The sequence below is a fragment of the Klebsiella sp. GB_Kp056 genome, from assembly GCF_040064755.1.
Classification (GTDB): Bacteria; Pseudomonadota; Gammaproteobacteria; order Enterobacterales; family Enterobacteriaceae; genus Klebsiella; species Klebsiella quasipneumoniae.
The window spans coordinates 55624-169179 of the sequence record NZ_JBEAJA010000054.1; the positions used below are offsets into that span (position 1 = coordinate 55624).

At 58.4% G+C, this 113556-nt stretch carries 109 protein-coding genes, 1 tRNA gene, 1 other RNA gene, 2 pseudogenes and 1 riboswitch (2 of these 114 cut by a window edge); of the genes and pseudogenes, 55 read left to right on the top strand and 58 right to left on the bottom strand.

The window, feature by feature from the left end:
• Positions 1 to 310, bottom strand: partial view of a glycerol-3-phosphate 1-O-acyltransferase PlsY gene (gene plsY, locus ABLV52_RS15605; protein WP_004205257.1) — the 5' portion only. 308 nt of this gene lie to the left of the window's left edge; 310 of the gene's 618 nt are visible here — the first part of the coding sequence; its start codon is at positions 308 to 310; its stop codon lies off the left edge, out of view.
• 107 nt (positions 311 to 417) lie between these two features.
• Here plsY and folB point away from each other — a divergent pair, with 107 nt between their 5' ends.
• Positions 418 to 801 (top strand): bifunctional dihydroneopterin aldolase/7,8-dihydroneopterin epimerase, encoded by a 384-nt coding sequence (gene folB / locus ABLV52_RS15610; protein WP_004150923.1) that lies wholly within the window; start codon positions 418 to 420, stop codon positions 799 to 801.
• A gap of 198 nt (positions 802 to 999) precedes the next feature.
• Positions 1000 to 1821 carry an undecaprenyl-diphosphate phosphatase gene (bacA, locus tag ABLV52_RS15615; RefSeq protein ID WP_023291038.1) on the top strand — a complete coding sequence of 274 codons (822 nt, stop codon included), beginning with the start codon at positions 1000 to 1002 and terminating at the stop codon, positions 1819 to 1821.
• An 11-nt stretch (positions 1822 to 1832) separates the two neighbouring features.
• Here the strand turns inward: bacA and ABLV52_RS15620 are convergent, their stop codons facing one another.
• Together ABLV52_RS15620 and ABLV52_RS15625 are read right to left on the bottom strand one after the other, a co-directional pair.
• Complete coding sequence (locus ABLV52_RS15620) at positions 1833 to 3074, bottom strand: multifunctional CCA addition/repair protein (RefSeq protein ID WP_023291037.1); 1242 nt, start codon at positions 3072 to 3074, stop codon at positions 1833 to 1835.
• Between the two features lie 61 nt (positions 3075 to 3135).
• The gene (locus ABLV52_RS15625) at positions 3136 to 3756 is read right to left on the bottom strand and encodes a TIGR04211 family SH3 domain-containing protein (RefSeq protein ID WP_023291036.1); all 621 of its coding nucleotides are present in this window, start codon (positions 3754 to 3756) and stop codon (positions 3136 to 3138) included.
• A 214-nt stretch (positions 3757 to 3970) separates the two neighbouring features.
• Here ABLV52_RS15625 and ABLV52_RS15630 point away from each other — a divergent pair, with 214 nt between their 5' ends.
• The 3 genes from ABLV52_RS15630 to hldE are packed head-to-tail and all read left to right on the top strand — an operon-like array spanning position 3971 to position 9619.
• On the top strand, positions 3971 to 5269 hold the full coding sequence (locus ABLV52_RS15630; RefSeq protein WP_072420624.1) for an inorganic triphosphatase: 1299 nt from the start codon (positions 3971 to 3973) through the stop codon (positions 5267 to 5269).
• A gap of 20 nt (positions 5270 to 5289) precedes the next feature.
• Positions 5290 to 8127, top strand: coding sequence for a bifunctional [glutamate--ammonia ligase]-adenylyl-L-tyrosine phosphorylase/[glutamate--ammonia-ligase] adenylyltransferase (gene glnE / locus ABLV52_RS15635; RefSeq protein ID WP_172969373.1), 2838 nt, complete (start codon positions 5290 to 5292; stop codon positions 8125 to 8127).
• A gap of 58 nt (positions 8128 to 8185) precedes the next feature.
• Positions 8186 to 9619: a bifunctional D-glycero-beta-D-manno-heptose-7-phosphate kinase/D-glycero-beta-D-manno-heptose 1-phosphate adenylyltransferase HldE gene (gene hldE / locus ABLV52_RS15640; RefSeq protein WP_348890585.1), complete on the top strand. Its 1434-nt coding sequence runs from the start codon at positions 8186 to 8188 to the stop codon at positions 9617 to 9619.
• Positions 9620 to 9699: 80 nt separating this feature from the next.
• Here hldE and ABLV52_RS15645 read toward each other — a convergent pair.
• Positions 9700 to 9846: pseudogene (locus ABLV52_RS15645) on the bottom strand (hypothetical protein); the annotation flags it as partial.
• On the opposite strand from ABLV52_RS15645, the gene glgS reads away from it, so the two are divergent.
• A complete protein-coding gene (gene glgS / locus ABLV52_RS15650) occupies positions 9838 to 10035 on the top strand; it encodes a cell surface composition regulator GlgS (protein ID WP_004205248.1) in 198 nt (65 codons plus the stop codon). The pseudogene ABLV52_RS15645 and the gene glgS overlap by 9 nt on opposite strands.
• A gap of 35 nt (positions 10036 to 10070) precedes the next feature.
• On the opposite strand, the gene ABLV52_RS15655 is transcribed toward glgS, so the two are convergent.
• Positions 10071 to 10343 (bottom strand): accessory factor UbiK family protein, encoded by a 273-nt coding sequence (locus ABLV52_RS15655; RefSeq protein ID WP_004174355.1) that lies wholly within the window; start codon positions 10341 to 10343, stop codon positions 10071 to 10073.
• Between the two features lie 120 nt (positions 10344 to 10463).
• A riboswitch (FMN riboswitch) is annotated at positions 10464 to 10615 on the top strand.
• A gap of 105 nt (positions 10616 to 10720) precedes the next feature.
• Here ABLV52_RS15655 and ribB point away from each other — a divergent pair.
• Positions 10721 to 11374, top strand: coding sequence for a 3,4-dihydroxy-2-butanone-4-phosphate synthase (ribB, locus tag ABLV52_RS15660; RefSeq protein ID WP_023159075.1), 654 nt, complete (start codon positions 10721 to 10723; stop codon positions 11372 to 11374).
• Positions 11375 to 11437: 63 nt separating this feature from the next.
• Here the strand turns inward: ribB and zupT are convergent, their stop codons facing one another.
• Entirely contained in the window at positions 11438 to 12208 is a 771-nt protein-coding gene (zupT, locus tag ABLV52_RS15665; RefSeq protein ID WP_135732970.1) for a zinc transporter ZupT, read from the bottom strand.
• Positions 12209 to 12394: 186 nt separating this feature from the next.
• Here zupT and ygiD point away from each other — a divergent pair, with 186 nt between their 5' ends.
• The gene (ygiD, locus tag ABLV52_RS15670) at positions 12395 to 13186 is read left to right on the top strand and encodes a 4,5-DOPA dioxygenase extradiol (RefSeq protein WP_004205244.1); all 792 of its coding nucleotides are present in this window, start codon (positions 12395 to 12397) and stop codon (positions 13184 to 13186) included.
• Between the two features lie 42 nt (positions 13187 to 13228).
• Here ygiD and ABLV52_RS15675 read toward each other — a convergent pair whose 3' ends face one another.
• The 3 genes from ABLV52_RS15675 to tolC all read right to left on the bottom strand — a co-directional run bounded on the left by ABLV52_RS15675 (position 13229) and on the right by tolC (position 16694).
• Positions 13229 to 14389, bottom strand: a complete 1161-nt coding sequence (locus tag ABLV52_RS15675; RefSeq protein ID WP_023291031.1) for a glutathionylspermidine synthase family protein — start codon at positions 14387 to 14389, stop codon at positions 13229 to 13231.
• 5 nt (positions 14390 to 14394) lie between these two features.
• Positions 14395 to 15066, bottom strand: coding sequence for a DUF1190 family protein (locus tag ABLV52_RS15680; protein ID WP_002916849.1), 672 nt, complete (start codon positions 15064 to 15066; stop codon positions 14395 to 14397).
• A 167-nt stretch (positions 15067 to 15233) separates the two neighbouring features.
• The gene (gene tolC, locus ABLV52_RS15685; protein ID WP_032454074.1) at positions 15234 to 16694 is read right to left on the bottom strand and encodes an outer membrane channel protein TolC; all 1461 of its coding nucleotides are present in this window, start codon (positions 16692 to 16694) and stop codon (positions 15234 to 15236) included.
• A gap of 196 nt (positions 16695 to 16890) precedes the next feature.
• On the opposite strand from tolC, the gene nudF reads away from it, so the two are divergent.
• The 5 genes from nudF to parE are packed head-to-tail and all read left to right on the top strand — an operon-like array spanning position 16891 to position 21295.
• Positions 16891 to 17523 carry an ADP-ribose diphosphatase gene (gene nudF / locus ABLV52_RS15690; protein ID WP_004205241.1) on the top strand — a complete coding sequence of 211 codons (633 nt, stop codon included), beginning with the start codon at positions 16891 to 16893 and terminating at the stop codon, positions 17521 to 17523.
• The gene (locus ABLV52_RS15695) at positions 17520 to 17942 is read left to right on the top strand and encodes a DUF1249 family protein (protein WP_004205239.1); all 423 of its coding nucleotides are present in this window, start codon (positions 17520 to 17522) and stop codon (positions 17940 to 17942) included. The genes nudF and ABLV52_RS15695 overlap by 4 nt, the downstream gene beginning before the upstream one ends.
• Before the next feature lie 24 nt (positions 17943 to 17966).
• Positions 17967 to 18794 carry a 3',5'-cyclic-AMP phosphodiesterase gene (cpdA, locus tag ABLV52_RS15700; RefSeq protein ID WP_004205237.1) on the top strand — a complete coding sequence of 276 codons (828 nt, stop codon included), beginning with the start codon at positions 17967 to 17969 and terminating at the stop codon, positions 18792 to 18794.
• The gene (gene yqiA / locus ABLV52_RS15705) at positions 18794 to 19369 is read left to right on the top strand and encodes an esterase YqiA (RefSeq protein WP_004205236.1); all 576 of its coding nucleotides are present in this window, start codon (positions 18794 to 18796) and stop codon (positions 19367 to 19369) included. The genes cpdA and yqiA overlap by 1 nt, the downstream gene beginning before the upstream one ends.
• A gap of 30 nt (positions 19370 to 19399) precedes the next feature.
• Positions 19400 to 21295: a DNA topoisomerase IV subunit B gene (gene parE, locus ABLV52_RS15710; protein ID WP_004205235.1), complete on the top strand. Its 1896-nt coding sequence runs from the start codon at positions 19400 to 19402 to the stop codon at positions 21293 to 21295.
• Positions 21296 to 21368: 73 nt separating this feature from the next.
• Here parE and ABLV52_RS15715 read toward each other — a convergent pair whose 3' ends face one another.
• The 4 genes from ABLV52_RS15715 to qseB all read right to left on the bottom strand — a co-directional run bounded on the left by ABLV52_RS15715 (position 21369) and on the right by qseB (position 24458).
• On the bottom strand, positions 21369 to 21683 hold the full coding sequence (locus ABLV52_RS15715; RefSeq protein ID WP_023291029.1) for a putative quinol monooxygenase: 315 nt from the start codon (positions 21681 to 21683) through the stop codon (positions 21369 to 21371).
• 81 nt (positions 21684 to 21764) lie between these two features.
• Positions 21765 to 22346 carry an NAD(P)H-dependent oxidoreductase gene (locus ABLV52_RS15720; RefSeq protein ID WP_023291028.1) on the bottom strand — a complete coding sequence of 194 codons (582 nt, stop codon included), beginning with the start codon at positions 22344 to 22346 and terminating at the stop codon, positions 21765 to 21767.
• 106 nt (positions 22347 to 22452) lie between these two features.
• A complete protein-coding gene (qseC, locus tag ABLV52_RS15725; protein ID WP_023291027.1) occupies positions 22453 to 23802 on the bottom strand; it encodes a quorum sensing histidine kinase QseC in 1350 nt (449 codons plus the stop codon).
• Positions 23799 to 24458 carry a quorum sensing response regulator transcription factor QseB gene (gene qseB / locus ABLV52_RS15730; RefSeq protein ID WP_032454072.1) on the bottom strand — a complete coding sequence of 220 codons (660 nt, stop codon included), beginning with the start codon at positions 24456 to 24458 and terminating at the stop codon, positions 23799 to 23801. Before qseB ends, qseC begins: the two co-directional genes overlap by 4 nt.
• A gap of 149 nt (positions 24459 to 24607) precedes the next feature.
• Here qseB and ABLV52_RS15735 point away from each other — a divergent pair, with 149 nt between their 5' ends.
• The 6 genes and pseudogenes from ABLV52_RS15735 to ABLV52_RS15760 all read left to right on the top strand — a co-directional run.
• Entirely contained in the window at positions 24608 to 25015 is a 408-nt protein-coding gene (locus ABLV52_RS15735) for a YgiW/YdeI family stress tolerance OB fold protein (RefSeq protein ID WP_023291025.1), read from the top strand.
• Between the two features lie 77 nt (positions 25016 to 25092).
• Complete coding sequence (locus tag ABLV52_RS15740) at positions 25093 to 25962, top strand: AraC family transcriptional regulator (protein WP_348890587.1); 870 nt, start codon at positions 25093 to 25095, stop codon at positions 25960 to 25962.
• A 120-nt stretch (positions 25963 to 26082) separates the two neighbouring features.
• Positions 26083 to 28341 (top strand): DNA topoisomerase IV subunit A, encoded by a 2259-nt coding sequence (parC, locus tag ABLV52_RS15745; RefSeq protein WP_064157992.1) that lies wholly within the window; start codon positions 26083 to 26085, stop codon positions 28339 to 28341.
• A gap of 191 nt (positions 28342 to 28532) precedes the next feature.
• Positions 28533 to 29270 (top strand): 1-acylglycerol-3-phosphate O-acyltransferase, encoded by a 738-nt coding sequence (gene plsC / locus ABLV52_RS15750; RefSeq protein WP_004205223.1) that lies wholly within the window; start codon positions 28533 to 28535, stop codon positions 29268 to 29270.
• 83 nt (positions 29271 to 29353) lie between these two features.
• Positions 29354 to 30766, top strand: a complete 1413-nt coding sequence (gene ftsP / locus ABLV52_RS15755; protein WP_023291023.1) for a cell division protein FtsP — start codon at positions 29354 to 29356, stop codon at positions 30764 to 30766.
• A gap of 33 nt (positions 30767 to 30799) precedes the next feature.
• Positions 30800 to 33012: pseudogene (locus ABLV52_RS15760) on the top strand (YgiQ family radical SAM protein); the annotation flags it as partial.
• Positions 33013 to 33158: 146 nt separating this feature from the next.
• Here the strand turns inward: ABLV52_RS15760 and dkgA are convergent.
• Positions 33159 to 33986 (bottom strand): 2,5-didehydrogluconate reductase DkgA, encoded by an 828-nt coding sequence (dkgA, locus tag ABLV52_RS15765; protein ID WP_032454068.1) that lies wholly within the window; start codon positions 33984 to 33986, stop codon positions 33159 to 33161.
• Between the two features lie 144 nt (positions 33987 to 34130).
• Positions 34131 to 35294 (bottom strand): alcohol dehydrogenase, encoded by a 1164-nt coding sequence (gene yqhD / locus ABLV52_RS15770; protein WP_023291020.1) that lies wholly within the window; start codon positions 35292 to 35294, stop codon positions 34131 to 34133.
• Positions 35295 to 35490: 196 nt separating this feature from the next.
• Between yqhD and ABLV52_RS15775 the strand changes: the two genes are divergently transcribed.
• Positions 35491 to 36390, top strand: coding sequence for an AraC family transcriptional regulator (locus ABLV52_RS15775; protein ID WP_348890651.1), 900 nt, complete (start codon positions 35491 to 35493; stop codon positions 36388 to 36390).
• A gap of 49 nt (positions 36391 to 36439) precedes the next feature.
• Here the strand turns inward: ABLV52_RS15775 and yghB are convergent, their stop codons facing one another.
• Together yghB and metC are read right to left on the bottom strand one after the other, a co-directional pair.
• Positions 36440 to 37099, bottom strand: coding sequence for a DedA family general envelope maintenance protein YghB (yghB, locus tag ABLV52_RS15780; RefSeq protein ID WP_004205217.1), 660 nt, complete (start codon positions 37097 to 37099; stop codon positions 36440 to 36442).
• 131 nt (positions 37100 to 37230) lie between these two features.
• A complete protein-coding gene (metC, locus tag ABLV52_RS15785; RefSeq protein ID WP_032454065.1) occupies positions 37231 to 38418 on the bottom strand; it encodes a cystathionine beta-lyase in 1188 nt (395 codons plus the stop codon).
• Between the two features lie 250 nt (positions 38419 to 38668).
• Between metC and exbB the strand changes: the two genes are divergently transcribed.
• From exbB to yghX, 4 genes are all read left to right on the top strand, one after another.
• Entirely contained in the window at positions 38669 to 39400 is a 732-nt protein-coding gene (exbB, locus tag ABLV52_RS15790; protein WP_004174395.1) for a tol-pal system-associated acyl-CoA thioesterase, read from the top strand.
• A gap of 6 nt (positions 39401 to 39406) precedes the next feature.
• Positions 39407 to 39832 (top strand): TonB system transport protein ExbD, encoded by a 426-nt coding sequence (gene exbD / locus ABLV52_RS15795; protein WP_002916785.1) that lies wholly within the window; start codon positions 39407 to 39409, stop codon positions 39830 to 39832.
• A gap of 140 nt (positions 39833 to 39972) precedes the next feature.
• Positions 39973 to 40467 carry a TIGR00645 family protein gene (locus ABLV52_RS15800; RefSeq protein ID WP_004105804.1) on the top strand — a complete coding sequence of 165 codons (495 nt, stop codon included), beginning with the start codon at positions 39973 to 39975 and terminating at the stop codon, positions 40465 to 40467.
• A 120-nt stretch (positions 40468 to 40587) separates the two neighbouring features.
• Positions 40588 to 41475: a YghX family hydrolase gene (gene yghX / locus ABLV52_RS15805; protein WP_023323279.1), complete on the top strand. Its 888-nt coding sequence runs from the start codon at positions 40588 to 40590 to the stop codon at positions 41473 to 41475.
• A 95-nt stretch (positions 41476 to 41570) separates the two neighbouring features.
• Here the strand turns inward: yghX and yghU are convergent, their stop codons facing one another.
• Positions 41571 to 42437, bottom strand: a complete 867-nt coding sequence (gene yghU, locus ABLV52_RS15810) for a glutathione-dependent disulfide-bond oxidoreductase (protein WP_348890589.1) — start codon at positions 42435 to 42437, stop codon at positions 41571 to 41573.
• A 47-nt stretch (positions 42438 to 42484) separates the two neighbouring features.
• On the bottom strand, positions 42485 to 43045 hold the full coding sequence (locus tag ABLV52_RS15815) for a thioredoxin domain-containing protein (protein ID WP_348890590.1): 561 nt from the start codon (positions 43043 to 43045) through the stop codon (positions 42485 to 42487).
• Between the two features lie 20 nt (positions 43046 to 43065).
• On the opposite strand from ABLV52_RS15815, the gene ABLV52_RS15820 reads away from it, so the two are divergent.
• The 3 genes from ABLV52_RS15820 to ABLV52_RS15830 all read left to right on the top strand — a co-directional run bounded on the left by ABLV52_RS15820 (position 43066) and on the right by ABLV52_RS15830 (position 46462).
• The gene (locus ABLV52_RS15820; RefSeq protein WP_032454061.1) at positions 43066 to 43188 is read left to right on the top strand and encodes a hypothetical protein; all 123 of its coding nucleotides are present in this window, start codon (positions 43066 to 43068) and stop codon (positions 43186 to 43188) included.
• A gap of 76 nt (positions 43189 to 43264) precedes the next feature.
• Positions 43265 to 45130, top strand: a complete 1866-nt coding sequence (gene gss, locus ABLV52_RS15825) for a bifunctional glutathionylspermidine amidase/synthase (RefSeq protein ID WP_060590330.1) — start codon at positions 43265 to 43267, stop codon at positions 45128 to 45130.
• A gap of 150 nt (positions 45131 to 45280) precedes the next feature.
• Entirely contained in the window at positions 45281 to 46462 is a 1182-nt protein-coding gene (locus tag ABLV52_RS15830; protein ID WP_032454059.1) for a PLP-dependent aminotransferase family protein, read from the top strand.
• A 195-nt stretch (positions 46463 to 46657) separates the two neighbouring features.
• Here the strand turns inward: ABLV52_RS15830 and ABLV52_RS15835 are convergent, their stop codons facing one another.
• From ABLV52_RS15835 to ABLV52_RS15845, 3 genes are all read right to left on the bottom strand, one after another.
• On the bottom strand, positions 46658 to 46846 hold the full coding sequence (locus tag ABLV52_RS15835) for a hypothetical protein (RefSeq protein WP_004205204.1): 189 nt from the start codon (positions 46844 to 46846) through the stop codon (positions 46658 to 46660).
• A 205-nt stretch (positions 46847 to 47051) separates the two neighbouring features.
• The gene (locus ABLV52_RS15840) at positions 47052 to 47390 is read right to left on the bottom strand and encodes a hypothetical protein (RefSeq protein ID WP_023291012.1); all 339 of its coding nucleotides are present in this window, start codon (positions 47388 to 47390) and stop codon (positions 47052 to 47054) included.
• Positions 47391 to 47476: 86 nt separating this feature from the next.
• The gene (locus ABLV52_RS15845) at positions 47477 to 48079 is read right to left on the bottom strand and encodes a short chain dehydrogenase (RefSeq protein ID WP_032454058.1); all 603 of its coding nucleotides are present in this window, start codon (positions 48077 to 48079) and stop codon (positions 47477 to 47479) included.
• A 97-nt stretch (positions 48080 to 48176) separates the two neighbouring features.
• On the opposite strand from ABLV52_RS15845, the gene ABLV52_RS15850 reads away from it, so the two are divergent.
• A complete protein-coding gene (locus tag ABLV52_RS15850) occupies positions 48177 to 49088 on the top strand; it encodes a LysR family transcriptional regulator (protein ID WP_348890592.1) in 912 nt (303 codons plus the stop codon).
• Here the strand turns inward: ABLV52_RS15850 and ABLV52_RS15855 are convergent, their stop codons facing one another.
• From ABLV52_RS15855 to ABLV52_RS15870, 4 genes are all read right to left on the bottom strand, one after another.
• Positions 49089 to 50237: a PLP-dependent aspartate aminotransferase family protein gene (locus ABLV52_RS15855; RefSeq protein WP_044524710.1), complete on the bottom strand. Its 1149-nt coding sequence runs from the start codon at positions 50235 to 50237 to the stop codon at positions 49089 to 49091.
• 10 nt (positions 50238 to 50247) lie between these two features.
• Complete coding sequence (locus ABLV52_RS15860; protein WP_348890593.1) at positions 50248 to 51624, bottom strand: cystathionine beta-synthase; 1377 nt, start codon at positions 51622 to 51624, stop codon at positions 50248 to 50250.
• A gap of 395 nt (positions 51625 to 52019) precedes the next feature.
• Positions 52020 to 52095: transfer RNA gene (locus ABLV52_RS15865), tRNA-Phe, on the bottom strand.
• 105 nt (positions 52096 to 52200) lie between these two features.
• A complete protein-coding gene (locus ABLV52_RS15870) occupies positions 52201 to 52914 on the bottom strand; it encodes a DUF554 domain-containing protein (protein WP_023291007.1) in 714 nt (237 codons plus the stop codon).
• Between the two features lie 419 nt (positions 52915 to 53333).
• On the opposite strand from ABLV52_RS15870, the gene ABLV52_RS15875 reads away from it, so the two are divergent.
• Positions 53334 to 55472, top strand: coding sequence for an ornithine decarboxylase (locus tag ABLV52_RS15875; protein WP_023291006.1), 2139 nt, complete (start codon positions 53334 to 53336; stop codon positions 55470 to 55472).
• 43 nt (positions 55473 to 55515) lie between these two features.
• On the opposite strand, the gene ABLV52_RS15880 is transcribed toward ABLV52_RS15875, so the two are convergent.
• The 4 genes from ABLV52_RS15880 to mutY all read right to left on the bottom strand — a co-directional run bounded on the left by ABLV52_RS15880 (position 55516) and on the right by mutY (position 59452).
• Positions 55516 to 56769, bottom strand: coding sequence for a nucleoside permease (locus ABLV52_RS15880; RefSeq protein ID WP_023291005.1), 1254 nt, complete (start codon positions 56767 to 56769; stop codon positions 55516 to 55518).
• Positions 56770 to 56959: 190 nt separating this feature from the next.
• Positions 56960 to 58042 (bottom strand): membrane-bound lytic murein transglycosylase MltC, encoded by a 1083-nt coding sequence (gene mltC / locus ABLV52_RS15885; RefSeq protein ID WP_002916629.1) that lies wholly within the window; start codon positions 58040 to 58042, stop codon positions 56960 to 56962.
• A gap of 48 nt (positions 58043 to 58090) precedes the next feature.
• Entirely contained in the window at positions 58091 to 58366 is a 276-nt protein-coding gene (locus ABLV52_RS15890; RefSeq protein ID WP_004105744.1) for an oxidative damage protection protein, read from the bottom strand.
• A 27-nt stretch (positions 58367 to 58393) separates the two neighbouring features.
• On the bottom strand, positions 58394 to 59452 hold the full coding sequence (mutY, locus tag ABLV52_RS15895; protein ID WP_017899765.1) for an A/G-specific adenine glycosylase: 1059 nt from the start codon (positions 59450 to 59452) through the stop codon (positions 58394 to 58396).
• A 136-nt stretch (positions 59453 to 59588) separates the two neighbouring features.
• Here mutY and trmB point away from each other — a divergent pair, with 136 nt between their 5' ends.
• The 4 genes from trmB (at position 59589) to ABLV52_RS15915 (ending at position 62522) form a co-directional block, all read left to right on the top strand.
• Positions 59589 to 60308 carry a tRNA (guanosine(46)-N7)-methyltransferase TrmB gene (trmB, locus tag ABLV52_RS15900; protein ID WP_004205192.1) on the top strand — a complete coding sequence of 240 codons (720 nt, stop codon included), beginning with the start codon at positions 59589 to 59591 and terminating at the stop codon, positions 60306 to 60308.
• Positions 60308 to 60634, top strand: coding sequence for a YggL family protein (locus tag ABLV52_RS15905; protein WP_002916620.1), 327 nt, complete (start codon positions 60308 to 60310; stop codon positions 60632 to 60634). The genes trmB and ABLV52_RS15905 overlap by 1 nt, the downstream gene beginning before the upstream one ends.
• Before the next feature lie 50 nt (positions 60635 to 60684).
• Entirely contained in the window at positions 60685 to 61404 is a 720-nt protein-coding gene (locus ABLV52_RS15910; RefSeq protein ID WP_032428990.1) for a DUF2884 domain-containing protein, read from the top strand.
• Between the two features lie 110 nt (positions 61405 to 61514).
• Positions 61515 to 62522 carry a DUF1202 family protein gene (locus tag ABLV52_RS15915; RefSeq protein ID WP_064158001.1) on the top strand — a complete coding sequence of 336 codons (1008 nt, stop codon included), beginning with the start codon at positions 61515 to 61517 and terminating at the stop codon, positions 62520 to 62522.
• A 188-nt stretch (positions 62523 to 62710) separates the two neighbouring features.
• On the opposite strand, the gene ABLV52_RS15920 is transcribed toward ABLV52_RS15915, so the two are convergent.
• The 8 genes from ABLV52_RS15920 to ABLV52_RS15955 all read right to left on the bottom strand — a co-directional run bounded on the left by ABLV52_RS15920 (position 62711) and on the right by ABLV52_RS15955 (position 69162).
• Positions 62711 to 64012: a TRAP transporter large permease subunit gene (locus ABLV52_RS15920; protein WP_050533744.1), complete on the bottom strand. Its 1302-nt coding sequence runs from the start codon at positions 64010 to 64012 to the stop codon at positions 62711 to 62713.
• Positions 64013 to 64022: 10 nt separating this feature from the next.
• The gene (locus ABLV52_RS15925) at positions 64023 to 64514 is read right to left on the bottom strand and encodes a TRAP transporter small permease (RefSeq protein WP_044524703.1); all 492 of its coding nucleotides are present in this window, start codon (positions 64512 to 64514) and stop codon (positions 64023 to 64025) included.
• A 46-nt stretch (positions 64515 to 64560) separates the two neighbouring features.
• A complete protein-coding gene (locus ABLV52_RS15930) occupies positions 64561 to 65547 on the bottom strand; it encodes a TRAP transporter substrate-binding protein (RefSeq protein ID WP_348890597.1) in 987 nt (328 codons plus the stop codon).
• A 304-nt stretch (positions 65548 to 65851) separates the two neighbouring features.
• Positions 65852 to 66988 carry a radical SAM family heme chaperone HemW gene (gene hemW / locus ABLV52_RS15935; protein WP_023319135.1) on the bottom strand — a complete coding sequence of 379 codons (1137 nt, stop codon included), beginning with the start codon at positions 66986 to 66988 and terminating at the stop codon, positions 65852 to 65854.
• Positions 66981 to 67574: an XTP/dITP diphosphatase gene (locus ABLV52_RS15940; protein ID WP_023290995.1), complete on the bottom strand. Its 594-nt coding sequence runs from the start codon at positions 67572 to 67574 to the stop codon at positions 66981 to 66983. Before ABLV52_RS15940 ends, hemW begins: the two co-directional genes overlap by 8 nt.
• Before the next feature lie 12 nt (positions 67575 to 67586).
• Positions 67587 to 67877, bottom strand: coding sequence for a DUF167 family protein YggU (yggU, locus tag ABLV52_RS15945; protein ID WP_004205183.1), 291 nt, complete (start codon positions 67875 to 67877; stop codon positions 67587 to 67589).
• Positions 67874 to 68440, bottom strand: a complete 567-nt coding sequence (locus ABLV52_RS15950; RefSeq protein WP_002916613.1) for a YggT family protein — start codon at positions 68438 to 68440, stop codon at positions 67874 to 67876. Before ABLV52_RS15950 ends, yggU begins: the two co-directional genes overlap by 4 nt.
• A gap of 20 nt (positions 68441 to 68460) precedes the next feature.
• Positions 68461 to 69162, bottom strand: coding sequence for a YggS family pyridoxal phosphate-dependent enzyme (locus tag ABLV52_RS15955; protein WP_004205181.1), 702 nt, complete (start codon positions 69160 to 69162; stop codon positions 68461 to 68463).
• 16 nt (positions 69163 to 69178) lie between these two features.
• Here ABLV52_RS15955 and ABLV52_RS15960 point away from each other — a divergent pair, with 16 nt between their 5' ends.
• Positions 69179 to 70159: a type IV pilus twitching motility protein PilT gene (locus ABLV52_RS15960; protein WP_032454049.1), complete on the top strand. Its 981-nt coding sequence runs from the start codon at positions 69179 to 69181 to the stop codon at positions 70157 to 70159.
• A 348-nt stretch (positions 70160 to 70507) separates the two neighbouring features.
• Complete coding sequence (locus tag ABLV52_RS15965; protein ID WP_109546947.1) at positions 70508 to 71161, top strand: LuxR C-terminal-related transcriptional regulator; 654 nt, start codon at positions 70508 to 70510, stop codon at positions 71159 to 71161.
• A gap of 51 nt (positions 71162 to 71212) precedes the next feature.
• Here ABLV52_RS15965 and ruvX read toward each other — a convergent pair whose 3' ends face one another.
• The 9 genes from ruvX to ABLV52_RS16010 all read right to left on the bottom strand — a co-directional run bounded on the left by ruvX (position 71213) and on the right by ABLV52_RS16010 (position 78790).
• Positions 71213 to 71629 (bottom strand): Holliday junction resolvase RuvX, encoded by a 417-nt coding sequence (gene ruvX / locus ABLV52_RS15970; RefSeq protein WP_072421871.1) that lies wholly within the window; start codon positions 71627 to 71629, stop codon positions 71213 to 71215.
• Positions 71629 to 72192, bottom strand: coding sequence for a YqgE/AlgH family protein (locus ABLV52_RS15975; RefSeq protein WP_002916603.1), 564 nt, complete (start codon positions 72190 to 72192; stop codon positions 71629 to 71631). The genes ruvX and ABLV52_RS15975 overlap by 1 nt, the downstream gene beginning before the upstream one ends.
• 174 nt (positions 72193 to 72366) lie before the next feature.
• Positions 72367 to 73317 carry a glutathione synthase gene (gene gshB / locus ABLV52_RS15980; protein ID WP_072421870.1) on the bottom strand — a complete coding sequence of 317 codons (951 nt, stop codon included), beginning with the start codon at positions 73315 to 73317 and terminating at the stop codon, positions 72367 to 72369.
• A 20-nt stretch (positions 73318 to 73337) separates the two neighbouring features.
• Positions 73338 to 74069, bottom strand: a complete 732-nt coding sequence (rsmE, locus tag ABLV52_RS15985; RefSeq protein ID WP_023290991.1) for a 16S rRNA (uracil(1498)-N(3))-methyltransferase — start codon at positions 74067 to 74069, stop codon at positions 73338 to 73340.
• A gap of 91 nt (positions 74070 to 74160) precedes the next feature.
• The gene (gene endA / locus ABLV52_RS15990; protein WP_032454045.1) at positions 74161 to 74868 is read right to left on the bottom strand and encodes a deoxyribonuclease I; all 708 of its coding nucleotides are present in this window, start codon (positions 74866 to 74868) and stop codon (positions 74161 to 74163) included.
• A 94-nt stretch (positions 74869 to 74962) separates the two neighbouring features.
• Positions 74963 to 75463 carry a SprT family zinc-dependent metalloprotease gene (locus tag ABLV52_RS15995; protein ID WP_032428989.1) on the bottom strand — a complete coding sequence of 167 codons (501 nt, stop codon included), beginning with the start codon at positions 75461 to 75463 and terminating at the stop codon, positions 74963 to 74965.
• Between the two features lie 77 nt (positions 75464 to 75540).
• A complete protein-coding gene (locus ABLV52_RS16000; protein WP_004205171.1) occupies positions 75541 to 76935 on the bottom strand; it encodes a sugar porter family MFS transporter in 1395 nt (464 codons plus the stop codon).
• A 382-nt stretch (positions 76936 to 77317) separates the two neighbouring features.
• Positions 77318 to 78472 carry a methionine adenosyltransferase gene (gene metK / locus ABLV52_RS16005; protein ID WP_004205170.1) on the bottom strand — a complete coding sequence of 385 codons (1155 nt, stop codon included), beginning with the start codon at positions 78470 to 78472 and terminating at the stop codon, positions 77318 to 77320.
• Between the two features lie 159 nt (positions 78473 to 78631).
• Complete coding sequence (locus tag ABLV52_RS16010; protein WP_032428987.1) at positions 78632 to 78790, bottom strand: hypothetical protein; 159 nt, start codon at positions 78788 to 78790, stop codon at positions 78632 to 78634.
• Between the two features lie 382 nt (positions 78791 to 79172).
• Between ABLV52_RS16010 and yqgB the strand changes: the two genes are divergently transcribed.
• The 3 genes from yqgB (at position 79173) to speB (ending at position 82443) form a co-directional block, all read left to right on the top strand.
• Positions 79173 to 79304: an acid stress response protein YqgB gene (gene yqgB / locus ABLV52_RS16015; RefSeq protein WP_002916578.1), complete on the top strand. Its 132-nt coding sequence runs from the start codon at positions 79173 to 79175 to the stop codon at positions 79302 to 79304.
• Between the two features lie 8 nt (positions 79305 to 79312).
• Complete coding sequence (gene speA / locus ABLV52_RS16020; protein WP_004149805.1) at positions 79313 to 81289, top strand: biosynthetic arginine decarboxylase; 1977 nt, start codon at positions 79313 to 79315, stop codon at positions 81287 to 81289.
• A gap of 233 nt (positions 81290 to 81522) precedes the next feature.
• Positions 81523 to 82443: an agmatinase gene (speB, locus tag ABLV52_RS16025; RefSeq protein WP_004205166.1), complete on the top strand. Its 921-nt coding sequence runs from the start codon at positions 81523 to 81525 to the stop codon at positions 82441 to 82443.
• 132 nt (positions 82444 to 82575) lie between these two features.
• On the opposite strand, the gene ABLV52_RS16030 is transcribed toward speB, so the two are convergent.
• Both ABLV52_RS16030 and ABLV52_RS16035 read right to left on the bottom strand, forming a co-directional pair.
• Positions 82576 to 83844, bottom strand: coding sequence for an OprD family outer membrane porin (locus ABLV52_RS16030; RefSeq protein WP_348890598.1), 1269 nt, complete (start codon positions 83842 to 83844; stop codon positions 82576 to 82578).
• A gap of 377 nt (positions 83845 to 84221) precedes the next feature.
• A complete protein-coding gene (locus tag ABLV52_RS16035) occupies positions 84222 to 84980 on the bottom strand; it encodes a M48 family metallopeptidase (RefSeq protein ID WP_017899781.1) in 759 nt (252 codons plus the stop codon).
• A gap of 279 nt (positions 84981 to 85259) precedes the next feature.
• On the opposite strand from ABLV52_RS16035, the gene tkt reads away from it, so the two are divergent.
• From tkt to ABLV52_RS16070, 7 genes are all read left to right on the top strand, one after another.
• Positions 85260 to 87251, top strand: coding sequence for a transketolase (tkt, locus tag ABLV52_RS16040; RefSeq protein WP_023290987.1), 1992 nt, complete (start codon positions 85260 to 85262; stop codon positions 87249 to 87251).
• Between the two features lie 385 nt (positions 87252 to 87636).
• Positions 87637 to 88665: an erythrose-4-phosphate dehydrogenase gene (gene epd / locus ABLV52_RS16045; RefSeq protein WP_004205289.1), complete on the top strand. Its 1029-nt coding sequence runs from the start codon at positions 87637 to 87639 to the stop codon at positions 88663 to 88665.
• A 39-nt stretch (positions 88666 to 88704) separates the two neighbouring features.
• A complete protein-coding gene (gene pgk / locus ABLV52_RS16050; RefSeq protein ID WP_023290986.1) occupies positions 88705 to 89868 on the top strand; it encodes a phosphoglycerate kinase in 1164 nt (387 codons plus the stop codon).
• A gap of 97 nt (positions 89869 to 89965) precedes the next feature.
• Positions 89966 to 91045 (top strand): class II fructose-bisphosphate aldolase, encoded by a 1080-nt coding sequence (gene fbaA, locus ABLV52_RS16055; protein ID WP_008806452.1) that lies wholly within the window; start codon positions 89966 to 89968, stop codon positions 91043 to 91045.
• Between the two features lie 190 nt (positions 91046 to 91235).
• Positions 91236 to 92093: a small-conductance mechanosensitive channel MscS gene (locus ABLV52_RS16060; RefSeq protein ID WP_023290985.1), complete on the top strand. Its 858-nt coding sequence runs from the start codon at positions 91236 to 91238 to the stop codon at positions 92091 to 92093.
• Positions 92094 to 92244: 151 nt separating this feature from the next.
• Entirely contained in the window at positions 92245 to 92880 is a 636-nt protein-coding gene (argO, locus tag ABLV52_RS16065; RefSeq protein WP_101991994.1) for an arginine exporter ArgO, read from the top strand.
• An 89-nt stretch (positions 92881 to 92969) separates the two neighbouring features.
• On the top strand, positions 92970 to 93728 hold the full coding sequence (locus tag ABLV52_RS16070) for an oxidative stress defense protein (protein WP_023290983.1): 759 nt from the start codon (positions 92970 to 92972) through the stop codon (positions 93726 to 93728).
• Between the two features lie 54 nt (positions 93729 to 93782).
• Here the strand turns inward: ABLV52_RS16070 and argP are convergent, their stop codons facing one another.
• The gene (argP, locus tag ABLV52_RS16075) at positions 93783 to 94676 is read right to left on the bottom strand and encodes a DNA-binding transcriptional regulator ArgP (RefSeq protein WP_002916497.1); all 894 of its coding nucleotides are present in this window, start codon (positions 94674 to 94676) and stop codon (positions 93783 to 93785) included.
• A gap of 167 nt (positions 94677 to 94843) precedes the next feature.
• Here argP and rpiA point away from each other — a divergent pair, with 167 nt between their 5' ends.
• Both rpiA and serA read left to right on the top strand, forming a co-directional pair.
• Positions 94844 to 95503: a ribose-5-phosphate isomerase RpiA gene (rpiA, locus tag ABLV52_RS16080; RefSeq protein ID WP_002916495.1), complete on the top strand. Its 660-nt coding sequence runs from the start codon at positions 94844 to 94846 to the stop codon at positions 95501 to 95503.
• 269 nt (positions 95504 to 95772) lie between these two features.
• Positions 95773 to 97005, top strand: a complete 1233-nt coding sequence (serA, locus tag ABLV52_RS16085) for a phosphoglycerate dehydrogenase (protein WP_008806446.1) — start codon at positions 95773 to 95775, stop codon at positions 97003 to 97005.
• Between the two features lie 83 nt (positions 97006 to 97088).
• On the opposite strand, the gene ABLV52_RS16090 is transcribed toward serA, so the two are convergent.
• The 3 genes from ABLV52_RS16090 to zapA form a co-directional block, all read right to left on the bottom strand.
• A complete protein-coding gene (locus ABLV52_RS16090) occupies positions 97089 to 97685 on the bottom strand; it encodes a 5-formyltetrahydrofolate cyclo-ligase (protein ID WP_049014205.1) in 597 nt (198 codons plus the stop codon).
• Between the two features lie 99 nt (positions 97686 to 97784).
• A non-coding RNA gene (gene ssrS, locus ABLV52_RS16095) (6S RNA) lies at positions 97785 to 97968 on the bottom strand.
• Between the two features lie 41 nt (positions 97969 to 98009).
• Complete coding sequence (zapA, locus tag ABLV52_RS16100; RefSeq protein WP_004205298.1) at positions 98010 to 98339, bottom strand: cell division protein ZapA; 330 nt, start codon at positions 98337 to 98339, stop codon at positions 98010 to 98012.
• Positions 98340 to 98505: 166 nt separating this feature from the next.
• Between zapA and ABLV52_RS16105 the strand changes: the two genes are divergently transcribed.
• From ABLV52_RS16105 to ABLV52_RS16140, 8 genes are all read left to right on the top strand, one after another.
• The gene (locus ABLV52_RS16105) at positions 98506 to 99084 is read left to right on the top strand and encodes a YecA family protein (protein ID WP_002916486.1); all 579 of its coding nucleotides are present in this window, start codon (positions 98506 to 98508) and stop codon (positions 99082 to 99084) included.
• A gap of 23 nt (positions 99085 to 99107) precedes the next feature.
• Positions 99108 to 100424 (top strand): Xaa-Pro aminopeptidase, encoded by a 1317-nt coding sequence (gene pepP / locus ABLV52_RS16110; protein ID WP_348890600.1) that lies wholly within the window; start codon positions 99108 to 99110, stop codon positions 100422 to 100424.
• Positions 100421 to 101599 (top strand): 2-octaprenyl-6-methoxyphenyl hydroxylase, encoded by a 1179-nt coding sequence (gene ubiH / locus ABLV52_RS16115; protein ID WP_065805879.1) that lies wholly within the window; start codon positions 100421 to 100423, stop codon positions 101597 to 101599. The genes pepP and ubiH overlap by 4 nt, the downstream gene beginning before the upstream one ends.
• Positions 101600 to 101609: 10 nt before the next feature.
• Positions 101610 to 102812: an FAD-dependent 2-octaprenylphenol hydroxylase gene (gene ubiI / locus ABLV52_RS16120; RefSeq protein ID WP_032454040.1), complete on the top strand. Its 1203-nt coding sequence runs from the start codon at positions 101610 to 101612 to the stop codon at positions 102810 to 102812.
• A 422-nt stretch (positions 102813 to 103234) separates the two neighbouring features.
• Entirely contained in the window at positions 103235 to 104329 is a 1095-nt protein-coding gene (gcvT, locus tag ABLV52_RS16125) for a glycine cleavage system aminomethyltransferase GcvT (protein WP_023290980.1), read from the top strand.
• A 24-nt stretch (positions 104330 to 104353) separates the two neighbouring features.
• Complete coding sequence (gcvH, locus tag ABLV52_RS16130) at positions 104354 to 104743, top strand: glycine cleavage system protein GcvH (protein ID WP_023290979.1); 390 nt, start codon at positions 104354 to 104356, stop codon at positions 104741 to 104743.
• A gap of 145 nt (positions 104744 to 104888) precedes the next feature.
• Positions 104889 to 107762, top strand: a complete 2874-nt coding sequence (gene gcvP, locus ABLV52_RS16135; RefSeq protein ID WP_348890601.1) for an aminomethyl-transferring glycine dehydrogenase — start codon at positions 104889 to 104891, stop codon at positions 107760 to 107762.
• Positions 107763 to 107823: 61 nt separating this feature from the next.
• Positions 107824 to 108567, top strand: coding sequence for an SDR family oxidoreductase (locus ABLV52_RS16140; RefSeq protein WP_023290977.1), 744 nt, complete (start codon positions 107824 to 107826; stop codon positions 108565 to 108567).
• A gap of 116 nt (positions 108568 to 108683) precedes the next feature.
• Here the strand turns inward: ABLV52_RS16140 and ABLV52_RS16145 are convergent, their stop codons facing one another.
• The 5 genes from ABLV52_RS16145 to bglA form a co-directional block, all read right to left on the bottom strand.
• Positions 108684 to 109187, bottom strand: a complete 504-nt coding sequence (locus ABLV52_RS16145) for a protein disulfide oxidoreductase (protein ID WP_032454037.1) — start codon at positions 109185 to 109187, stop codon at positions 108684 to 108686.
• Positions 109177 to 109788: a thioredoxin domain-containing protein gene (locus ABLV52_RS16150; RefSeq protein WP_023290975.1), complete on the bottom strand. Its 612-nt coding sequence runs from the start codon at positions 109786 to 109788 to the stop codon at positions 109177 to 109179. The genes ABLV52_RS16145 and ABLV52_RS16150 overlap by 11 nt, the downstream gene beginning before the upstream one ends.
• Position 109789: 1 nt before the next feature.
• Entirely contained in the window at positions 109790 to 111799 is a 2010-nt protein-coding gene (locus tag ABLV52_RS16155; RefSeq protein WP_348890602.1) for a protein-disulfide reductase DsbD domain-containing protein, read from the bottom strand.
• A 49-nt stretch (positions 111800 to 111848) separates the two neighbouring features.
• Complete coding sequence (locus ABLV52_RS16160; protein WP_023290973.1) at positions 111849 to 112208, bottom strand: hypothetical protein; 360 nt, start codon at positions 112206 to 112208, stop codon at positions 111849 to 111851.
• 124 nt (positions 112209 to 112332) lie between these two features.
• A protein-coding gene (gene bglA, locus ABLV52_RS16165; protein ID WP_086074972.1) for a 6-phospho-beta-glucosidase BglA crosses the window boundary here: on the bottom strand, positions 112333 to 113556 show its 3' portion. 210 nt of this gene lie beyond the right edge of the window; the window shows 1224 of its 1434 coding nt (coding positions 211-1434); the start codon falls outside the window, past its right edge; its stop codon occupies positions 112333 to 112335.

Consider the following 113556-nt stretch of genomic DNA (forward strand, 5'->3'; position numbering starts at 1 on the left):
CGCGGAAATGAAAGAAGACTGGCCAGATGTGGCCCACGCAGGCGGCAATCGCCACTAAACCCAGCCAGAACGGCGTCAGGCCCAGCGCCCAGGCGCCCCATACCGGCAACATGCCCTTCAGCACATCAAAAATAAGTACCGCTACGGCCGCCCCTTTTCCGCCGATTCGTAGTACGTTAGTGGCCCCGGGGTTGCCTGAGCCGCTGTCGCGTGGGTCGGGCAGGCCAGCAAGGCGACATACCAGAATGGCGCTGGAAATGGAGCCGCAGAGGTAGGCGAGGAGTACCAGTCCAGGCGCGATTGCACTCATAACGCTGTTCCGTTTTGAAAATGTCGTTGTATTCTCTGCATCTGTGGATAATACGCATAATTCGCCGGAAGTGGTATCCGGTTTAGCTAAAAAGCAGGCAGGGCGTGATGGATATTGTATTTATAGAGCAACTTTCGGTAATCACCACCATTGGTGTTTATGACTGGGAACAAACCATTGAACAGAAGCTGGTGTTCGATATCGAAATTGCATGGGATAACCGCAAGGCGGCCGCCAGCGATGATGTCAGCGATTGCCTTAGCTATGCTGATATCAGCGAGCGCGTCATCGCGCATGTTGAGGGGGGAAAATTCGCGTTAGTGGAGCGGGTGGCGGAAGAGGTGGCCGACCTGCTGCTGGAGACATTCCAGTCGCCATGGGTGCGCATTAAAGTCAGCAAACCTGGCGCCGTGGCTCGCGCGGCAAACGTCGGGGTGATTATTGAACGTGGCCTTAATCTGAAACAAAACTTTTCAGGTCATACTTGTTAAACAAATTGCGTTTATACCGGTCATAGCATCCGGTCATCAGGCAATTTTACTGGCGATCTCCTACCAGAACGGCAGGTGAATCCTTGTGTACGCCGTGTATGCTGCGGATTGCGCGCCCTCTGGCAGCCGGGTTATGCCTGTTGAACGATACCGTGTTCCTGGTTTTTTTCATTTTACTTTTTTAAAGGGTTTAATTGGATGAGCGATATACACTCGCTGCTGGTGGCGGCAATATTGGGTGTGGTTGAGGGGTTAACAGAATTTTTACCTGTTTCCAGTACCGGTCATATGATTATTGTTGGTCACCTGCTGGGGTTTGAAGGTGATACGGCAAATACCTTTGAAGTGGTTATTCAGCTAGGCTCGATACTCGCCGTGGTGGTGATGTTCTGGCGTCGCCTGTTCGGCCTGATCGGCATCCATTTCGGCAAGCCGCCGGCGCATGAAGGCAAGGGCAGCGGTCGCTTATCGCTTATCCATATCCTTCTCGGCATGATCCCCGCGGTGGTGATGGGGCTTATTTTCCACGACACCATTAAGTCCTTGTTTAACCCGGTAAACGTGATGTACGCCCTGATTGTCGGCGGTGTGCTGTTAATTGCGGCGGAAGTGCTGAAGCCGAAACAGCCGCGCGCGGTCGGGATTGACGATATGACCTATCGTCAGGCATTCGTTATCGGCTGCTTCCAGTGCCTGGCGCTGTGGCCGGGCTTCTCCCGCTCAGGGGCGACCATCTCCGGCGGCATGCTGATGGGCGTCAGCCGCTACGCGGCGTCGGAGTTCTCATTCCTGCTGGCGGTACCGATGATGATGGGCGCCACGGTGCTGGACGTCTACAAGAGCATCGGCTTCCTCAACATGGGCGATGTTCCGATGTTTGCCGTCGGCTTCGTGATGGCGTTTATCGTGGCGCTGATTGCGATTAAAACCTTCCTGCAGCTGATCAAACGGATCTCGTTCATTCCGTTCGCTATCTACCGCTTTATCGTCGCGGCAGCGGTGTACGTGGTCTTTTTCTAAGGCCTGCGCCCTCAGCCTTGCGGCTGGGGGCAACGCTGTTCCTTCCACTGCGCCACCGCCGCAATTCTCCGCCGCGTCAGCTCCTCGCGAATTTCCGCCCCTTTAAAGCCCGCCGCTACCACCTCTTTGGTGGAGACCGACTGCGCCACTTCCCAGGCCTCCAGCAGCAGGCGCCCCTGCGGATAATCGCTGGCCTCAAAGCCGGTGCGCCCGCGGACGTCGGCTTCGCTGGTGAGGGCGATCTGTTGCACGCGCTGCGGTTTACGCCAGGCGTCAATGCTGTCGAAGAGTTTAACGAGGGTTTTTGGCTGCAGGATCGGCAGGGTGTGGATCAGATCATGGTACTCCGCCACCAGTTTCGCGAGATCGCGGATATCGTTCGGCACCCGCAGACGCGCGCAGAGCTGCTCCACCAGCTTGACTCCCGCCGGGCCATGACCGTGGTGACGCGGCCAGAGCGCTTTCGGCGTCAGCCCTTTGCCGAGGTCATGGCACAGGGTGGCGAAGCGCACCTCGACGTCCGGCGATAGCATCGCGGCCATCGTGACGGTCATCAGGGTGTGCAGGCCGGTATCGATTTCCGGGTGCCATTTGGCCGGGGCCGGCACGCCGTACAGGGCGTCAATCTCCGGGAACAGCACCTTGAGGGCCTGGCAGTCGCGCAGCGTCTGGAAAAAGACCTGCGGGTTGCGGGTGGTCAACGCGCTTTCCGTCTCTTTCCACACCCGCTCCGGCGTTAAATGGGCCAGTTCGCCGGCCTCAACCATGGCGGCCATCAGGGTCTGGGTCTCTTCGGCGATGCGAAAACCGAGATGGGCATAGCGGGCGGCAAAACGCGCCACGCGCAGCACGCGCAGCGGGTCTTCGCTAAAGGCGGGAGAGACATGGCGCAGCAGGCGCTGGCGGAGATCGTTTTGTCCGCCGTAGGGGTCGATAATCGTGCCGTCGGCATCCTGGGCGAGGGCGTTGACCGTCAGGTCGCGGCGCAGCAGATCCGCCTCAAGAGTGACGTCCGGGGCGGCATAGCAGGTAAAACCGGTATAGCCTGCGCCGGATTTGCGCTCGGTGCGAGCCAGGGCATACTCTTCCCGGCTTTGCGGATGAAGGAACACGGGAAAGTCGCGGCCTACCTGCTGATAGCCCGCGTCAAGCATCTGTTGCGGGGTGGCGCCCACCACCACCCAGTCTCGGTCTTTGACCGGCAGTCCTAACAGCGCGTCGCGCACCGCACCACCGACCAGATAACTCTTCACGCCTGATTCTCCCGTATCTGTTTTTCGCAAGATGATACGTAAGTCTGGCAGAGAAGACGAATTAGTTCATCCACCGGTCTTTACGTTTGCGGCTTGGCACCAGATGCGGCAGCACCAGACCCAGCAGCAAACCGACGCCCAGCACGCCGCCGCCGTACATAAACCACTGCATGATAATGGTGCGCTGTTTATCATCAAGCTGCAGATTCGCCGCATTCACCTTCTTCTGCGCGACAACCAGCTCGTTTTTCAACTTTTGGTTCTCGTCTTTCAACGCGTTGATCACGCTGTCGCTGCCGGCGACTTTCTTCTGCATATCCGCCGTGCGCTGGTTCCAGGTGGCGTCGATATTATTCAGCTTATCGGTCAGCGTTTTGACCTGGTTTTCCAGATCCGGGACGCGGGTGCGCAGGCTGGGCTCGTTGCTCAGCTCTTTCAGCGGGATCCAGGCGGTACGCCCATTCGCGTCGCGGATCTGCGCGTAACTGGTGCTGTCGTTGGTTTGCAGCACCGACACTTCTTCCCCGGCGTTGATGGTGCCGACCAGACGATAATTATCGCCCGGGCCGCTGCGAACCCAGGTGTTCAGCTCATCGGAAACGTAGCGCTTTTCTTCTGCGTGAACCGCCGTGGCGGCGCTAAGCGCGAGCAAAGTAAAAGTAATCAGGCGTAATTTTGGCATCAGGTCATCGTTTGGTCATAAAAAGTGGAACGATAGTAGAGGCATCGCCAGAGCGACGCAAAGTTTTCCACCACAATCGGAATCATCCAGGAGGTGGCCCGGCAAAAAGCGCGTTGCATGGCGATTCGCCGCAAAATACTATCTACTGACAAAAAATATCGTCGTAAGTTCGCCGCAATTTGTCGGCGCAGCACAGAAGCGGAAGAATTCAGTCATGGCTCAAGAAATCGAACTTAAGTTTATCGTCGCTCAGGATGGGGTAGAGACGCTGCGCGAGCAGCTCAATGCGCTCGAGGCGAAACATACGCCCGCGGGCCAGTTGCTGAACATTTACTATGAAACCGCCGATAACTGGCTGCGTCGTCACGACATGGGGCTGCGCATCCGCGGCGACCAGGGGCGTTATGAGATGACGCTGAAAATCGCCGGTCGGGTGGTGGGCGGCCTGCACCAGCGCCCGGAATACAATATTCCACTGGATAAACCGGAGCTGGCGCTTGAGCGCCTGCCGGCGGAGGTCTGGCCGCAAGGGGAACTTCCAGCCGCGCTGGCGGAGCATGTGCAACCGCTGTTCAGCACCGACTTTGCCCGTGAACGCTGGGTGATCCAGGAAGGAAAGAGTGAAATTGAGATTGCCCTCGATCGCGGCGAAGTGAAGGCGGGCGAGCATCAGGAGCCGATCTGCGAGCTGGAGCTGGAGCTGCTCGCCGGGGAGACCGCCGATCTGCTGCGCCTCGCGCAGCGTTTGCTGGAGAGCGGCGTCCTGCGTCAGGGGAGCCTGAGCAAAGCCGCGCGCGGGTATCATCTGGCGCAAGGCAACGACGAGCGCCCGGTAACCCGGCTGGCGGTGCTGCCGGTGGCGGCGAAGGCCAGCGTGGAGCAGGGGCTGGAGGCGGCGCTGGAGAGCGCCCTGGCGCACTGGCTGTATCACGATGAGGTCTGGCTGCGCGGCAACGCGAAAGCCAAAGCGGAAATCCTGCTGGCGATAGCCCGCGTGCGCCATGCGCTGGTGCTGTTCGGCGGCATCGTGCCGCGGAAGGCGACCACCCACCTCCGCGCGTTGCTGAACGATGCCGAAGCGGCGCTGCTGGCCGCGGACACCGCCAATGAGGCGTTATTCCGCACCGAGGTCGTCGCCGCCAAACTGGCGCTGACCGAATGGCTGGTCCAGCGCGGCTGGCGTCCGTTCCTCAACGAGGCGGGAGAGAAAAAAATAGCCGGATCGTTCAAACGGTTTGCCGATATTCACCTTTCCCGGGCGGCGGCTGAGCTGCGCGGCGCCGTGCAGCACCTGGCGGTGGAGGATGCCGCCGACCAGCTGCCGAAGCTGGCGCGCGACATCGACAGCGTCCAGTTGCTGGCGGGCGCCTATGGCGACGCCGTCGCGCCGTGGCTGGAGAACTGGCAGGAACTACAGCGTGCGATAGAGCATGACGACCGCAGCGTCTTTGAATATTTCCGTCGCCAGGCGCTGGCTGCCGAGCCGTTCTGGCTGCATAGTGGAAAACGATAATTACAGGCCAGGGAGCCCCTATGATGCCGCTTTCTTCGCAGTTACAGCAGCACTGGCAGACGGTCGCTGACCGCCTGCCAGCGGATTTCCCCGTCGCCGAACTGAGCCCGCAGGCCAGGTCGGTGATGGCGTTCAGTGATTTTGTCGAACAGAGTGTGATCGCCCAGCCAGGCTGGCTGAACGAGCTTGCCCAGTCTTCACCGGAGGCGGAAGAGTGGCGGCATTATGAGACCTGGCTGCAGGAACGCCTGCAGGCGGTGGCTGACGAAGCGGGGTTGATGCGAGAGCTGCGTCTTTTCCGCCGTCATATGATGGTCCGCATCGCCTGGGCGCAGGCGCTGTCGCTGGTAAGCGAAGAAGAGACGCTGCAGCAGTTGAGCGTCCTGGCGGAGACCCTGATTGTCGCCGCCCGCGACTGGCTGTACGCCGCCTGCTGTAAAGAGTGGGGAACGCCCTGCAATGCCGAGGGCCAGCCGCAGCCGCTGCTGATCCTCGGGATGGGAAAGCTGGGCGGCGGCGAGCTGAACTTCTCTTCCGATATCGATCTGATTTTTGCCTGGCCTGAGCATGGCGCCACCCGCGGCGGCCGCCGCGAGCTGGATAACGCCCAGTTCTTTACCCGCCTGGGGCAGCGGCTTATCAAGGCGCTCGACCAGCCGACGCAGGACGGCTTTGTTTATCGGGTGGACATGCGCCTGCGGCCGTTTGGCGACAGCGGGCCGCTGGTGCTCAGCTTTGCGGCGCTGGAGGATTATTACCAGGAGCAGGGCCGGGACTGGGAACGCTACGCGATGGTGAAAGCGCGGATCATGGGCGATAACGACGACGCCTACGCCAGCGAGCTGCGCGCGATGCTCCGCCCCTTCGTCTTCCGCCGCTATATCGACTTCAGCGTGATCCAGTCGCTGCGTAACATGAAAGGCATGATCGCTCGCGAAGTGCGGCGTCGCGGGCTGAAAGACAACATCAAGCTCGGCGCCGGCGGGATCCGTGAAATTGAGTTTATCGTGCAGGTCTTTCAGCTGATCCGCGGCGGTCGCGAACCTGCGCTGCAGCAGCGGGCGCTGCTGCCGACGCTGGCGGCGATTGATGAGCTGCATCTGCTGCCGGAAGGCGACGCGACGCTGCTGCGCGCGGCCTATCTGTTCCTGCGCCGGCTGGAAAATCTGCTGCAGAGCATCAACGATGAGCAGACTCAGACTCTGCCGCAGGATGAACTGAACCGCGCCAGGCTGGCGTGGGGGATGCATACCGACGACTGGGAGACGCTGAGCGCGCAGCTGGCGAGCCATATGGCCAGCGTGCGGCGGGTGTTTAATGAGCTGATCGGCGATGATGAGGCCCAGTCGCCGGATGAGCAGCTGGCGGAGTACTGGCGCGAACTGTGGCAGGATGCGCTGGAAGAAGATGACGCCAGCCCGGCGCTGGCGCATTTAAACGACGCCGACCGCCGCAGCGTGCTGGCGCTGATTGCTGATTTCCGTAAAGAGCTGGATCGGCGCACCATCGGCCCGCGAGGCCGCCAGGTGCTGGATCAACTGATGCCGCATCTGCTGAGCGAAATCTGCTCGCGCGCCGATGCGCCTCTGCCTCTGGCGCGGATCACGCCGCTGTTGACCGGGATCGTCACTCGCACCACCTATCTTGAGCTACTGAGCGAATTCCCCGGCGCGCTGAAGCACCTGATTACGCTCTGCGCGGCGTCGCCGATGGTCGCCAGCCAGCTGGCGCGCCACCCGCTGCTGCTTGATGAACTGCTGGATCCCAACACCCTCTATCAGCCGACGGCGACCGATGCCTATCGCGACGAGCTGCGCCAGTATCTGCTGCGCGTGCCGGAAGAGGATGAAGAGCAGCAGCTGGAGGCATTGCGCCAGTTCAAGCAGGCGCAGCAGCTGCATATCGCCGCGGCGGATATCGCCGGCACGCTGCCGGTGATGAAGGTCAGCGATCACTTAACCTGGCTTGCCGAAGCGATCCTCGACGCGGTGGTGCAGCAGGCATGGGGACAGATGGTGGCCCGCTACGGCCAGCCGACCCACCTGCACGATCGTCAGGGGCGCGGCTTCGCCGTCGTCGGCTACGGCAAGCTCGGCGGCTGGGAGCTGGGCTACAGTTCCGATCTCGACCTGGTGTTCCTCCATGACTGCCCGGCGGAGGTGATGACCGACGGCGAGCGGGAGATCGACGGCCGTCAGTTCTACCTGCGGCTGGCTCAGCGGATCATGCATCTGTTCAGCACCCGCACCTCGTCCGGTATTCTCTACGAAGTTGACGCCCGGCTGCGCCCTTCCGGCGCGGCGGGGATGCTGGTCACCACAGCCGACGCGTTTGCCGACTATCAGCAGAACGAAGCCTGGACATGGGAGCATCAGGCGCTGGTGCGCGCTCGCGTGGTCTATGGCGACCCGGCGCTGCAGGCGCGATTTGACGCCATTCGTCGCGATATCCTGACCACCGAGCGGGATGGCGCGACCCTGCAGACTGAAGTTCGCGAGATGCGTGAGAAGATGCGCGCCCACCTCGGCAATAAACATGCCGATCGTTTTGATATCAAAGCCGATGCCGGTGGGATCACGGATATTGAATTTATTACCCAGTATCTGGTCCTACGCTATGCCAGCGACAAGCCGAAGTTGACCCGCTGGTCTGATAACGTGCGTATTCTCGAGCTGCTGGCGCAGAACGACATCATGGACGAGGAGGAAGCGCGAGCCTTAACGCACGCGTACACCACCTTGCGTGATGCGCTCCATCACCTGGCCCTGCAGGAGCTGCCGGGACACGTGGCGCCGGAGGCATTCAGCCGGGAGCGTGAGCAGGTCAGCGCCAGCTGGCAGAAGTGGCTGATGGCTTAACTATAAAATCGGGTGTGCTATTATCGCGCGCAAAGTTTGCGTCTCGCAGGAGAGAGTCATGAAAGTAACGCTGCCGGAGTTTGAACGTGCAGGAGTGTTGGTGGTGGGTGATGTGATGCTGGACCGCTACTGGTACGGCCCCACCAGTCGTATTTCCCCGGAAGCCCCGGTGCCGGTGGTGAAGGTGGAAAATATCGAAGAACGTCCCGGCGGCGCGGCAAACGTAGCGATGAACATCGCCTCCCTGGGGGCGACGTCGCGCCTGGTGGGATTGACCGGGATTGATGACGCCGCCCGCGCGCTGAGCCAGGCGCTGGCCAACGTCAATGTGAAGTGCGACTTTGTCTCCGTCCCGACACACCCGACCATCACCAAGCTGCGGGTGCTGTCGCGCAACCAGCAGCTGATCCGCCTCGACTTTGAAGAGGGCTTTTCCGGCGTTGATCCGCAGCCGATGCACGAGCGCATTCAGCAGGCGCTGGGCTCGATTGGCGCGCTGGTTCTCTCGGACTACGCTAAAGGGGCGCTGACCAGCGTCCAGACGATGATCAAGCTCGCCCGTGAAGCAGGCGTGCCGGTGCTGATCGATCCGAAAGGTACCAATTTCGAACGCTATCGCGGCGCAACGCTGCTCACGCCGAACCTCTCTGAGTTTGAAGCGGTGGTGGGCAAGTGCCAGAATGAAGCGGAGATCGTTGAGCGCGGCATGAAGCTCATCGCCGAATTCGAACTGTCAGCGCTGCTGGTGACGCGCTCTGAGCAGGGGATGACGCTGCTGCAGCCTGGGCGTCCGCCGCTGCATATGCCGACCCAGGCCCAGGAAGTGTACGATGTCACCGGCGCCGGCGACACGGTGATTGGCGTGCTGGCGGCGACCCTGGCCTCCGGCAATACCCTGGAAGAGGCCTGCTATTTCGCCAACGCCGCGGCGGGCGTGGTGGTTGGCAAGCTGGGGACCTCCACCGTTTCTCCTGTCGAGCTGGAAAATGCGGTTCGCGGACGGGCTGAGACTGGCTTCGGCGTGATGAGCGAAGAGGAACTCAAACAGGCGGTTGCGGCAGCGCGCAAGCGCGGCGAGAAAGTGGTTATGACCAACGGCGTCTTCGACATTCTGCACGCCGGCCATGTCTCCTATCTGGCGAATGCGCGCAAACTGGGCGACCGTCTGATCGTGGCGGTCAACAGCGATGCCTCCACCAAACGTCTGAAAGGCGAAACCCGCCCGGTGAACCCGCTGGAGCAGCGGATGATCGTGCTGGGGGCGCTGGAGGCGGTCGACTGGGTGGTCTCCTTCGAAGAAGATACACCGCAGCGCCTGATTGCCGGGATCCTGCCGGATCTGCTGGTCAAAGGCGGCGACTACAAACCGGAACAGATCGCCGGCAGTGAAGAGGTCTGGGCGAACGGTGGCGAAGTGCTGGTGCTCAACTTTGAAGATGGGTGCTCAACCACCAACATTATTAAGAAAATACAGAAAGATAGCGAAAAATAACCGTTTCGCTATTCACCCACCAGAACGGTGCGGCATCACGGCCTGCGATAGCGATATCGCGGGCCGTTTTTATTTAATGATGTGGAAAATGATTTGGCGCAATAAATAATCACATTAAGCGCATTTTTCGTACAAATGGCGTTAAGGTAAGCGTAAATACTGAAGTGAGTAAAAGGCATATGACTGATCAGAACATCCACCGCTGAAGGAGTATGCGCATGAACCATAACGATATGTATTCAATGAAGAATTTTGATTTTTTGGCGCGGAGTTTCGCCAGAATGCACGCCCAGGGCCAGCCAGTTGATCTTCAGGCCATCGTCGGCAATATGGATGAAGAACATCGTGAATGGTTTTGCCAGCGCTATGAACTGTACTGTCGTCAGGTGAACAGCCCGGCGGAAGCCGCACACTAAGTCAACGCAAACGGGCCCCTGAGGGCCCGTTTTTTTTACTGCTGCTCTTCGCTGCCAGGCGTCGTCGCCGGGCGGTTTTCAAGGTCATTCAGGCGCTGTTCCAGCAGCGCCAGTTTTTCGCGGGTCCGCAGCAGAACCTGAGTCTGCACGTCAAACTCTTCGCGGCTAACCAGATCCAGACGGGTCAGCTGCGACTGCAGCGCCTGGCGGATTTTCTTCTCAACATCCTCACCCAGATCGCGAAGTCCTTTTGGCATCGACTCATGGACCTGGCGGGCGATTTGTTCAATTTTTTTCGGGTCAATCATGGTGGTTTCCTGCTCGGGTCGGATGATTGATCATTGTAGTGCGAACCAGGCCGCCTATAAACCAGAAATGTTTGAAGCTTATGCATTGCCGAGGATAGTCAATAGCGTTATAGTTATCTCGCTTATTCTCAGGGCGGGGCGAAATTCCCCACCGGCGGTAAATCAACCATGGCGTTGAAAGCCCGCGAGCGCTTCCCGTGACTACGGGAAGGTCAGCAGATCCGGTGTAATTCCGGGGCCGACGGTTAAAGTCCGGATGGGAGAGAGTAACGGCACAGTCGGGCCCAGGCCCGCTCGCGTTGACTTTTGCCGCTAAACCGGCGCTCCTAAGACTGCCCTGATTCTGGTAACCATAATTTTAATGAGGTTTTTTTACCATGAATCAGACGCTCCTTTCTTCTTTTGGTACCGCTTTTGAACGTGTGGAACACGCTTTAAACGCCCTGCGCGAAGGCCGCGGCGTGATGGTGCTTGACGATGAAGACCGTGAAAACGAAGGCGATATGATTTTCGCCGCCGAAACCATGACCGTAGAGCAGATGGCGCTGACCATTCGTCACGGCAGCGGCATTGTGTGCCTGTGCCTGACCGAAGATCGCCGTAAACAGCTGGATCTGCCGATGATGGTGGAGAACAACACCAGCGCCTACGGCACCGGCTTTACCGTCACCATCGAAGCGGCCGAAGGCGTGACCACCGGCGTTTCCGCTGCCGACCGCGTGACCACCGTCCGCGCGGCGATTGCCGACGGCGCGAAACCTTCCGATCTCAACCGTCCTGGCCACGTTTTCCCGCTGCGGGCGCAGCCGGGCGGCGTACTCACCCGCGGCGGCCACACCGAAGCCACTATCGACCTCGTGACCCTCGCCGGCTTCAAACCGGCAGGCGTGCTGTGCGAGCTGACCAATGACGATGGCACTATGGCCCGCGCGCCGGAGTGCATCAAGTTCGCTCAGCAGCATAATATGGCAGTGGTCACGATTGAAGATCTGGTGGCCTATCGTCGCGAACATGAGCGTAAAGCCAGCTAATCAGCGGCTGACAACGCCAGTGAAAACAGCCCACTTTTTAGTGGGCTGTATTGTTTCTGCGCCTTAACCGATGCCCATCGTCTGGAGCGCCACCAGGCTCAGCCCCATCACCGACATCCCGCACAGGACGCCATAGCTCGGGTTGCTTTGCGGATCGATCTCTTTTGCCAGCGGCATCAGTTCATCGACCGACAGCGCCACCATAATCCCGGCGACGGCGGCCATGATCGCGCCCATGACCAGCGGCGAGACCAGACTTCCCAGAATCAGCCACGCCAGCACGCCGCCTAAAATCTCCGCCATGCCGGAAAGACCGGCCCAGAGCACCGCCTTGCTGCGCGATCCGGTAGCGGCATATACCGGCCCGGCAACCGCCAAACCTTCAGGAATATTGTGCAGGGCGACGGCAAGCGCCACTCCCATGCCAAGCTCGAGGTTGTTGCTGGCCGTGACATAGGTGGCGATGCCTTCCGGAAAATTATGCAGGCTGATACCCAGCGTCAGCAAAATGGCGGTGCGGCGTAAATTGCGCGGCCGCGGCGCGGCGGGCGGCATCAGATCCTGCGGGTGGGCGTGCGGCAGCAGGCGATCGAGACCAAAGTAGCCCAGCAGGCCGACAACAAACATTCCGTAGCCGAGCAGCGGCGACATGCCCTCGGCGGCCAGCGCGGCAGGCAGCATTTCCATCAACGAAATCAACAGCATGATCCCGGCGGCAAAGCCGAGGGAGAAGCCAAGCAGGCGGTTAGAGGGTTTCTGGCCAATCACGCCGAATATGGCGCCAATAAAGGTTGCGCTACCGGCTAACAGCGTCAATATTAAGGGTGATGACATCGCTTCTCTCCCTGCGAAAATAAGTGCATACGAGTATATTGCCTGAGGATGCGCGTACGGGACAGCTCCCTTTACCGCGAATTACATTCAAATTTTCTGACGATCATCATCATGGTTATCTGAGTTTATCCTGGCGCAAAAGCGCGTAATGTGAGCACATCACATTGACACCCTAAGGATATCATCATGTCCCGTACCCGAATGCCCGCGTTGTTCCTCGGCCATGGCAGCCCAATGAACGTGCTGGAAGACAATCGCTATACCCGCGCCTGGGCTCACCTGGGCGAAACCCTGCCGCGTCCGAAAGCGATCGTGGTGGTCTCTGCGCACTGGTTCACGCGCGGTACGGGCGTGACGGCGATGGAGGCCCCGAAGACCATTCACGACTTCGGCGGCTTCCCGCAGGCGCTGTATGACACCCATTACCCGGCTCCGGGTTCCCCGGCGCTGGCGCAACGACTGGTGGAGTTGCTCTCGCCGGTGCCGGTCACCCTCGATAAAGAAGCCTGGGGATTTGACCATGGTTCATGGGGCGTGCTGATTAAGATGTATCCGCAGGCGGATATCCCGATGGTTCAGCTGAGCATCGACAGCACCAAACCGCCGGCCTGGCATCTTGAAATGGGGCGGAAGCTGGCCTCGCTGCGTGATGAAGGCATTATGCTGGTGGCCAGCGGCAACGTGGTGCATAACCTGCGTACCGCCCGCTGGCATGGCGAGAACACGCCGTATCCGTGGGCGGAGTCCTTCAACAACTACGTGAAGGCGAATTTGCAGTGGCAGGGCCCGGACGATCAGCACCCGCTGGTTAACTACCTGGCACATGAAGGGGGCTCGCTCTCCAACCCAACGGCGGAGCATTTCCTGCCGCTGTTATATGTCCTGGGGGCGTGGGACGGCGTTGAGGCGATTTCGACCCCGGTCGATGGCATCGAGATGGGCTCGTTGAGTATGCTGTCGGTGGTGGTTGGCGCCTGATAGATTGTGCTCCGGCGGCGGTATCGTCGCCGGAGCGCGACATTATTCGACGAAAATGTGCGGATAGAAGCGCGACAGATCCTGGGTAATCAGCGCCCGGTCTTCACGAATGCCGATTCCGGCGGGCTGATCGTTGATGAGCCAGCTGCCAATCAGCGTGTAGCTGTCACCAAACTTCGGCAGCGGGTAAAATTCCTGCACGATTGTGCCTTCTTCTCCGTACGGGCCTTCCACGGCTTCCAAAACTTTGCCATTCTCAACGATCGACACGTTGGCGCCTTCGCGGGAGAAGATTGGCTTAATGACGTACTTCTCCATCTCCGGATGGGCATCTTCGCTGAAGTAAGCCGCCAGCAGATTCGGATGATTAGGGAACATTTCCCACAGCATCGGCAGCAGCGCTTTGTTGGAGATGATGCTCTTCCACGCCGGCTCCAGCCAGCGGACGCCGGCGTCTTCCAGCTTGGTGGAAAACATCTCCCGCAGCATAAACTCCCACGGATAGAGCTTGAACAGGTTGCCAATCACCTGATCCTGGAGATCGGTAAACTGGCCTTTTTCACCCAGACCAATATCTTCGATGTAGAGGAATTCCGTCGCCAGCCCCGCCTCGGCGGCGCAGTCCTGCAGATATTGCACGGTGCCGCGATCTTCAACGGTATCGCGGCAGCAGGCCATATGCAGCAGCTGGAAGCCAAACTGCTCGCGCAGCTCACCGAAGCGATCGATTAGCTTTTCCTGCAGGCTGTTGAACTGATCGCTGCCCGCCGGCAGCTTGCCGGCGTTGAGCTGGTCTTCCAGCCAGATCCACTGGAAGAAGGCCGCTTCATACAGCGAGGTCGGCGTGTCGGCATTGTTCTCCAGCAGCTTCGGCTCGCCGACGCCATCCCAGGCCAGGTCGAGACGTGAGTAGAGTGACGGCTGGTTGGTTTTCCACGACTGGCGCACAAAGCCCCAGGTGTGTTTAGGGATGCGGAATTTGGCCATCAGCTCATCGCTGGCGATCACTTTTTCCACCACCTGAAGACACATCTGATGCAGCTCGGCGGTGACCTCCTCCAGCTTTTCCACCTGGGCGAGGGTCAGCTTGTAATAAGCCTCTTCGCTCCAGTAGGGCTCGCCGTACATGGTGTGGAAGTTGAAGCCGTATTCGGTCGCTTTCTCGCGCCAGTCCGGGCGCTCGGTAATGCTGACTCTTTCCATGTTGCTTAGCCGCCCATTGAGCGAGAAGAGGAGGTGGAGCCTGCGGCGCTACGCTGCATGGTCGACTGCTTCGCCACCGACTCGCCGAAGCCCCCGCGGGTGACGGTGGTGGTGGTCGCTGGCTTCGGCGCCATCGCGGTTTTCGGCACGTTCATGGTGCGGCCCGGCTGGGCGGCGCCATAGCTCTTGCCGCTAGCGTCAGTGTACTGACCGTAGGCCGGGCTGGCCGGGTTTTTGGAGCTGAACAGCGGCTGCTGTTGCGCCATGCCGCCGCCCATCAGGCGGCCCATCATGTAGCCGGCCATCAGCGGCATCCAGAAGCTGCCGCTGCTTTGCGCCTGCGCCTGGTTTTCCGGGGCGACGCCCGCCTGGGCAGGCGTTTGCTGGCACTGGCCTTCGCCAAACTCGGCGACGCAGTCTTCGCGGGTGGCATATTTCGGCGCGGTGCGCTCTGCCTCTTTCACCGCGTTGGTGTAGGCCGTGGTGCATTCGGCTGCTTTGCCCGGGTTGGCGGCGGAGCAGTCATCGGCGTTCTGGTACAGCGAGACCGTTTCGTCGCTTTTTTCACAACCGGCAAGCATAAAGACCGCGGTGACGGCCAGGGCGACCGGCGTCAGGTGGCGTGCGCTCCAGCTTTTGCGGAACGACGAATGATTAATATTTTTTGTCCGTTTCATATTTGTCTTCCAGGACCCAGTGGTATGGCGTGTGTTAACGCTCAGGATAGAGGATGAGTGGTGGAAAATGAAGCGAAGAGGGGCGCTAAGCGGGGGATCTTTACGTTGCCTTACGTTTAACGCATCGCCTGTCCGATGGACAGGCGATGCGCGTCACAGTATGAGAATTACTGACGGAACGGATTGCTGCCGCTGCTTTGGGTCGTCGTCCGTGCAGACGCCGGCTTCACGGCCGCGGTCGTGTTACCGTAACCGTCGGCAGTGGCATCCTGCTGCGGATTTTCCGGCGCGACGCTGTCCGCGGAGGTGGAGATCGGTTTGCCCAGGGTGTTGTTCAGGGCGACCAGATCCTGCTCGTTCAGCGTACCTAACGCCGACTTGATGTTCAGCTCGTTGATCAGGTAGTTGTAGCGCGCATTCGAGAGCTGCTGTTTGGCGTTGTACAGCGTGGTGGTGGCGTCGAGGACGTCAACGATAGTACGGGTACCCACCGAGTAGCCTGCTTCCATCGCATCCAGGGAGCTTTGCGCAGAGACCACCGCCTGTTTGTAGGCGTTAATGCTGCTGATAGAGGCATTCACGTTGTTAAACGAAGAACGCACGGTCTGGACCACGCTGCGGTGAGCGCTTTCCAGCTGCTCGCTGGCGCCGACGAAGTTGTACTGCGCCTGTTTAACCTGCGAGTTAACCATCCCGCCCTGATACAGCGGCATGGAGAAGCTCAGGCCGATTTTGTTCTGACCGATATCAGCATCTTGCGCGATGCTGTTTGAGCCGCTGTAGCGGTTGTTGGAAACGCCCGACGAGGCGTTCAAATCCAGGGTCGGCAAATGGCCGTCCTGCGCCTGGCGAATCTGCTCGCGGGCCAGATCCTGGCTCAGACGCGCCTGCAGCAGCGACAGGTTGCGGTTCTCCGCTTCCTTCAGCAGGGCGTTCACCGCCTGCGGTTTGCTGGTTTTGAAGCCGTCTACGTTCAGGGAGGCCAGCTCCGGGTAGTAGTTGCCGGTAACCTGGCGCAGCTCTTCCACGGCGTTGTCGAGATCGTTACGCGCGGTCACTTCGTTCGCCAGCACGGCGTCGTATTGTGAACGGGCGTTCTGCACGTCGGTGATCGCCACCAGACCGACGTTAAAGCGCTGGGTGGTTTGATCCAACTGGCGGTAAATTGCCTGTTTCTGCGCTTCGGTATAAGAGAGCGTGTCGATGGCGGCCAGCACTTTGAAGTAGGCCGTCGCGGTATTCAGAATCAGCGTTTGCTGATCGGTCTGATACGTGACATCCTGAATGCCTGCCGTTTTTTCCTGCAGCGTCAGGGCGCGCCATTTCGACATATCAAACAGAACCTGCGTTAACTGCAGCGAGCCGCTGGTGACGTTAGAATTCTGGTCTTTATAATCACGGAAGCCGCTGGTATAGGTATAATCCGCTCCCAGCCCGAGCTGAGGCAGTAATGGACTGCGCGCTTCGTTGATCTTTTCGAACGCGGCGTCACGATCGGCTGCCGATTTACGCAGATCGGGGTTGCTGATGCGCGCCTGCTGGTAAACCTGAAGCAGGTTTTCCGCCTGGCTCATGGCGCTGAACCCGGTCAGGCTCAGGCCGATAAGAATGGGGAGCAATTTCTTCATTTGCATTCCTTGTTGTGAAGCATTTAGCGCTGGTCTAATTCTAAGAAAAATTCCGCTGATTGTATCGATTCTGCCGCCGTAAAAAGTTGGCGTTACGTGCCATCCGGCGGTAATTTGCACCAATCTAACATACGGACCGTAAAACGGTAGCCAAACGGTCTGGAAATCCCTCATTTCGGATTAGCAGGACATGACAATGAGCAAACCCATTCACCAGGGAATTACCTTCTCCAAAAATGATGTAGAAATTATTGCACGCGAAACGCTGTATCGTGGTTTTTTTTCGCTCGATTTATACCGTTTTCGCCACCGTCTGTTTAACGGCGGCATGAGCGGCGAAGTCACCCGTGAAATTTTTGAGCGCGGGCATGCCGCCGTCTTGCTACCCTTTGACCCGGTGCGGGACGAAGTGGTGCTGGTCGAACAAATCCGTATCGCCGCCTATGATACCAGCGAGAGCCCTTGGCTGCTGGAAATGGTCGCCGGCATGATCGAGGCGGGTGAGACGGTAGAAGATGTCGCCCGTCGGGAAGCGCTGGAGGAGGCCGGCCTTGAAGTTGGGCGGACGAAACCAATATTAAGCTATCTGGCCAGTCCTGGCGGCACCAGCGAACGGTTATCGATCCTGGTGGGCGAAGTTGATGCATCGACGGCAAAAGGCATTCACGGCCTGGCCGAGGAAAATGAGGATATTCGGGTGCATGTGGTGAGCCGGGAGCAGGCTTACCAGTGGGTAGAAGAGGGGAAAATCGACAACGCAGCCTCTGTCATCGCCTTGCAATGGCTGCAATTGCATTATCACAATTTACGAAACGAGTGGACAAAATGAAGCGTTATACACCTGACTTCCCTGAGATGATGCGCCTGTGCGAGACCAATTTCGCCCAGTTGCGCCGCCTGTTGCCGCGAACGGATGCAGCGGGTGAGAAGGTGAGCTATCAGGTGGGAAGCGCGCAATATCGGTTAACGATAACGGAATCAACCCGCTACACTACTCTGGTGGCGATAGAGCAGACTCTGCCAGCGGTGAGCTACTGGAGTCTGCCGTCGATGACCGTTCGCCTCTACCATGACGCCATGGTGGCCGAAGTGTGTTCGAGTCAGCAGATCTTTCGCTTCAAAGCGCGATATGATTATCCTAATAAAAAGTTGCATCAACGCGACGAAAAGCATCAAATTAACCAGTTTCTGGCCGACTGGCTGCGTTACTGTTTAGCACATGGAGCGATGGCGATTCCGGTTTGTTAGCGTCGTTAAACCTAAGGACACCATTTGGAAAGCCTGTTAAACCTACCTCTGGCTGGTGAGGCCAGAGTCAGGATCTTACAAATTACTGATACTCACCTGTTTGCTGAAAAACATGAAACGTTGTTAGGCATCAATACCTGGGAAAGCTATCAGGCCGTACTGTCGGCCATTCATGCCTCACAGCGTCCATGCGATTTGATTGTCGCAACAGGCGATTTGGCGCAGGATCACTCCTCCGCGGCCTACCAGCATTTTGCTGAGGGCATCGCGAGTTTCGCTGCACCCTGCGTCTGGCTACCGGGCAACCATGATTTCCAGCCGGCGATGTACAGCACCCTGCAGGAGTCGGGCATTTCCCCCGCCAAGCGCGTGTTTCTCGGCGACCACTGGCAGATCCTGCTGCTGGACAGCCAGGTGTTTGGCGTTCCCCATGGCGAGCTGAGCGACTTCCAGCTGGAATGGCTCGAACATAAGCTGGCGGAGGCGCCGGAGCGTTATACCTTACTCCTGCTGCATCATCATCCGCTGCCGGCCGGCTGCAGCTGGCTGGATCAACACAGTCTGCGCAACGCCGGCGCGCTGGACAGCGCGCTGAGCGCCTGGCCGCGGGTGAAGCATCTGCTGTGCGGCCATATTCATCAGGAGCTGGATCTCGACTGGAATGGCCGACGTATGATGGCGACGCCGTCGACCTGCGTTCAGTTCAAACCGCACTGCGCCAATTTCACCCTCGATACGGTGTCGCCGGGCTGGCGCTGGCTGGAGCTTCACCCTGACGGAACGCTGACCACCGAAGTGTGCCGCCTGGAAGGCGCGGCGTTTCATCCGGATATTGCTTCAGAAGGCTACTGATGGCGACGCTCCTTTATCTGCACGGCTTTAACAGTTCTCCACGCTCGGCGAAGGCGACGGCGTTAAAGACCTGGCTGGCGCAGCACTATCCTGAGATCGCCATGGTGGTGCCGGAGCTGCCGCCTTACCCGGCGGAAACGGCGGAGCTGCTGGAGTCCATCGTGCTGGAGCACGGCGGCGAGCCGCTGGGGGTCGTAGGGTCGTCGCTGGGCGGCTACTACGCCACCTGGCTGTCGCAGTGCTTTATGCTGCCAGCGGTAGTGGTTAACCCGGCGGTGCGGCCGTTTGAGCTGCTGAACAATTTTCTCGGCCACAATGAGAATCCATACACCGGGCAGCAATATGTGCTAGAGTCTCGCCATATTTACGATCTCAAAGTCATGCAAATCGACCCGCTCGAAGCGCCGGATTTACTCTGGCTGCTGCAGCAGACCGGGGATGAAGTGCTTGATTACCGCCAGGCCGTTCATTACTACGCCTCCTGCCGGCAGACGGTGGAGGAGGGCGGTAATCACGCATTTGTCGGCTTTGACGATCATTTCACTCAGATTATCGAATTTCTCGGCCTGCGCTAAACGGCCCTGAACGACCTACGAATACACACCATGACGCAATCTTCATATAACGCTGATGCCATTGAGGTACTCACCGGGCTAGAGCCGGTGCGCCGCCGTCCGGGCATGTATACCGACACCACCCGTCCTAACCATCTTGGTCAGGAAGTGATTGATAACAGTGTGGACGAAGCGCTGGCAGGCCATGCCAAACGCGTGGAAGTGATCCTGCACGCCGACCAGTCCCTCGAGGTGATTGACGACGGGCGCGGGATGCCGGTCGACATTCACCCGGAAGAGGGGGTGCCGGCGGTTGAACTGATCCTCTGCCGGCTGCACGCGGGCGGTAAGTTTTCCAACAAAAATTACCAGTTTTCCGGCGGTCTGCACGGGGTGGGGATTTCGGTGGTCAACGCCCTGTCAAAACGCGTGGAGGTCAACGTGCGTCGCGACGGTCAGGTCTACAGCATCGCCTTTGAGAATGGTGAGAAAGTAGAGGACCTGCACGTCACCGGCACCTGCGGTAAACGCAACACCGGGACCAGCGTCCATTTCTGGCCGGACGAAAGCTTCTTCGATAGCCCGCGCTTCTCCGTTTCGCGTTTGACCCACTTGTTAAAAGCGAAAGCGGTGCTGTGCCCGGGCGTGGAAATTGTTTTCCGCGACCAGGTCAACAACAGCGAGCAGAGCTGGTGCTATGCCGATGGCCTTAACGACTACCTGAGCGAAGCGGTGAACGGCCTGCCGCTGCTGCCGGAGAAACCCTTCGTCGGCACCTTCTCCGGCGAGACGGAAGCGGTGGACTGGGCGCTGCTGTGGCTGCCGGAAGGCGGCGAGCTGCTGACCGAGAGCTACGTCAACCTGATCCCGACCATGCAGGGCGGGACGCACGTCAACGGCCTGCGTCAGGGGCTGCTGGACGCGATGCGTGAGTTCTGCGAGTACCGTAATATCCTGCCGCGCGGGGTGAAACTGTCGGCGGAAGATATCTGGGATCGCTGCGCCTACGTGCTGTCGGTGAAGATGCAGGATCCGCAGTTCGCCGGGCAAACTAAAGAGCGCCTGTCGTCGCGCCAGTGCGCGGCGTTCGTCTCCGGCGTGGTGAAAGACGCCTTCAGCCTGTGGCTGAACCAGAACGTGCAGGCCGCGGAGCTGCTGGCGGAGATGGCTATTTCCAGCGCCCAGCGCCGTCTGCGCGCCGCCAAGAAAGTGGTGCGCAAAAAGCTGACCAGCGGTCCGGCGCTGCCGGGTAAGCTGGCCGACTGCACCGCCCAGGATCTGAACCGTACCGAGCTGTTCCTCGTCGAAGGGGATTCGGCGGGCGGTTCAGCCAAGCAGGCGCGCGATCGTGAATATCAGGCGATCATGCCGCTGAAAGGCAAGATCCTGAATACCTGGGAAGTCTCTTCCGATGAAGTGTTAGCTTCGCAAGAAGTACACGACATTTCGGTGGCGATTGGGATTGACCCGGATAGCGATGATTTAAGCCAGCTGCGCTACGGCAAAATTTGTATTCTGGCGGATGCGGACTCCGATGGCCTGCACATCGCCACGCTGCTGTGCGCGCTGTTTGTGAGACATTTCCGTACCCTGGTGAAAGAGGGGCACGTCTACGTGGCGCTGCCGCCGCTGTACCGTATCGACCTCGGCAAAGAGGTCTACTACGCGCTGACGGAAGAAGAAAAAACCGGTGTGCTGGAGCAGCTGAAGCGTAAGAAGGGCAAGCCAAACGTCCAGCGCTTTAAAGGTCTCGGCGAGATGAACCCGATGCAGCTGCGGGAAACCACCCTCGACCCGAATACCCGCCGCCTGGTGCAGCTGGTGATCAGCGATGAGGATGAGCAGCAGACCACGGCGATGATGGATATGCTGCTGGCCAAGAAGCGTTCCGAAGATCGTCGTAACTGGCTGCAGGAGAAGGGCGATATGGCGGACCTGGAAGTGTAAGACCGCGCGCTGCGCCAGACGTAAAAGGGAGCCTCAGGCTCCCTTTTCTTATTTCGTTTCTGCGTCAGCGGGCTTAGACGCCGGCCTGCAGGATACGGATGTTGGTCTCCAGCACATCGCCTTTGACCGCTTCCGACCAGGCTTTCATGTGCGGGGTCTGCAGGTGCGCTTCAAGATGCGCGACGCTTTCCCACTGTTCCACCATGACGATAGAGTCAGGAGCGGTGGTCTGGAAGCTGACGCCAGCGGCATGATCCACCATGGGCGCATAGCCGTGGCAGCCGGCTTCCTGCAAAACGGTTGGAATAATTTTCGCGAACTGATCGAGAACCGCCTGGCGGTGGTGCTGGCCCGGGCGGGTACGGATTTCTGCAATCACTGTTAACATGGTTAACTCAACTCCTTCTGTGTGGATCTTGTCATACTCCAGGTTCGAATAACTCGAAATATGTAGAGCATAGACCCCTAGTTAACCAAAAATTTCCGCCAGATGCTTGCGATATTCTGCGATATACCGTGGGACATCAGGCATTTTAATCACGTCGTTGGCGATAAAGGTTGGCAGCGCCTCCATACCCAGGAACTGGTTGGCTTTATGGAACGGCAGGTAAACGCCGTCAACGCCGACGCCGTGGAAGAACTGTTCTTCGTCGGTGAAGGCTTCCATCGGCGCGTTCCAGGTCAGGGAGAGCATATATTTTTTCCCTTGCACCAGGCCGCCGGAGCCATATTTTTTGCTGGCGTCGGAGCGGGTACGGCCGTCGCTGGCGTACAGTGAGCCGTGGCCTTCGGTAAAGACGTCATCCATATATTTTTTCACCGTCCACGGGGCGCCCATCCACCAGCCCGGCATCTGCCAGATCACCACATCGGCCCAGAGGAAATTCTGCACTTCTGCTTTTACGTCGTACTCGCTGTCGGCGCGAACGCTTTTAACATCGTGCCCGGCGTCGCGCAGATAACTCTCCGCGACCTCGGTCAGGGTGTCGTTCAGCTGGCCATTCGAGTGCGCGAATTTTTTTGCGCCATTGATAATCAGGATGTTGCTCATCATTTGTCCTCAATCTTGAAAATTTGCCGACGATCTTACCCCGCGAAGCGGGGCAGTAAAATGAGCAAAATGTGCAAAGTCTTTTGCTAAATGAGCAATAATATCGCTACCAGTCAACGCGGGCTTCGAAGCCGCCGTCGCGGGCATTGGCAAACTCGACGCGCATGCCGTGCAGCGAGGCGATGCGCCGGACGATCGACAAGCCCAGGCCGCTGCCCGTAGCATCCTGACCCGGCGGGCGGTAGAAACGCTCGCCGATGCGCGCCAGCGCCTGCGGGCTGATGCCGGGGCCGTTATCGCGTACCCGAAACTCGCGGGCGTTGAGGGTGATATCGACCTGGCTGCCGCGCGGGCTGTAGCGCACCGCGTTATCCAGCAGATTGCGCACCAGCAGGCTAAGGAGCAGCGGCTGGCCGGTGCGGGAGATGCCAGAGACATTAAGATGCAGGCGCAGCTCAATCCCGGCCTGCTGCGCCGGGTGGTACATCTCCATTACCGCCGACTGCAGCAGATCGTCGATGGCGACCGGCTGCACGTCGTCCAGCTGGGCGAGCGAGTCCAGCCGCGACAGCGTCAGCAGCTGATCCACCAGACGGGTGGCGCGATCGATCCCCTGATGGAGCTGAGCCAGGGCTTTCTCACGCCCTTGTGGATCGTCCAGAGAGAGCTGGGCGACTTCAGTCTGCACCTTCAGCGCCGCCAGCGGGCTGCGCAGCTCGTGGGCGGCATCAGAGGTAAACCGACGCTCGCGCAGCATGACGTCGTGGGTGCGCTGGAACAGCTGATTCAGCGCCTCGACCAGCGGGCGGACTTCAGTGGGGATCTTCTCCACGCTGAGCGATTCCGCCGAGTCCGGCGCGCGCAGGCGCAGCGTGCGCGCCAGATGTTTCAACGGCGCCAGTTCGCGGCTTAACAGCACGATGAGCAGCACGAACATCAGCGGCAGGGCGATCATCCACGGCGTTAGCTGCGAGGTAACAATGTCCATCGCCATTTCGCGGCGATAATCCCACTCCTGGCCGACGGCGATACGGTGGCGGCCATCGGCGGTGGTTAACCACAGGAAGCGCCACTCGTCATCATCGCCGCGCAGGTAGCCATCGCTGAAGCCCTCGCGCTGCGAGTGCCATTGAATATCCTCCCCGTTTTCGCCGTCGTTAAGCACCATTTTGCCGTCGCGGGTGAAGATGGCGAACGCCAGCGCATCGTCGTCGATATGCCCGTGGCGCACCTTTTTCTTTTCCCCGAGCGATGTCGGCGGGGCGCGGAGCTCTTCGAAATTCATGACGCTCAGGCGGCGGGCGAACAGCAGCTGCTGGGTATCAAACAGCTTATCCAGCTTTTTACTGGTCTGCTGCCAGGCGATCACGCTGGCCACCCCCCAGGCGGCGGCGGTCAGCACGGCAAACAGCAGCGTCAGACGCAGGCGCAGGCTCAGGCGGGCAAGTCGTTTCATGCGTCACCCAGGGTATAGCCGATGCCGTGGACGGTGCGGATAAATTCACTGCCGAGTTTGCGGCGCAGATGATGGACGTGAACTTCCACGGCGTTGCTGGAGACCTCGTCGTCCCAGGTGTAGAGCTTTTCTTCAATAAGCTTACGCGGCAGTACGCGCCCGGCGTTACGCAGCAGCAGTTCCAGCAGGGCGAACTCCTTCGGCTTCAGCGTCAGGCTTTCGCCGTCGAGGCTGGCGGTTAAGCGGTTCGGGTCAAGGCTCACCTTGCCGTGGCGCAGCTCGCTGCTGCTCTGGCCGTGGGCGCGGCGGATCAATGCTTCGAGGCGGGCCGCTACCTCAATCAGGGCGAAAGGTTTGCACAGATAATCATCGGCGCCCAGGCGCAGCCCCTCCACCCGCTGGCTGAGCGCATCGCGGGCGGTGAGGATCAGCACCGGCTCATGGCGGCCTTTGTCGCGCCACTCGCGCAGAATATCGAGGCCATCGATGCCGGGAAGGGTGAGATCAAGAATTGCCGCGTCGTAGGGGGCGCTGTATAAGGCGTTTTTGCCCTCCAGCCCGGCGGTAAACCAGTCGATGCTGAAGCCCATTTTGCTCAGCCCGGCCTTGACGCCATCGCCGATTAACTTGTCATCTTCCACCAATAATATGCGCATTTTCCCTCCTGCCAACCCGGCTGCTCTGCGCAGTAAACCGCGTTGCGACCGGGGTTGTACAGCATTAAAATTTCTTTTTTCCCCTTAAGAAGTCGTTAAGTTTTGTCGGGCGTAATAGGAGCCATATCAACACGAAGGGAGAACACATCATGAAGAAAATTGCTGCGATGACCGCGATCGTTGCCCTGGTTTCCATGCCGGTGCTGGCCGCCGGACAGGGCGGGTATACCGGTCCTTCTGCGACCACGCCGGCAAGTTCGACCACCCAGGGCGGCGGATTTACCGGCCCGAGCGGCGCGGTCACCACCGTCACCAATGTCAAATCGCTGCGGGACGATACCTGGGTGACCCTGCGGGGCAAAATTACCGAGCGCGTGTCCGACGATCTGTATAAGTTCCAGGATGCTACCGGGGTGATAAATGTCGATATCGACCACAAACGCTGGAACGGCGTCACCGTCGGCCCGCAGGACACGGTAGAAATTCAGGGGGAAGTCGATAAGGACTGGAACTCGGTGGAGATCGACGTTAAACAGATCCGTAAAATCACGCCATAAGTCTCCGGCGGATAAGCGCAAGATCGGTCAGGAATCGCTATCCTCGCTCTGTCAGAGTATGTCGCGAGGAGGAGACGATGAACGATATTAAGGCCAGCCCGGCGTATGCCGGGCGCTTCCAGCGCGTCTGTAGATACATTGCGCGTCATCTTGATGAGCCGCTGTCGCTGGAGGCGCTGAGCGCGATAGCGCACAGTTCGCCTTACCATTTTCACCGGCAATTTAGCGCGTATACCGGCATTCCCTTGTACCGGTATATTCAGTGGTTGCGTCTGCGACGCGCCTGTTGGCGCCTGGCGTTCAACCCCCGCGATAAAATCATCGACATTGCCCTTGATGCCGGATTTCGGAATGCGGAGTCGTTCAGTCGTGCCTTCCGTACCGCGTTTGACCAAAGCCCGACCCAGTTCCGTCAGCAACCGGACTGGGCCGAGTGGCATCGACGCGTACCGAAACATACGCTACAGGAGCAAACGTCGATGGACGTCAATATCATTTCGTTCCCCACCACCCGGGTAGCCGTCCTGCAACATCGTGGCAGCCCGGACCTTGTCAACGCCACCGCCGCGCGTTTTATCACCTGGCGTAAGACGAGCGGATTATCGCCCGTTGCCACCAGTGAAACCTGGGGGATCGCCTGGGACGATCCGCAGACTACCCCGCAGGAGGCATTTCGTTTTGATCTCTGCGGTACGGTCGAACGGCCGGTTGGTGAAAACGCCTTTGGCGTGATTAACGGCGAAATCCCCGGCGGACGCTGCGCCGTCGTGCGCCATCACGGTTCGCTGGATACCCTGGCGCAGAGCGTTTGGTATCTCTATCGCGACTGGTTACCCGCTTCAGGCGAGACGTTACGGGATTTTCCGGTCTACTTCCGTTACCACAATTTTGTCCACCAGGTGGCTGAGCATGAGCTGCAAACCGATATTTATCTGCCGCTGGCCTGATTAAGGTGACGGAATCCTCAACCGATCTCACGGCCTGTGACTCAGGGCGTGAGATCGGGTATTATCGCGGGTAGTTTTGCCGTCCGAACGGTCGGTACCCAGATTGAGGATCCACGATTAATGAGCGATATGGCAGAGCGCCTTGCGCTGCATGAATTTACGGAAAATGCTTACCTGAACTACTCCATGTACGTGATCATGGACAGGGCATTACCGTTTATTGGCGATGGCTTAAAACCGGTCCAGCGTCGCATCGTCTATGCGATGTCCGAACTGGGGTTGAACGCCAGCGCCAAATTCAAAAAGTCCGCCCGCACCGTCGGCGACGTGCTGGGTAAATATCACCCACACGGCGACAGCGCCTGCTATGAAGCGATGGTGTTGATGGCGCAACCCTTCTCCTATCGCTATCCGCTGGTGGATGGCCAGGGGAACTGGGGGGCGCCGGACGATCCGAAATCCTTCGCCGCCATGCGTTACACCGAATCCCGCCTGTCGAAGTATGCCGAGCTGCTGCTCAGCGAGCTGGGGCAGGGGACGGTCGACTGGGTGCCAAACTTTGACGGTACGCTGCAGGAGCCGAAAATGCTGCCGGCGCGCCTGCCAAACATCCTGCTCAACGGCACCACCGGCATCGCGGTGGGCATGGCGACCGATATTCCGCCTCACAACCTGCGTGAAGTGGCGAAAGCGGCGATTACGCTGATTGAGCAGCCGAAAACGACCCTCGACGAACTGCTGGATATCGTGCAGGGACCGGATTTCCCGACCGAGGCGGAAATCATCACTTCGCGGGCGGAAATTCGCAAAATCTACCAGAACGGACGCGGCTCGGTGCGCATGCGCGCGGTATGGAGCAAAGAGGACGGCGCGGTAGTGATCAGCGCGCTGCCGCACCAGGTCTCCGGCGCCAAAGTACTGGAGCAGATTGCCGCGCAGATGCGCAATAAAAAGCTGCCGATGGTGGACGACCTGCGCGACGAATCGGACCACGAAAATCCGACCCGCCTGGTGATCGTCCCGCGCTCCAACCGGGTGGATATGGAGCAGGTGATGAACCACCTGTTCGCCACCACCGATCTGGAGAAGAGCTACCGCATCAACCTCAATATGATCGGTCTCGACGGCCGCCCGGCGGTAAAAAACCTGCTGGAGATCCTCAGCGAATGGCTGGTGTTCCGTCGCGATACCGTACGTCGCCGTCTGAACCACCGGTTAGAGAAGGTCCTTAAGCGCCTGCACATCCTTGAAGGTTTGCTGGTGGCATTCCTCAATATTGATGAAGTCATCGAGATCATCCGCACGGAAGATGAGCCGAAGCCAGCCCTGATGTCGCGCTTTGCCATCAGCGAAACCCAGGCGGAAGCGATTCTGGAACTGAAACTGCGCCATCTCGCCAAACTGGAAGAGATGAAGATCCGCGGCGAGCAGAACGAGCTGGAAAAAGAGCGCGATCAGCTGCAGGCGATTCTGGCCTCTGAACGTAAGATGAACAACCTGCTGAAGAAAGAGCTGCAGGCCGATGCCGATGCTTTCGGCGACGATCGCCGCTCGCCGCTTCACGAGCGTGAAGAAGCGAAAGCGATGAGCGAGCATGATATGCTGCCGTCTGAGCCGGTCACCATCGTTCTGTCGCAGATGGGCTGGGTGCGCAGCGCCAAAGGGCACGACATCGACGCCCAGGGGCTGAGCTATAAAGCGGGCGACAGCTGGAAAGCTTCGGCGAAGGGCAAGAGCAACCAGCCGGTGGTGTTTATCGATACCACCGGGCGCAGCTATGCCATCGATCCGATTACCCTGCCCTCGGCGCGTGGCCAGGGTGAGCCGCTGACCGGCAAGCTGACGCTACCGCCGGGCGCGACCGTGGAACATATGCTGATGGAGGGCGACGATCAGAAACTGCTGATGGCCTCCGACGCCGGCTACGGTTTTGTCTGCACCTTCAACGATCTGGTGGCGCGCAACCGCGCCGGCAAAGCGTTGATCACCCTGCCTGACAACGCGCATGTGATGCCGCCGCTGGTCATTGAGGACGAGTCCGATATGCTGCTGGCCATCACCACCGCCGGGCGAATGCTGATGTTCCCGGTCAGCGATCTGCCGCAGCTGTCGAAAGGCAAGGGCAACAAAATCATCAACATTCCTGCGGCGGAAGCCGCCGCCGGCCAGGACGGTCTCGCACATCTGTTTGTCCTGCCGCCGCAGAGTACGCTGACCATTCATGTCGGCAAACGGAAGATCAAATTGCGTCCGGAAGAGCTGCAAAAAGTCACCGGCGAGCGCGGCCGCCGCGGTTCGCTGATGCGCGGTCTGCAGAAGATTGACCGTGTTGAAATTGACTCGCCGCGCCGCGCCGCGGCAGGCGATAGCGAAGAGTAAGCGCTTCTCCTCCCGTCTTTGACGGGAGGAGGCGAAAAAAAGCCGCAAAATCGTTGTTTATTCAGGCGTTGCGATTAACAATGTCCATCATCAGGGGCCCAGGAAGAACGGTCCCGGCCTGCGCAGAACTTGTGAGCCTGCCTTCTGCCAGCAGCGAATAATTCTAAGCGGTTTGGGTTTTAGAGGTAGCTATGCTATTCATTTTTCGAGTAATTTTTGTGGTCATTTATTGCATCGTAGTGTGCATACTTGGCTGTCTGTACTGCTTGTTCAGCCCGCGTAATCCAAAACACGTTGCCACTTTCGGCCATCTGTTTGGCCGCTTATCCCCGGTGTTTGGTCTGAAGGTGGAGCTGCGCAAACCTGCCGATGCGGAAAGCTATGGCAACGCGATCTACATCGCTAACCACCAGAACAACTATGATATGGTGACGGCATCTAACATCGTGCAGGCCCCGACGGTCACCGTGGGGAAAAAGAGCCTGTTGTGGATCCCGTTCTTTGGCCAGCTGTACTGGCTGACCGGTAATCTGCTGATTGACCGCAATAACCGAACCAAAGCGCACGGCACCATTGCCGAGGTCGTCAACGCCTTTAAAAAGCGTAAAATTTCGTTCTGGATGTTCCCGGAAGGGACCCGCAGCCGTGGTCGCGGTCTGCTGCCGTTTAAAACCGGCGCCTTCCACGCGGCAATTGCCGCCGGCGTGCCGATTATTCCGGTGTGTGTCTCGAATACATCGAATAAAATAAAACTCAATCGCTGGAACAACGGTCTGGTGATTGTGGAAATGCTGCCGCCGGTGGATACCAGCCAGTTCGGTAAAGACAACGTGCGCGCGCTGGCGACGCATTGCCGCGAGCTGATGGCCGCCAAAATCGCTGAGCTGGACAACGAAGTGGCCGAGCGCGAAGCGGCCGGTAAGCAATAAGACAGGAAACGCCGCCAACGCGCGCGTATTGCTGGCGGGAAACGAATTCCCTTTTTCATTTGTCAGTATGTCATGGAGTTAATATGTCACTCAGTCGGCGTCAGTTTATTAAGGCTTCCGGCGTAGCGCTGTGCGCTGGCGCCGCGCCGCTGAAGGCCCATGCCGCCGGCCAGCAGCCTGCGCTGCCGGTTCCGCCGCTGCTGGAGTCCCGTCGCGGTCAGCCGCTGTTTCTGACGCTGCAGCGTTCACACTGGTCGTTTACGCCAGGCACCCGCGCCCCCGTCTGGGGGATCAATGGCCGCTATATGGGGCCGACGATCCGCGTCTGGAGCGGGGACGACGTCAAGCTTATCTACAGCAACCGTCTGACGGAGAACGTCGCGATGACCATCCGCGGCCTGCAGGTGCCTGGCCCGCTGATCGGCGGCGCGGCGCGCATGATGTCGCCGAACGCCGACTGGGCGCCGGTGCTGCCGATCCGGCAGAGTGCGGCGACGCTGTGGTACCAGGCCAATACGCCGAACCGGATGGCGAAGCAGGTCTATAACGGTCTGGCCGGCATGTGGCTGGTGGAGGATGAGGTGAGCAAGAACCTGCCGATCCCTAACCACTATGGCGTCGATGACTTCCCGGTGATAATTCAGGACAAACGGCTGGATAACTTCGGCACGCCGGAATATAGCGAACCGGGCAGCGGCGGCTTCGTCGGCGATACGCTGCTGGTCAATGGCGTGCAGAGCCCCTATGTCGAAGTGTCCCGCGGCTGGGTGCGTCTGCGCCTGCTGAACGCTTCCAACTCCCGGCGCTATCAGCTACAGATGAGCGATGGCCGACTGCTGCATGTCATTTCCGGCGACCAGGGGTTCCTGCCGGCGCCGGTTTCGCTCAAGCAGCTGTCGCTGGCGCCGGGGGAACGGCGTGAAATTCTGGTCGATATGACCAACGGCGATGAAGTGTCCATTACCTGCGGCGAAGCGGCGAGCATCGTCGACCGTATCCGCGGCTTTTTTGAACCGTCCAGCATTCTGGTCTCCACGCTGGTGCTGACCCTGCGCCCGACCGGGCTGCTGCCGCTGGTCACCGACAGCCTGCCGGCGCGTCTGCTGCCGACGGAGCTGCTCTCCGGCACGCCGATCCGCAGCCGGGATATCACGCTCGGCGACGATCCGGGGATTAACGGCCAGCTGTGGGATCCGCAGCGTATCGATATCACGGCGCAGCAGGGGACTTGGGAGCGCTGGACGGTGCGCGCCGACCGCCCGCAGTCGTTCCATATTGAAGGGGTGATGTTCCAGATCCGTAACGTCAACGGCTCGACCCCTTTCCCGGAAGACCGCGGCTGGAAGGACACCGTGTGGGTCGACGGGCAGGTCGAACTGCTGGTCTACTACGCCCAGCCGTCGTGGCCGCACTTCCCGTTCCAGTATCTGAGCCAGACGCTGGAGCTGGCCGACCGCGGTTCGATTGGCCAGATGCTGGTGAATCCCGCACCGTAAACTCTTCGACCCTGGCCGGCATACGGTCAGGGTTTGAGAAAATCCTCCTTCATTTCCACTATCATTCCGGCTTATAATCCACGCCCTTTTGGTTATTTTTTTATCATTTCCCCGGAAGCAATATGAGCGCAATATCCCTGATCCAACCGGATCGTGACCTTTTTTCCTGGCCGCAATACTGGGCTGCCTGTTTTGGCCCTGCGCCATTTTTACCGATGTCGCGTGAAGAGATGGATCAACTTGGCTGGGATAGCTGCGACATTATTCTGGTCACCGGCGACGCCTACGTCGACCACCCGAGCTTCGGGATGGCTATCTGCGGCCGCATGCTGGAAGCGCAGGGGTTCCGCGTGGGGATCATCTCCCAACCGGACTGGAACACCAAAGACGACTTCATGCGTCTGGGCAAACCGAACCTGTTCTTCGGGGTGACCGCCGGCAACATGGACTCGATGATCAACCGCTACACCGCCGACCGTAAGCTGCGCCATGACGACGCTTACACCGCCGGCAACGTGGCGGGCAAGCGCCCGGACCGCGCCACCCTGGTGTATACCCAGCGCTGTAAAGAGGCGTGGAAAGATGTGCCCGTGATCCTCGGCGGCATCGAAGCCAGCCTGCGCCGTACCGCGCATTATGATTATTGGTCCGATACCGTGCGCCGCTCGGTGCTGGTGGACTCCAAGGCCGATATGCTGATGTTCGGCAACGGCGAGCGTCCGCTGGTGGAAGTGGCTCATCGCCTGGCGATGGGCGAAACCATCGACCAGATCCGCGATGTGCGTAATACCGCCATCATGGTGAAAGAGGCTCTCCCGGGCTGGAGCGGCGTAGACTCCACCCGTCTGGATACCCCGGGCAAAATCGACCCCATCCCGCACCCGTATGGTGAAGATCTGCCGTGCGCCGATAACAAACCGGTCGCGCCGAAGAAACAGGAAGCGAAAAGCATCACTGTGCAGCCGCCGCGGCCAAAACCGTGGGAAAAAACCTATGTGCTGCTGCCTTCTTTCGAGAAGGTGAAAGGCGATAAGGTCCTGTACGCTCACGCCTCGCGCATTCTGCACCATGAAACCAACCCCGGCTGCGCCCGGGCGCTGATGCAAAAGCACGGCGAGCGCTACATCTGGATCAACCCGCCGGCAATCCCGCTCTCCACTGAAGAAATGGACAGCGTCTTCGCCCTGCCTTACAAGCGCGTGCCGCATCCTTCCTATGGCGATGCGCGCATCCCGGCGTATGAGATGATCCGTTTCTCGATTAACATCATGCGCGGCTGCTTCGGCGGGTGTTCGTTCTGCTCGATCACCGAGCACGAAGGACGCATTATCCAGAGCCGTTCCGAGGATTCGATCATCAATGAGATCGAAGCCATTCGCGACACGGTACCGGGCTTTACCGGCGTGATCTCCGATCTCGGCGGACCCACCGCCAACATGTATATGCTGCGCTGCAAATCGCCACGCGCCGAGCAGACCTGCCGCCGACTCTCCTGCGTCTACCCGGATATCTGCCCGCACATGGATACCAACCATGAGCCGACGATCAATCTTTACCGTCGCGCCCGCGAGCTGAAGGGCATCAAGAAGATCCTTATCGCCTCCGGGGTACGCTATGACATCGCGGTCGAAGATCCGCGCTATATCAAAGAGTTGGCGACCCACCACGTCGGCGGCTATCTGAAGATCGCGCCGGAGCATACCGAAGAGGGCCCGCTGTCGAAGATGATGAAGCCGGGAATGGGCAGCTACGACCGCTTTAAAGAGCTGTTCGACACCTATTCGAAGCAGGCGGGTAAAGAGCAGTATCTGATCCCGTACTTTATCTCCGCCCACCCGGGGACCCGTGATGAAGACATGGTGAACCTGGCGCTGTGGCTGAAGAAGCACCGCTTCCGTCTCGACCAGGTGCAGAACTTCTATCCGTCGCCGCTGGCGAACTCGACCACCATGTATTACACCGGCAAAAACCCGCTGGGCAAGATCGGCTATAAGAGTGAAGAGGTGGTGGTGCCGAAGGGCGATAAACAGCGCCGTCTGCACAAAGCGCTGCTGCGCTATCACGATCCGGCCAACTGGCCGCTGATCCGTCAGGCGCTGGAGGCGATGGGCAAGAAACACCTGATTGGCTCACGTCGCGACTGCCTGGTGCCGGCGCCGACTCTCGATGAGATGCGCGAAGCGCGTCGCCAGAACCGTCATACCCGCCCGGCGCTGACCAAGCACACGCCGATTGTGCATCAGCGTTCTAACGGTGGCGCAACGGCGAAAAAGCCCGTTAAACGGGGTAAAGTCGCCGGGCGTTAAGCCTGACTTTGCGCCCGGCAGCGTTTCGCTGGCCGGGCGGTTTCTCAAGCCGGACACGCGTCAGCGCTGCCCGGCTTTTTTACCTGTTATCCGCCGAACTGATCCGGGTCGGGCCCCAGACGCTTGCCCTGATCCAGCCTGGCAATCTCCCCCAATTCTTCTTTATCCAGGCGGAAATCCCAGACGTTAAAGTTTTCGGCGATGCGCGACGGCGTGACGGATTTGGGGATTACCACCAGACCGCTGTCGAGATGCCAGCGGATGACAATCTGCGCCGGCGTTTTGCCATATTTATCAGCCAGCTGATGGATAACTTTCTGATCGAAGACGCCCTTACCGCCCTGGGCCAGCGGGCTCCAGGATTCGGTCTGGATCTTGTGGGTGGCGTTCCAGGCGTGCAGCTGCCGCTGCTGCAGCAGCGGATGCAGCTCTATCTGGTTGATCACCGGCGCGACGCCGGTTTCATCAATCAGCTTCTGCAGATGCGGCACCTGGAAATTACACACGCCGATGCTCTTCGCCAGCCCCTGCTGCTGCAGCTCAATCAGCGCCTGCCAGGCCTCGACGTAATGGCCGATAGCCGGCACCGGCCAGTGGATTAAATAGAGATCCACATAGTCCAGCTTCAGCTTGCTGAGACTCTCTTTCAGCGCCTCGTGCGGCCGTTTTTGATCGTCGTTCCACAGCTTGGTGGTGATGAATAGCTCATCGCGATTGACGCCAGCGCTTTGCAGGGCGTTGCCGACGCCAGCCTCATTTTGGTACGCGGCGGCGGTGTCAAAAGAGCGATAACCGACTTCCAGCGCCTTATGAATGGCGGAGACGACTTCCTCGTTGCCAGCTTTCCACACGCCGAGACCCAGCTGCGGCATCAGGTTGCCGTCGTGTAGTTTTATAACGGTTGGATGTGTCATGCCTTCCTCCTGTTAATGAACTCGGCGAAGCAGGATCCGCCGAGGGGTAGCATTAAGTCTGGACGAAATAGCTAAAAACGGTAGTAAAAACACCTCTCCCCGACGTTTGTTTAACGTAAGGGGAGGTGAATCAGGCGGGGTAACTTAGCGGGCAGCCTCGTAGATACGACGGCTGACGTCCAGGGTGATATCCTGGCGCTCGCCCAGCTTGGTCATGCCGTGCTCTTCCAGTTTCGCCAGCAGCGCCGGGATGGAGCTACCGTCGAGACCGTAATCGGAGAGGCGGGTCGGCACGCCCATCTGCTCGAAGAACTGGCGCGTCGCGGCGATGGCGGCATCGATGCGCTGGTCGTCTGAGCCCTCGGTGATATGCCACACGCGCTCCGCATATTGCAGCAGCTTCTCGCGCTTGGTATCGCGCTTCTCATTCCACAGCGCCGGCAGAACGATAGCCAGCGTCTGGGCGTGATCGAGACCATGCATCGCCGTCAGTTCGTGACCAAGCATATGCGTTGCCCAGTCCTGCGGCACGCCTGCGCCGATCAGGCCGTTCAGCGCCTGGGTCGCGGCCCACATAATGTTGGCGCGCACGTTATAGTTTTCCGGCTCCTGCAGCGCTTTCGGGCCATCCTCGATCAGGGTCAGGAGAATGCCTTCGGCGAAGCGGTCCTGAATTTTGCCGTCAACCGGGTAGGTGACGTACTGTTCGACGGTATGGACGAAGGCGTCAACCACGCCGTTGGCGACCTGGCGCGGCGGCAGGGTATAGGTGTAGACCGGATCGAGGATCGCGAACTGCGGCTGAACATGGGAAGACATAAACGCGCGTTTGTCGCCGGTAGTTTTCCGCGAAATCACCGCCCCTTTGTTTGATTCAGAACCGGTCGCCGGCAGAGTGAGAACCGAGCCCATTGGAATGGCGCTGGCGATCTTACTGCCATAGGTTTCCAGAATTTCCCACGGATCGATGTTGGCGTCATAGTGGGCTGCTGCCGCGATAAACTTGGTGCCATCCAGCACCGAACCGCCGCCGACCGCCAGCAGGAAGGTGACCTTCTCTTCGCGGGCGAGCTTCACCGCATTCATCAGGGTTTCGTAAGACGGGTTCGGCTCGATGCCGCCAAATTCAAGGACGTCCAGGCCATTCAGGGCGGTCAGTACCTGATCCAGGACGCCCGTTTTTTTCACGCTGCCGCCGCCGTAGGTGATCAGTACGCGAGCTTCCGCCGGGATCTGTTCACGCAGTTTTTCAATCGCGCCTTTGCCAAACAGAATGCGGGTTGGGGTATGCAGGTCAAAATTATTCATTGCTTGAATCCTCAAAAGAGTAAAACCGCCGACAGGGACGATACCGCTGCCCGATGACGGTTATTGTGGTCCTGGCGCCGTTGCCCCTCAATGCACATTTCTGCCTATGTCTTGCCTATTTCTCCATATGGCTGGAGAATTCGCGGCGGCCTGCGCACAATGTACGGGTGAAGAAACATCGGGAGAGACGGTGGCAATGCAACACGCAGAGATATGTCAGACTCTGACAGAAAAGGTTAACCAGCTGAAAGATAAGCACGAAATGTTAAGTTCGCTACTACCCGACGTCCGCCTGCTGTACGGGACGCAGCCGGGACCGCGGATGCCGGTGATGTACCAGCCGGGGATCGTTTTTCTCTTTTCTGGCCATAAAATTGGTTATATCAATGAGCGGACGTTTCGCTACGATACAAACGAATATCTGCTGCTGACCGTACCGCTGCCTTTCGAATGCGAAACCTTTGCCACCCCGGAGTTGCCCCTGGCCGGCATGCGCCTGAACGTCGATATCCTGCAGCTGCAGGAGCTGCTGATGGATATTGGCGAGGATCCGCTGTTTCAGCCCGCCGTCGCCTCCAGCGGGATAAACTCCGCAGTGCTCTCGGAGGATATCTTGTGCGCTGCTGAACGGCTGCTCGACGTGATGGAGCGGCCGCTGGACGCGCGGATCCTTGGCAAGCAGATCGTCCGCGAAATCCTCTACTATGTGCTGACGGGACCCTGCGGCGGCGCGCTGCTGGCGCTGGTCAGCCGGCAGACCCACTTCAGCCTGATTAGCCGCGTACTCAAGCATATCGAGAGTCAATACACCGAAAACCTCAGCGTCGATCGGCTGGCGGCGGAAGCGAATATGAGCGTGTCGGCGTTTCACCATAATTTTAAATCGGTGACCAGTACTTCGCCGCTGCAGTATCTGAAAACCTACCGTCTGCACAAGGCGCGCATGCTGATGATCCATGACGGGATGAAGGCCAGCGCGGCGGCGATACAGGTGGGCTATGAAAGCCCTTCCCAGTTCAGTCGCGAGTTTAAGCGCTACTTCGGGATGACGCCCGGGGAAGACGCCGCGCGTATTCGTACGATGCAGGGAATGTAATACCGGGGAGGGAGCAGGCCGGGCGGGCGCAGCCCCCCGGCAGTCGACGTCAGGCGCTGCAGTATTTCTTTTTGATCACCACGAACAGCGTGCCGAGCAGGCCAGCCAGCAGCAGGGCAATCGGCAGGATCATCAGGCAGGTCATCACCTGATCTTCATGACGCTTCACGAATGGGATCATGCTCAGCGCATAGCCGAGGCCCGTGACCACGCCGACCCACAGCAGGGCGCTCAGCCAGTTGAAGAACTGGAAGCGGCGGTTCGGCAGACCGGAAATCCCCGCCATGGTTGGCAGCAGGGTACGGACAAATGCCAGAAAGCGGCCCGCGAGCAGCGCCAGCAGACCGTGGCGGTCAAACATGCAGGTGGCGCGCTGATGGTACTTATGCGGCAGGTGCGCCAGCCAGCCTTTCACCGTTTGCGTATTGCCCAGCCAGCGCCCCTGTACATAGCTCAACCAGCAGCCGAGGCTGGCGGCGGCGGTCAGAATGGCGATAGTGGGCACAAAGTCCATGACGCCTTTAGCAATCAGCGCGCCGGCGAGCAGCAGCAGGCTGTCTCCAGGTAAAAAGGAGGCAGGCAGCAGCCCGTTTTCCAGAAACAGGGTCGCGAACATAACCAGATATACAACGCCCACAACATGAGGGTTCGCCAGTGCGGCAAAATCATGTTGCCACAGCGCGGCGACAATCTCTTGAATGACAACCATGGACTTTCCTAAGTGGTACCGTATTGTTGACTAGTGTACTCCTGAAGAGACCCGAGCACCTTGATCCCGGGCGCAACAAAAGCGGCCGCTCCGATAAAAAGCGTCCGCTATTGTTGCCACTGACTGTCACTTTACACGATACGCGCGAAGCCCGCTGCTAAATCCGCCTGCAGATCGTCAACATTTTCGAGTCCAATGTGCAAACGGATCAGCGTACCGCTGAAGTCGACTTCCGCATCCGGTCGGATGTGAGCGATTTGCTCCGGCTGATTGGCCAGAATCAGCGATTCAAAGCCGCCCCACGAGTAGGCCATGCTGAACAGGCTGAAGTTGTCGAGATACGCTGCCAGCTCAGCGTCGTTGAGACGCTTGTTGAGCACAAAAGAGAACAGCCCGCTGCTGCCGGTAAAATCGCGCTTCCAGAACTCATGGCCTTTACTGCCGGGCAGAGCGGGGTGGTTGACCCGCGCCACCTGCGGATGCTGCGCCAGCCACTCGGCGATGCGCAGGCTGCTTTCATGATGCTGACGCAGGCGGACGCCCAGCGTGCGCAGGCCGCGGCTGGTCATATAGGCGGTATCGGCGTCCAGCATTTGCCCCATCAGATAGGCATTCTCACGCAGCTGCGGCCAGCAGCGCGCGTTCGCCACCGCGGTGCCGACCATGGCGTCGGAGTGGCCGATCAGGTATTTGGTGCCTGCCTGAATAGAAATATCAATGCCAAAATCCAGCGCTTTGAACAGGATCCCCGCCGCCCAGGTGTTATCGATCATGATAATCGCTTCCGGGGCGACCTGACGCACGGCGGCGACAATCGCCGGCACATCGTGCACTTCCATGGTGATGGAGCCGGGCGATTCCAGGAACACCACGCGGGTCTCAGGGCGAACCAGACGGGCAATATCGGCGCCGATTAAGGGATCGAACCAGCTGGTGGTCACGCCGAGTTTGGCGAGAATTTTGGTACAAAAATCCTGGCTTGGCTCATAGGCGGTATTGGTCATCAGCACATGGTCGCCCTGCTCGACAAACGCCAGGATAGTGTTGGCCACCGCGGCCGCGCCGCAGGGGAAGAGGGCGCAGCCGGCGCCGCCCTCCAGCTCGCACATCGCTTCCTGCAGCGAGAAGTGGGTCAGGGTGCCGCGACGCCCATAGAACAGCTCGCCGTTGGCCCGATTGCGGGTGGCGTGCTTTTTGGCCTCTACGGTGTCGAACACCAGCGATGACGCGCGCTGGATCACGCTGTTCACTGAGCCCTGGGTATATTTTTTGCTCCGCCCGGCGTTGACCAGCGCGGTATCAAGATGTTTATCAGCCATGTTGATGAACCTGTTTTTATACGTCTGGACGTCTAAACTAGCATGAATCTTCTTTTCTGTACCAGCGCGCTGCCGATACAGGCGAAAATTTTACCAGGCCCGCGGTTAGCCACTTTTTTACTGCGTAAGCGCAAGGAAAATAAACGTGATTTGCTGCACAGTGTAAATACTAATGAGAACCACTATCAATTCGATGTCGTTTTGATATTATTGTGGGCAGATTTTGTGATTATCGTCGTGGAGATAGAGCGTGGGTAATAATTTGATGCAGGCGGATCTCTCCGTTTGGGGTATGTATCATCATGCCGATATTGTCGTTAAGGTGGTGATGATTGGCCTGATTCTGGCGTCGGTCGTCACCTGGGCCATCTTCTTCGGTAAAGGGGCGGAAATCCTCGCCAGCAAGCGTCGCCTCAAACGTGAACAGCAGCAGCTGGCGGAAGCCCGCTCTCTCGATCAGGCCAGCGATATCGCCAGCGCCTTTGAGGCGAAAAGCCTCACCACCCAGCTTATCAATGAAGCGCAGAACGAACTCGAACTCTCCGCCGGTGCCGAAGACAATGAAGGCATCAAGGAACGAACCGGTTTCCGCCTTGAGCGCCGCGTCGCGGCCGTCGGTCGCCATATGGGGCGCGGCAACGGCTACCTGGCCACCATCGGCGCCATTTCGCCGTTCGTGGGCCTGTTCGGCACCGTCTGGGGCATCATGAACAGCTTTATCGGCATCGCCCAGACCCAGACCACCAACCTTGCGGTGGTGGCGCCGGGCATCGCGGAAGCGCTGCTGGCGACAGCTATCGGTCTGTTCGCCGCCATCCCGGCGGTGGTCATCTATAACATCTTCGCCCGCATGATCGGCAGCTATAAGGCCTCGCTTGGCGACGTCGCCGCTCAGGTCCTCCTGCTGCAAAGCCGCGACCTGGACCTCAGCGCCAGCGGCGTGAAGCCGGTGCGCAGTGCGCAGAAATTACGGGTAGGTTGATCGGCTATGGCGATGCGTCTTAATGAAAATCTGGACGATAACGGCGAAATGCATGAGATCAACGTGACGCCGTTTATCGACGTCATGCTGGTTCTGCTGATTATCTTCATGGTAGCCGCGCCGCTGGCGACGGTCGACGTGAAGGTCAATCTGCCGGCCTCCTCCAGCCAGCCGCAACCGCGACCGGAAAAACCTATCTACCTGTCGGTGAAGGCGGATAAGAGCATGTTCCTCGGCAACGACCCGGTGACCGAAGCGAATATGATTAACGCCCTGGATAGCCTGACCGCCGGCAAAAAAGATACCACCGTCTTCTTCCGCGCGGATAAAACCGTCGATTACGAGACGATGATGAAAGTGATGGATACCCTGCATCAGGCGGGCTATCTCAAGATCGGGCTGGTGGGCGAAGAGACCGTCAAAGCCAAATAACCCGATGCTTTTCCTGAAAAGGCTGGCCGCGCGCCGGCCTTTTTTATTGTCCTCTGCCAGCGAAGTGTTGGCCTGGCGTTGCCATCACGTTATCTGTCTGAGATATAATGTCGCTTCTTTTTGTTAACTGACAGGATCTTATGGAACGCTTTCTGGAAAATGCTATGTACGCCTCGCGCTGGCTGCTGGCGCCGGTTTATTTTGGCCTCTCGCTCGGTCTGATTGCGCTGACCATCAAATTTTTTCAGGAGATCTTCCACATACTGCCGCATATTTTTAGCGTCAGTGAGTCGGATATGATTCTGACCCTGCTGTCGCTGGTGGATATGACCCTGGTGGGCGGTTTGCTGGTGATGGTGATGTTCTCCGGGTATGAAAATTTTGTCTCGCAGCTGGATATTAACGAGGGTAAAGAAAAACTCAGCTGGTTGGGCAAAATGGACGCGACGTCGCTGAAAAATAAGGTTGCCGCCTCCATCGTGGCGATCTCCTCTATTCACCTGCTGCGGGTGTTTATGGATGCGAAAAACGTTCCGGACAATAAGCTGATGTGGTACGTCATCATCCACCTGACCTTTGTGCTGTCGGCCTTTGTGATGGGCTACCTCGATCGTCTGACCAAAGTGAAACACTGATCCTTTCTCTCCCGGCGGCGTTAGCCGCTGGGCTGTTTCTCCCCGTTTCTGCTGTTCTGCGCTGGCGTATGTCCGGGCTTCTGCTTTGCTTAAAGGGCGCTTAACAACGGAGGCAGGGTGATGACGCGATTAACGGCCAAAGATTTCCCGCAGCAGCTGCTCGAGTATTATGACTACTATGCCCACGGTAAAATCAGCAAACGCGAGTTTCTCCAGCTGGCGGGGAAATATACCGTCGGCGGGATGACCGCGCTGGCGCTATTTAATCTGCTGAAGCCCGACTATGCCCTGGCAGAGCAGGTACCGTTCACCGACCCGGATATCCGCCCGGAGTATATTCATTATCCCTCTCCTGACGGCCACGGCGAAGTGCGGGCTTACCTGGTGACGCCGACGAAAATAGCCGACAAAGCACCCGCCGTGGTGGTGGTGCATGAGAACCGCGGCCTGAATCCCTATATTGAAGACGTCGCCCGGCGGGTGGCGAAAGCGGGATATATCGCGCTGGCGCCGGATGGCCTGAGCGCCGTCGGCGGCTATCCGGGGAATGATGATGAAGGCCGCGCGCTGCAGCAGAAAGTCGATCCCGTGAAGCTGATGAATGACTTTTTTGCCGCGGTCGCGTTTATGGCGAAGCATCCGCAGGCGACGGGGAAGGTTGGTATCACCGGTTTTTGCTACGGCGGCGGCGTCAGCAACGCGGCGGCGGTCGCCATTCCGGAGCTGGCCTGCGCGGTGCCGTTTTACGGCCGCCAGCCGCCGCTGAAGGAGGTCGATAAAATTAAAGCGCCGCTGCTGCTGCATTACGCCGGACTCGATAGCGGCATTAATGAAGGTTGGCCCGCCTATGAACAGGCGTTGAAGGAACACCATAAAGTCTATGAGGCCTATCTCTATCAGGGCGTGAATCACGGCTTTCATAATGATTCCACGCCGCGCTACGATCGGGCTGCGGCGGACCTGGCCTGGCAACGCACGCTGGCATGGTTTGAGAAGTATTTACGCTAGCGCAAACGTCATAAATAGCGCTACCGCTCGCTTATGGCGGGCTATCGGCTGGAAAGCTAAAAACCGGAGGCGGGCGCCTCCGGTGGGTCAGCGCGCTACGCCTGGCGCTTATCTTCCGTTTGGGTGTCAAAGTCGCGGGCATCGTGGCGCTCATGCAGCTGCTCATTGAGCGGGCCGTTGGTGCGATTAACGATGCGTCCGCGCTTGACGGCGGGGCGGTTGCCGACATCCTGCGCCCAGCGCAGCACGTTGGTGTAGCTCCCGGCGTCGAGGAACTCCGCCGCGTTATAGACATTGCCCAGCACCACGTTGCCATACCATGGCCAGACCGCCATATCGGCGATGGTATACTCCTCGCCGGCCACATAGCGACCGCGGGCGAGCTGTTTGTCCAGCACGTCGAGCTGGCGTTTGGCTTCCATGGTAAAGCGATCGATCGCGTACTCGAGCTTCACCGGCGCATAGTTATAGAAGTGGCCGAAGCCGCCGCCGAGGAAGGGCGCGGCGCCCTGCAGCCAGAACAGCCAGTTAAGGGTTTCAGTGCGGCCGGCGGGATCCTTCGGCAGGAAGAAGCCAAATTTTTCCGCCAGATAGAGAAGAATGTTGCCGGATTCGAATACTCGGGTGGGCGGCGTGGTGGAGTGATCGCTCAGCGCCGGGATCTTCGAGTTCGGGTTGATGTCGACAAAGCCGCTGGAAAACTGATCGCCTTCGCCAATGCGTATCAGCCAGGCGTCGTACTCCGCGCCGCTGACGCCCAGCGCCAGCAGCTCCTCCAGCATGATCGTCACCTTCTGGCCGTTGGGCGTGCCAAGTGAGTATAGCTGGAGCGGATGGGTTCCCACCGGCAGGACGCGTTCATGAGTCGCGCCGGACACGGGACGGTTGATGTTGGCGAACGCGCCGCCGCTGTTTTGCTTCCATTCCCACACTTTTGGTGGCTGGTAGTTTTGCTCTGACATGCTGGTTTGCCTTTTTCGTGGATGTACAAAAAGTGTAGCAGGTGACCTCAGGCCATAATCCGCGCGGCCCACACGCTGACATCATCGCCGCTGCCCAGATCCGGCTGCACCAGACCATTGACCATAAAGGTCGGCGAGACATGGATGCCGTTCTGGCGGGCATATTTGCTGTGCCACTTGATCACGTCCTGCAGCTCCGGGCGGGCAAAGGCGGCCCCCAGCAGGACGTGACTGTAGCGCTCAATGCGTTCAATGATTTGCTGCGGCGTGGCGTTCATGTTCGGCCCGCTGCAGTGATCGGTAAATTCAAACTCTTCCCGATGGTCTGCCACGGCCTGCATCACCTTATGCGCCTGCTCTCTGCCATGCGGCAGGGTGGACGCGGCGAGGATGCAGCGGACAATCACCCCGGAGAACAGATGCCACGGCTGCGACTGCAGCCGTATCTTGATGGTTACGTTATCGGCGCCGACCTCATCGAGCAGATCGTCGAGTTTATAAAACGCGCGGACAGAGTAGGGGCAGGTGGGCTCAAGGAACACCTCAAACGTCCGCGGGCCGTGTCCCCAGACCAGCGGTTGGGCATTCAGATGCGAGGGTGTGCTCATTGTCGACTCCTGATGTTGCGTTGTTTTTTTGTTATATCACCGATAACGATATCACTTCTGCTTTCGGCTGCAGGGTTATTTTCCTTAACGGCACGATTAGCGAAACGAATGAGTGGTATCATCGTTACACCTCTGTCTGGTAAGTGCCTGCGGCAGGATAAGAAGAGGGAGTTTTGTTTCGCCAACTGCCCGGGCTGCATTTATTTGAGGTCAGGCTAAATGAGCAAAGGATCGACAAGCAGTGACGCCCCGTTTGGGACATTGTTAGGCTACGCGCCCGGCGGCGTGGCAATTTATTCATCGAATTACAGTAGCTTAAATCCGCAGGACTATCCGGATGACGCGACGTTTCGCAGCTACATCGGCAATGAGTATATGGGGCATAAATGGCAGTGCGTTGAATTTGCGCGCCGCTTTCTGTTCCTGACCTACGGGTTTGTCTTTACCGATGTGGGGATGGCCTATGAAATCTTCTCCCTGCGCTTTCTGCGCGAAGTGGTCAATGACAATATTCTCCCGCTGCAGGCCTTCGCCAACGGCTCCCGTCGTCCGCCGATCGCCGGTTCGCTGCTGATCTGGCAGAAGGGCGGCGAGTTTAAGCACACCGGCCACGTCGCGGTGATCACCCAGCTTGTCGGCAATAAGGTGCGTATCGCCGAGCAGAACGTCATTCACTCGCCGCTGCCGCAGGGCCAGCAGTGGACCCGCGAGCTGACCCTCGAGGTCAACGCCGGCCGGTACACCATCAAAGATACCTTTGCCGATACCGAAATTTTAGGCTGGATGATCCAGACCGCCGATACCGAACACAGCCTGCCGCAGCCGGTGCTGCCGGGCGAGGCGATGGCGATCAAGGGCGCGCGGCTGCCGAACAACGGCCAGTTCCGCGGCAAATGGCTGAACGAGAAAGATCCGCTGCAGAAAGCCTACGTGGCGGCCAACGGCCATTTTATCAATCAGGATCCCTATCAGTATTTCACCATCAGCGAAAGCGCCGAACAGGAGCTGATTAAAGCCACCAACGAGCTGCACCTGATGTATCTGCACGCCACCGATAAGGTAATGAAGGATGATAACCTGCTGGCGCTGTTTGATATCCCGAAAATCCTCTGGCCGCGTCTGCGTCTCTCGTGGCAGCGCCGGCGTCATCATATGATCACCGGGCGCATGGATTTTTGCATGGACGAGCGCGGGCTGAAGGTGTACGAGTACAATGCCGACTCCGCCTCCTGCCATACCGAAGGCGGGCTGATCCTCGAGCAGTGGCTGAAGCAGGGCTACTACGGCACGGGTCACAATCCGGCTGAAGGTCTGCTCGATGAGCTGGCGGGGGCGTGGAAACACAGCCGGGCGCGGCCTTTCGTGCACATCATGCAGGACAAGGATCTGGAAGAGAATTACCACGCGAAGTTTATCCAGCGTTCGCTGACCCAGGCCGGTTTCGAGAGCAAAATTCTCTTTGGCCTCGATGAACTGCGCTGGGATGCCGCCGGCCAGCTGATCGACGCCGACGGGCGGCTGGTCAACTGCGTCTGGAAAACCTGGGCATGGGAAACCGCCATTGAGCAGGTGCGCGAAGTCAGTGCCGATGAGTACGCGGCGGTGCCGATTCGTACCGGACATCCGCAGAATGAGGTGCGACTGATTGACGTCCTGCTGCGTCCTGAAGTATTGGTATTCGAACCCCTGTGGACGGTGATCCCGGGCAACAAAGCGATCCTGCCGGTGCTGTGGTCGCTGTTCCCGCATCATCGCTATCTGCTGGATACCGATTTTGTGGTTAACGACGAGCTGGCGAAAACCGGTTATGCCGTGAAGCCCATTTCCGGACGCTGCGGGAACAATATCGATCTGATCGGGCCTCAGGATGAGGTTCTGGATCAGACCAGCGGCCAGTTTGTCGATCGTAAGAATATCTACCAGCAGCTGTGGTGCCTGCCGAAAGTGGATGGCAAGTATATCCAGGTGTGCACCTTTACCGTCGGCGGTAACTACGGCGGTACCTGCCTGCGCGGCGATTCGTCGCTGGTGGTGAAAAAAGAGAGCGACATAGAGCCGCTGATCGTATTGAAAGATAAAGCGTGATGTGCTGACCCCGGATAGCGGCTCGCGCCCTGTCCGGGGAAAGCGCAGAGACACGAACCAGGATAGCCCGGTCCGGTAAGCGCCGCCGGGGACCACCTGCAACAAAGCCAAGATAATTAACACAACAACAAGACAGAAAAGGAAAATAGTATGCACGATCGGCGTCTCGCCGCCCGCGCGGGTGAACTCAAGCCCTCCGCCGTCCGCGAACTTCTTAAGCACAGTAAACTGCCGGGCGTGATCTCGCTTGGCGGCGGCATTCCGGCCCCGGAACTGTTTGATACCGAAGGCCTGGAGCTGGCGGTGCAGAAGGTGATGAGCGAGCGTTTTCATGACGCATTTCAGTACGGTCTGACCGAGGGCTACCCGCCGCTGCGTCAGGCGGTGAGTGAAATCTGCCACTCCCGTGGCGTGACCTGTTCAGCCGCTCAGGTCTATATCACCTCCGGCTCCCAGCAATCGCTGGATATCGTTGCCCGCACGCTGCTCGATCCAGGCGATACTATCGTCGTTGAGCGACCCACCTATCTGGCGGCGCTGCAGGTGTTTCAGCTGGCGCAGGCCAATATCCTCAGCGTCGATACCGATGATGACGGGATGCTGGTGGAGCAACTGGCCGACCTGCTGGAGACCACCCGCGTCAAAGCCGTCTACCTGGTGCCGACGTTCGGCAACCCCGGCGGTAAAACGCTGAGCGAGGCGCGTCGTCGCCGGCTGGTCGAGCTGGCGAAAAAATATGACTTCGTCATTCTGGAAGACGATCCCTACGGTGAAATTAGCTTTACTGACGCCGTGCGACGTCCGCTCTATCAGCACGCCGTTGAGCTGGGCTGTGAAGATCAGGTGGTTTACACCTCGACGTTTTCAAAGATCCTCGCGCCGGGGATGCGTATCGGCTGGATCGTCATGCCGGACTGGCTGGCGCAGCAGACGGTGATCGTTAAGCAGGCGGCGGATCTGCATACCAATATGCTGTCGCAGGTGATCACCGCGGAATACCTCAGCCTGAACCGGCTGCAAAATCAGATTGCGTTGATTCGCGAAGACTATCGCAAGAAGTGCGTGGCGCTGGCCGACGCGCTGGAGAGTCGCCTTGGCGAGCATCTGGAATTCAGCCGCCCACAGGGTGGGATGTTCCTGTGGGCGCGTTTCCGCTATCCATTCGATACCATGGCATGGATGAAGAAAACGCTGGAAAACGGCGTTGTGTACGTCCCGGGGGAAGCGTTCTATCACGATAATCCGGATACCCGTACCCTGCGCCTTTCCTACTCCACGGTGTCGGAAGCGGGGCTGCTGACCGCCGTTGAGCGGCTGGCGGCCTCCCTGTAACGACCCTGCTGTGCGCCGCTAAGCGGCGGCGCACCCTCTTCGCCTCAGTAGCGAGAGGGGGTGACGCTAGCGTTCAGCGCAGGGGTCACTCCGTATCGGCGATGCGATCATCCAGCCAAACCAACATCAGCGCTGCGAGAAAAGCCACCGCCAAGGTACCAATAAACAACCACATAGATGTCCCTCACGGGTTAATTATTTTGCTGATTTTACCGGAGAGCGATCGTTTCGGTCGGAGATGGAGATTTTTGTCCCAGCCGAATGGCTGGCGAGAGAGAAAAAGTCATCGGCATCAATATCGAAGTTAAGAATAATTTCCCTGTATTCCCCACCGTTAATTAACGCTTTGGCTTCTTTAACACTACTGGCAATAATGACAGGCATCAGTTTTATCTCATTTTGAAAACTGAGAAGCAAAATAAGAGTTAGTTCGTACCAGATCAACTACTTTTTATCGTATGCGACCGCAGAAAAAAACGTCATCCCGTGGCCCGGCGATAGAGGAGGATTTTGTGACAGCGATCGGCTCATCAACAGCGGGATCTTATCGGACGCTGGGACGGGCTGCTGTTTCGCCAGCCCGCCGGGATTATTCACCCTGCTGTTTTGCCCGTAATATCTCGCCGCAGCGCTGCCGGTCCTGACGCAGCGTCTGCTGTTCCTGCGGGCTGAGCTGATGCCAGGTGTCCAGCATCCGCTGCCCCAGCGCCGGCAGGTAATGCGCTTTATGCAGCGCGTAGTCAGAATTCCCCCCCTCGACGATGTTTTGCATATCGTCGAGGAACTGGCGGCTGTCGTCATGATCGATCACGCAAAATACCGCCCGGTAGTAAGCTTCGTCTTCCTCGGTGTAATGCGGGGTGAACCACCAGACCAGCAGCGCGGTAAGCGCCAGCAGCGGGATAATAAAGGGTAATTTTTTCAACATCAGTTTTTCGGCCGGAGACAATCAGCCGTCAGTGTACCTGCAACGACGTCAGGATGTAAGCGCCGGCCCCGGCGGGCCGGCACAGGCTAGTAGCCGACCGGGTAAATGCGGCCGGTCTGCACTCCTTCAATGCTGCGGCGATAGGCCTGCGCCACGGCGGCGGCAGGGACGCTGGCAAAGCCCGGGAAAAAGTCGCCGTAGGCCGCCAGCGACTCGCTGAGCACGGTGGGGCTGATGAGATTAATGCGGATCCCGCGCGGTAGTTCGCAGGCGGCGGCGCGCACAAAGCCTTCCAGACCGGCGTTAACCGTCGTGGCATTAACGCCCTGAGCAATCGGCTCCTGCGCGACAATGCCGCTGACCAGAGTAATCGACCCGCCGTCGCGCAGGAAATGCTGGCCGATCAGCGCCAGGCGAATTTGCCCCAGCAGCTTGTCCTGCAGACCGAGGTTGAACTGGCTATCGGTCATGGTGCTTAACGGCCCAAAGTGCAGATTGCCGGTGGTGGAGACGATGGCGTCTACTTCGCCGGTCTGCGCAAACAGCGCCTCGACGCTCCCCTGGGAGGTAATATCCACCTGATAATCCCCCCGGGTGCGGCCGACGCGGATAACGTCATGTCTCTGGCCCAGTTCTTCGCTGACCGCGCGACCAATGGTGCCGCTGGCACCGATAACGATAATTTTCATGGCTGACTCCTCGTGAGGTGAAAGCCTATTCTTTAATAAAACGGATATCGGATAAACTGGCTAAAAGTTAGAACATTACTAACCAGAGGTTAGCAATATGGATAAGCTGCGAGGGATGGAGACGTTTATTGCCGTGGTGGAGTGCGGCAGCTTTACCGGGGCGGCGTTGCGCCTGGGGCTGTCGGCGGTAATGGTCGGGAAATACATCGCCCAGCTGGAAACCCAGCTGGCGACGCGTCTGCTGGAGCGTAACACCCGACGCCAGAGCCTTACCGACGCAGGGCGGGTCTATTTTGACGAAGCGAAACGGGTGATGGAGCAGGTCTCCATCGCCGAAAGCGCCGTTGAGCGGCTGCGGCTGGCGCCCGCCGGCACCCTGCGGGTGAGCGCGCCCACCTCGTTCGGCGCCAGCGTGATCGCCCCCCTGACCGCCACCTTTCTGCAGGCCTGGCCAGCGGTCCGGGTGGAACTGGATCTGACCAACCGGATGGTCGATCTGGTGGATGAAGGTTTCGATCTGGCGATCCGCATTGGCGAGATCCATCAGGAGGATCTGGTGGCCCGCTATCTGGCGCCCTATCGGATGGTGATCTGCGCCGCGCCGGCTTATCTGGCGCGTTACGGAACGCCAGGGACGCCGGAAGATCTCGCCGATCATCTCTGCCTGTCCCATACGGTCTGGACCGCCCGCAACGAGTGGCGGCTGCCGGGCATGGAGGGGGAAGTGCGCTGGAAGCGCGATGCGGTTTTGCGCTGCAACGATGGCTATGCGCTGCGCCAGGCGGCGATCGCCGGGGCCGGGCTGCTGATGCAGCCGGAGGTGCTGCTGGCCGATGCGCTGGCCAGCGGCAGCCTGATGCGGGTGCTGGAGGCGTGGACCCCACAGCCGAGGCCTGTACATCTGCTCTGGCGTCAGGATCGCCGGCCCCTGCCGAAGCTGACGCAGTTTATCGCCCACCTCCAGCAGGGAATGGCCGACGCGCTGGCGATGACCCGCGCGTCGGAATAATCACTCCTCCCGTAGCGCCTGCTGCCAGTCGGCAATCAGATCGTGAGGATCTTCGATCCCGACCGACAGGCGGATCAGCTGCGGCGTGATGCCGTTCGCCAGGCGCTTCTCCAGCGGGATCGAGGCGTGGGTCATGCTGAAGGGCTGGCTTACCAGGCTCTCCACGCCGCCCAGACTCTCCGCAAGGGTGAACCAGCGCAACTTGCTGATGATGCGTTCGGCGTAACCGTCATCGCCCTTCACCACGACGGAAATCATGCCGCCGGGCAGGGCCATTTGCTGGCGCGCCAGCTGATGGTGCGGGTGCGAGGCCAGCCAGGGGAACCAGACTCGCTCCACCTCCGGCTGCTGTTCCAGCCATTCGGCGAGCTGCAGCGCGTTCGCGCTGTGGCGCTCCATCCGCAGCGCCAGGGTACGGATGCCGCGTAGCGTCAGGAAGCTGCTGAACGGGTCGAGTACACCGCCTACCGCATTCTGCAGGTAGCCAAGCTTTTCCGCGAGCTCAGCGTTATCGCCAACCACCGCCAGGCCGGCGACGACATCGGAATGGCCGTTGAGGTACTTGGTCGCGGAGTGGACCACAATATCAAACCCATGCTCCAGCGGGCGATGGATCGCCGGCGAGGCGAAAGTGTTATCGGCGACGCTGATCAGGTTATGGCGGCGCGCGATGGCGGCGATGGCGCTGAGATCCGCCAGCTTCAGCAGCGGGTTGGTGGGCGTCTCCACCCAGATCATGCGCGTATCGGGGCGGATCGCCGCTTCAATCCCCGCCAGGTCGTCGGGTTTCACCCAGCTCACCTGCAGACCAGCGCTACGGCGGCGAACGTTTTCCAGCAGGCGGTAAGTACCGCCATACACATCATCGACCGCCACCAGGTGGCTGTCCTTATCCAGCAGCTCCAGCACGGTGGAGATGGCGGCCAGCCCGGAGGCGAACGCGTAGCCGCGCGTGCCGTTTTCCAGGTCGGCGATCGCCGTCTCCAGCGCGTGGCGGGTAGGATTCCCGCTACGGGAATATTCATAGCCGGTATGCTGCCCCGGCGCCGGCTGAGCAAAAGTGGAGGTGGCATAAATCGGCGGCATCACTGCGCCGTGGCTGTCGGTGAAGGTTCCGCTATGTACGCTCAGGGTGTGGATAGATGACATAAAAAATTCCTTATTGTGCGACTCGGTTACGCCAGGCGGTCAGTACATCGCTGCGGGTGACCAGGCCAAGAAAACGCGCGTTGTCAGCGATCACCGCCACCAGACCGCGATCGAGAATGGCCTGCAGTTCGCTCTCTGGCGCACGCTTATCGAGAGTTTCAACATGGCGGCTCATCGCTTCACTGACCGGCAGCGAGAAGCGTTGGCGATCGCCCTTTACGTGGCGGATCAAATCCCACTCATCGACGATGCCGACCACGCGGCCATCCTCCAGCACCGGCAGCTGGGAGATGTCATACAGCCGCATGCGGGTAAAGACTGCGGCCAGGGTGTCGCCCGGCGCGGCCGTGACGGTGGCGCCTTCGTCATGGCGCAGGGCGATAAAATCACTGAGATCGCCCTGTTCGGGGCGGGCGATCAGCCCCTGCTGGCGCATCCAGTCGTCGTTGAACATTTTTGACAGGTATTTATTGCCGCTGTCGCAGGCGAAGGTCACCACCCGCTTCGGACGGCTTTGCGCCCGGCAGTAGCGCAGCGCGGCGCTGAGCAGGGTGCCGGTGGAGGAGCCGGCCAGCACCCCCTCGACCTGCAGCAGCTGGCGCGCGGTGTGGAACGCTTCGCGGTCGCTGACGCGATAGGCGGTATGCACCCCTTCCAGCCTGGCCAGCGGCGGGATGAAATCTTCTCCAATCCCTTCGACCAGCCAGGATCCCGTTTCGCCGTAGCGTCCGGTATCAACCTGATCGGCAAGGATCGAGCCCGCCGGATCGGCGAGGATAAATTCCGTTTTCGGCGAATGTTCTGCAAACCAGGCCTGAAGCCCGCCCAGCGTGCCGCCGGAGCCAACGCCGACGACGATGGCGTCTATGTCGCCCTCCAGTTGCTGGAAAAGTTCTGGCGCGGTGGAGGTAGCGTGCGCCAGCGGATTAGCGTCGTTGTTAAACTGGTCGATGTAAAAAGCCCCCGGCGTTTCATCGGCAAGGCGGCGGGCATAATCCTGGTAATAGGCCGGGTGGCCTTTATTGACGTCGGAGCGGGTGAGCAGCACCGTCGCGCCCAGCGCCCGCAGGTGAAAGATTTTCTCGCGGCTCATTTTGTCCGGCACCACCAGGATCAGGCGGTAATTTTTCTGCGCCGCAATCAGCGCCAGGCCGAGGCCGGTATTGCCGGCGGTGGCTTCGATAATTGTCCCGCCGGGGGCCAGTTTTCCCTGGCGCTCGGCTTCGTTAATCATCGACAGCGCAACCCGATCTTTAATTGAGCCGCCCGGGTTCTGATTTTCCAGTTTTAAAAACAGACTGCAGGGGCCGGTATCCAGTTTGTGCAACTGGAGCAGGGGAGTATGACCGATCAGGTCGCTCACGGAATGAAACAGTGACATAACCATTTACCCACTCGTTTAAGATATTTTTGCATGGTAGGTCTGTGAAATCGGTTATTTAAAGAATATTTCTCTGTCATTTAGCGCAAAATGGAATATAAGATGCTGTTCAGCCATCCGGAGGGAAAGCAGGGTAGCCGCCTGGGCGGATCGATTGCCAGAAAAGGGCGTTTTTAGCCGCTTTTGGCGACAAAAAGACGATTTTAATCAGCGTGTTATATGATATCTGGCAATGTATTTGCGAAAAGATTCTATGGGGAACAGGCCTGCGCTTGCCGTTAAGTGGCAGCGGGCTGGCCAGGAGAAAAGCGCAGCAGGGAAATCACGGGTTTACGCAGTTCGATGGAGAGTCCGGATGCAGAAAAGCAAAAACCCGCCTTTTGGGCGGGTTCTTTAAATAGTGGTGCCCGGACTCGGAATCGAACCAAGGACACGGGGATTTTCAATCCCCTGCTCTACCGACTGAGCTATCCGGGCAACGGGGCGCATTAAACCGTAATCGCCGCGCCTCGTCAACGAAATTTATCTGTTTTGCAGCAGACTGAACAATCTATCACCACATTGCGCTAAAAGCACGCGTCTTCAGGCAAAAAACAGCGTCCAGGCCGCTGAAATCGGCATCGCCAGCACCAGCGCAGGCAGCATATTCACCACGGCAAACATTTTTATTCCGCAGATGCGCAGCCCGGTGGCCACCAGCAGCATACCGCCGACGGCGCTGAAATCCGCCAGCATCATCGGCGTGGTGAGCGGCATAATGATCGCCGCGCAGGCCGCGAGGGTCAGCTGGATAAGCAGCATCGGCACGCTGATGGCGGCGACGGCAATGCCCAGGGTGCAGGCGAAAATGGTGGCGGTGAAAAAATCAAGAAACGCTTTGGCAATCAGAATGCTGGCGTCGCCGGTCATCCCTTCGCGCATGGCGCCGAAGACGCCGGTGCCGCTGGCGCAGAACAGGACGATAATCGCCACATAGCTCTGAATATAGGAGTCATGCGCCGAGGCCTTTTTCTTACCCTTCGATGACAGCAACTGCTGAAGCTGACTGACCAGCGTATTTATGCCTTTTTCCATATTGCATATTTCGCCGAGCAGCGTTCCCACTAGGGTCGACAGCACCATCACCGGCAGATTGGCGCATTTAATCACCAGTAAAATACCGATGCCTAATGACGCCAGGCCAAAAATTGAGGTCATGGATGTGCGGATCCGTTCCGGCAACCGCTGGCTGAGTAAGGCGCCTAACACGCCGCCGACCAGCACCGCGCTGGCATTAATAAAAGGTCCTGTAACCACGCTGACTCCTGTTAAATATCCCTGATAACCGATTGATTATGACGTTAACCCGCCGTGAAAGCTTGTGTATCCGTGATATAAGTGCATACGGTTTTCATCTTGCGCCTGCCAGGGAAAGGTGCCATGATTGCGCGAATTTTCTCCTCCCTGATATGAGGCCGCCGATGACGACACTGCCATTACCTCGCCAGCGACGCCGCGCACAGATGCGTGGGCTGCCTCATCTTGCTACGCTTACCCCTTCGTTCACCATGCGGTGAAGGACACGTATGCTCACTGTAGGGCAACAGTAAGATCGGACGCGTCTGCTTTTACTGATGTCCGGCGGTCGGAGCTGAATCCGTCAGACCCGGACACATCGTTGGGCAAGGTTTCCCTTGTCTGAGATTTTTACACTCCCGATACGGGCATTTGCGCTTATGAAATCCATGCACATTGCCGCCAGCTGCGAGCTGGTCACCCGCTTGTCCACCCACCGTCGCGTTGTGGCGCTGGACAGTACCGATTTTACCGATGTGGCGGCAGTCGTCATCACCGCGGCGGACAGTCGCAGCGGTATCCTTGCCCTCCTCAGGCGTAGCGGATTTAACCTGCCGGTCTACCTGCTGAGCGAGACGGCGGTCGATAAGCCGGAGGGGGTACAGGCGGTGATCGCCGGTAAAGATCAGGAGTGGCTCGAGCTGGAAGCGGCGGCCTGCGATTATGAAGCGCGTCTGCTGCCGCCGTTTTTCAATACGCTGACCCAGTACGTCGAAATGGATAACAGCACCTTTGCCTGTCCGGGACACCAGCACGGGGCCTTCTTCAAAAAGCACCCCGCAGGCCGTCAGTTCTATGACTTTTTTGGCGAAAACGTCTTTCGCGCCGATATGTGTAACGCCGACGTAAAATTAGGCGATCTGCTGATCCACGAAGGGTCGGCCAAGCATGCGCAGAAGTTCGCCGCGAAGGTCTTTAATGCGGATAAAACCTACTTCGTCCTTAACGGCACCTCGGCGGCCAACAAAGTTGTGACCAACGCGCTGTTGACCCGCGGCGATCTGGTGCTGTTCGATCGCAACAACCACAAGTCAAACCATCACGGGGCGCTGATTCAGGCGGGGGCGACGCCTGTCTATCTTGAAGCCGCGCGCAATCCGTTCGGCTTTATCGGCGGCATTGACGAGCGTTGCTTTGATGAGCGCTACCTGCGGGATCTCATCCGCGAAGCGGCGCCAGAGAAAGCCACGGCCGCTCGCCCGTTTCGCCTGGCGGTGATCCAGCTCGGGACCTATGACGGCACGGTCTATAACGCCCGCCAGGTGGTCGATAAAATCGGCCACCTCTGCGATTACATCCTGTTCGACTCGGCGTGGGTGGGCTATGAGCAGTTTATCCCGATGATGGCCGACTGTTCGCCGCTACTGCTGGAGCTGACGCCGGACGATCCGGGCATTTTTGTCACCCAGTCCGTACACAAGCAGCAGGCCGGTTTCTCGCAGACGTCGCAGATCCATAAAAAGGATAACCATCTGCGCGGCCAGGCGCGCTTCTGTCCGCACAAGCGGCTGAATAACGCCTTTATGCTGCATGCCTCCACCAGCCCGTTTTATCCGCTGTTCGCCGCGCTGGACGTCAACGCCAAAATTCACGAAGGCGAGAGCGGCCGCCGCCTGTGGGCTGAGTGCGTGGCGCTGGGCATCGAGGCGCGCAAAGCGATCATCGCCAACTGTAAGATGATTCAGCCCTTTATTCCGCCGATGGTGGCGGGGCGCCCGTGGCAGGATCACCCGACCGAAGCGATCGCCCGGGAGCGTCGTTTCTTCAGCTTCGAACCGGGCGCGCGCTGGCATGGTTTCGAGGGCTATGCCGACGACCAGTATTTTGTCGACCCGTGCAAGCTGTTGTTGACCACCCCTGGCATCGACGCGGAGAGCGGGGAGTACAGTGAGTTCGGCATCCCGGCGACCATTCTGGCGCATTACCTGCGGGAAAACGGCATCGTGCCGGAGAAGTGCGATCTCAACTCGATTCTGTTCCTGCTGACGCCGGCGGAAAGCGCCGAAAAAATGGCGCAGCTGGTGGCGATGCTGGGGCAGTTTGAACAGCATATTGAAGCGGATACGCCGCTGGCCGATGTGTTGCCGACCATCTACAACAAATATCCGGTGCGCTATCGCGACTATACCCTGCGCGAGTTGTGCCAGGAAATGCACGATCTGTACGTCAGCTTTGACGTGAAGAGCCTGCAAAAAGAGATGTTCCGTAAACGGAGCTTCCCGCGGGTGGTGATGAATCCCCAGGATGCCAACCGCGAATTTATCCGCGGCGACGTGGAGCTGGTGCGTCTGAGCGAGGCGGAGGGCCGCGTCGCGGCGGAAGGGGCGCTGCCGTATCCGCCGGGGGTATTATGCGTGGTGCCCGGTGAGGTCTGGGGGGGCGCTGTGCTGCGCTATTTCCTCGCGCTGGAGGAGGGGGTCAATATGCTACCGGGCTTCTCGCCGGAGCTGCAGGGAGTTTATAGCGAGACGGATCCGGACGGCATTAAGCGGCTGTATGGCTACGTGTTGAAGGGATAAAAAAATGCCCCGCCGAACAGGCGGGGCGTTTTACTTTTGCCGATCACGCGCTCTGCTGCGCGGCGGTCGGCTGTCTGACGTGTTTGTATTTGAACAGCGCCACGAAGGCAAAAGCCAGCGCCAGCGAATAGCCGGCGAAAATCAGCCACACGCTCTGCCAGTTAGTGATCCCTTCGACGGTAAAGTGCTCCACCACTTTGCCGCTCACCATGCCACCGAGAATACAGCCGAAGCCGTTGGTCATCATCAGGAACATCCCCTGGGCGCTGGCGCGGATTTCCGGGCGCACCTCTTTCTCAACGAACACTGAACCGGAGATGTTGAAGAAGTCGAAGGCGCAACCGTAGACGATCATCGACAGTACCAGCAGCACGGTGCCGAACGGCGTCGGGTCGCCAAAGGCGAACAGGCCGAAGCGCAGCATCCACGCCACGATACTCATCAGCATGACGTTCTTAATGCCGTAGCGGCTGAGGAAGAACGGGATGGTCAGGATAAACAGGGTCTCGGAGATCTGCGAGATCGACATCAGCACCGAGGCGTGTTCGACGATAAAGCTGCCGGCAAACAGCGGATCTTTATCGAAGCTGTGCAGGAAGGTATTACCGAACATGTTGGTGATTTGCAGCTCGGCGCCGAGCATCATTGAGAAGATAAAGAAGATGGCCATGCGCTTGTTTTTAAACAGCGCGAAAGCGTTAAGCCCCAGCATCTCCGTCCAGCTTTGATTACGCTGGGCGTTAGCCACCGGGATCGTCGGCAGCGTCAGGGTGAACAGCGCCAGCAATACCGACAGCGTCGCACCGATGTACAACTGCATATGGCTCAGCTCAAAGCCGGAGAAGCTGACGCCCCACATGGCGAAGATAAAGCCGATAGTGCCCCAGATACGGATCGGCGGAAAATCGGTAACGATATCCAGCCCCGCCGACTGCAGGCGATAGTAAGAGATGGTGTTAATCAGCCCCAGCGTCGGCATATAGGCCAGTGAGTTGAGGAGGATCACGAGGAACATTTCGCCCGGCGTGGTGACCTGCGCCGCCAGATACAGCGTCAGCGCACCCACCAGGTGACAAACGGCATACACCCATTTGGCGCTAATCCACTTGTCGGCGACGATGCCGAGCAGCGTCGGCATCAGCACCGCAGCGATACCGAGCGAGCTATAAACCGCGCCGATTGCTGCGCCGTCAAACTTCAGGGTGACAAACATGTATGAGCCAAGCGTGGTAAGCCAGCTCCCCCAAAGACAGAACTGCAGGAACGACAGTATTTTGAGCTGCAGCTTAAGATTCATGTAGTTATCCTCACGAATATGGGCTTGTTATGTTTTTAAAATAACATTAAACCCGTTATTTTGATGCGATTCTATCATTCGCCTACCGAAGGCTTCTGTTAACTGCCGCAGAAAACCGAAAGATATTGCACCGTATGGCGCAGAAAAAACGCGGCCTCAGCGCGGGGCTGAGGCCGGTGTCAGGAGGGGGTTATTTACGGCGGTAGCTTTTCTGCGCCGTGTTAACTTTATACAGATAGCGGCGCGATTCCGCCGAAGGATGGCGGGTAGTCAGGGTCTGGTAGACGTCCCCTGGCGCCATGCTGTTGATGATATTGGCCGCCTGGACTTTATCGCTGGAGAAGACCCGCAGCACGCTGCCGGCGCCGCCGTTATAGGCGGTGATCACCGCGTAGCGACGCGAGGTGGGGTTATCGATGCCGGCGAGGTAGACATTGTTCAGCATCGCCAGGTAGGCGGTACCGGTGTCAATGTTATTCGCCGGGTCGAACAGATAGCTGCGGCTTGGCAGGCCCGATTTACCCTGGGAACGGAAGACGTCTCTGCCGGCGCTGTGCTGGACCACCTGCATCAGCCCCATGGCGTCGGCATGGCTGACCGCATAAGGGTTAAAGGAGGATTCGGTCTGCATAATCGCGAGGATCAGCGACTCATCAACCCCATACTTACGCGAGGCCTGACGCACCATGCCGAGGTATTTATGCGCACGTTTGTCGAGGTGGTTCGGCACCAGGTTGATGGTGATGCTGTAGACCACGCGCAGGCCGTTGTTGCGGCTCTTCAGGCGGGTTTGCAGCAGATAGTCGGCAAAGCGCGCGGCGCGCCACTCCCAGCGAATCGATGCCCCGGTGTTATCCACCACCTGGCCATAGAGGAACGGCTCTTTGGAGATCTGAATGTCATCGACATCGGAATAGAGGTCGATGGAGTTGGGGTCATCGCCCATCAGCAGGGTTTTGACGATCGCCTGGCGCAGTCGTCCGCGCGGATCGGTGCCGGCGATGGTCTCGACGGTGATCGTCCCTTCATCGAAGTTGATGTGGCTGCGGGTTTGATACTGGTCGGTGTATTTGACGTAGTCCTTCGGCCCGGCGAGCAGGACTTCGTTGTACCCCCAAATGTTCTCGATGTTGTGGGCAAACTGGCCCATCAGGATATCAAAACCGTTGGTATCCTTGACCCAGGCCTCGTTGTATTCGGCGCCTTTTTTATTGGAGCTGGAACACGAAACGAGCAACGGCGCAATCAGCGCGAGCGCTAAGTATTTTTTCATCATTCCGGGCGTGCGTGTTGTGTTTGTTCTTAAAAGGCCGCAGGGCCCTTACTGTTTTTCCGGCGGCGTATAGCCTTCGATGTGCACGTCTTTCCCTTCAAACAGGAACTGCACCATCTCCTGCTCCAGCAGCTTGCGGTGCTCCGGGTTCATCATGCTGAGCTTTTTCTCGTTGATCAGCATGGTCTGCTTGTGCTGCCACTGTGCCCAGGCTTCTTTGGAGATTTCGTTGTAAATGCGCTTCCCGAGTTCGCCCGGATACAGCTGAAAATCCTGGCCGTCCGCTTCACGCTGCAGGAAGGTACAAAAAATGGTTCTGCTCATAATCAATCCTCTTTGATAGCCGAAAATTTATACCGGCGTTCCGGCTTTTAACTGTTGCAACAAGCGCTCCACGGGGGCCGCCAGACCGACGGACGGCGGCTGCGCTAAGTTATACCAGAGTGCGTTGCCTTCATCCATGCATGCGCCAGATGAGTGCACTGTAAGCCACATCGGCACAATATCCAGATGGAAATGGCTGAAAGTGTGGCGAAAAGCGGTGAGCTGCGTCAGATTATCGGCCTTAATCTGGCGCTGTGCCAGCCACTCGCGCAGGCCCGCTTCGTCGGCAAACTGCGGAAAACAGAACAATCCGCCCCACAGGCCCACCGGCGGACGCTGGGCGAGAAACACCTCGTCGCCGTGCTGCATCAGCAGGAAATAGCCGGTGCGTTCCGGAATGGTCTGCTTCGGTTTTTTGCCCGGATATTCTGCCCATGAATGATTGGCGTAGGCCACGCAGCCGTTGCTCAGCGGGCACAGTTCGCACTTCGGCTTCGAGCGGGTGCAGACCATCGCCCCGAGATCCATCATCGCCTGGTTAAAGCGCTCCACGCCCTTCGCCGGCGTGACCGCTTCGCTGATCTCCCACAGCCGTTTTTCCACCTCTTTTTTCCCCGGCCAGCCGCTGACAGCATAGCAGCGGGCGAGCACGCGCTTCACGTTGCCGTCGAGAATCGGATAATGCTGACCGAGCGAAAGGGATAAAATGGCCCCCGCCGTTGAGCGCCCGACGCCGGGAAGCGCCGCCACTTCGTCAAAGGTCTGCGGGAATTCGCCGCCGTGCTGCGTTGCCACCTGCTGCGCCGCTTTGTGTAAGTTGCGCGCCCGCGCGTAGTAACCCAGTCCGGTCCACAGATGCAGCACCTCATCCAGCGGCGCGTTGGCGAGATCGACCACCGTGGGGAAACGCGCCATAAAGCGTTCAAAATACGGGATAACCGTGGTCACCTGGGTTTGTTGCAACATCACTTCGGAGAGCCATACTTTGTAGGGCGTCTTGGCGATTTGCCAGGGCAGGGTTTTACGCCCGTATTTGTCGTACCAGTCCAGGACCTGGGCTGAAAATTGCGTGGCGAGAAAAGTCAAAGCTACGGCTCCGGGATCGCGATTACAGGGTGGCAGATTGCAGCACAAGGCCGAGTGGCTGTAAACCCTTGCATCCGCCGGGTAACTTTGGATAATGCCCGTTTTCCGAACACTTTCACTAGCAGACCTAACTTTTATGAAAAACGACGTCATCTCTCCGGAATTTGATGAAAACGGCCGTCCGCTGCGCCGTATTCGTAGCTTCGTCCGTCGCCAGGGCCGCCTGACGAAAGGGCAGCAGCATGCGCTGGATAACATTTGGCCGGTGATGGGCGTTGAATTCAACGATGCGCCGCTCGATTTCGCCGCCCTGTTTGGCCGCGAAGCGCCGGTCACCCTCGAAATTGGCTTCGGGATGGGCGCCTCGCTGGTGGCGATGGCAAAAGCCAAACCGGAACAGAATTTCCTCGGCATCGAAGTGCACTCCCCGGGCGTCGGCGCCTGTCTGGCCTCGGCCGAAGAAGAAGGTGTGCAAAACCTGCGCGTGATGTGTCACGATGCGGTGGAAGTGCTGCACACTATGATTCCGGATAACTCGCTGAATATGGTGCAGCTGTTTTTCCCTGACCCGTGGCACAAAGCGCGCCATAATAAACGTCGTATCGTGCAGCCGCCTTTCGCCGAGCTGGTGAAAAGTAAACTGAAGCTCGGCGGCGTCTTCCATATGGCGACAGACTGGGAAGCCTATGCCGTCCATATGCTGGAAGTGATGTCCTCGCTGGAAGGATACCGTAACCAGTCGGCAAGCAACGATTACGTACCGCGCCCGGAATCGCGCCCGGTAACCAAATTTGAACAGCGTGGCCATCGTCTCGGCCACGGCGTATGGGACTTAATGTTCGAGAGGGTGAAATAATGGCCAAGAATCGTAGCCGTCGTCTGCGGAAAAAAATGCATATCGACGAGTTTCAGGAGTTAGGCTTCTCCGTCGCCTGGCGTTTCCCGGAAGGGACCAGCGAAGAACAGATCGACCAGACGGTCAACGATCTGATCGAAGAGGTGATTGAGCCGAACAAGCTGGCCTTTGACGGCAGCGGCTATCTCTCCTGGGAGGGGCTGATCTGCATGCAGGAGATCGGTAAATGTACCGAAGAGCATCAGGCTATCGTGCGCAAATGGCTGGAAGCGCGTAAGTTAGAGGATGTGCGCACCAGCGAACTTTTTGACGTCTGGTGGGACTAAGTTTGACAAGGGTCGGCAACTGCCGGCCCGTTTTGTCTTAAGGGAGTTTTATGATGCGTAAAACGCTGCTGGCGGTGGCGCTCTCCGTCACCGCTTTGTCTGCCCATGCAGACTACCAGTGTAGCGTCACGCCGCGTGACGATGTGATCCTCACCCCGCAGCAGGTCCAGGTGAAAGGGGAAAATGGCAATCTGGTGATCAAACCGGACGGTAACCTGACCTTTAACGGCAAGGCCTATGCCCTCAGCGCCGCCCAGCGCGAGCAGGCCCAGGATTATCAGGCCGGTCTGCGCAGCAGCCTGCCGTGGATTGACGAAGGCGCGCGTTCGCGAGTCGAAAAAGGCCGCAAGGCGCTGGATAAAATCATTACCGAACAGGTCGGCGCCGACAGCAGTATGCACGGTCGTCTGACTAAGCTGGACGCGCAGCTGAAAGAACAGATGAACCGCATTATTGAGCGCCGCAGCGATGGCCTGACCTTCCACTATAAAGCCATCGACCAGGTGCGCGCCGACGGCCAGCAGCTGGTGAATCAGGCGATGGGCGGCATTCTGCAGGACAGCATTAACGAGATGGGGGCGAAAGCGGTGCTCAAAGGCGGCGGCAACCCGCTGCAGGGCATTCTCGGCAGCCTCGGCGGTCTGCAAACCGCGATTCAGGACGAGTGGAAAAACCAGGAGGCCGATTTCCAGCAGTTTGGTAAAGACGTCTGCAGCCGAGTGGTCTCCCTTGAGGACAGCCGCAAAGCGCTGGTGGGCTCGTTAAAGTAAGCGACATCCCGCTACCTGCGTCCGCAGGTAGCAAAATCAGATTTCATTTATCCTGCCTGCGGTGGCGAACGCCTTATGATGCCTGCTGTATTCATAAAAGGAATTTGCTGATGAAAGAGGCATGGAAAACGCTCACCGTCCTGATGATCGCTTCCCCTTGTTACGTGCTGGCGGATGCCAACACGCCAACAGACGACGTGGTGAAAAAGCAGTTTGCTGAACAGACTGGCGGGATTATGCGCTTGCAAAGTGTGACGCTAAAGCAGCTCGACGCCCGGGGAAATCAGGCGACCTATATGCTGGAAGGCGATATGGCCGCCGCGGAAGATCTCTATATTTGCGTCGGCGTCGCGGGAGATTACTTTTTTTATGAGCGAGTCTGGACCAGGGGGCGGCCGGTAAAATTCTCCGCCATGATGACCTCGGTAGGGACCAAAGACTCCGGCTGGCAGACCGAATTCTTTTCGCTGCAAATGGCGGCGAAGAGGGGCGGGAGAACCTTGAAGGAAATCGGAGGGGATGAAAGTAAAAACCTGATCGTTAATGACCACAAATTTATGGCGCAATTTGCCAAAATTAACGCCAGCTTTGCCGCCAGCAAAGCCACGATGAAGACGTTGCAAGGGCAACAGGATGCGCTGAAAACCGAGATCGCCGCGTTAGAGGAGCAGATTAACCGTTCATGGGGTACGGATGCGAACGGCAAGACGCTCGATCGCAGCGACGTGCAGCAGGCGATGCTGGAAAAAATGTATGAAGTAGATCGGCAAAACGATCCGCTGAAATTCGAGAATCATTACTACAAAACTATCTATGAACCCGCCCTGACCGCCTGTCAGAAAAAAGCGGTTTGCGATGCCGGGCCGCTGCGCGCCGAGCGCGATGCTGTGCTGAATGAGCAGAAGCGTAACTATTATCGCCAGCATAAAGAGATGAGTGAAAATATCAAAGCGGAGATGGCCGCGCGCGATAAAAAGATAGCGCCGCTGCAGAAGCAAAAAGGCGAACTGAGCGCTCAGCTGATGGCGCTGGAGATACGCTATCGGGATTTGGCTCGCGACGAAAAATACTGGCAGGAGGGGCTGGAGAAGATGCGCCGCGACGGGGTCCTTAAGTAGCCGAATCAGGTTCGGAATGGCCCGGCTGCGCCTGGCGGGTATAGGCTTGTCGGATGACACAATGTTCTGATATTGAAGATTTTTGCCTGACGGGCAGGGCGCTAAGCGCCGCCCGGGCAGAAGCGTTAGCACGGGGGCTAACGCTCGTTTTTCCTCAGGGAGGAGAGCCCCTTCTCCTGGGCAAAACCCTACATCAGCCCCAGCAGCTGTGGAATAAACAGCGAGATCGGCGGGATATAAACAATCATCATCAGCGCGATCAGCAGGGCGGCGTAGAACGGCAGCAACGGTTTGATGAGCTGCTGAATTTTCACTCCTGAAATGGAGCAGCCGACAAACAGCGCGCTGCCTACCGGCGGGGTCAGCAGGCCGATGCACAGGTTAGCGACCATCATGATGCCGAAATGAACCGGGTTCATGCCCAAATCCTCAGCAATGGGCAGAAATATCGGCGTGAAAATCAGCACCGCAGGGGTCATATCCATAAAAATGCCGACGATTAGCAGCACAATATTTATCAACAGCAGGATCACCACCGGGTTTTCCGACACCCCCATTAGCGCATCGCTTATCATGTAGGGAATGTCGGCGTTGGTCATCGCCCACGACATGCCCACCGAAAAGCCAATCAGCAGCAGCACAATAGAGGTCATGACTACCGATTCCAGAATCAGCTTCGGCAGATCGCGCCACTTCACTTCCCGATAGATCAGTACCGACAGGATAAAGGTGTAGACCACGGCGATGGCAGAGGCTTCCGTCGCGGTAAAAATGCCGCCAAGGATCCCGCCCATCACAATGATGACCAGCAGCAGGCTGGGCAGAGCATCGAAAAAGGCCTTTGCCGCCTGGGCGCAGGTCGGCCGTTCGGAAACCGGATAGCCGCGGCGTTTAGCGATGCAGCCGCAGACCAGCATAATAGCCAGGCCCATCAGGATGCCCGGCAGATAACCGGCCATAAACAGCGAGGCGACCGAGACGCCGCCTGCGGTCAGGGAAAAGACGATCAGGACGTTTGACGGCGGAATAAGCAGACCCGTGATGCAGGATGAGACGTTTACCGCTGTGGAAAAGGTCGGATCGTAGCCTTTCTGCGTCTGAATGGGATTCAGCGTCCCGCCTACCGCCGCGGCGGCGGCGACGGCTGAACCGGAAATCGAGCCGAACATCATATTGGCCAGCACGTTGACGTGGCCCAGAGAGCCCGGCACGCGTCCGACCATCACCTGGGCCAGATTGATTAAACGTATGGCAATCCCGCCGCTGTTCATCAGGGTTCCGGCAAAGATAAAAAAGGGGATGGCCAGCAGCGCGAAGTTATCAAGCCCGTTCGCCAGGCGTTGAGACACGGTAATCACCGCGATATCCCAGGGAAACATCAGCAGCATCGAACCAACGGTAGCGATACCGATGGCGAAGGAGATGGGAACGCCAATAAAAACCAGAATAAAGAAAGCGCCAAACAGCGTCAGTGCAATATAGCTATCCATGAGTTGCTCCTTATTCTGCATGTTTGATGTTTTTCAGGCCGTTACTGATAAAACACAATGCGTAAAACATCATCATGATGCCGGTGAGCGGCAGGATCAGATACACGTAGCCCATGGGGATCTGCATCGCGGCTGAGACCTGGGCGGTCGACAGCGTTTTTGCAATCAGTTTTACGCCGCCGGTCACAATCACTGCGCCGGCAAACAGCAGGATCAGCAGGTTAATGATGACGCTGAAAAGCGCCTGCCTGCGGGGAGAGAGCGTCATGGTGAGTAAATCAATCGCCAGATGACGCTGGGCGCCGACGGTATAGGCCGCGCCCAGTAGCCCGACCCAGATCATTAAGAAGCGCGCCAGCTCGTCGGTCAGGGTGCTTGGCTGGTTGAGCACGTAGCGGCTAAATACCTGCCAGACGACGCAGACAACCAGCGCAATCATTACAGCGACAGAGAAGGCGGCGATGGTGCGGTCCACCGCCAGCTTAATGCGGTTAAGTATCATCGTTGATTTCCTGGTGCAAACGGGCCAGCGGCCGGCCCGTTAAAGGTTATTCCGCGGCAGCTTCAAATTTGGCCAGCAGGGCGGCCTGGCTGGGATCTTTTTTAAAGTCATCGTATAGCGGCTGCACGGCGGCGCGGAACGGCGCTTTATCTACTTTGATTATTTCTCCGCCCAGGGCTTTGGCCTGCGCGCGGGTATCGGCATCGATCTTCCGCCACAGCTGTTGCTGATAAATCTCTGAGGCTTTCGCCGCTTTGATCAGAATATGCTGCTGATCCGGCGTCAGTTTGTCCCAGGTTTTGCTGGAGATAACGAGGAAGTCAGGGATGGAGGCGTGCTCATCTTCAGAGAATACTTTCGCGATTTCGATATGGCGCGTCTGCATCCAGGAGGGAACGTTATTTTCCGCGCCGTCTACCACCCCCTGCTGCATGGCGGTATAAACTTCACCGAAGGAGATGGGGGTCGGGGAACCGCCCATTAATTCGACCATTTTTAACGTTGTCGGACTGGCCTGGACGCGGATCTTCAGTCCTTTTAAATCTTCCGGTTTAGTAATGGGCTTTTTGGCATAAAAGCTTCGCGTCCCGGCGACATAAGCGGAAAGGGCAAAGAATCCTTTCTCTTTCGTCGAGTTCATTATTTCCTTGCCCACCTCGCCGAAGACGACTTTATTGAAGTGATTCTGGTCGTTAAACAGGAAGGGTAAATTATAAATGGCGTAAATATTATCGAAGGACTCCAGATCGCTGGCGGAACCTTTGGTCATATCCAGCGCGCCATTTTGTAATAACTCCATGGTCTCGCGCGCGCTGCCCATCTGACTACTGGGGTAAATACGAATCTTCATCTTACCGTCAGAAAGCTGGTTTACCTCTCTGGACATCTCCTCCAGCGCCTGATGCACCACATGGCTGCGCTCAAGGTTATGTGCCAGTTTTAACGTGACTTTTTCAGCCGCGACGGCCCCTGGGGAGAGTAGGGCCAGTAAAGCTATACCTACCAGAGAACGAGAAAAAGGGTATTTTTTCATGAGTTGGCTCCATGCACTTGGGATAATTTGTCAATATCTTTAGCATCATGCTTTATTTCTGTATGACATATTATCTTTGTTGTCGTACATCTTTAAGCTACCTGACTCACACTTTCTGGCAATGAGGTAAGGAAATAACCGATCTTATTGCTGGATTGATATTTGGCTTGTATTAATTAATGCAAATTAATTTAAGGGTGGAATATTTAATAAGAATGAATCGGATATAATAAGGTATATATGGCGGAGGAATCGAGTTATTCCCATTCCCGCACTCTGCCTGGCGGGAATGGGATAACGATATTTATTCGCTAAGGAATAGTTCGAGAAGAGAATTTAAAAACAGCTTTCCATGCTCGGTGATCTGCCAGTTCTGCTCGTCTTCCTGCAGATAGCCCTGAGCTATCGCCGCGTCCAGCTGCGGACGGATCGCCGCTTCATCAAGACCGGTATAACGGCGGAATTCCGCGCGCGGCGCGGCCTCCAGCAGGCGAAAACGGTTCATAAAGAACTCAAACGGTTTATCCGCCTCTTCCACATCATGCTGACGTTCGAGGTAGCGGCCTTCCATATAGCCGCGCGGGTGGCGGGTTTTGGCAGTACGCAGAATGCGCCCGTCCGGGAAGGTTATCTTGCCGTGCGCGCCGCAGCCGATGCCAAGGTAGTCGCCAAAGCGCCAGTAATTGAGATTATGCTGACACTGATAGCCCGGTTTGGCGTAAGCGGAAGTCTCGTACTGCTGGTAGCCGGCGGCGCTCAGCAGCTGATGCCCCTGCTCGAAAATATCCCATAGCGCGTCGTCATCCGGCAGCACCGGCGGCCGGGAGCCGAACAAGGTGTTCGGCTCAATGGTCAGCTGGTACCACGAGAGATGCGGCGGGTTGAGAGCAATGGCCTGACGCAGATCGTCCAGCGCCTCCTCCAGAGACTGGTCCGGCAAACCGTGCATCAGGTCGAGATTGAAACTGCGCAGGCCCAGGCCGCTGGCGAGGCGTGCCGCGCGTTTGGCCTCTTCCGGGCCGTGGATCCGCCCCAGCCGCTGCAGCTTCGGTTCGCTAAAGCTTTGTACGCCGATGGAGATGCGATTCACCCCGGCGCGCTGGTAATCAACGAAGCGATCGGCCTCCACGGTGCCCGGGTTGGCTTCCATGGTGATTTCCGCCCCGGCGGCCAGCGGCAGGCAGGCGCGGACGCCATCGAGCAGGGTTTGCATGGCCGGGCCGGACAGCAGGCTCGGCGTACCGCCGCCGATAAAAATGGTGCCTATTTCCCGTCCCTGGGCATACTGCGCATCGGCCCGCAGATCGTTCAGCAGATGCTGGACGTAGTCATCGTGCGGCACTTCGCCTTTCAGCGCATGCGAATTAAAGTCGCAGTACGGGCATTTCTGCACGCACCAGGGAATATGGATATAGAGACTCAGCGGCGGCAAATTAGCCATTACGTAATGCTTCCAGTAACAATTTCAGCGCCTGCCCGCGATGGGAAATAGCGCTCTTTTCTTCACGGCTCAGTTCGGCCGCAGTTTTTCCTTCTGACGGGACGAAGAAGATCGGATCGTAGCCGAAACCGCCCTGACCCGCGGCTTTTCGGGCGATCACCCCAGGCCAGCTGCCGTGGCACACCAGCGGCGTGGGATCCTCGGCATGGCGCAGATAGACCAGTACGCAGTGGAATTGCGCCTGGCGCTGGTCGTCCGGCACGTCCTGCAGGGCGTCGAGCAGTTTCTCAAGGTTCTGCTGGTCGCTGGCGTCGACGCCGGCATAGCGGGCGGAGTAGATGCCCGGCGCGCCGCCCAGGGCATCGACGGCCAGACCGGAATCGTCGGCGATAGCCGGCAGGCCGGTGATCTGCGCCGCATGACGCGCCTTCAGAATCGCGTTTTCAATAAAGGTCAGGCCGGTCTCTTCCGCAGACTCGACGCCCAGCTCGGTCTGAGCGACGATATCGAGACCAAAATCTTCCAGCAGCGAGGCCAGTTCGCGCACTTTACCGGCGTTGCCGGTAGCGAGGACGACTTTTTGCATGATGAATCCTGTTTATTCAGTTAGCGCCGCGACCGCAGTCGGGATCTGTTGTGGGGCGATGATTTTAACTTGCTTATGGCGGCCCAGCTCGCCTTTTTCAATCAGTACCTGGCTTTTGGCGACGCGGAACTGTTTGGCGAGAAATTTCACCAGATGGGCATTGGCCTGGCCATCAACGGGCGGGGCGGTAATGGCGACTTTGAGCTCGTCGCCATGCACGCCCACGATGCTGTCGCGGCTGGCCTTCGGCTGAATATACAGCCTCAGCACCAGCCCGTCAGCGCAGCTTTCAACGGCACTCATAGCGCCATCCACAGCCCCGGCAGCAGTACGTTACCGGTGGCCTGCAGCACCTCGGCGATACCCATATTGATCACGTACAGCAGCAGCACCAGCACCATCGGTGAGAAATCGATACCGCCCATCGACGGCAGCAGGTTGCGGATAGGGCGCAGCAGCGGGTCCGCCAGCTGCATCAGCACATATTCCACCGGGCTGCGTCCCTGGCTGACCCAGCTCATGATCGCCATCAGCAGGAGCACCCAGAAGATCAGCGAGCCGATGGTTTTCAGCAGAATAAGCAGGGCGGAGATCCAGATGATCGGCTGGAAGGTGATCACCATAAACAGTACGATCGCTTTGATGACGCAGAGGATGAATGCCACCAGCAGCGAGGCGCTGTCAATCGGCCCCATTGCCGGGATAATCCGGCGCAGCGGCCCGACAATCGGCTGCGTGGCCTTTACCACAAACTGCGAAAACGGGTTGTAAAAGTCGCAGCGCGCCCACTGCATCCAGACGCGTAACAACACGACCATCGTGTAAAGCTCAATGACCGTTGAAAGCAGGAAAGTCAACGTCTTCATGGCGTTCCTCAGATTCCTTATTATTTGCTGTAGTCGCGCGCACCAAAAATGGCCGTGCCGATGCGCACCATTGTGCTTCCCGCCGCGATAGCGGCTTCCATATCGTCCGACATTCCCAGAGACAACGTATCGACCGTGGGGTACCGCGTTTTTAACCGCGCAAATGCTACCGCCATTTGCTGGGCGACGGCAAACTGCCTTACATATTCTGACTCAGGCGCGGGGATCGCCATCAGGCCGCGCAGCTCCAGATGAGGTAACTCAGCGATCTCCGCCGCTAAGGCATCGAGCGCTTCCAGCGGGATGCCGGATTTACTCTGCTCATCGCTAATGTTGATTTGAATCAGTACCTTCAGCGGCGGCAAATGCGCCGGGCGCTGCTCGTTCAGGCGGGTGGCGATTTTCAACCGATCGACGGTGTGGCACCAGTCAAAATGTTCGGCCACCAGCCGGCTTTTGTTGGACTGCAGGGGACCAATAAAGTGCCACTGCAGACCGCTGACGCCTGCCTGCTGGAAATGGTTAATCTTCTCCACGCCCTCCTGGACGTAGTTTTCACCAAATGCCCGCTGGCCTGCCGCGATGGCTTCTTCGATCGCGCTCGCAGGTTTCGTTTTACTCACTGCAAGCAATGTCACTTCTTCTGGCGCACGCCCGCAACGGGCGGCGGCACCGGAGATTTTGTCCCGGACCTGTGCCAGGTTATGCGCAATATCGTTCATATTCCGAGGATGAGTTATGAAGCTGGAAGAAATCGTAGCCCTTAGTGTAAAGCATAATGTCTCCGATCTACACCTGTGCAATTCCGCCGCACCGCGCTGGCGGCGGCAGGGCAAGCTGGAGGCCGCTCCCTTTCCCGCGCCGGATATCGCGGATTTACTCAACGACTGGCTCGATGCCGCACAGTTCCAGCACTGGCAGGAGCACGGCCAGATTGACTTTGCGCTGACTCTGGCCTGCGGTTCGCGGCTACGCGCCAGCGCTTTCGCCCATACGCGCGGAATATCGCTGGTGCTGCGTCTGCTGCCCGTCCAGTGCCCGCGTCTGGAGACGCTGGGCGCGCCGCCTGCGCTAAGCGAGCTGCTGGCGGAAGAGAGTGGCCTGCTGCTGGTCACCGGGGCGACGGGCAGCGGCAAGTCGACTACCCTGGCGGCGATGGTCGGGCATCTCAACCAGCATCTTGATGGCCATATTCTGACGCTGGAGGATCCGGTGGAGTTTATTCATCACAGCGAGCGCTGCCTGATCCAGCAGCGGGAGATTGGCCGTCACTGTCCTTCGTTCTCCGCGGCGCTTCGGGTGGCGCTGCGCCAGGATCCGGATGTGATCCTGCTTGGGGAGTTACGCGACAGCGAAACCATCCGTCTGGCGTTGACGGCTGCGGAAACCGGGCATCTGGTGATGGCGACATTACACACCCGCGGCGCGGCGCCGGCGGTGGAGAGATTGATCGATGTCTTTCCGGCAGAGGAGAAAGATCAGGTTCGGAGTCAGCTGGCCGGAAGCCTGTGCGCGGTGCTGGCGCAAAAATTATTACCCGCACGTCAGGGCGGCAGAGTTGCGCTATACGAGCTTCTGGTCAATACGCCGGCGGTGGCGAATTTGATCCGCGAAGGAAAAGTGCACCAGCTGCCCGGTGTAATGCAGACCGGGATGCAGGCCGGAATGCTGACATTTACCCAGAGTTTTCAGCAACGTGTGGCCACAGGCCAGCTGTAAGGGGGGCGTGAAGCGGGTTGGGTGGTTAAAATGATGTGTTAACTGAATGTTTAAATGCTGTTTCTGGATATTATTTGATAATACAAATAATCTTTCTGAATAAATTCAAATAAGACATTCAGCTGAGATATTTCGACAGTGAATACGCATTTCCAGGAAAAAAGTTTGATTACCTTTTGACAGCTTTGCGGTATTCGATTTATGCTGTTTACGGGAATAGGATGATTCTCATGGAATAACGTTTCAATTTGTAAATTGCTAAGGCTATTTATAAATTCATGACTGATTGTATATTTTTTTATTCATTTAACCACCATGATGGTGGGTAGCAGCTAAGGAGAGTTTTAAGTGATTAATTTAAATGGAAATTTATCATCTTCTCGTCAGGTTACATTTATTACCCACCCGTCAATTCAGAGTAAAGCCTTTGCCAGCTATCTCAGCGAAACCCTGATGGCACCGGTAGTTTTACAAAATATTAATAAACCGCTGGCGCAGCGACTGGCGAAAGACTCTGTAATATTATTTGATATCGCCGTTTCAAATAAGAAATTAAACGGGGTGTGGCGAGATATTATTCGGCTGCAGTCAGATAATCCCCGCTTGCTGATTATCAACAGCGCGCAAAAGTATGAGTTATACGAAATGGCGCAGTGGCCGGCTTTATATGGCGTGTTCCGTCATGACGATGATGAATCGCGCTTAATTGAGGGCGTCAAGGCCGTGCTGAACGGCGAACAGACGGCTGAATTGAGCGTGATGCACCCGGCGATGTACGCTGCGGACCATACATCGGCGCCGGTTGAAAACTCGCCGCTGACCGAACGAGAATGCGAGATCCTCAACGAACTGCGCTGCGGCGCGACCAACCTGGATATTGCCCGCGCGCTGTTTATCAGCGAGAACACGGTGCGGACGCACCTGTATAACGTGTTCCGTAAGCTGAGCGTTAAGAATCGCACCCAGGCGGTGAGCTGGGCTAACGAACATCTGCGCCACTAGGCGGGAGGATGTGCGCCGTTAGCGGTTCGCCGGCGGCGCAGAAGACAGAGCTTAAAAGCTCTGCTCGAAGTAGCTTTCCAGAATGACCACCGCAGAGGCCGAATCGACGCTGCCTTTATTCAGCGCCCGATAGCCGCCGTGTTCGAACAGGCCCGCCCGGGCCTCAACCGTACTCAGACGTTCATCGTGGAGAAGGATCGCGACGCCAAAGCGGCCATGAATTTTATTGGCGAAATTACGTGCGCGCGCCGTCAGCGGTTGCTCGGTGCCGTCCATATTCAGCGGCAGGCCGACGATTACCGCCTCAGGCTGCCACTCATTAAGCAGTTTTTCGATGATATTCCAGTCCGGTTTACCGTCCTGCGCCTTCAGCGCCGGCAGTGGCCGTGCGGTGGCGGTGATGCGTTGCCCCACCGCCACACCGATGCTTTTCGTCCCGAAATCAAAGCCGAGAAAGGTTCCGCTCATCATGCATGCCCCGCGACGCCTGGCATCGTCACGATGTCGATGCCAATCAGTTTAGCCGCCTCGCGCCAGCGATCGGCGATGGGCGTACGGAAAAGAATATTCTGGTCCGCCGGGGCGGTGAGCCAGGCATTATCTAAAATCTCCTGCTCCAGCTGCCCTTTCTCCCACGAGGAGTAGCCCAGCGCAACCAGCACGTTGCCCGGCTGCCGGTCGGTGCCTAAGGTTTCGAGGACATCCCGCGAGGTGGTGATCACCGTGTTATCCGAGATACGGATGCTTGAGGAAAAGTCAGAGGGCGGGGTATGTAAAATAAAGCCGCGGTCTTCCGCCAGCGGGCCGCCCAGCATCACCGGTTTATCCAGGCGGATCTCCGGATTACGCGGCTCCGGGACAATTTTGAGCTTCTCAAGGATCCCTTCCACCTGCAGATTTTCCAGCGGCTTATTGATAATAATGCCCATGGCACCCTCGTCGTTATACTCGCAGATATAGACCACGGAGCGGCGGAAAATGGGGTCCTGAAGCGCAGGCATGGCAATCAGAAAGTGATGCTGTAAATTCATTGTCAGAGGTTCTGTTCCTGGTTCAAAAAGCAACACCCAGTATGCGGGCAAAGTAGAATGGTGTCGATGCACTTTATCTGGCAGGCGCCTGAGCGGCGCCTGGCTGGAAGGGTTTCACCAGCGCGGCGATCCGCGCTCGCTGTGCCCTGAGCGGACGTTCGTCCGCCGTAGTGCTTATCGGGCGAGACGTCTTTCAATAGCGTCCATCAGCATGCCGGTGATCGAAATATCCGGGAAGGCGGCTTCGATCTCACGTACGCAGGTGGGGCTGGTGACGTTAATTTCCGTCAGACGGTCGCCGATGATATCCAGGCCGACGAAGATAAGACCTTTGGCCTTCAGCGTCGGGCCGACGCGGCGGGCGATTTCCCAGTCGCTTTCGGTTAGCGGGCGGGCTTCGCCGCGGCCGCCGGCGGCCAGATTGCCGCGGGTCTCGCCGCCCTGCGGAATGCGCGCCAGGCAGTAAGGCACCGGCTCGCCATCCACCACCAGCACGCGCTTGTCGCCATCTTTAATGGCTGGCAGATAGTTCTGCGCCATGCAGTAGCGGCTGCCCAGCTCGGTCAGCGTCTCGGCGATCACCCCAAGGTTCGGATCGCCGGCTTTGACGCGGAAAATAGAGGCGCCGCCCATGCCGTCGAGCGGCTTCATGATGATATCGCCGTGCTTTTCCCAGAAGGCTTTCAGCTGGGCTTTATTGCGGGTGACCAGCGTTTCCGGGGTCAGCTCGGAGAACCAGGCGGTGAACAGCTTCTCGTTACAGTCGCGCAGGCTCTGCGGCTTGTTGACGATAAGCGTGCCTTTCTCTTCCGCTCGCTCCAGAATATAGGTCGCATAAATAAATTCGGTATCAAACGGCGGATCCTTACGCATCAGAATGACGTCAAGATCCGCCAGCGGCAGGTCCTGTTCGCCGGTGAAGTCATACCATTTGTCGTAGTTCTGTTCGACGCTCAGCGTGCGCGTCCGGGCGCGGGCTTCGCCGTTGATCAAATAGAGGTCGTTCATCTCCATATAATGGAGTTCATAGCCGCGACGCTGCGCCTCCAGCAACATAGCGAAGCTGGTGTCTTTCTTGATGTTGATGGTTGCGATGGGATCCATCACGATGCCGAGCTTGATCATGGTTCTTCTCCGTTAACGCCTCAACCTAAGTCGCCAAAACGCACCTGCAGGGCGGTGATGGCGGTGAGCGCAGTAGTCTCTGTACGCAGAACGCGCGGTCCCAACAGGATATCAGTAAACTGGTATTTCGCGGTCATCGCTATCTCTTCAGCCGACAGCCCGCCTTCCGGGCCAATCAGCAGACGGACGCGTTCAACCGGCAGCGGCAGCGTGTTAATGCTGGCGCTGGCGCGCGGGTGCAGGTTGAGCTTCAGCCCGCTGTCCTGCTCGGCGCACCACTCCTCCAGCTGCATCGCCGGACGAATTTCCGGTACCACGTTACGACCGCTCTGTTCGCAGGCGGCAATAGCGATTTTCTGCCACTGCTGGATCTTTTTCTGCAAACGTTCGGCGTCCAGTTTAACGCCGCAGCGCTCGGAAAACAGTGGCGTTATGAGGCTTACCCCGAGTTCGATCGATTTCTGGATGGTGAATTCCATTTTTTCGCCGCGGGACATCACCTGGCCTAAATGGATATGCAGCGGCGATTCCCGATCGTCGGGTTCGCCACTGAGGACTTCAACCGCGACGTTTTTCTTACCGGCCTCGGTGATGACGGCGTCAAACACCTGGTTACTGCCGTCGAAGAGCTGAAGGTGCTGACCAGCGGTCATGCGCAGGACGCGGCCGACGTGGTTGGCCGCGTCATCGCTCAACGCGATCAGGCTGCCGACAATAAGGCGTTCTGGATGATGGATGCGAGGAATGCGCATGCTTGATATTCCGTTCTTTGCGCAGATGCCAGCTTCCCGCCATTGGGCGGGAAGCACAGGGCTGCAAATTAACAATTGCCGCTAGTGTAGGTTAGCTCTTTTGCGCCTGGCAAGCCTGCAGGACATACGGATTATGGTTGCCCTGTACTTTCGCGATGCGTTCATCGCGTTCACACTCCCAGGCGGTGACCGGGTACTGTTTATTCCAGGCGGTAAACAGCTGAGTTTGCTGGCGGGAAAGATTCAGCTGGTAGCGGTCGCGCATATAGAAGTAGGTGCGGGCGATCGCGCCGCGTGCGCGGGCAGGGGGCTCGGCGATTTTATCTTTAAAATCGACCTTCATGGTGCACTGGCCGTACTGGCCTTCACCGCCGTTCCACTGGCTGTACATAAAGTTGCCGCGATCGCCATTCACTTCTCCCACCGCCGGCTGCAGATTGTGCATGTCGCTTTCCATCTTGCGGTACTCCGGATCTTTGGCGCAGTTTTTACGTCCGCCCTCCTGCCAGCACTGGCGCTGATGGCCGAACTGCCACGCCGGCACCACGTGTTCCCACTCAACCCGGCTGGCGCGGTTCTCATTTTTACGCACTTTATAGCCGCAAGATTCCAGATCGATAACGCCTTTTTTACCCTGCCAGTCAATTTTACAGCCGCAGTAAAAGTCGCCGGGAACGTCGGCGTTTACTTTGACGCCAGCGGCCTTGGCCTGGGAAAAGCTGGTAATTTCGGCGGCCGCAAGCGGGCCACTCACTGCCGTGCACAATACTGCAACGGCTAAAACATGCATACGGGACATCGTTCACTCCGTGTCAAAACGAGCCCGCAACGTAGCGAATGAGGGTGCCGGATGCAATCAGTCAGATCAGAAAGTTTCTAATTAATTCCAATGGTTATTTTTCAGCCACCAGCAGATCGCCGCAGCGCACGCAGCGGTAAGTGGCTTCGCCGCGCACCACCCGGTTATGGCGACGAACGGTGAGCTGATGCTGCTGGCAGCGGCAGCGGTAGGGGAAGGTATTCTGGCGGACCGAATCAAGTTCAAAACGGTGGGTGCGACGCGCGGGAACGCCCAGGACGCTCTCCATCATCCATTTCCACTCTTTGCCGTGCGGGGCTACCCGGCCAAAGTGTTGCCACACCAGCAGGTGCGCCAGCTCATGGGGCACCACTTCATCGATAAACTCCTGCTGATTCTCCAGCAGCAGCACCGGGTTTAAACGAATTTCGTTTTTCTCCAGCCAGGCGGTGCCGGCGGAGGTACCGCGCTGCTGGTAGACCAGTGTCGGCTCCGCGTAGCGGCGTTCCAGCTTGAGGTTCGCTTTGGCGAGATGCTCCCGCAGGCTGCGCATCACGGCCTGCTGAATAGCGATGGGAATACGGGGTGTTTTCATAGCGCCAGAGGATAGTGCGGCGGAGGGGGGAGAGCAAGAGGAAGCTTCCTCCCGTGAGGGGAGGAAGCTCAGGCGGGTTAATCGCGGGCGCCGATCTCGCGCAGCGGACGACCCTGCATCAGGTTGCGTTCGATATGTTCCAGCGAGACGTTTTTGGTTTCCGGGATCAGCCACAGCGTCAGCAGGATAAACAGCACGTTCAGACCGCCGTACACCCAGAAGGTGTTGGCGCTGCCCAGCGAATTAAGCATGGTCAGGAAGGTGGCCCCGACAATCATGTTGGCAATCCAGTTGGTCGCTGTGGAGCAGGTGATACCGAAGTCGCGGCCTTTCAGCGGCTGGATTTCGGAACACAGTACCCAAATCAGCGGGCCGGCGCTCATGGCGAAACCGACGATAAACATCAGCAGCATCAGGACGGCGATGTACTGGGCGGTTGAGGAGTGAATGCCGATGTGCATCATGCTGCCCAGCACGCCCATCCCCGCGGCCATGACGATAAAGCCAAGGATCAGCGTCGGTTTACGGCCCCAGCGGTCGACCAGACCGATGGCGATAAAGGTAGCCAGCACGTTAGTCAGGCCGACGATCACCGTCCCCCACATCTGCTCGGTGGTGTTGGCATAGCCCGCCAGCTCAAAGATCTTCGGCGCGTAGTACATGATGACGTTCATCCCGGTGAACTGCTGCATCACCTGCAGCAGAATGCCGAGGAACACCGCGCGGCGGAAGTTGCTGTTGTCTTTAAACAGCGACCAGCCGGACTGTTTTACCTTCAGGCTTTCGCGGATCTCGTCGAGCTCGCGTTTCGCTTCGGCGCTGGTATCGCGCAGGCGCAGCAGCACGCGCTCGGCATCGACAAAGCGACGTTTAGCGGCGAACCAGCGCGGGCTGTCCGGCAGGAAGATAACGCCGATCAGCAGCAATACCGCCGGAATAATGATTACGCCGAGCATCCAGCGCCATGCGCCGCTGTAGCTGAAAGCGGTGTCGGAGAGGTAGGCGCCAAGAATACCGATGGTGATCATCAACTGGTACATGGAAATCATACTGCCGCGAATTTTCTCCGGAGCGATTTCCGACAGATACAGCGGCGCGGTGTAGGAGGCGACGCCCACCGCCAGGCCCAGCAGCACGCGGGAAACCAGCAGGATCTCGACGTTTGGCGCGGCGGCGGAGAACAGAGAGCCGGCGACGAAGAGGATGGCGCCGATCATCAGGCTCTTTTTACGGCCCAGTTTGAAGGAGAGCCAGCCGCTGCCGACCGCACCGACGGCGGCGCCGAACATCATGGAGCTGACCACCCACTCCTGAGTGTGAGCGGAAATCTGGAACTCATTGGCAATAAAGGGTAACGCACCCGCAATAACACCGATATCAAGGCCGAACAGCAGGCCAGCCAGCGCGGCGAGGAAACAGACGAAGAACGTCATGGTCTTGTTTGAACGCCCTTGTTTTTTGTTGTCAGGCATAACGCCCTCCAGTTGAGTTATTGATTCTGTCGATGGTTAGCGTAGGACACTCGTCGGTAAAAAAACGTGATTATAGTCACGGCTGTGTAATCGTTTCCACAAAGGTAAAGAAACGTAATTCATTAAATGCTTTTTAAATCAGCAATATAAATAAGGATAGACGACAATTTTAAAAACGGTAATCAGAGTTAACCGAAACAATATGTAACATTGTGAAAAATGCACGCATGTGAAGGCGCTTGCAGGCAGCAATCGACCATTGTCATGATGTAATCGCTTTCATTGCATCGCCGCGGTTCGCTGAAGCAGGGCATGGGAGGGTGGGTAACGGACATAAAAAGGCCAGCGCGAGGCTGGCCTTGAAGAGTGGAAGCGGGGGAGATTATTTCAGACCAGCCGCTTCGCGCAGCAGGGCCGCTTTGTCGGTTTTTTCCCATGGGAAATGTTCGCGACCAAAGTGACCGTAGGCAGCGGTTTCTTTGTAGATCGGGTGCAGCAGATCCAGCATCTGAATCAGGCCGTACGGACGCAGGTCGAAGAACTCGCGCACCAGCAGGGTCAGCTGTTCAGAAGGCACTTTTTCTGTACCAAAGGTTTCCACCATGATGGAAGTCGGCTCTGCAACGCCGATGGCGTAGGAAACCTGAATTTCGCAACGATCAGCCAGGCCTGCGGCAACGATGTTTTTCGCCACATAGCGCGCCGCATAGGCTGCGGAACGGTCAACTTTAGATGGATCCTTACCGGAGAAGGCGCCGCCGCCGTGACGAGCCATGCCGCCGTAGGTATCGACGATGATCTTACGACCGGTCAGACCGCAGTCGCCCATCGGGCCGCCGATAACGAAACGGCCGGTTGGGTTGATGAAGAATTTAGTGGACGCGCTCAGCCATTCGGTTGGCAGAATCGGTTTGATGATCTCTTCCATCACCGCTTCCTGCAGCGATTTCTGGTCGATATCTTCCGCGTGCTGCGTGGACAGCACCACCGCGTCGATGCCGACGATTTTGCCGTCGTCATACTGGAAGGTCACCTGGCTTTTCGCATCCGGACGCAGCCACGGCAGGGTGCCGTTTTTACGTACTTCAGCCTGGCGCTGCACCAGACGGTGAGCGTAGGTCACCGGCGCCGGCATCAGCACGTCGGTTTCGTTGGTGGCGTAGCCAAACATCAGCCCCTGGTCGCCTGCGCCTTGTTCCAGCGGATCGGCACGGTCAACGCCCTGGTTGATGTCCGGAGACTGTTTACCAATGGCGCTCAGTACGGCACACGAGTTGGCGTCAAAGCCCATATCGGAATGCACGTAGCCAATTTCGCGGACGGTGTTGCGGGTGATCTCTTCGATGTCAACCCATGCGCTGGTGGTGATTTCGCCGCCTACCAGCACCATGCCAGTTTTGACATAGGTTTCACATGCGACACGCGCTTTCGGATCCTGCTCGAGGATCGCATCCAGCACGGCATCAGAGATTTGGTCAGCAATTTTGTCAGGATGCCCTTCTGATACGGACTCAGACGTAAAAAGGTGTTTTGCCATATTTTATTTCACCTGTGGACGATTCGGATAGCTCATACTGTTGTGTAATGTGGCTTTGGTGGATAATCAGCGCAAAGCCGCGCAGGTAGCGACACGAGCAGTCTGAGTGTTAATCAGTATAGACGGATTAACTTCTGGACGGCTATTTTAGGTCAAATCTTAAGCCCATTTCCAGCCTTTTTTGATGGCGGTCGCATTTATCGGAAAACTCGCCTGGCAAATTTTCCTGACAACCGCGCAAACCTGCACATTTTTATTTTGCTTTTTACCCCGCTTCTCGGTATAAAACGCCGCGCGCGGCTCATTAAAAAAGCGCACGGGGATCTCCCCGTGGTGCCACTTCCAGCCGGGTTAAGCAGTCTGTATTTACAGAATCTCGCAACGGCATAGCGCCTGTTGCCCGGTATGTATAGCTTTGGCTTGTCGCCGACCCTGACCCAGGGCGGTGTGGAGGTGATACCAGATAATGAACCAACGTTTTTCGCTTGATTCGTCGCGTCGTTCTGTCGCGCGTCAGCACTCCGCAACCTGCATCTCTCTCATGCAAACCAGCCGATGTTCACCCCATCTCGGCGCTTCTCAGGATTCCAGGGCCGGTCGGTCGTCAGAAAACTGAACAAGGGCGCTCTTGCCTGGCAAGAGTTTTCTCGTGGTTTCTCCGGACTGTCATACTCTGTTCGGCTACGTGTTTTACGATGATATGAATAAGAAACCGGTCGCGCAGTCGCAAAACCAGCAGATAGTGCTGGGCTTTAGGACTGTTCATGGGTTGTTATCGCATCTTTGGACTGCGATAGTAGTTAACTGTCTTACACTTATTATTAAAAATTGAGGTTCGCTATGTCTGACGACATGTCTATGGTTTCGCCTTCGTCAGCAGGCGAACACGGTGTACTACGTTCCATGCAGGAGGTAGCGATGAGCTCCCAGGAAGCCAGCAAGATGCTGCGTACTTATAATATTGCCTGGTGGGGCAATAACTATTATGACGTCAACGAACTGGGCCACATCAGCGTTTGCCCGGATCCGGACGTCCCGGAAGCGCGCGTTGACCTCGCGGAATTAGTCAAAGCGCGTGAAGCGCAAGGGCAGCGCTTGCCGGCGCTGTTCTGCTTCCCGCAGATCCTGCAGCACCGCCTGCGCTCGATCAACGCCGCCTTCAAACGCGCGCGTGAATCGTATGGCTATAACGGCGATTACTTCCTCGTCTACCCGATCAAGGTTAACCAGCACCGTCGCGTGATTGAATCGCTGATCCATTCCGGCGAGCCGCTGGGCCTGGAAGCCGGTTCGAAAGCGGAACTGATGGCCGTGCTGGCGCACGCCGGGATGACCCGCAGCGTCATCGTCTGTAATGGTTATAAAGACCGCGAATATATCCGTCTGGCGCTGGTGGGCGAGAAGATGGGCCACAAGGTCTATCTGGTCATTGAGAAGATGTCCGAGATCGCTATCGTACTGGAAGAGGCCGAGCGCCTGAACGTGGTGCCGCGCCTTGGCGTACGTGCGCGTCTGGCCTCGCAGGGCTCCGGTAAATGGCAGTCCTCCGGCGGCGAGAAGTCCAAGTTCGGCCTCGCAGCGACCCAGGTGCTGCAACTGGTCGAAATTCTGCGCGAGGCAGGCCATCTTGAGAGCCTGCAGCTGCTGCACTTCCACCTCGGCTCGCAAATGGCTAACATTCGCGATATCGCCACCGGCGTGCGTGAATCGGCGCGTTTCTACGTCGAGTTGCATAAGCTGGGCGTCAATATCCAGTGCTTCGACGTCGGCGGCGGCCTGGGCGTGGATTACGAAGGCACCCGCTCGCAGTCTGACTGCTCGGTGAACTACGGCCTGAACGAATACGCTAACAATATCATCTGGGCCATCGGCGACGCCTGTGAAGAGAACGGCCTGCCGCACCCGACGGTGATCACCGAGTCCGGCCGCGCGGTGACCGCGCACCACACCGTGCTGGTTTCCAACATCATCGGCGTGGAGCGCAACGAATACACCGAGGCGACCCCGCCGGCGGAAGACGCCGCGCGCCCGCTGCAGAGCATGTGGGAAACCTGGCTGGAGATGCACGAAACCGGCAATCGCCGCTCGCTGCGCGAATGGCTGCACGACAGCCAGATGGACCTGCACGATATCCATATCGGCTACTCCTCCGGCACTTTCAACCTGCAGGAGCGCGCCTGGGCAGAACAGCTGTATCTGAACATGTGTCATGAAGTGCAGAAGCAACTCGACCCGAGCAACCGCGCCCATCGCCCGATTATTGATGAGCTGCAGGAGCGCATGGCGGATAAAATCTACGTCAACTTCTCGCTGTTCCAGTCGATGCCGGATGCGTGGGGGATCGATCAGCTATTCCCGGTGATGCCGCTGGAAGGGCTGAACAAGTCGCCGGAGCGCCGCGCGGTGCTGCTGGACATCACCTGCGACTCGGATGGCGCCATCGATCACTACGTGGACGGCGACGGGATCGCCACCACTATGCCGATGCCGGAATATGACCCGGAGAACCCGCCGATGCTGGGCTTCTTTATGGTCGGCGCCTATCAGGAAATCCTTGGCAACATGCACAACCTGTTCGGCGATACCGAGGCGGTAGACGTGTTCGTCTTCCCTGACGGTAGCGTTGAGGTTGAGCTGTCCGACGAGGGCGATACCGTGGCGGATATGCTGCAGTACGTGCAGCTGGATCCCAACACGCTGCTGACCCAGTTCCGCGATCAGGTGAAAAACACCGGCCTCGACGACGCGCTGCAGCAGCAGTTCCTCGAAGAGTTCGAGGCGGGTCTGTACGGGTACACTTATCTGGAAGACGAGTAACCGCTGATGCCCGGTGGCGCTGCGCTTACCGGGCCTGCGTATGGCGGCCGCCTAAGGCGAAGCCGTCATCCGGCAGAAGGCGATACTCACTTGAACCCGTATGCATTACCGGCGATAATTCACGCCAATAAGCGATTTATCTATCAAACCCTTCCTCGTCGGGCCTAACGACGCGGAGGGGTTTTTTTATACTTATTTTTTACGTTCCACGACTGTGAAAAGAGGTCATATCCATGAGCACTTTAGGTCATCAATACGATAACTCCCTGGTATCCAATGCCTTTGGCTTCCTGCGTCTGCCGATGAATTTCATGCCCTACGACAGCGATGCTGACTGGGTGATCACCGGCGTCCCGTTCGATATGGCGACCTCCGGGCGCGCGGGCGGCCGTCATGGCCCGGCGGCGATCCGTCAGGTTTCCACCAATCTCGCCTGGGAGCACAACCGTTTTCCGTGGAACTTCGACATGCGCGAACGCCTGAACGTGGTTGACTGCGGGGATCTGGTGTACGCCTTCGGCGACGCGCGCGAAATGAGCGAGAAGCTGCAGGCCCACGCCGAGAAGCTGCTGGCGGCCGGCAAGCGCATGCTCTCCTTTGGCGGCGACCACTTCGTTACGCTGCCGCTGCTGCGCGCCCACGCCAAGCACTTCGGTAAAATGGCGCTGGTGCACTTCGATGCCCACACCGACACTTACGCCAACGGCTGCGAGTTCGACCACGGCACCATGTTCTACACCGCGCCGAACGAAGGGCTCATCGATCCGAACCACTCCGTACAGATCGGTATTCGCACCGAATTCGATAAAGATAACGGTTTCACCGTGCTTGATGCGGGCCAGGTTAACGACCGCAGCGTCGATGACGTGATTGCCCAGGTGAAGCAGATCGTTGGCGATATGCCGGTGTACCTGACCTTTGATATCGACTGCCTGGATCCGGCGTTTGCGCCAGGAACCGGTACCCCGGTTATCGGTGGGCTCACCTCTGACCGTGCGATCAAGCTGGTGCGCGGTCTGAAGGATCTGAACATCGTCGGGATGGACGTGGTGGAGGTCGCCCCGGCCTACGATCAGTCCGAAATCACCGCCCTGGCGGCGGCGACCCTCGCGCTGGAGATGCTGTACATCCAGGCGGCGAAGAAGGGCGAATAACCCGAGGTCACCCCAACCCTCTCCCTTCCGGGGAGAGGGTACCGCACGGCACAGGGGGTTAATCAAGGCGCCGGACGGTTGCTCCTGCGGGCCGGGAGAGGGCCGACCCGCAGGAGAGGGTTCATCACGTGCTTAAAACACGTTAAATGGATATTCGACGTAGAACCGCACTTCATTACCGCTGACGTTATAGTCGCTGGCGTTGCTGGAAACCCGCAGTACCGAATAGCGAAGCCTGAATTTCAAATCTTTCGCCGCCCCGTTTTGCACCTGGTATTGAACCTGGTTGAACCATTCATGTTCTTTGCCGTTGCTGGTCTCTGACGTTTTAATGTTATCCCCGCGCACGTAGGCGGTGGTCCAGGTCAGCCCCGGTAGCCCCAGCCCGGCAAAATCCAGTCCATACGATGCCTGCCAGGAGCGTTCATCTTCGCCGTTAAAATCAGACCAGTAGGAGTTGGCCAGCCAGATGGTGTTCCCGCCATCGCCGACGCCGCCCTGGTTCTGGTAGCCGCCGTAGTGGTAGCCGGTGCTGCCGCTGCTTTGCTGGTAAGCGACCTTAAAGGTATGGATATCCCAGATGTAGCTGGCGGCCAGGCTCCAGATACTGTTGCTGCGTCCGGTGTCATTGGCATCGGCATATTGCTGATCCAGGCGTGAGTGATAGCCGTTGAAGTCGAGAACCAGCTGTTGGTTGGCGGCGAACGGCTGCTGATAGTTCAGGCCGAGATACTGTTTGTTCAGCACATCTTCGACATGCGACGCATACAGCGCGCCGCTGAGCTGGTCGTTGAACCGGTAGCTGGCGCCGCCGAAGGACAGGCTTTTCAGACCGCTGTTATGGCTGTCGTCGCTTTTACGCTGCTGATCGGTCAGGTAGCCGGCGTTAATTTCCAGACCGTCGATTTCGCGTGAGGTCAGCATGGTGCCGGTATAGCTCTCGTACAGCAGACGTGAATCATCGGCGTAGACGATGGGCAGCATCGGGCGCTGACTGCCGTAGCTGAGCACGGTATTCGAAAAGCGCATTTTGCCGGTGGCGCCGAATTTCGCGAGGTCGGATTTTGCCCGGCCGTCGTCATCCTGGGCGAAAAAGTCGATCCCGCCCGCGCCGCTGCGGCCGCGGCCGCCGTCGAGGCGCACGGCGTACTGGGCGATGCCGTCCACGCCGAAGCCGACCGGCCCCTCGGTAAAGCCGGATTCGAAGGTGGCGATAATTCCCTGGCCCCATTCGGCTTTATCCGGCAGCCCATCGCGATAATCGCGTTTGATATACGCGTTACGTAAAAAGAGATCCAGATGGTTGTCTTCAATAAAGCCCTGGCTGGTAGATTGTTGGCTGGCGAAAGCCGGCGCGGCGGCAATAATGCCAAGTGCGATGAATGATAATTCTTTTTTCACTGAGGGCACTTCTCTGTCTGTCGATATATTCAAGGGAATCACTGCAATCGCGATATTCTCCTGAAATAATGTCAAAAGCAATCATTGTGTGAGCAATGGTATCGGCAGGAAACAAGCGGTGTGGCCAACGCCGGCCAGGTTTGGCGAAGAGGGGTGGACTATTTAATATTTGGTCTACCCCGCTTCTGAAAGGCGGATTGTGTACGCCGTTTTTCATTTGCCAAATAATATTTTGCTGAGTAACAGCATATAAAATAATTGGCTGCGACGAGGTGAAATAATAATTAACGGTTTGTGCGCTTAAGTTATCAATTGATGCGGCTAAATATTTTTACTGGTAGATATAAAAGGGAGGCAGTCATGCCTCCCGCTGGCGATTATTTAATCCCGTCGGCCTTCATGCGATCGCGAATATGCTGGGCGCGCGCTTCTGAGGCCGGGTGATCGTCAAACATCGAGCTCTGACGGCCGGCTTCCAGCTTGGCCAGTTTCTCGAAGCTGGTGGCCAGTCCCGACGGATTGATGCCGCGCTTACGCAGCAGGTCGTAAGAGTAGTCATCCGCTTCCGATTCCTGGCGCTGGGAGAACTGCGAGTTCACCAGTTTTTCACCCAGATCGCCGAGCTGCGACTGGGACAAGCTGCCGACGATGCCGCCGGCGGAGGCCGCCGCCGCGCGCACGGCGTTGGTGCCCAGGGCGACCTGCATGCCTTTCTTCACATGGCCCAGCGCGACGTGGCCCATTTCATGGCCGATCACCGCCTCGACTTCATTATCGTTCATCAGATCCATCAGCCCGCTGTAGACGCGGATGCAGCCGTTAGCCATGGCGAAGGCGTTGACATCCTTGGTCTCATAGACCTTGTAGTTCACGGGCTGACCATTGATGTTATCGCCCAGCGCGGCCGCGATTTTGTTCAGCCGCTGGCTGTATTCACTGCTGGCCGGGGCGATTTTCGCTTTGGCGTCCATCTCTTTACAGGCCTGGTCGCTTAAGGTTTTCACCTGCGCGTCGCTGAGGGAGTATGCCTGGAAGGCTTCGGCCCCTGAGCTGAGCAGACCGTTGGAGTCCATGTTCTGACATCCGGTGAGCGTTGCTGCGATCCCAAGAGCAAGTACGGTTGAGCGAATTTTCATTTTTTATCTTCCACAATCTTATGGTTGTTTATCCGACAATACGGCGACGGCAGGGAACCGTATTCTGCGTAAATTATAAAGAGTATCGCAGGATGCGGGCGAGCGGATTCCGGCGTAGCACAACCTGTTCCAGAGATTTCTTAAAGGGCAAAAGGATGCTCCATGTACATGACTTGTCGCTTGGGTTACATTGTTCACACTTTTTTCCGGCGTAGCCCAAAACGCGCTCTCGTCAAGTCGTTAAGGGCATGGCCTTCAACAGTCCGAACTGGAGTCAAAATGTCCTCACGTAAAGAGCTTGCTAACGCTATTCGTGCGCTGAGCATGGACGCTGTACAGAAAGCCAAATCCGGCCACCCGGGTGCCCCGATGGGTATGGCTGACATTGCCGAAGTGCTGTGGCGTGATTTCCTGAACCATAACCCGAACAATCCGGCCTGGGCTGACCGTGACCGTTTTGTACTGTCCAATGGCCATGGTTCGATGCTGATTTACAGCCTGCTGCACCTCACTGGCTACGATCTGCCGATTGAAGAGCTGAAAAACTTCCGCCAGCTGCACTCTAAAACCCCGGGTCACCCGGAAGTCGGCTACACCGCGGGCGTGGAAACCACCACCGGTCCGCTGGGCCAGGGTATCGCTAACGCGGTCGGGATGGCTATCGCCGAGAAAACCCTGGCGGCGCAGTTCAACCGTCCGGGCCACGACATCGTCGACCACTACACCTACGCCTTCATGGGCGACGGCTGCATGATGGAAGGCATTTCTCACGAAGTGTGCTCCCTGGCCGGTACCCTGAAGCTGGGCAAACTGGTGGCCTTCTATGATGACAACGGCATCTCCATCGACGGCCACGTTGAAGGCTGGTTCACCGACGATACCGCCAAACGCTTTGAAGCCTACGGCTGGCACGTGGTGCGCGGCGTTGACGGTCACGACGCTGACGCCATCAAACGCGCAGTAGAAGAAGCGCGCGCGGTCACCGACAAACCGTCCCTGCTGATGTGCAAAACCATCATCGGCTTCGGTTCGCCGAACAAAGCCGGTACCCACGACTCCCACGGCGCGCCGCTGGGCGACGCCGAAATCGCCCTGACCCGCGAAGCGCTGGGCTGGAACCACGCGCCGTTTGACATCCCGTCTGACATCTATGCGCAGTGGGATGCCAAAGAAGCCGGTCAGGCGAAAGAAGCGGCATGGAATGAGAAGTTCGCTGCCTACGCCAAAGCCTTCCCGCAGGAAGCAGCCGAATTCACCCGTCGTATGAAAGGCGAGATGCCGTCTGACTTCGACGCGAAAGCCAACGAGTTCATCGCGAAGCTGCAGGCCAACCCGGCGAAAATCGCCAGCCGTAAAGCCTCTCAGAACGCCATCGAAGCTTTCGGTCCGCTGCTGCCGGAATTCCTCGGCGGTTCCGCTGACCTGGCGCCGTCCAACCTGACCCTGTGGTCTGGTTCTAAGCCGATCAACGAAGACACCGCGGGTAACTACATTCACTACGGCGTGCGTGAGTTCGGTATGACCGCTATCGCCAACGGCATCGCGCTGCACGGCGGCTTCCTGCCGTACACCTCCACCTTCCTGATGTTCGTGGAATACGCGCGTAATGCGGTACGTATGGCCGCGCTGATGAAACAGCGTCAGGTGATGGTCTACACCCACGACTCCATCGGTCTGGGCGAAGATGGCCCGACTCACCAGCCGGTAGAGCAGGTGGCTTCTCTACGCGTAACGCCGAACATGTCCACCTGGCGTCCGTGTGACCAGGTTGAATCCGCGATTGCGTGGAAATATGGCGTCGAGCGTCAGGACGGTCCGACCGCGCTGATCCTCTCCCGTCAGAACCTGGCGCAGCAGGAGCGTACCGAAGAGCAGCTGGCGAACGTGGCCCGCGGCGGTTACGTGCTGAAAGATTGCGCCGGCCAGCCGGAGCTGATCTTCATCGCTACCGGTTCCGAAGTGGAGCTGGCGGTGGCCGCGTGGGACAAACTGACCGCCGAAGGCGTGAAGGCGCGCGTGGTCTCCATGCCGTCCACCGACGCGTTCGACAAGCAGGATGCGGCCTACCGTGAATCCGTACTGCCGAAAGCCGTGACCGCGCGCGTTGCCGTGGAAGCGGGTATTGCTGATTACTGGTTCAAATACGTTGGCCTGAACGGGGCGATCGTTGGCATGACCACCTTCGGTGAGTCTGCGCCGGCTGAGCAGCTGTTCGAAGAGTTCGGCTTCACCGTCGACAACGTGGTCGCTAAAGCGAAAGCGCTGCTGTAATTGCGGTTACGGTGCGGGCTGATGCCCTCACCCCAACCCTCTCCCACAGGAGAGGGTGCAAACGCCAAAAACGGTAACCCCTGGGTTACCGTTTTGCTTTTACCTCGCCACCCGGCTTTTTTGTATCTGCTATTCCTGAACCATGTAATACGGTTGTAAATTATTCCAGCGAAAATGTGATGTGAGTCATATAGCTGGTTTATTGCGCTGGACAAACATTCCTTTTATTCCTCGTTTGGCTTATTCTAGCTGAAGCGTTTCAGTCGTTTAAATGTTCGACAATTAATCAATCAGTCGCAGTTTGCAGCTGGTAAGGTTTCCCTCAGAGCGTAGCTGGATTACTCTGTCAGCCACCTCATAACAGGGACAGCCTTGCAGGAGATCTATGACCATTCGCATCGCGATTAATGGCTTCGGTCGTATTGGACGCAACGTGGTTCGTGCGCTATATGAATCCGGGCGCCGTGCGGAAATCACCGTGGTGGCTATCAATGAGCTGGCGGATGCTGCGGGCATCGCGCATTTGTTGAAATATGACACCAGCCATGGCCGTTTCGCCTGGGATGTTCGTCAGGAGCGCGAGCAGCTGTTTGTTGGCGATGATGCCATCCGTCTGCTGCACGAGCCGACCATTGCGGCGCTGCCCTGGCGCGAGCTGGCGGTAGACGTGGTGCTCGACTGCACCGGCGTTTACGGGAGCCGTGAACACGGTGAGGCGCACCTGCAGGCTGGGGCGAAGAAAGTGCTCTTCTCCCATCCCGGCGGCAACGACCTCGACGCGACGGTGGTGTACGGCGTCAATCAGGATGAACTCCGCGCCGAGCATCGCATTGTCTCCAACGCCTCCTGCACCACCAACTGCATTATTCCGATCATTAAACTGTTAGATGATGCCTATGGCATCGAGTCCGGCACCGTCACCACCATTCACTCGGCGATGCATGACCAGCAGGTGATTGACGCCTACCATCCGGATCTCCGGCGTACCCGCGCGGCCAGCCAGTCGATCATTCCGGTGGATACCAAACTGGCGGCAGGGATCACCCGTATTTTCCCGCAGTTTAATGACCGTTTTGAAGCGATTGCCGTGCGGGTGCCGACGATAAACGTGACGGCAATTGACCTGAGCGTGACGGTCAAAAAACCGGTAAAAGCATGTGAAGTCAACCAGTTGCTGCAAAAAGCAGCACAAGGTGCATTTCATGGTATAGTTGACTATACGGAATTACCGTTGGTCTCAACAGATTTTAACCACGATCCGCACAGCGCCATCGTCGATGGCACGCAAACCCGGGTCAGTGGCGCGCATCTGATCAAAACGCTGGTCTGGTGCGATAACGAATGGGGCTTTGCTAACCGAATGCTCGACACGACGTTAGCGATGGCGGCTATTGGTTTCAGGTTCGACGCGTAAACGTCGACAAAACTTTATGAATCAACGAGAGGATTCACCATGTCTGTAATTAAGATGACCGATCTGGATCTGGCTGGTAAACGCGTTTTTATCCGTGCGGATCTGAACGTACCAGTTAAAGACGGGAAAGTAACCAGCGACGCACGTATCCGTGCCTCTCTGCCGACCATTGAACTGGCGCTGAAGCAGGGCGCGAAAGTCATGGTTACTTCTCACCTGGGTCGTCCGACCGAAGGCGAGTACAACGAAGAATTCTCTCTGCTGCCGGTTGTTAATTACCTGAAAGACAAACTGTCCAGCCCGGTACGTCTGGTTAAAGACTACCTGGACGGCGTGGAAGTCGCTGCCGGCGAGCTGGTGGTGCTGGAAAACGTTCGCTTCAACAAAGGCGAGAAAAAAGACGACGAAGCGCTGTCCAAAAAATACGCCGCGCTGTGCGACGTGTTCGTAATGGACGCTTTCGGTACCGCGCACCGCGCGCAGGCTTCCACCCACGGTATCGGCAAATTTGCTGACGTGGCGTGCGCAGGCCCGCTGCTGGCCGCTGAACTGGACGCGCTGGGTAAAGCGCTGAAAGAGCCGGCTCGTCCGATGGTCGCTATCGTCGGTGGTTCTAAAGTATCCACCAAACTGACCGTGCTGGATTCCCTGTCTAAAATCGCTGACCAGCTGATCGTCGGCGGCGGTATCGCCAACACCTTCGTTGCCGCTCAGGGCCACAACGTCGGTAAATCCCTGTACGAAGCGGATCTGGTTGATGAAGCCAAGCGCCTGCTGAGCACCTGCGATATCCCGGTTCCGACTGACGTTCGCGTCGCGACCGAGTTCTCCGAAACCGCAACGGCGACTCTGAAATCTGTTAACGACATTAAAGATGACGAGCAGATTCTGGACCTCGGCGACGTTTCCGCACAGAAACTGGCTGACATCCTGAAAAACGCCAAAACCATCCTGTGGAACGGCCCGGTTGGCGTATTCGAATTCCCGAACTTCCGTAAAGGGACTGAAATCGTGGCTAACGCTATCGCGGACAGCGAAGGTTTCTCCATCGCCGGCGGCGGCGACACCCTGGCAGCGATCGACCTGTTCGGCATCGCTGACAAAATTTCCTACATCTCCACTGGCGGCGGCGCGTTCCTTGAATTCGTCGAAGGCAAAGTCCTGCCGGCAGTAGCGATGCTCGAAGAGCGCGCTAAGCAGTAATTCAGTTCAGGCGGGGAAACCCGCCTGTTTTTCAGCGCGCTTAAGGGCTCGCGAACCTTCTTCAACGGTCGAAGATACAGATACAGGACTAAGTAACATGTCTAAAATTTTTGATTTCGTAAAACCGGGCGTCATCACTGGCGACGACGTTCAGAAAGTGTTCCAGGTAGCGAAAGAAAACAACTTTGCACTGCCGGCGGTAAACTGCGTAGGTACTGACTCCATCAACGCCGTTCTGGAAGCTGCTGCGAAAGTTCGCTCTCCGGTTATCGTTCAGTTCTCTAACGGCGGCGCGGCGTTCATCGCAGGTAAAGGCGTGAAAACTGACGTTCCTCAGGGTGCTGCTATCCTCGGCGCCATCTCTGGCGCGCACCACGTGCACCAGATGGCTGAGCACTACGGCGTGCCGGTTATCCTGCACACTGACCACTGCGCGAAGAAACTGCTGCCGTGGATCGACGGCCTGCTGGACGCGGGTGAAAAACACTTCGCCGCTACCGGCAAACCGCTGTTCTCTTCTCACATGATCGACCTGTCTGAAGAGTCTCTGCACGAAAACATCGAAATCTGCTCTAAATACCTGGCGCGCATGGCCAAAATGGACATGACCCTGGAAATCGAACTGGGTTGCACCGGTGGCGAAGAAGACGGCGTGGACAACAGCCACATGGACGCTTCCGCCCTGTACACCCAGCCGGAAGACGTGGATTACGCGTACACCGAGCTGAGCAAAATCAGCCCGCGCTTCACCATCGCCGCTTCCTTCGGTAACGTACACGGCGTGTACAAACCGGGTAACGTCGTTCTGACCCCGACTATCCTGCGCGACTCTCAGGAATATGTTTCCAAGAAACACAACCTGCCGCACAACAGCCTGAACTTCGTCTTCCACGGCGGTTCCGGTTCTTCCGCTCAGGAAATCAAAGACTCCGTTAGCTACGGCGTAGTGAAAATGAACATCGATACCGACACCCAATGGGCAACCTGGGACGGTATCCTGCAGTACTACAAAACTAACGAAGCTTACCTGCAGGGCCAGCTGGGCAACCCGAAAGGCGAAGACCAGCCGAACAAGAAATACTACGATCCGCGCGTATGGCTGCGTGCTGCACAGACTTCCATGGTGACTCGTCTGGAGCAGGCATTTAAAGAGCTGAACGCGATCGACGTTCTGTAAGAAAAATCTGTTTCTTACCCTGAAGCCCGCAGCAATGCGGGCTTTTTTATTAGCTTAACAACAGGATAGCGCGGCAGAAAACTGTGATCCATTTGGCAAAACGTGCACTTATTGTTTACCCTATAACCTGACTGCCCTGTCGCAGGCTGAGTTATTTACTTCCCCCTGGGGGATTCATAAGGAATGTTAAATGGAAGATTTGAACGTTGTCGATAGCATCAACCACGCCGGGACGTGGCTGGCACGCAACCAGGAGCTGCTGCTGAGCTATGCCGTCAACATCGTCGCGGCTATCGCTATCCTGATCGTCGGGATGATCGTGGCGCGCGTCGTCTCTAACACCGTCAACCGCCTGATGCTGGCGCGTAAAATTGACGCCACCGTTGCCGATTTTCTCTCCGCGCTGGTGCGCTATGCGGTTATCGCCTTTACGCTGATTGCCGCCCTGGGCCGCGTGGGCGTGCAGACCGCCTCGGTCATTGCGGTGCTGGGCGCCGCGGGTTTAGCCGTCGGTCTGGCGCTGCAGGGGTCACTGTCTAACCTCGCGGCTGGCGTACTGCTGGTGATGTTCCGCCCGTTCCGCGCCGGTGAATATGTCGATCTCGGCGGCATTGCGGGTACCGTACAGAATGTGCAGATTTTCTCCACGACCCTGCGCACCGTCGATGGCAAAATCGTGGTGGTGCCGAACGGCAAAATTATCGCCGGCAACATCATTAACTTCTCCCGCGAACCGGCGCGCCGCAATGAGTTTATTATCGGCGTCTCTTACGATGCCGATATCGACAAGGTGAAGCAGCTCCTGACCTCGATTATCGAATCTGACGATCGTATTCTGCGCGATCGGGAAATGACGGTGCGCCTGAACGAACTCGGCGCCTCGTCGGTGAACTTCGTGGTGCGCGTGTGGAGCAAAAGCAGCGATCTGCAAAACGTCTACTGGGATATCCTCGAGCGCATCAAGCGTGAATTTGACGCCAATGGCATCAGCTTCCCTTATCCGCAGATGGATGTTCATGTGGTGCGCCTGCCGGAAAAAGCCGAGTAAACCACCACTCAGTGACTCAGGCCGGCCATGCCGGCCTTTTTTAATGGCTCATTATTAGCTTCGCTTATTAATGATTAATACTTTCAATTTCCGCTAATAATTTATTCGCGTTATAGTCAGCGCCACTCTCGAAGACAGCGGAAAAATCCTCATGTTTACCTATTACTTTCAGGGCCTTGCCCTGGGAGCGGCAATGATTTTGCCGCTTGGCCCACAAAATGCTTTCGTGATGAACCAGGGCATCCGTCGTCAGTATCACCTGATGATTGCCTTGCTGTGCGCCGTCAGCGACTTGCTGCTGATCTGCGCCGGCATTTTTGGCGGCAGCGCGCTGCTGATGCAGTCCCCCTGGCTACTGGCGCTCGTGACCTGGGGCGGCGTGGCCTTTTTACTGTGGTACGGGTTTGGCGCGCTGAAGACGGCGTTCAGTCAGAATCTTGAGCTCGCCAGCGCCGAGGCGATGCAGCAGGGGCGCTGGAAAATCATTATCACTATGCTGGCGGTCACCTGGCTGAATCCGCACGTTTATCTGGATACGTTTGTGGTGCTGGGCAGCCTGGGAGGCCAGCTGGCGGTGGAGCCGAAGCGCTGGTTTGCGCTGGGAACCATTAGCGCCTCTTTCCTGTGGTTCTTTGGTCTGGCGCTGTTGGCCGCCTGGCTGGCGCCGCGGCTGCGTACCGCCAGAGCCCAGCGGATCATTAACATTGTGGTCGGCGCCGTCATGTGGTTTATTGCGTTTCAGCTGGCAAAAGAGGGCGTCGTCCATATCCAGGCGTTGCTCAACTAAGCGTTGTCCGATGGACTTTCCTGCTGTACGCGCTAAGCTTGCTGGCATGCGTCCCGTAAGGGCGATTTAAGTAACATGGAGAAACGACAGTGAAGTTAAAAGTCTTAGCCCTGGCGGCAACACTCGGATTTAGCACGATGGCGGCACAGGCAAGCGAATTGCCGGACGGTCCGCACATTGTGACTTCAGGCACAGCAAGCGTTGCTGCGGTTCCGGATATCGCTACCCTGGCGATCGAAGTGAACGTGGCGGCAAAAGATGCCGCATCGGCAAAAAAACAGGCTGACGATCGCGTTGCGCAATACCTCTCTTTCCTCGAAAAGAGCGGAATTGCGAAAAAAGACATCAACTCGGCGAATCTGCGTACCCAACCTGATTACGACTATCAGAACGGGAAAAGCATTCTGAAAGGCTATCGCGCGGTGCGCACCGTCGAAGTGACCTTGCGCCAGCTGGATAAACTCAACGGTCTGCTGGATGGCGCCCTGAAAGCCGGTCTGAACGAAATTCGCTCCGTCTCGCTGGGCGTTGCGCAACCGGACGCCTACAAAGATAAAGCGCGTAAAGCGGCGATCGACGACGCCGTGCACCAGGCGCAGGAGCTGGCCGCAGGTTTCCACAGCAAGCTGGGGCCGGTGTACAGCGTGCGCTACCATGTCTCTAATTATCAGCCGAGCCCGATGGTTCGCATGATGAAGGCCGCTGACGCTGCGCCGGTTTCCGCCCAGGAAACCTACGAGCAGGCGACTATCCAGTTTGACGACCAGGTCGACGTCGTGTTTGAACTGCAGCCGGCGCAGGCCGCGGCACCGGCGAAACCGGCTGAAGCGCCGAAACCGGCCCAGTAAGCGATAGAAACAAAAAAGCCACTTCAGCGAAGTGGCTTTTTTTATGCCCGCGGTTTAATCCTGACGCAGCACCTTGTGACCGTAGTCGATGAGCGCATCGGTCACCCGCCGCATCATGCGGCTTTCCGGGGCAAAGCGGTGCCAGTAGAGCATACGGCGCTGAAACAGGCCGGGAGTGAGATCGATAAGCTCGCCGCTGTTGAGCTCTTTTTCGATCTGCAGATGCGGGATCATACAGCAGGTAGTGCCCTGGCGCGCCAGCTGGACGAAGGCTTCCGACGAGTTGACGATATGGCAGGGGACGCTGCCCGGCGGCAGGTCGAAGTTTTGCTGCAGAAAGGCCTGATGCATATCGTCCAGATGGTCGAAGGCGACGACCGGCGCTTTCAGCAGCGCCGAACGCGTTACGCCGTTCGGGAAGTAGCGTTGCGCAAACTCTTTTGAGGCGACAAACAGGTAATCGAGCGCGCCGAGCTGATCCACCAGGCAGCTTGGCAGCGCCTGCGGCTGGATACTTACCGCGCCGACCACTTCGCCACGGCGCAGGCGCTCCTGGGTGCGGGTTTCATCTTCCACCTGCAGGTTGAGACGAATAGGGGAGTCCGACAGCACATTAGCCAGCGCCGGCAGCAGCCAGGTCGCCAGACTGTCGGCGTTCACCGCCAGCGACAGCAACAGCGGCGTGGAGCCAGTCTGCTCGTCGCCCAGCCACTCCTCTTCCAGCAGTTCAACCTGGCGCAACAGAGCCAGCAATTTTTGTCCTTGCTCGGTTGGGCGCGGCGGCACGGTACGTACCAGCAGCGGCTGGCCGAACATATTTTCCAGCTGCTTGATTCGCTGTGAGACGGCGGACTGGGTAATACATAGCTTCTGCGCGGCGCGCTCAAATCCTCGTTCTCTAATCACCGCGTCCAGCGCTTGTAGTGTCCTGTAGTCCGGTCGTTTCATTATTCTGGCGTGCCCCCATAACTAATCGTTATCTCGCACTATGACATAAATTTTTATTTGATACAGACGAAATTGGTCTGCTCTGTTGTGTGATCTGCATCGCAGGGACATTTCCACTGTCGATGTTCTATAATGCGCCACAGGCATTCACATCTCGGACCATGATTATGACGCAGGATGAACTGAAAAAAGCGGTAGGTTGGGCAGCGCTGCAATACGTACAGCCAGGGACCATTGTGGGCGTTGGCACCGGCTCGACGGCGGCCCATTTTATTGACGCGCTGGGCACCATGAAAGGGCAGATCGAAGGGGCGGTCTCCAGCTCCGATGCCTCCACCGAGAAGCTGAAAAGCCTCGGGATCACCGTCTTCGATCTCAACAGCGTCGATCGCCTGGGGATCTACGTTGACGGCGCGGATGAGATCAACGGTCACATGCAGATGATCAAAGGCGGCGGCGCGGCGCTGACCCGTGAGAAGATCATCGCTTCGGTGGCCGATAAATTTATCTGCATCGCCGATGCCTCCAAGCAGGTCGATATTCTGGGCAAATTCCCACTGCCGGTTGAAGTCATTCCGATGGCGCGCAGCGCCGTTGCACGCCAGTTGGTCAAGCTGGGCGGTCGTCCGGAATACCGTCAGGGCGTGGTGACCGATAACGGCAACGTGATCCTTGACGTGCACGGCCTGGAAATTCTCGATGCTATCGCGCTGGAAAACGCGATTAACGGCATTCCTGGCGTCGTGACCGTAGGGCTGTTCGCCAATCGCGGCGCCGACGTGGCGCTGATCGGCACGGCTGACGGTGTGAAAACCATCGTAAAATAGTCTGTCTGCAGGGAGCCAACCGGCTCCCTCGCAAATATTTTTTCACCTGGTGCAATTTAGTGACTTCTGTCACATTTGTGCAACCATTCTGATTAACGCGCTACCGTTCATTATCTTTCTGGTGTTTTGTCCTGCCATTTCCTTCTGAATGACATTTCTTCAGGACGGCGACGCAAACGTTCATATTGCCGCGATAGTTTTTTTTGATATGTTGCTGAGACGAACTTTCGTTCAGCACGACATCAGTTAAGACAAAACAGGACGGGGAAATGGCTAAGGTATCACTGGAAAAAGACAAGATTAAATTTCTGCTGGTTGAAGGTGTGCATCAAAAGGCAATCGATAGCCTTCGCGCGGCAGGTTACACCAACATTGAATTTCATAAAGGCGCGCTGGATTCCGAACAGCTGAAAGCGTCGATCCGTGATGCCCATTTCATCGGCCTGCGTTCCCGTACCCATCTGACTGAAGAGATTTTCGCCGCGGCGGAAAAACTGGTTGCCGTCGGCTGCTTCTGCATCGGTACCAACCAGGTGGATCTGAACGCCGCCGCGAAGCGCGGTATTCCGGTGTTTAACGCGCCATTCTCTAATACCCGTTCGGTGGCCGAGCTGGTGATCGGTGAGCTGCTGCTGCTGCTGCGCGGCGTGCCGGAAGCCAACGCCAAGGCGCATCGCGGCGTATGGAATAAGCTGGCGGTGGGGAGCTTTGAAGCGCGCGGCAAGAAACTGGGGATTATCGGTTACGGCCACATCGGCACCCAGCTCGGCATTCTGGCGGAATCGCTGGGGATGCATGTCTTCTTCTATGATATTGAAAACAAACTGCCGCTCGGCAACGCCACTCAGGTACAGCATCTCTCCGACCTGCTGAACATGAGCGACGTGGTCAGCCTGCACGTGCCGGAAAACGCCTCCACCAAAAATATGATGGGCGCGGAAGAGCTGGCGCTGATGAAGCCGGGCGCGCTGCTGATCAACGCCTCCCGCGGCACCGTGGTGGATATTCCGGCGCTATGCGATGCGCTGGCGAGTAAGCATCTGGCCGGGGCGGCAATCGACGTCTTCCCGACCGAACCCGCGACCAACAGCGACCCCTTCACTTCGCCGCTGTGCGAATTTGATAACGTGATCCTGACTCCGCATATCGGTGGCTCCACTCAGGAAGCGCAGGAGAACATCGGTCTGGAAGTGGCCGGCAAACTGGCCAAGTACTCTGACAACGGGTCAACCCTGTCGGCGGTCAACTTCCCGGAAGTTTCTCTGCCGCTGCACGGCGGACGCCGTCTGCTGCACATCCATGAGAACCGGCCGGGCGTCCTGACCGCCATCAACCAGATCTTCGCCGCGCAGAGCATCAACATTGCCGCCCAGTATCTGCAAACGTCGCCGCAGATGGGTTACGTGGTTATTGATATCGAAGCGGAAGAAGACGTTGCCCAGCAGGCGCTGCAGGCAATGAAAGCGATCCCGGGGACTATCCGCGCCCGTCTGCTGTTCTAATCATTTTTGCCTCTCGGGCAGGTCGCGTACCTGCCCGTTTTTTTGTTAATACTTTCCAGGCTGAATTTCTCGTCCCCGCGTACCTACCAACACCAGGTTTTGCCCGGGGTGATCACCGCCGGCAGCGGGATATCCCACTCTTCGCTCGGCAGGGTGTCCACCTGCTGGCAGTCGTGCGCGTAGCCCACCGGCTGCAGGCGATACTGCTGCCAGTGTTGCAGCGTCCGGTCGTAAAAACCGCCACCCATCCCCAGCCGTTGACCGCCGGCATCGAAGGCCACCAGCGGGGTGACCAGCACATCGAGTTCAGCGAGCGGCAGCACGTCGCGCACGTCGAGCTTCGGTTCGCGGATCTTCAGGCGATTCACTATCAGTTCGCTCTGCGGATGGTAATGTAAAAACAGCAGGTTACCGGGGCTAAATGGATGCAGCACCGGGAGATAGACTCGCTTACCGGCCCGCCAGAGCTGGTCGATCAGCGGTTGGGTGTCCAGCTCGCCGTCAAAGGAGAGAAACAGCGCCACGGTGTGGGCGAGAACCACCGGCGGCCAGGCCATCATCCGCTCTGCGGCCTGCAGGGCAAACTGCCGCTGTTGCTCAGGGCTGAGCGCGCGTCGACGCTCGCGGATCTGCTGGCGAATGTGCTGGCGGGAGAGCAGGGTATCGGGCTGTAGAGTCATGCAGGTCTCATGGCGAGCAGGCGAAACAATAGAAAACAGTGTAATACAGTGCGGCATCAGCCGAAAACAGGCGTGGGGAAATAATGCGAGGTAAGGAAGGGAATCTCCGAGATGCCGCCGCAGGCTGTAACCCTTGAACCCTTGGTTCAAGGTGAATGTGTCGTCACAGTTTTAAGGCTTCTCGGACGGACCGAGCATGCTCACCAACCGTGGAGCGCCACATTCTTGTGGTATGAAATATCGGCTCAGGGGACTGGCCCGCTTGCAAACATCTCAGAGAAATTTTGTTCCTGGAGTTACTCTAACACAGTTAACTGCAAAGTGTTATTCAAACTTCGACCCTGGTCTTTCGCTTATGCGACCTTGCTCAAGCAATGCTTGCTCGATGGTCTGCTGAAGCATGCGAATACGCTGCTCCATACTGGAAGCGTAGTCGCGGGTCTTCGCTTTTTCCTGAGTCAACTCATAGCTGATGTTCAACGCGGCGATGAAGACCAGCTGCTCAGTATTTGTGACTCTAGTGCGTTCTTTTAAATCTTGCAACCGCTGATTAAGGTCTTCAGCTGCCTGATTCAGGGCATCCCTTTGTTCAGGCGGGCAATTCACTCGCAGTGAACGGCCGAAAATTTGGAGATCTACGGGTTGTGCAGACATGCCACCTTCCTGCTGATTGACTGCGCTGCCTTCACACCCTGACCCGGGTCTGCGAAGGGGCGACACTATAGCTACCCTGGTGCGAAGATACAAGCCCTATTCTGGTTCACCAGGGTCCAAAGTGGTAGCATACCATGAATATTCCTCCCAACGATGACGAATGCGCATGTCTATACAGAACGAAATGCCTGGTTACAACGATGTAGACCAGTTACTGAACCAACAAGGGGTAGGGCTTACCCCGGCCGAGATGCACGGTTTGATCAGCGGATTACTGTGCGGCGGCAACACGGACAGCAGCTGGCAGCCGCTGGTGCACGACCTGACCAACGAAGGTCTCGCCTTCGGCCATGAGCTGGCCCAGGCGCTGCGTAACATGCATTCCGCCATCAGCGACTCACTGGATGACGACGGCTTCCTCTTTCAACTGTATCTGCCGGAAGGCGATGCGGTGAGCGTCTTTGACCGCGCCGACGCCCTCGCCGGCTGGGTCAACCACTTCCTTCTCGGCCTTGGCGTTAGCCAGCCGAAGCTGGATAAAGTGAAAGACGAAACCGGGGAAGCGATTGACGATCTGCGTAATATTGCCCAACTGGGCTACGATGAAGACGAAGATCAGGAAGAGCTGGAGATGTCTCTGGAGGAGATTATCGAGTATGTCCGCGTTGCCGCACTGCTGTGCCACGACACCTTTGCGCGTCAGCAGCCAACAGCACCGGAAGTCCGCAAACCGACATTACACTAACTAAAATTCGTTCAGGGGGCGTCATGACTCAGCAGGAATTTCTCTCGCGTCGCCAGGCGCTGTTGGCGCAGATGCAGCCAGGCAGCGCGGCGCTGATTTTCGCCGCACCGGAAGCGGTGCGCAGTGCAGATTCGGAATATCCCTACCGGCAGAACAGCGATTTCTGGTACTTCACCGGCTTCAACGAACCGGAAGCGCTGCTGGTGTTGATTAAAAGCGATGAAACCCACAACCATAGCGTGCTGTTCAACCGGGTTCGCGATCTGACCGCTGAGATCTGGTTCGGTCGCCGTCTGGGCCAGGAGGCCGCGCCGGCGAAGCTGGGCGTTGACCGGGCGCTGGCGTTCAGCGAAATCAACCAGCAGCTGTATCAGCTGCTCAACGGTCTGGACGCTATCTATTTTGCCCAGGGCGAATATGCCTATGCCGATGAGATTGTGTTCAACGCCCTCGAAAAACTCCGCAAAGGCTCGCGGCAGAACCTGCAGGCGCCGAACTCGGTGATCGACTGGCGGCCCATTGTGCATGAGATGCGCCTGTTCAAATCCGCGGAAGAGCTGGCCGTGATGCGCCGCGCCGGGGAGATCAGCGCCCTGGCCCATACCCGGGCGATGGAAAAATGCCGCCCTGGCATGTTCGAGTATCAGCTGGAGGGCGAAATTCTCCATGAATTCAATCGCCACGGCGCGCGCTTCCCCTCCTATAACACCATCGTTGGCGGCGGCGAAAACGGCTGCATTCTGCACTACACCGAAAACGAATCTGAACTGCGCGACGGCGATTTAGTGCTGATTGACGCCGGCTGCGAGTATCGCGGCTATGCCGGCGACATTACCCGCACCTTCCCGGTGAACGGCAAATTCAGCCAGCCGCAGCGCGAAATCTACGATATCGTGCTGGAATCGCTGGAGACCGCGCTGGAACTCTATCGCCCGGGCACCTCAATCTGCCAGGTGAACCAGGAAGTGGTGCGCATTATGATCACCGGCCTGGTGCGGCTGGGGATCCTCAAAGGCGAGGTTGACGAGCTGATCGTCAACAATGCCCACCGCCCGTACTTTATGCACGGTCTGAGCCACTGGCTGGGGCTGGATGTACACGATGTCGGTCACTACGACACCGACCGTTCTCGCGTCCTGGAGCCGGGGATGGTGCTGACCGTCGAACCGGGGCTGTATATCGCCGCCGACGCCGACGTGCCGGCGCAGTACCGCGGCATCGGCATCCGTATTGAAGATGACATCGTCATTACCGAAGACGGCAACGAAAATCTCACCGCCGGCGTGGTGAAGAAGGCGGATGAGATCGAAGCGCTGATGGCGGCGGCGCGCCAGTCATGAGCGTGCTGATCGTCGGCGGCGGGATGACCGGGGCGACGCTCGCCCTGGCCATCTCCCGTTTGACCGGCGGCGCGCTGCCGGTCCATCTGATTGAGGCGCAGGATCCCCAGTCGGCTCGCCATCCCGGCTTCGACGACCGGGCGATCGCCCTGGCCGCCGGCACCTGCCAGCAACTGGCGCGTATCGGTGTCTGGCAACGTCTCGCCGAGCGGGCGACGGCTATCCAGCGGGTACACGTCAGCGACCGCGGCCATGCCGGTTTTGTGAATCTGGCGGCGGCGGATTATCGCCTGCCGGCGCTGGGTCAGGTGGTTGAACTCCACGATGTCGGCCAGCGACTGTTTAGCCTGCTGCGCGAGGCGCCGGGCGTGACGCTGCATTGCCCGGCGAAGGTGGCAGCGGTCAGCCGCAGCCAGGAGAGCGTCAGCCTTACCCTTGACGGGGGCGAAACGATCAGCGGCAAGCTGCTGGTGGCGGCGGACGGTTCGCGTTCGTCGCTGGGCGCCCGCTGCGGCATCAGCTGGCAACAACAGCCCTATGAGCAACTGGCGATTATCGCCAACGTAAGCACCGCGCTGCCCCACGAAGGCCGCGCTTTCGAACGTTTTACCGAGCATGGCCCGCTGGCGATGCTGCCGATGTCGCAAGGGCGCTGCTCGCTGGTGTGGTGTCATCCGCAGTCGCGCCGCGACGAGGTGCTGAGCTGGTCTGACGAACGCTTTTGTCAGGAGCTGCAGCAGGCGTTCGGCTGGCGTTTGGGGCGCATTACCCACGCCGGGAAGCGCAGCGTCTATCCGCTGGCCCTCACCACCGCCAGCCGCGCGGTGTCGCACCGCCTGGCGCTGGTAGGTAACGCGGCGCAGACGCTGCACCCGATTGCCGGGCAGGGCTTTAATCTCGGCCTGCGCGATGTGATGAGTCTGGCGGAGCTGCTCGCTGACGCCCATCTCAGCGGCGAAGATGTCGGCCATTATCCGCTGCTATGTCGCTATCAGGCGCGCAGAACAGGGGATAAAGCCGCCACCATCGGCGTGACCGATGGGCTGGTGCATCTGTTTGCCAACCGTTGGGCGCCGCTGGTGGCGGGGCGCAATGTCGGTCTGATGGCCATGGAATTATTTACCCCGGCGCGCGATGCGCTGGCGCAGCGTACCCTCGGTTGGGTTCCCCGTTAAGGAGTAGAACGTGCAAAGTGTTGATGTTGCCATTGTTGGCGGTGGAATGGTGGGGCTGGCGGTAGCCTGCGGTTTACAGGGCAGCGGCCTGCGCGTCGCGGTGCTGGAGAAAGCGGAGCCGCAGCCGCTGGCTGCCGATGCGCCGCCGGCGCTGCGCGTGTCGGCAATAAACGCCGCCAGCGAAAAGCTGCTGACGAAGCTGGACGTCTGGCGCGAGATCGTTGCCCGACGCGCCAGCTGCTATCACGGAATGGAAGTGTGGGACAAAGACAGCTTCGGCCGCATTAGCTTTGATGACCAGAGCATGGGCTTCAGCCATCTGGGCCATATTATTGAAAACGCCGTGGTGCATTATGCGCTGTGGCAGAAGGCGCAGCGCTGCGCCGACGTCACCCTGCTGGCGCCTGCGCAACTGCAGCAGGTGGCGTGGGGCGAAAATGAGGCCTTTCTCAGCCTGCAGGACGGCAGCATGCTCACCGCGCGTCTGGTGATCGGCGCCGATGGGGCGAATTCGTGGCTGCGCAATAAAGCCGATATTCCGCTGACCTTCTGGGATTACCATCATCACGCGCTGGTGGCGACTATCCGTACCGCTGAGCCGCATCAGGCGGTGGCGCGCCAGGTATTTCATGGCGACGGGATCCTCGCCTTCCTGCCGCTCTGCGATCCGCACCTGTGCTCGATCGTCTGGTCGCTGTCGCCGGCGGAGGCGCAGCGGATGCAGGAGGCTGATGAAGCCACCTTTAACCAGGCGTTAAATATCGCCTTCGATAATGGCCTTGGCCTCTGCCAGCTGGAAAGCGCACGTGAAGTCTTCCCGCTGACCGGCCGCTATGCCCGCCAGTTCGCCGCCCACCGCCTGGCGCTGGTCGGCGATGCCGCGCATACCATCCACCCGCTGGCCGGGCAGGGCGTCAACCTCGGCTTTATGGATGCCGCCGAGCTTATCGACGAACTGAAGCGTCTGCACGCCCAGGGCAAAGATATCGGCCAGCATCTTTATCTGCGCCGCTACGAGCGCAGCCGCAAGCACAGCGCCGCGCTGATGCTGGCGGGTATGCAGGGCTTCCGCGACATGTTTTCCGGTAGCCATCCGGCGAAGAAGTTCCTCCGCGACATGGGGCTGAAACTGGCCGATACGCTGCCGGGCGTGAAACCGCAGCTGATTCGCCAGGCGATGGGCCTTAACGATCTGCCTGCCTGGTTACGTTAACCGCGTCACACTTCTTTCACCCGGCCTGCGCGCCGGGTTTTCCCCCTCATTTGAAATATTCTAATTTCACCTCTTTTTTCGCATTAGATTTATTAATGCGTCCTTTTTTTTGTTAAAGAAATTAGGGCTATAAAATCGCATAAAACACCATCATTACCTAATTAGAGCCGCGGTATTGTTAATTTTATGTGGCGTAAATCGCTTTTTTCCAGTCAATAACTCTGTAGGCTTTTCGGCGGATTTTAGTCATAAGCTAATGTGATGCCCTGAATGAGCTTATGGTTTAGCGCCGGGTTCGGTGGTAAGTTCAGGCAAAAGAGAACGTTTGCGTCGGTGTCCGTCAGCGATGCCGACGCCCCATTTCGTGGCGAAAAATCGCCGACAATCTCGTGGCTGGTTCCGTTTTATTCGATGAGGAAAAGATGGCTCAACAGACTCCGTTGTATGAACAACACACGCTGTGCGGCGCGCGCATGGTGGATTTCCATGGCTGGATGATGCCGCTGCATTACGGATCCCAGATTGATGAGCACCATGCGGTGCGCGGCGACGCAGGCATGTTCGATGTGTCGCATATGACCATCGTTGATTTCCACGGCAGCCGGACCAGAGAGTTCTTGCGCTATTTGCTGGCCAACGACGTGGCGAAGCTCACCACTCCGGGCAAAGCGCTCTACACCGGCATGCTGACCGCCTCCGCCGGCGTCATCGACGACCTGATTGTCTATTTCCTCTCTGAAGATTATTTCCGCCTCGTTGTTAACTCCGCCACCCGCGAAAAAGACCTCGCCTGGATTTCCGAACAAGCTGAACCTTACGGCCTTGAAATCATCGTTCGCGACGATCTGTCGCTGATCGCGGTTCAGGGTCCGCAGGCGAAAGCGAAGGCGGCGACGCTGTTCACCGACGCGCAGCGTCAGGCCGTGGAAGGTATGAAGCCGTTCTTCGGCGTGCAGGCCGGCGAGCTGTTTATCGCCACCACCGGCTATACCGGCGAAGCGGGTTATGAAATCGCCATGCCGAACGAGCAGGCGGCGGATTTCTGGCGCGGTCTGCTGGACGCTGGCGTTAAGCCGTGCGGTCTCGGCGCGCGCGATACCCTGCGCCTGGAGGCCGGGATGAACCTGTATGGCCAGGAGATGGACGAAGGCGTCTCTCCGCTGGCGGCGAATATGGGCTGGACTATTGCCTGGGAACCGGCGGATCGTAACTTTATCGGTCGCGAAGCGCTGGAGATGCAGCGTGAAAAGGGCACCGAACAGCTGGTTGGCCTGGTGATGACCGAGAAAGGCGTCCTGCGCGGCGGCCTGCCGGTACGTTTTACCGATAGCGACGGTACTCAAAAAGAAGGCATTATCACCAGCGGCACCTTCTCGCCGACCCTGGGCTACAGTATCGCGCTGGCTCGCGTGCCGGCCGGGATTGGCGACACCGCGGTGGTGCAAATTCGTAACCGTGAAATGCCGGTAAAAGTGACTAAACCTGGTTTTGTACGCAATGGCAAAGCCATTGTGTGATTTCCCTTTTTTGGAGATGAATTGATGAGCAACGTACCAGCAGAACTGAAATACAGCAAAGAACACGAGTGGCTGCGTAAAGAAGCGGACGGCACCTATACCGTCGGGATCACCGAGCATGCGCAGGAGCTGCTAGGCGATATGGTATTCGTTGATCTGCCGGAAGTGGGCGCCACCGTTGAAGCGGGCGCCGATTGCGCGGTTGCCGAATCCGTGAAGGCGGCTTCCGATATTTATGCCCCGATCAGCGGTGAAATCGTTGCCGTTAACGAAGAGCTGAACGACTCGCCGGAACTGGTCAACAGCGACCCGTACACCGACGGCTGGATCTTCAAAATCAAAGCCAGCGATGAAGCGCAGGTTGCCGCGCTGCTGGATGCGACCGCCTATGAAGCTCTGTTAGAAGACGAATAAATACGTTTCATCCTTCACGCTGCAGGGGCGTTGGCTTCCTGCCGCGCGGACGATTTTGCGTATTCCGGCCCGGTAAGCATCAGCGTTTGCCGGGCAAACCAGTCAGACAATCACGATTCACCGCACGTTTCAGGAACCATCGCTCATGACTCAGACTTTAAGTCAGCTTGAAAACCGCGACGCCTTTATCGAACGTCACATTGGCCCGGACGCTCAGCAGCAGCAAGAGATGCTGAAGACCGTCGGCGCGGATTCGCTTAACGCCCTGATCGGCCAGATTGTGCCGCAGGATATCCAGCTGGCGACCCCACCGCAGGTGGGCGACGCGACAACCGAATTCGCCGCGCTGGCAGAGCTGAAGGCGATCGCCGGTCGCAACAAGCGCTTCAAGTCTTACATCGGCATGGGCTACACCGCCGTGCAACTGCCGCCGGTTATTCAGCGCAACATGCTGGAAAATCCGGGCTGGTATACCGCCTATACCCCTTACCAGCCGGAAGTCTCCCAGGGCCGTCTGGAATCGCTGCTCAACTTCCAGCAGGTTACGCTGGATCTCACCGGGCTGGAAATCGCTTCCGCTTCGCTGCTCGATGAAGCGACCGCCGCCGCCGAAGCGATGGCGATGGCCAAACGCGTCAGCAAACTGAAAAACGCCAACCGTTTCTTCGTCGCCGCCGACGTCCATCCGCAAACCCTGGACGTGGTGCGCACTCGTGCGGAAACCTTCGGTTTCGACGTGATCGTCGATGACGCCGACAAAGTGCTCGATCACCAGGATGTCTTCGGCGTGCTGCTGCAGCAGGTGGGCACCACCGGCGAAATCCACGATTACAGCAAACTGATCGCCGAGCTGAAAGCGCGCAAAGTGATTGTCAGCGTCGCTGCCGACTTTATGGCGCTGGTGCTGCTGACGGCGCCGGGCAAGCAGGGCGCGGATATCGTCTTCGGCTCCGCCCAACGCTTCGGCGTGCCGATGGGCTATGGCGGCCCGCACGCGGCCTTCTTCGCGGCGAAAGATGAATTCAAACGCTCCATGCCGGGCCGGATTATCGGCGTATCGAAAGATGCGGCGGGGAATACCGCGCTGCGCATGGCGATGCAGACTCGCGAACAGCATATCCGCCGCGAGAAAGCGAACTCCAATATTTGTACCTCGCAGGTGCTGCTGGCCAACATCGCCAGCCTGTACGCGGTATTCCACGGCCCGGCGGGTCTGAAACGTATCGCAGGCCGCATTCATCGCCTGACCGACATTCTGGCCGATGGCCTGCAGAAGAAAGGGCTGAAGCTGCGTCATGCCCACTACTTTGACACCCTGTGCGTGGAAGTGGCGGATAAAGCCGCGGTGCTGGCGCGTGCCGAAGCCCTGCAGATTAACCTGCGCAGCGATATTCACGGCGCGGTGGGCATTACGCTCGATGAAGCGACCACCCGCGAAGACGTGCTCAACCTGTTCCGCGCCATCGTCGGCGACGATCATGGTCTGGATATCGATACCCTGGATAAAGACGTGGCGCTGGACAGCCGCTCCATCCCGGCGGCGATGCTGCGCGACGATGCGATCCTCACCCATCCGGTGTTCAACCGCTACCATAGCGAGACCGAGATGATGCGCTACATGCACGCCCTGGAGCGTAAAGATCTGGCGCTGAACCAGGCGATGATCCCGCTGGGCTCCTGCACCATGAAGCTGAACGCCGCGGCGGAGATGATCCCCATCACCTGGCCGGAGTTCGCTGAGCTGCACCCGTTCTGCCCGGTAGAGCAGGCGGAAGGGTATCATCAGATGATCGCTCAGCTCTCCGACTGGCTGGTGAAACTGACCGGCTATGACGCCGTCTGCATGCAGCCGAACTCCGGCGCGCAGGGCGAATATGCTGGCCTGCTGGCGATTCGCCACTACCACGAGAGCCGCAACGAAGGCCATCGCGATATCTGCCTGATCCCAAGCTCCGCGCACGGCACCAACCCGGCTTCCGCGCAGATGGCGGGTATGCAGGTGGTGGTGGTCGCGTGCGACAAAAACGGCAACATCGATCTCGCCGACCTGCGTGAAAAAGCAGAGCAGGCGGGGGCGAATCTCTCCTGCATCATGGTCACCTATCCGTCGACCCACGGCGTATATGAAGAGACCATTCGCGAAGTGTGCGAGATCGTGCACCAGTTCGGCGGCCAGGTTTACCTTGACGGCGCCAACATGAACGCCCAGGTAGGGATCACCTCTCCGGGCTTTATCGGCGCTGACGTTTCGCACCTCAACCTGCATAAAACGTTCTGCATTCCGCACGGCGGCGGCGGCCCGGGTATGGGCCCAATCGGCGTGAAAGCGCACCTGGCGCCGTTCGTACCGGGTCACAGCGTGGTGCAGATTGAAGGGATGCTGACCCGTCAGGGCGCGGTTTCCGCTGCGCCGTTCGGCAGCGCGTCCATCCTGCCGATCAGCTGGATGTATATCCGTATGATGGGCGCGGAAGGGCTGAAGCAGGCGAGCCAGAATGCGATCCTTAACGCCAACTATATCGCTACCCGTCTGAAAGACGCCTACCCGGTGCTCTACACCGGTCGCGATGGTCGCGTGGCGCACGAATGTATTCTCGATATTCGTCCGCTGAAAGAAGAGACCGGCATTAGCGAGCTGGATATCGCCAAGCGCCTGATCGACTTTGGCTTCCATGCGCCGACCATGTCCTTCCCGGTAGCGGGTACGCTGATGGTTGAGCCGACGGAATCGGAAAGCAAGGTGGAGCTGGACCGCTTTATCGACGCGATGCTGGCGATCCGCGCGGAGATCGACCGCGTCAAAGCCGGTGAATGGCCGCTGGAAGACAACCCGCTGGTGAACGCGCCGCATACCCAGGGTGAGATCGTTGGGGAATGGAACCATCCGTACAGCCGCGAGCTGGCGGTATTCCCGGCGGGTCTGCACAACAAATACTGGCCGACGGTGAAACGCCTGGACGACGTGTACGGCGACCGTAATCTGTTCTGCTCCTGCGTGCCGATGAGCGAATATCAGTAACGTGCGGAATTAGCTATACTTTTAAAGGCGCTGCGGCGCCTTTATTTTTTGGGAGAAAAGCATGGGGATAGCACTGATTAGCGGCGCGAGCCGCGGAATAGGCCGGGCGACGGCGCTGCTGCTGGCGCAGGAAGGGTATACTGTCGCGGTCAATTATCATCACAATATTAACGCTGCCACCGAGGTGGTGAATACCATTGTTGCCGCCGGCGGCAAAGCCACGGCGCTGCGGGCGGATATCAGTGATGAAGCGCAGGTGATGGCGATGTTTGAGGCGATTGACCGCATGGGCGAGCCGCTGACGGCGCTGGTCAACAACGCCGGGATCCTCTTTACCCAGTGTACGGTGGAGAGCCTGAGCGCCGAGCGCATTAACCGCGTGCTGGCGACCAACGTGACCGGCTATTTCCTCTGCTGCCGCGAGGCGGTCAAGCGCATGGCGCATCAGCATGGCGGCAAGGGCGGGGCGATAGTTAACGTGTCATCGGCGGCGTCGCGCCTTGGTTCGCCGGGAGAATATGTAGATTACGCCGCATCGAAAGGGGCGGTGGATACCCTGACCACCGGGCTGGCGCTGGAGGTGGCGGCGCAGGGGATCCGGGTAAATGGCGTGCGTCCTGGGCTGATTTATACCGAGATGCACGCCTCCGGCGGCGAACCGGGGCGCGTGGATCGGGTGAAGCATTCGCTGCCAATGCGGCGCGGCGGTCAGCCGGAAGAGGTCGCTCAGGCCATTGCCTGGCTGCTGAGCGACAAAGCGTCCTATGTGACGGGCAGTTTCCTCGAACTGGCGGGCGGGAAATAACCCGCTGATGTCAATTGCCCGGCGGCGCTGCGTTTGCCGGGCATGGGGGTAAGGCGAACGGTAGACCGGGTAAGGCGTAGCCGCCACCCGGCATAAAGCCCGGTAAAGTGGCTGGCCTACCAGGAGGCCAGCCACAGCCGTAGACGCATTCCCCAGCCGCTGGTCCAGCCGGTGGTGACCGACTTCACCTCGCCTCGATAAATCACCACCAGCGTTGGCGTCACCCGAATGTCCCACTGCCGCGCCAGCTGGCCGCTCGGGTCATTCACCGTCGGCAGCGCCAGTTTCTTTCTGGCAAGCCACGTCTCCAGCGCGGCGTTATCACCGGATCGCAGGGCCACGGTCAGTACATTGCCGCCATCGGCGGCAAGCGATGCCACCGACGGCGTGGTGTAGCGACAGACCCCGCACCAGGTGGCCCAGACGTACAGCAGCAGCGGCTTTTGCTGGCTCATGGCGTTCAGATCCACCGCCCTGCCGTCGAGGGTGTGCAGCGATGTGGCGCTGACGTTTTGCGGCAGCGCGGGCTGGCGAAAATAATCCACCGCCAGGCCCACCGCCGCGCCAATCAGCAGCCACACCGCCAGCTCACGCAGCCAGCGCCTGAGCTTACTGGCCACGGGCTTTCGCCAGCTGCTCTTTCACCAGCCCCTCCAGTTCGTCAGCAGGGATCGCCCCGGCCACCATCTGATCGCCGATGATGGTCGCCGGCGTGCCCTGAATATTCAGCACCTGCGACAAAATCAGATTCATCTTCAGCGAATCCATGGTCTTGTCATCGAGACTGACGCTGTCGGTGGCGGTTTTCTTCTGCGCCGCGGCGATGCTGGCGTCATCGTGATAGCCTTTTTTCGCCATCAGCCGCTGATGCAGCGCCCAGAACTTATCGGGCTGCTGGCGCCAGGTAGAGAGCGCCGCTTTGGCGGCATTGACCGAACTTTGCCCCTTGAACGGCAGCAGCTTCACGATCAGCTGGATGTCCGGGTTATCGTGGACGATTTTTTCCAGCATCGGATCAAACTGTTTACAGTAAGGACAGTTGTAATCGGTAAACGAGACGATCGTCAGCTTCGGCGCTTTGGCGCCGGTGCGCGGGCTGTTCGGATCGTTAAACAGCAGCTGCGCCAGCTGGTCATTACCGTTTGCTGGTGGTTCTTCCGCCGGGGCGGCGAAGCTGAAGGCGGATACGCACAGCAGCAATAAGGCGGTGATAGCTCTCATGTTAGTTTCCTTTGGCGGCGGACAGGGTGGCGAGGAGGTGGTCGCGATCTAACAGCGCAGGCAGGATCTCTCCCTGCGGCAATCCCGGTCCGTAAATCTGGTTAAACGGCACCGCGGCGCTGCCGCGGTCGGTTAAAAACTGACTAATCGTGGCGGAGGGGCGGCTCCAGTCGCCGCGCAGGGCGACCACGTCCGGCGCTAACAGCGCCTGCTGGACGTCATCGCGCAGCAGCACGTTGTATTTATTGGCTTTACAGGTCACGCACCAGTCGGCGGTGACATCAATAAACACCCGCTTATGTTCCGCCAGGGCGCTGGCGATAGCCTGCTCGCTGAGCGGCTGCCAGTTAACCCGGTCGCGGCGCGGGCCCTCGCCGTCAGGCCGGGAGACAAAGGCGACGGCGCCGGCCACCACGATGGCCAGAGCCCCTGCGCGCAGCGCTGTCCGCCAGCGGTAGCGCCAGGCGGTGGCCAGCAGCAGGGCTACGGTCATTATCACCAGCAGGGTAAGCACCGGGGTACGGCCGATGTGGATCGTCAGCAGGCTGACCAGCCATAGCGCCGAGCCCAGCATCATCACCCCCAGCGCCACCCGCAGATGATTCATCCAGCGGCCTGGACGCGGAAGGCGTTGCGCCAGCCCCGGCCAGGCGACGATCAGCAGCCACGGCAGGCTCATGCCGACCCCCATGGCGAAGAAAATCCCCCACAGCAGCGGCAGCGGCGCCACCAGCGCCACCGACACGGCGGTGCCAAGGAACGGCGCGGTGCAGGGCGTCGCCAGCAGGGTGGCGAAGGCGCCCTGCCAGAAATGGCCCATTAAGCCGTTGCCGCCTCGGGTGGCGAGGAAGGTGCTGGCGGTGGAGGAGAGGCGGATTTCGAACAGCCCCAGCAGACTGGCGCTGAACAGGACCATCACCAGCGCCATGGCGCCGATAAACCACGGGTTCTGGAACTGGATCCCCCAGCCGAGCGCCTGATTACCCAGGCGTAGCGCGGTCATCATCAGCGCCAGCGCCAGGAACGAGACGACGATCCCGCACGCCGAGGCGAGGAACTGTCGGCGCACCGCGCCGCGTTCGCGATGTTCGGTTTGCACCAGCGAGCCGAGCTTCATCGCCAGCACCGGCAGGACGCAGGGCATCACATTGAGGATAAGCCCCCCGGCCAGCGCCATCAGCAGCACCCAGCCTAACGCCGCTCCCGGCGCGGCGCTGCCTGCGCGGATAGCGAGCTGGCTTTCCTGCGCCTGGCCGCTATCCGCCAGCACCAGCGACAACGTTTTACCGCGTAGATCCGGCGCCGCTTCGCCCCAGCTGTCGGTGACCGGCACGCTGGCGGTCAGCGTATCGCCGCGGGTGGTAAAGCTCGGCTTGCCGAAATCGACATCCTCCATGCTGTCGATAAACAGCGCTGGCTGCTGCCAGCCGGCATCACGGCGGGCGGTCACCGTCAGTTTGCCGCTGACGTAGCTGGCGCTCAGCTGCGAAGTCAGGCCATCGCGCAGCGGCAGCGTGCCCATCGCACGGGTGTAATCGTAGGCAAAACCCTCCCCTGGCGGGGCCGTCATATCCAGCGAAAAGGGATAGTCAGTGAGAATGCAGACATTGCTGCAGGTGGATAATGTCAGTACGCCGCTGAGCGTCGGCGGTATCTTCCCGCGCAGGGTCATCGGGAAGCTGACGTCGCCGTGATACCCCTGAGTGGAAATGCCCGCAACGTCGAAACGCTGCGGCGTCGGCCAGCGCCAGTCAACCGCCAGCGGCGTGCCCCAGGCGATAGCCGGTGCGATGCCGCCTTCCCCTGGCGAGCGCCAGTAGGTTTTCCAGCCCTTTTCCAGCGCCACGTCTAAAAGCAGGCGGGTATCGCCATTGCTCTCGGTTTGCGCCCGCAGGCGCACGCTGGCGTGTTGATTATCGGCGGCGCGTAGCCAGCCGCTGTCGGCGGCCTGGCTGACGGGCAGCCATAGCCAAAGCAGGCAGACCAGTAGTCGCCTGAATAACATAGACATAAATTTGCTCCATAAATGATAAATTAACCTGAACTGTCAGGAAAATCAGTCACTCACGGAAGACGCATAATCGCAGATGCACCCGCAATCGGGGCGGGGAGATAACGCGGGGAGGCCACTGGCGTTCGATACGCGGCGGGATCGCCGCCAGCACCGCCAGCAGCAGGGTGATAGCCAACAGCGCCCCTTCGAACAGCATCGGCGGGACGGCCATCAGCGACTTGGCGCTGAGCTCGCACGGCGTGACCGGCGCATCGGCCTTATCCTGGGTTTGCTGTAGCGACGGGCTGTCGGCAGCGAGGTTCATGACCAGCGCGTGCATCCCGGCCATTCGCTGGGCGGTGCAGACCAGCACCACCAGACAGGCCAGGAGGACAAAAAGAATGGCTTTGCGTTGTCGCTTAATCATGAGCGCCTCAAATATTCACGAGGCCTATCTTATCGGGCGAACGCGTTTTGGCAATGGTAAAGCTGTAAAGAAGTGTCTGGCGGATAAGCGATTTGCCCTCCCCCGGCCGGGAGAGGGCAGTCAATTACAGATTCTCACCGTTGCTGGCGATGACCTCTTTGTACCAGTTGAAGCTCTTCTTGCGCGAGCGGGACATATCGCCGGTGCCGTCGTCGTGTTTGTTGACGTAGATGAAGCCGTAGCGTTTGCTGTACTGGCCGGTGGTGAAGGAGACGCAGTCGATGCAGCCCCACGGGGTATAGCCCATCAGATCGACGCCGTCGTAGGTGACGGCTTTCATCATCTCTTCGACGTGGGCGCGCAGGTAGTCAATGCGGTAGTCATCGTTGATGCTGCCGTCGGCTTCGACTTTGTCGTAGGCGCCAAAGCCGTTCTCGACGATAAACAGCGGCTTCTGGTAGCGCTCATACAATTCACACAGGGAATAGCGCAGACCGACCGGGTCAATCTGCCAGCCCCAGTCTGAGGCTTTGACGTGCGGATTCGGCACGCTGCCTTCGAAGCCGGAAATGGCGTCGCCGGTGCCGCCTTCGGCTTTCACCGCGTTGGTCATGTAGTAGCTGAAGCCAAGATAAGCGCAGGTGCCTTCGCGCAGGATCTCCGCGTCGCCATCTTCCATCTTGATGTTGAAACCGCGGCGCTCCCACTCATTCAGCACATAGCTCGGATAGTAACCGCGCAGCTGAACGTCGGTAAAGACGTAGCGCTCGCGCATCGACTCCTGAGCAAACATCACATCTTCCGGTTTGCAGGAGTAAGGGTAGAGGGCGACCATCGCCAGCATGCAGCCGACCTGCATGTCCGGGTTAATACCACGCGCCGCTTTCACCGCCAGCGCGCTGGCGACGAACTGATGGTGCAGCACCTGGTACATGGTCTCTTCCGGGTTGTCATGCTCGGTATAAACCACCCCGGAGCAGCAGTAGCCGAACAGCGGCGCGCGCCAGTTACGCTGGTTATTGATCTCGTTGAAGGTCATCCAGTATTTCACTTTGTGCTTATAGCGCTCGAAGACCACTTCGGCGAAGCGCACAAAGAAATCGACCACTTTACGGTTGGTCCAGCCGCCGTACTGCTGCACCAGGTGCAGGGGCATCTCGAAGTGGGAGAGGGTGATCACCGGCTCGATGTTGTACTTCAGCAGCTCGTCGAACATGTCGTCGTAGAACTTCAGCCCCTCTTCATTCGGCTGGGTCTCGTCGCCCTGCGGGAAGATGCGGGTCCAGGCGATGGAGGTACGGAAGCATTTGAAGCCCATCTCGGCGAACAGTTTGATGTCTTCTTTGTA

Coding starts and splice junctions, on each gene's coding strand:
- yghX (WP_023323279.1), top strand. CDS start 40,588: ATGACGCGATTAACGGCCAAAGATTTCCCGCAGCAGCTGCTCGAGTAT.
- ABLV52_RS16150 (WP_023290975.1), bottom strand. CDS start 109,788: ATGAGAGCTATCACCGCCTTATTGCTGCTGTGCGTATCCGCCTTCAGC.
- ABLV52_RS16000 (WP_004205171.1), bottom strand. CDS start 76,935: ATGCCTGACAACAAAAAACAAGGGCGTTCAAACAAGACCATGACGTTC.
- folB (WP_004150923.1), top strand. CDS start 418: ATGGATATTGTATTTATAGAGCAACTTTCGGTAATCACCACCATTGGT.
- ABLV52_RS16035 (WP_017899781.1), bottom strand. CDS start 84,980: ATGAAAATTCGCTCAACCGTACTTGCTCTTGGGATCGCAGCAACGCTC.
- tkt (WP_023290987.1), top strand. CDS start 85,260: ATGTCCTCACGTAAAGAGCTTGCTAACGCTATTCGTGCGCTGAGCATG.
- ABLV52_RS15955 (WP_004205181.1), bottom strand. CDS start 69,162: ATGAACGATATTGCGCATAACCTGGCACAGGTCCGGGACAAAATCTCC.
- metC (WP_032454065.1), bottom strand. CDS start 38,418: ATGGCTGATAAACATCTTGATACCGCGCTGGTCAACGCCGGGCGGAGC.
- speA (WP_004149805.1), top strand. CDS start 79,313: ATGTCTGACGACATGTCTATGGTTTCGCCTTCGTCAGCAGGCGAACAC.
- qseB (WP_032454072.1), bottom strand. CDS start 24,458: ATGCGCATATTATTGGTGGAAGATGACAAGTTAATCGGCGATGGCGTC.
- ABLV52_RS15920 (WP_050533744.1), bottom strand. CDS start 64,012: ATGGATAGCTATATTGCACTGACGCTGTTTGGCGCTTTCTTTATTCTG.
- ABLV52_RS16155 (WP_348890602.1), bottom strand. CDS start 111,799: ATGTCTATGTTATTCAGGCGACTACTGGTCTGCCTGCTTTGGCTATGG.
- yqiA (WP_004205236.1), top strand. CDS start 18,794: ATGGCGACGCTCCTTTATCTGCACGGCTTTAACAGTTCTCCACGCTCG.
- speB (WP_004205166.1), top strand. CDS start 81,523: ATGAGCACTTTAGGTCATCAATACGATAACTCCCTGGTATCCAATGCC.
- ABLV52_RS15960 (WP_032454049.1), top strand. CDS start 69,179: ATGAAGCTGGAAGAAATCGTAGCCCTTAGTGTAAAGCATAATGTCTCC.
- ABLV52_RS15995 (WP_032428989.1), bottom strand. CDS start 75,463: ATGAAAACACCCCGTATTCCCATCGCTATTCAGCAGGCCGTGATGCGC.
- dkgA (WP_032454068.1), bottom strand. CDS start 33,986: ATGACACATCCAACCGTTATAAAACTACACGACGGCAACCTGATGCCG.
- argP (WP_002916497.1), bottom strand. CDS start 94,676: ATGAAACGACCGGACTACAGGACACTACAAGCGCTGGACGCGGTGATT.
- exbD (WP_002916785.1), top strand. CDS start 39,407: ATGGCGATGCGTCTTAATGAAAATCTGGACGATAACGGCGAAATGCAT.
- ABLV52_RS15975 (WP_002916603.1), bottom strand. CDS start 72,192: ATGAATTTACAGCATCACTTTCTGATTGCCATGCCTGCGCTTCAGGAC.
- ABLV52_RS15740 (WP_348890587.1), top strand. CDS start 25,093: ATGAACGATATTAAGGCCAGCCCGGCGTATGCCGGGCGCTTCCAGCGC.
- gss (WP_060590330.1), top strand. CDS start 43,265: ATGAGCAAAGGATCGACAAGCAGTGACGCCCCGTTTGGGACATTGTTA.
- gcvP (WP_348890601.1), top strand. CDS start 104,889: ATGACTCAGACTTTAAGTCAGCTTGAAAACCGCGACGCCTTTATCGAA.
- epd (WP_004205289.1), top strand. CDS start 87,637: ATGACCATTCGCATCGCGATTAATGGCTTCGGTCGTATTGGACGCAAC.
- ABLV52_RS15880 (WP_023291005.1), bottom strand. CDS start 56,769: ATGAATCTTAAGCTGCAGCTCAAAATACTGTCGTTCCTGCAGTTCTGT.
- ubiH (WP_065805879.1), top strand. CDS start 100,421: ATGAGCGTGCTGATCGTCGGCGGCGGGATGACCGGGGCGACGCTCGCC.
- ABLV52_RS15915 (WP_064158001.1), top strand. CDS start 61,515: ATGAAAGAGGCATGGAAAACGCTCACCGTCCTGATGATCGCTTCCCCT.
- hemW (WP_023319135.1), bottom strand. CDS start 66,988: ATGGCTAATTTGCCGCCGCTGAGTCTCTATATCCATATTCCCTGGTGC.
- gshB (WP_072421870.1), bottom strand. CDS start 73,317: ATGATCAAGCTCGGCATCGTGATGGATCCCATCGCAACCATCAACATC.
- ygiD (WP_004205244.1), top strand. CDS start 12,395: ATGTCCCGTACCCGAATGCCCGCGTTGTTCCTCGGCCATGGCAGCCCA.
- yghB (WP_004205217.1), bottom strand. CDS start 37,099: ATGGTTGTCATTCAAGAGATTGTCGCCGCGCTGTGGCAACATGATTTT.
- yggU (WP_004205183.1), bottom strand. CDS start 67,877: ATGAGTGCCGTTGAAAGCTGCGCTGACGGGCTGGTGCTGAGGCTGTAT.
- ftsP (WP_023291023.1), top strand. CDS start 29,354: ATGTCACTCAGTCGGCGTCAGTTTATTAAGGCTTCCGGCGTAGCGCTG.
- ABLV52_RS15695 (WP_004205239.1), top strand. CDS start 17,520: ATGAAGCGTTATACACCTGACTTCCCTGAGATGATGCGCCTGTGCGAG.
- pepP (WP_348890600.1), top strand. CDS start 99,108: ATGACTCAGCAGGAATTTCTCTCGCGTCGCCAGGCGCTGTTGGCGCAG.
- ABLV52_RS15940 (WP_023290995.1), bottom strand. CDS start 67,574: ATGCAAAAAGTCGTCCTCGCTACCGGCAACGCCGGTAAAGTGCGCGAA.
- glnE (WP_172969373.1), top strand. CDS start 5,290: ATGATGCCGCTTTCTTCGCAGTTACAGCAGCACTGGCAGACGGTCGCT.
- ABLV52_RS15630 (WP_072420624.1), top strand. CDS start 3,971: ATGGCTCAAGAAATCGAACTTAAGTTTATCGTCGCTCAGGATGGGGTA.
- plsC (WP_004205223.1), top strand. CDS start 28,533: ATGCTATTCATTTTTCGAGTAATTTTTGTGGTCATTTATTGCATCGTA.
- parC (WP_064157992.1), top strand. CDS start 26,083: ATGAGCGATATGGCAGAGCGCCTTGCGCTGCATGAATTTACGGAAAAT.
- gcvT (WP_023290980.1), top strand. CDS start 103,235: ATGGCTCAACAGACTCCGTTGTATGAACAACACACGCTGTGCGGCGCG.
- ABLV52_RS15910 (WP_032428990.1), top strand. CDS start 60,685: ATGATGCGTAAAACGCTGCTGGCGGTGGCGCTCTCCGTCACCGCTTTG.
- ABLV52_RS15930 (WP_348890597.1), bottom strand. CDS start 65,547: ATGAAAAAATACCCTTTTTCTCGTTCTCTGGTAGGTATAGCTTTACTG.
- zupT (WP_135732970.1), bottom strand. CDS start 12,208: ATGTCATCACCCTTAATATTGACGCTGTTAGCCGGTAGCGCAACCTTT.
- yqhD (WP_023291020.1), bottom strand. CDS start 35,294: ATGAATAATTTTGACCTGCATACCCCAACCCGCATTCTGTTTGGCAAA.
- ABLV52_RS16060 (WP_023290985.1), top strand. CDS start 91,236: ATGGAAGATTTGAACGTTGTCGATAGCATCAACCACGCCGGGACGTGG.
- ABLV52_RS15800 (WP_004105804.1), top strand. CDS start 39,973: ATGGAACGCTTTCTGGAAAATGCTATGTACGCCTCGCGCTGGCTGCTG.
- ABLV52_RS15855 (WP_044524710.1), bottom strand. CDS start 50,237: ATGTCATCTATCCACACCCTGAGCGTACATAGCGGAACCTTCACCGAC.
- ABLV52_RS15815 (WP_348890590.1), bottom strand. CDS start 43,045: ATGAGCACACCCTCGCATCTGAATGCCCAACCGCTGGTCTGGGGACAC.
- bacA (WP_023291038.1), top strand. CDS start 1,000: ATGAGCGATATACACTCGCTGCTGGTGGCGGCAATATTGGGTGTGGTT.
- ABLV52_RS16160 (WP_023290973.1), bottom strand. CDS start 112,208: ATGATTAAGCGACAACGCAAAGCCATTCTTTTTGTCCTCCTGGCCTGT.
- ABLV52_RS15675 (WP_023291031.1), bottom strand. CDS start 14,389: ATGGAAAGAGTCAGCATTACCGAGCGCCCGGACTGGCGCGAGAAAGCG.
- parE (WP_004205235.1), top strand. CDS start 19,400: ATGACGCAATCTTCATATAACGCTGATGCCATTGAGGTACTCACCGGG.
- ABLV52_RS15890 (WP_004105744.1), bottom strand. CDS start 58,366: ATGAGCAGAACCATTTTTTGTACCTTCCTGCAGCGTGAAGCGGACGGC.
- glgS (WP_004205248.1), top strand. CDS start 9,838: ATGAACCATAACGATATGTATTCAATGAAGAATTTTGATTTTTTGGCG.
- fbaA (WP_008806452.1), top strand. CDS start 89,966: ATGTCTAAAATTTTTGATTTCGTAAAACCGGGCGTCATCACTGGCGAC.
- ABLV52_RS15925 (WP_044524703.1), bottom strand. CDS start 64,514: ATGATACTTAACCGCATTAAGCTGGCGGTGGACCGCACCATCGCCGCC.
- ruvX (WP_072421871.1), bottom strand. CDS start 71,629: ATGAGCGGAACCTTTCTCGGCTTTGATTTCGGGACGAAAAGCATCGGT.
- ABLV52_RS15735 (WP_023291025.1), top strand. CDS start 24,608: ATGAAGAAAATTGCTGCGATGACCGCGATCGTTGCCCTGGTTTCCATG.
- ABLV52_RS15850 (WP_348890592.1), top strand. CDS start 48,177: ATGGATAAGCTGCGAGGGATGGAGACGTTTATTGCCGTGGTGGAGTGC.
- hldE (WP_348890585.1), top strand. CDS start 8,186: ATGAAAGTAACGCTGCCGGAGTTTGAACGTGCAGGAGTGTTGGTGGTG.
- ABLV52_RS15905 (WP_002916620.1), top strand. CDS start 60,308: ATGGCCAAGAATCGTAGCCGTCGTCTGCGGAAAAAAATGCATATCGAC.
- ABLV52_RS15840 (WP_023291012.1), bottom strand. CDS start 47,390: ATGTTGAAAAAATTACCCTTTATTATCCCGCTGCTGGCGCTTACCGCG.
- ABLV52_RS16090 (WP_049014205.1), bottom strand. CDS start 97,685: ATGACTCTACAGCCCGATACCCTGCTCTCCCGCCAGCACATTCGCCAG.
- ABLV52_RS15715 (WP_023291029.1), bottom strand. CDS start 21,683: ATGTTAACAGTGATTGCAGAAATCCGTACCCGCCCGGGCCAGCACCAC.
- ribB (WP_023159075.1), top strand. CDS start 10,721: ATGAATCAGACGCTCCTTTCTTCTTTTGGTACCGCTTTTGAACGTGTG.
- ABLV52_RS15835 (WP_004205204.1), bottom strand. CDS start 46,846: ATGCCTGTCATTATTGCCAGTAGTGTTAAAGAAGCCAAAGCGTTAATT.
- ABLV52_RS15775 (WP_348890651.1), top strand. CDS start 35,491: ATGCAACACGCAGAGATATGTCAGACTCTGACAGAAAAGGTTAACCAG.
- ABLV52_RS15680 (WP_002916849.1), bottom strand. CDS start 15,066: ATGAAACGGACAAAAAATATTAATCATTCGTCGTTCCGCAAAAGCTGG.
- ABLV52_RS15830 (WP_032454059.1), top strand. CDS start 45,281: ATGCACGATCGGCGTCTCGCCGCCCGCGCGGGTGAACTCAAGCCCTCC.
- ABLV52_RS15845 (WP_032454058.1), bottom strand. CDS start 48,079: ATGAAAATTATCGTTATCGGTGCCAGCGGCACCATTGGTCGCGCGGTC.
- argO (WP_101991994.1), top strand. CDS start 92,245: ATGTTTACCTATTACTTTCAGGGCCTTGCCCTGGGAGCGGCAATGATT.
- ABLV52_RS15720 (WP_023291028.1), bottom strand. CDS start 22,346: ATGAGCAACATCCTGATTATCAATGGCGCAAAAAAATTCGCGCACTCG.
- mltC (WP_002916629.1), bottom strand. CDS start 58,042: ATGAAAAAATACTTAGCGCTCGCGCTGATTGCGCCGTTGCTCGTTTCG.
- yghU (WP_348890589.1), bottom strand. CDS start 42,437: ATGTCAGAGCAAAACTACCAGCCACCAAAAGTGTGGGAATGGAAGCAA.
- metK (WP_004205170.1), bottom strand. CDS start 78,472: ATGGCAAAACACCTTTTTACGTCTGAGTCCGTATCAGAAGGGCATCCT.
- ABLV52_RS15860 (WP_348890593.1), bottom strand. CDS start 51,624: ATGGTTATGTCACTGTTTCATTCCGTGAGCGACCTGATCGGTCATACT.
- ABLV52_RS15875 (WP_023291006.1), top strand. CDS start 53,334: ATGAAATCCATGCACATTGCCGCCAGCTGCGAGCTGGTCACCCGCTTG.
- endA (WP_032454045.1), bottom strand. CDS start 74,868: ATGTCCCGTATGCATGTTTTAGCCGTTGCAGTATTGTGCACGGCAGTG.
- yqgB (WP_002916578.1), top strand. CDS start 79,173: ATGAATAAGAAACCGGTCGCGCAGTCGCAAAACCAGCAGATAGTGCTG.
- trmB (WP_004205192.1), top strand. CDS start 59,589: ATGAAAAACGACGTCATCTCTCCGGAATTTGATGAAAACGGCCGTCCG.
- ABLV52_RS15625 (WP_023291036.1), bottom strand. CDS start 3,756: ATGCCAAAATTACGCCTGATTACTTTTACTTTGCTCGCGCTTAGCGCC.
- rsmE (WP_023290991.1), bottom strand. CDS start 74,069: ATGCGCATTCCTCGCATCCATCATCCAGAACGCCTTATTGTCGGCAGC.
- pgk (WP_023290986.1), top strand. CDS start 88,705: ATGTCTGTAATTAAGATGACCGATCTGGATCTGGCTGGTAAACGCGTT.
- qseC (WP_023291027.1), bottom strand. CDS start 23,802: ATGAAACGACTTGCCCGCCTGAGCCTGCGCCTGCGTCTGACGCTGCTG.
- ABLV52_RS16140 (WP_023290977.1), top strand. CDS start 107,824: ATGGGGATAGCACTGATTAGCGGCGCGAGCCGCGGAATAGGCCGGGCG.
- rpiA (WP_002916495.1), top strand. CDS start 94,844: ATGACGCAGGATGAACTGAAAAAAGCGGTAGGTTGGGCAGCGCTGCAA.
- ABLV52_RS16105 (WP_002916486.1), top strand. CDS start 98,506: ATGTCTATACAGAACGAAATGCCTGGTTACAACGATGTAGACCAGTTA.
- serA (WP_008806446.1), top strand. CDS start 95,773: ATGGCTAAGGTATCACTGGAAAAAGACAAGATTAAATTTCTGCTGGTT.
- nudF (WP_004205241.1), top strand. CDS start 16,891: ATGAGCAAACCCATTCACCAGGGAATTACCTTCTCCAAAAATGATGTA.
- zapA (WP_004205298.1), bottom strand. CDS start 98,339: ATGTCTGCACAACCCGTAGATCTCCAAATTTTCGGCCGTTCACTGCGA.
- ABLV52_RS15950 (WP_002916613.1), bottom strand. CDS start 68,440: ATGAAGACGTTGACTTTCCTGCTTTCAACGGTCATTGAGCTTTACACG.
- gcvH (WP_023290979.1), top strand. CDS start 104,354: ATGAGCAACGTACCAGCAGAACTGAAATACAGCAAAGAACACGAGTGG.
- ABLV52_RS15655 (WP_004174355.1), bottom strand. CDS start 10,343: ATGATTGACCCGAAAAAAATTGAACAAATCGCCCGCCAGGTCCATGAG.
- tolC (WP_032454074.1), bottom strand. CDS start 16,694: ATGAAGAAATTGCTCCCCATTCTTATCGGCCTGAGCCTGACCGGGTTC.